90 protein-coding genes and 1 pseudogene (2 of these 91 cut by a window edge) are annotated in these 115,343 nt (G+C 67.5%); 57 read left to right on the forward strand and 34 right to left on the reverse strand.

The genetic code is table 11. The annotated features are described in order from the left end of the window. The 6 genes from ACEN9N_RS14775 to ACEN9N_RS14800 all read right to left on the reverse strand — a co-directional run. Positions 1-297, reverse strand: partial view of an aldehyde dehydrogenase family protein gene (locus tag ACEN9N_RS14775; protein ID WP_007836411.1) — the 5' end (the start) only. It extends 1,140 nt beyond the left edge of the window; only the first 297 of its 1,437 coding nucleotides appear in the window; it begins with the start codon at positions 295-297; its stop codon lies beyond the left edge, outside the window. An 85-nt stretch (positions 298-382) separates the two neighbouring features. Next, positions 383-1,738, reverse strand: coding sequence for a glucarate dehydratase (gudD, locus tag ACEN9N_RS14780; protein WP_495653876.1), 1,356 nt, complete (start codon positions 1,736-1,738; stop codon positions 383-385). Between the two features lie 111 nt (positions 1,739-1,849). After that, positions 1,850-2,299, reverse strand: coding sequence for a nuclear transport factor 2 family protein (locus tag ACEN9N_RS14785; RefSeq protein WP_495653877.1), 450 nt, complete (start codon positions 2,297-2,299; stop codon positions 1,850-1,852). A gap of 44 nt (positions 2,300-2,343) precedes the next feature. Continuing rightward, complete coding sequence (kdgD, locus tag ACEN9N_RS14790) at positions 2,344-3,255, reverse strand: 5-dehydro-4-deoxyglucarate dehydratase (protein WP_007836417.1); 912 nt, start codon at positions 3,253-3,255, stop codon at positions 2,344-2,346. Between the two features lie 156 nt (positions 3,256-3,411). Next, positions 3,412-4,413 carry a Bug family tripartite tricarboxylate transporter substrate binding protein gene (locus ACEN9N_RS14795; protein ID WP_413314441.1) on the reverse strand — a complete coding sequence of 334 codons (1,002 nt, stop codon included), beginning with the start codon at positions 4,411-4,413 and terminating at the stop codon, positions 3,412-3,414. 111 nt (positions 4,414-4,524) lie between these two features. Beyond that, on the reverse strand, positions 4,525-5,394 hold the full coding sequence (locus tag ACEN9N_RS14800; protein ID WP_413314442.1) for a FadR/GntR family transcriptional regulator: 870 nt from the start codon (positions 5,392-5,394) through the stop codon (positions 4,525-4,527). A 219-nt stretch (positions 5,395-5,613) separates the two neighbouring features. Between ACEN9N_RS14800 and ACEN9N_RS14805 the strand changes: the two genes are divergently transcribed. The 19 genes and pseudogenes from ACEN9N_RS14805 to ACEN9N_RS14895 all read left to right on the forward strand — a co-directional run bounded on the left by ACEN9N_RS14805 (position 5,614) and on the right by ACEN9N_RS14895 (position 27,341). After that, positions 5,614-6,429 carry an NAD-dependent epimerase/dehydratase family protein gene (locus ACEN9N_RS14805; RefSeq protein WP_007836424.1) on the forward strand — a complete coding sequence of 272 codons (816 nt, stop codon included), beginning with the start codon at positions 5,614-5,616 and terminating at the stop codon, positions 6,427-6,429. Continuing rightward, the gene (locus ACEN9N_RS14810; RefSeq protein ID WP_413314443.1) at positions 6,419-7,309 is read left to right on the forward strand and encodes an SMP-30/gluconolactonase/LRE family protein; all 891 of its coding nucleotides are present in this window, start codon (positions 6,419-6,421) and stop codon (positions 7,307-7,309) included. The genes ACEN9N_RS14805 and ACEN9N_RS14810 overlap by 11 nt, the downstream gene beginning before the upstream one ends. Before the next feature lie 68 nt (positions 7,310-7,377). Next, positions 7,378-8,355 carry a TRAP transporter substrate-binding protein gene (locus ACEN9N_RS14815; RefSeq protein WP_413314504.1) on the forward strand — a complete coding sequence of 326 codons (978 nt, stop codon included), beginning with the start codon at positions 7,378-7,380 and terminating at the stop codon, positions 8,353-8,355. 57 nt (positions 8,356-8,412) lie between these two features. Continuing rightward, positions 8,413-8,907, forward strand: coding sequence for a TRAP transporter small permease (locus ACEN9N_RS14820; RefSeq protein ID WP_007836430.1), 495 nt, complete (start codon positions 8,413-8,415; stop codon positions 8,905-8,907). After that, entirely contained in the window at positions 8,898-10,250 is a 1,353-nt protein-coding gene (locus tag ACEN9N_RS14825; protein ID WP_007836432.1) for a TRAP transporter large permease, read from the forward strand. Before ACEN9N_RS14820 ends, ACEN9N_RS14825 begins: the two co-directional genes overlap by 10 nt. Positions 10,251-10,268: 18 nt before the next feature. Beyond that, positions 10,269-11,852 carry a galactarate dehydratase gene (gene garD, locus ACEN9N_RS14830; protein WP_413314444.1) on the forward strand — a complete coding sequence of 528 codons (1,584 nt, stop codon included), beginning with the start codon at positions 10,269-10,271 and terminating at the stop codon, positions 11,850-11,852. A 22-nt stretch (positions 11,853-11,874) separates the two neighbouring features. Next, on the forward strand, positions 11,875-12,636 hold the full coding sequence (locus ACEN9N_RS14835; RefSeq protein ID WP_413314445.1) for an SDR family NAD(P)-dependent oxidoreductase: 762 nt from the start codon (positions 11,875-11,877) through the stop codon (positions 12,634-12,636). 72 nt (positions 12,637-12,708) lie between these two features. After that, positions 12,709-13,686 (forward strand): Bug family tripartite tricarboxylate transporter substrate binding protein, encoded by a 978-nt coding sequence (locus ACEN9N_RS14840; protein ID WP_042673906.1) that lies wholly within the window; start codon positions 12,709-12,711, stop codon positions 13,684-13,686. 10 nt (positions 13,687-13,696) lie between these two features. Beyond that, positions 13,697-14,764, forward strand: coding sequence for a lactonase family protein (locus ACEN9N_RS14845; protein ID WP_007836439.1), 1,068 nt, complete (start codon positions 13,697-13,699; stop codon positions 14,762-14,764). Between the two features lie 35 nt (positions 14,765-14,799). Then, positions 14,800-15,795: a Bug family tripartite tricarboxylate transporter substrate binding protein gene (locus tag ACEN9N_RS14850; RefSeq protein WP_007836441.1), complete on the forward strand. Its 996-nt coding sequence runs from the start codon at positions 14,800-14,802 to the stop codon at positions 15,793-15,795. A 94-nt stretch (positions 15,796-15,889) separates the two neighbouring features. Beyond that, complete coding sequence (asd, locus tag ACEN9N_RS14855) at positions 15,890-16,741, forward strand: archaetidylserine decarboxylase (protein WP_495656389.1); 852 nt, start codon at positions 15,890-15,892, stop codon at positions 16,739-16,741. A 176-nt stretch (positions 16,742-16,917) separates the two neighbouring features. After that, a pseudogene (locus tag ACEN9N_RS14860) lies at positions 16,918-17,220 on the forward strand (winged helix-turn-helix transcriptional regulator); the annotation flags it as partial. Between the two features lie 201 nt (positions 17,221-17,421). Further along, positions 17,422-17,772, forward strand: a complete 351-nt coding sequence (locus ACEN9N_RS14865) for an FKBP-type peptidyl-prolyl cis-trans isomerase (RefSeq protein WP_007836448.1) — start codon at positions 17,422-17,424, stop codon at positions 17,770-17,772. A 265-nt stretch (positions 17,773-18,037) separates the two neighbouring features. Further along, the gene (grpE, locus tag ACEN9N_RS14870; protein ID WP_495653878.1) at positions 18,038-18,577 is read left to right on the forward strand and encodes a nucleotide exchange factor GrpE; all 540 of its coding nucleotides are present in this window, start codon (positions 18,038-18,040) and stop codon (positions 18,575-18,577) included. A gap of 112 nt (positions 18,578-18,689) precedes the next feature. Further along, a complete protein-coding gene (gene dnaK / locus ACEN9N_RS14875; RefSeq protein ID WP_495653879.1) occupies positions 18,690-20,627 on the forward strand; it encodes a molecular chaperone DnaK in 1,938 nt (645 codons plus the stop codon). A gap of 108 nt (positions 20,628-20,735) precedes the next feature. Beyond that, entirely contained in the window at positions 20,736-21,875 is a 1,140-nt protein-coding gene (dnaJ, locus tag ACEN9N_RS14880; protein ID WP_007835135.1) for a molecular chaperone DnaJ, read from the forward strand. A gap of 682 nt (positions 21,876-22,557) precedes the next feature. Continuing rightward, entirely contained in the window at positions 22,558-24,480 is a 1,923-nt protein-coding gene (locus tag ACEN9N_RS14885) for a PrkA family serine protein kinase (protein ID WP_413314447.1), read from the forward strand. 48 nt (positions 24,481-24,528) lie between these two features. Further along, positions 24,529-25,821: a YeaH/YhbH family protein gene (locus tag ACEN9N_RS14890; RefSeq protein ID WP_007835132.1), complete on the forward strand. Its 1,293-nt coding sequence runs from the start codon at positions 24,529-24,531 to the stop codon at positions 25,819-25,821. Further along, positions 25,818-27,341, forward strand: coding sequence for a SpoVR family protein (locus ACEN9N_RS14895; protein WP_007835130.1), 1,524 nt, complete (start codon positions 25,818-25,820; stop codon positions 27,339-27,341). Before ACEN9N_RS14890 ends, ACEN9N_RS14895 begins: the two co-directional genes overlap by 4 nt. Before the next feature lie 70 nt (positions 27,342-27,411). Here the strand turns inward: ACEN9N_RS14895 and aroQ are convergent, their stop codons facing one another. Together aroQ and ACEN9N_RS14905 are read right to left on the reverse strand one after the other, a co-directional pair. Further along, positions 27,412-27,852 (reverse strand): type II 3-dehydroquinate dehydratase, encoded by a 441-nt coding sequence (aroQ, locus tag ACEN9N_RS14900; protein ID WP_007835124.1) that lies wholly within the window; start codon positions 27,850-27,852, stop codon positions 27,412-27,414. A 27-nt stretch (positions 27,853-27,879) separates the two neighbouring features. Next, positions 27,880-28,851 carry a LysR family transcriptional regulator gene (locus ACEN9N_RS14905; protein ID WP_007835122.1) on the reverse strand — a complete coding sequence of 324 codons (972 nt, stop codon included), beginning with the start codon at positions 28,849-28,851 and terminating at the stop codon, positions 27,880-27,882. 195 nt (positions 28,852-29,046) lie between these two features. Here ACEN9N_RS14905 and ACEN9N_RS14910 point away from each other — a divergent pair, with 195 nt between their 5' ends. The 10 genes from ACEN9N_RS14910 to ACEN9N_RS14955 are packed head-to-tail and all read left to right on the forward strand — an operon-like array spanning position 29,047 to position 36,142. Then, entirely contained in the window at positions 29,047-29,724 is a 678-nt protein-coding gene (locus ACEN9N_RS14910) for a Rieske 2Fe-2S domain-containing protein (RefSeq protein WP_495653880.1), read from the forward strand. Positions 29,725-29,734: 10 nt separating this feature from the next. Beyond that, positions 29,735-30,577 (forward strand): aromatic ring-hydroxylating dioxygenase subunit alpha, encoded by an 843-nt coding sequence (locus ACEN9N_RS14915; protein WP_495653881.1) that lies wholly within the window; start codon positions 29,735-29,737, stop codon positions 30,575-30,577. Next, a complete protein-coding gene (locus ACEN9N_RS14920; RefSeq protein ID WP_007835118.1) occupies positions 30,574-31,224 on the forward strand; it encodes a glutathione S-transferase family protein in 651 nt (216 codons plus the stop codon). Before ACEN9N_RS14915 ends, ACEN9N_RS14920 begins: the two co-directional genes overlap by 4 nt. A 39-nt stretch (positions 31,225-31,263) precedes the next feature. Beyond that, positions 31,264-32,370 carry an S-(hydroxymethyl)glutathione dehydrogenase/class III alcohol dehydrogenase gene (locus tag ACEN9N_RS14925; RefSeq protein ID WP_413314457.1) on the forward strand — a complete coding sequence of 369 codons (1,107 nt, stop codon included), beginning with the start codon at positions 31,264-31,266 and terminating at the stop codon, positions 32,368-32,370. Positions 32,371-32,390: 20 nt separating this feature from the next. Further along, positions 32,391-33,314 (forward strand): alpha/beta fold hydrolase, encoded by a 924-nt coding sequence (locus tag ACEN9N_RS14930; protein WP_413314459.1) that lies wholly within the window; start codon positions 32,391-32,393, stop codon positions 33,312-33,314. Continuing rightward, complete coding sequence (gene fghA, locus ACEN9N_RS14935) at positions 33,311-34,189, forward strand: S-formylglutathione hydrolase (RefSeq protein ID WP_413314460.1); 879 nt, start codon at positions 33,311-33,313, stop codon at positions 34,187-34,189. The genes ACEN9N_RS14930 and fghA overlap by 4 nt, the downstream gene beginning before the upstream one ends. 43 nt (positions 34,190-34,232) lie before the next feature. Continuing rightward, a complete protein-coding gene (locus tag ACEN9N_RS14940; RefSeq protein WP_237726109.1) occupies positions 34,233-34,727 on the forward strand; it encodes a GNAT family N-acetyltransferase in 495 nt (164 codons plus the stop codon). A gap of 25 nt (positions 34,728-34,752) precedes the next feature. After that, the gene (locus ACEN9N_RS14945; RefSeq protein ID WP_056520849.1) at positions 34,753-35,142 is read left to right on the forward strand and encodes a VOC family protein; all 390 of its coding nucleotides are present in this window, start codon (positions 34,753-34,755) and stop codon (positions 35,140-35,142) included. Then, positions 35,139-35,534 (forward strand): TfoX/Sxy family protein, encoded by a 396-nt coding sequence (locus ACEN9N_RS14950; RefSeq protein ID WP_413314463.1) that lies wholly within the window; start codon positions 35,139-35,141, stop codon positions 35,532-35,534. Before ACEN9N_RS14945 ends, ACEN9N_RS14950 begins: the two co-directional genes overlap by 4 nt. Continuing rightward, positions 35,531-36,142 (forward strand): 3'-5' exonuclease, encoded by a 612-nt coding sequence (locus tag ACEN9N_RS14955; protein WP_495653882.1) that lies wholly within the window; start codon positions 35,531-35,533, stop codon positions 36,140-36,142. Before ACEN9N_RS14950 ends, ACEN9N_RS14955 begins: the two co-directional genes overlap by 4 nt. A 4-nt stretch (positions 36,143-36,146) precedes the next feature. Here ACEN9N_RS14955 and ACEN9N_RS14960 read toward each other — a convergent pair whose 3' ends face one another. Beyond that, a complete protein-coding gene (locus ACEN9N_RS14960) occupies positions 36,147-36,875 on the reverse strand; it encodes an alpha/beta fold hydrolase (RefSeq protein WP_007835108.1) in 729 nt (242 codons plus the stop codon). Positions 36,876-37,015: 140 nt separating this feature from the next. On the opposite strand from ACEN9N_RS14960, the gene ACEN9N_RS14965 reads away from it, so the two are divergent. From ACEN9N_RS14965 to gnd, 4 genes are all read left to right on the forward strand, one after another. Beyond that, positions 37,016-37,333 (forward strand): ArsR/SmtB family transcription factor, encoded by a 318-nt coding sequence (locus ACEN9N_RS14965; RefSeq protein ID WP_007835104.1) that lies wholly within the window; start codon positions 37,016-37,018, stop codon positions 37,331-37,333. Next, entirely contained in the window at positions 37,327-38,619 is a 1,293-nt protein-coding gene (locus ACEN9N_RS14970; RefSeq protein ID WP_495653883.1) for an arsenic transporter, read from the forward strand. Before ACEN9N_RS14965 ends, ACEN9N_RS14970 begins: the two co-directional genes overlap by 7 nt. Next, positions 38,616-39,047 (forward strand): arsenate reductase (glutaredoxin), encoded by a 432-nt coding sequence (arsC, locus tag ACEN9N_RS14975; protein ID WP_007835100.1) that lies wholly within the window; start codon positions 38,616-38,618, stop codon positions 39,045-39,047. Before ACEN9N_RS14970 ends, arsC begins: the two co-directional genes overlap by 4 nt. Before the next feature lie 177 nt (positions 39,048-39,224). After that, positions 39,225-40,646, forward strand: coding sequence for a decarboxylating NADP(+)-dependent phosphogluconate dehydrogenase (gene gnd, locus ACEN9N_RS14980; protein ID WP_042673648.1), 1,422 nt, complete (start codon positions 39,225-39,227; stop codon positions 40,644-40,646). A 94-nt stretch (positions 40,647-40,740) separates the two neighbouring features. Here gnd and ACEN9N_RS14985 read toward each other — a convergent pair whose 3' ends face one another. From ACEN9N_RS14985 to ACEN9N_RS14995, 3 genes are all read right to left on the reverse strand, one after another. Next, positions 40,741-41,415, reverse strand: a complete 675-nt coding sequence (locus tag ACEN9N_RS14985) for a hypothetical protein (protein WP_495653884.1) — start codon at positions 41,413-41,415, stop codon at positions 40,741-40,743. Positions 41,416-41,780: 365 nt separating this feature from the next. Then, positions 41,781-42,707, reverse strand: a complete 927-nt coding sequence (locus ACEN9N_RS14990; RefSeq protein WP_413314472.1) for a LysR family transcriptional regulator — start codon at positions 42,705-42,707, stop codon at positions 41,781-41,783. Between the two features lie 344 nt (positions 42,708-43,051). After that, positions 43,052-44,146 (reverse strand): PA0069 family radical SAM protein, encoded by a 1,095-nt coding sequence (locus ACEN9N_RS14995; protein WP_413314473.1) that lies wholly within the window; start codon positions 44,144-44,146, stop codon positions 43,052-43,054. A 117-nt stretch (positions 44,147-44,263) separates the two neighbouring features. Between ACEN9N_RS14995 and ACEN9N_RS15000 the strand changes: the two genes are divergently transcribed. Genes ACEN9N_RS15000 through ACEN9N_RS15025 form a run of 6 tightly spaced genes read left to right on the forward strand, consistent with a single transcriptional unit; the run spans position 44,264 to position 48,040 of the window. Continuing rightward, positions 44,264-44,848, forward strand: coding sequence for a GbsR/MarR family transcriptional regulator (locus ACEN9N_RS15000; RefSeq protein WP_007835089.1), 585 nt, complete (start codon positions 44,264-44,266; stop codon positions 44,846-44,848). Positions 44,849-44,908: 60 nt separating this feature from the next. Then, the gene (locus ACEN9N_RS15005) at positions 44,909-45,331 is read left to right on the forward strand and encodes a thiol-disulfide oxidoreductase DCC family protein (protein WP_413314475.1); all 423 of its coding nucleotides are present in this window, start codon (positions 44,909-44,911) and stop codon (positions 45,329-45,331) included. Between the two features lie 32 nt (positions 45,332-45,363). Further along, on the forward strand, positions 45,364-46,323 hold the full coding sequence (locus ACEN9N_RS15010) for an SAM-dependent methyltransferase (RefSeq protein ID WP_495653885.1): 960 nt from the start codon (positions 45,364-45,366) through the stop codon (positions 46,321-46,323). 42 nt (positions 46,324-46,365) lie between these two features. Then, positions 46,366-47,430: an SRPBCC family protein gene (locus ACEN9N_RS15015; protein WP_495653886.1), complete on the forward strand. Its 1,065-nt coding sequence runs from the start codon at positions 46,366-46,368 to the stop codon at positions 47,428-47,430. Between the two features lie 51 nt (positions 47,431-47,481). Next, positions 47,482-47,685 carry a DUF4166 domain-containing protein gene (locus tag ACEN9N_RS15020; RefSeq protein ID WP_007835082.1) on the forward strand — a complete coding sequence of 68 codons (204 nt, stop codon included), beginning with the start codon at positions 47,482-47,484 and terminating at the stop codon, positions 47,683-47,685. A gap of 7 nt (positions 47,686-47,692) precedes the next feature. Next, positions 47,693-48,040: a DOPA 4,5-dioxygenase family protein gene (locus ACEN9N_RS15025; RefSeq protein ID WP_495653887.1), complete on the forward strand. Its 348-nt coding sequence runs from the start codon at positions 47,693-47,695 to the stop codon at positions 48,038-48,040. Here ACEN9N_RS15025 and ACEN9N_RS15030 read toward each other — a convergent pair whose 3' ends face one another. Next, the gene (locus tag ACEN9N_RS15030) at positions 48,041-49,357 is read right to left on the reverse strand and encodes a Rieske 2Fe-2S domain-containing protein (protein ID WP_495653888.1); all 1,317 of its coding nucleotides are present in this window, start codon (positions 49,355-49,357) and stop codon (positions 48,041-48,043) included. Between the two features lie 20 nt (positions 49,358-49,377). Further along, positions 49,378-50,364 (reverse strand): Bug family tripartite tricarboxylate transporter substrate binding protein, encoded by a 987-nt coding sequence (locus ACEN9N_RS15035; RefSeq protein ID WP_495653889.1) that lies wholly within the window; start codon positions 50,362-50,364, stop codon positions 49,378-49,380. 110 nt (positions 50,365-50,474) lie between these two features. Between ACEN9N_RS15035 and ACEN9N_RS15040 the strand changes: the two genes are divergently transcribed. Next, entirely contained in the window at positions 50,475-51,302 is an 828-nt protein-coding gene (locus ACEN9N_RS15040; RefSeq protein WP_495653890.1) for a helix-turn-helix domain-containing protein, read from the forward strand. 21 nt (positions 51,303-51,323) lie between these two features. Here the strand turns inward: ACEN9N_RS15040 and ACEN9N_RS15045 are convergent, their stop codons facing one another. Continuing rightward, entirely contained in the window at positions 51,324-51,980 is a 657-nt protein-coding gene (locus tag ACEN9N_RS15045; RefSeq protein ID WP_413314483.1) for a glutathione S-transferase, read from the reverse strand. A gap of 81 nt (positions 51,981-52,061) precedes the next feature. Here ACEN9N_RS15045 and ACEN9N_RS15050 point away from each other — a divergent pair, with 81 nt between their 5' ends. Beyond that, entirely contained in the window at positions 52,062-53,279 is a 1,218-nt protein-coding gene (locus ACEN9N_RS15050) for a polyhydroxyalkanoate depolymerase (protein WP_413314484.1), read from the forward strand. A gap of 5 nt (positions 53,280-53,284) precedes the next feature. Here ACEN9N_RS15050 and ACEN9N_RS15055 read toward each other — a convergent pair whose 3' ends face one another. Then, the gene (locus tag ACEN9N_RS15055; RefSeq protein WP_495653891.1) at positions 53,285-54,250 is read right to left on the reverse strand and encodes a LysR family transcriptional regulator; all 966 of its coding nucleotides are present in this window, start codon (positions 54,248-54,250) and stop codon (positions 53,285-53,287) included. An 86-nt stretch (positions 54,251-54,336) separates the two neighbouring features. Here ACEN9N_RS15055 and ACEN9N_RS15060 point away from each other — a divergent pair, with 86 nt between their 5' ends. Genes ACEN9N_RS15060 through ACEN9N_RS15070 form a run of 3 tightly spaced genes read left to right on the forward strand, consistent with a single transcriptional unit; the run spans position 54,337 to position 57,510 of the window. Continuing rightward, positions 54,337-55,428: an adenosine deaminase family protein gene (locus ACEN9N_RS15060; protein WP_413314486.1), complete on the forward strand. Its 1,092-nt coding sequence runs from the start codon at positions 54,337-54,339 to the stop codon at positions 55,426-55,428. Positions 55,429-55,436: 8 nt separating this feature from the next. Next, positions 55,437-56,414, forward strand: coding sequence for a Bug family tripartite tricarboxylate transporter substrate binding protein (locus ACEN9N_RS15065; protein WP_007835057.1), 978 nt, complete (start codon positions 55,437-55,439; stop codon positions 56,412-56,414). A gap of 7 nt (positions 56,415-56,421) precedes the next feature. Next, a complete protein-coding gene (locus tag ACEN9N_RS15070; protein WP_495653892.1) occupies positions 56,422-57,510 on the forward strand; it encodes a nucleoside hydrolase in 1,089 nt (362 codons plus the stop codon). 27 nt (positions 57,511-57,537) lie between these two features. On the opposite strand, the gene ACEN9N_RS15075 is transcribed toward ACEN9N_RS15070, so the two are convergent. Continuing rightward, positions 57,538-57,990: a CBS domain-containing protein gene (locus ACEN9N_RS15075; RefSeq protein ID WP_007835053.1), complete on the reverse strand. Its 453-nt coding sequence runs from the start codon at positions 57,988-57,990 to the stop codon at positions 57,538-57,540. Positions 57,991-58,143: 153 nt separating this feature from the next. Between ACEN9N_RS15075 and ACEN9N_RS15080 the strand changes: the two genes are divergently transcribed. Further along, positions 58,144-59,454: an O-acetylhomoserine aminocarboxypropyltransferase gene (locus tag ACEN9N_RS15080; protein ID WP_413314488.1), complete on the forward strand. Its 1,311-nt coding sequence runs from the start codon at positions 58,144-58,146 to the stop codon at positions 59,452-59,454. A gap of 1 nt (position 59,455) precedes the next feature. After that, positions 59,456-60,262 carry an alpha/beta fold hydrolase gene (locus ACEN9N_RS15085; protein WP_007835049.1) on the forward strand — a complete coding sequence of 269 codons (807 nt, stop codon included), beginning with the start codon at positions 59,456-59,458 and terminating at the stop codon, positions 60,260-60,262. Between the two features lie 19 nt (positions 60,263-60,281). On the opposite strand, the gene ACEN9N_RS15090 is transcribed toward ACEN9N_RS15085, so the two are convergent. Continuing rightward, on the reverse strand, positions 60,282-61,271 hold the full coding sequence (locus ACEN9N_RS15090; protein ID WP_495653893.1) for a Bug family tripartite tricarboxylate transporter substrate binding protein: 990 nt from the start codon (positions 61,269-61,271) through the stop codon (positions 60,282-60,284). A gap of 8 nt (positions 61,272-61,279) precedes the next feature. After that, positions 61,280-62,707, reverse strand: a complete 1,428-nt coding sequence (locus tag ACEN9N_RS15095; RefSeq protein WP_495653894.1) for a M20 family metallopeptidase — start codon at positions 62,705-62,707, stop codon at positions 61,280-61,282. Positions 62,708-62,823: 116 nt separating this feature from the next. Between ACEN9N_RS15095 and ACEN9N_RS15100 the strand changes: the two genes are divergently transcribed. Further along, positions 62,824-63,762 carry a LysR family transcriptional regulator gene (locus tag ACEN9N_RS15100; protein ID WP_413314492.1) on the forward strand — a complete coding sequence of 313 codons (939 nt, stop codon included), beginning with the start codon at positions 62,824-62,826 and terminating at the stop codon, positions 63,760-63,762. A gap of 9 nt (positions 63,763-63,771) precedes the next feature. On the opposite strand, the gene ACEN9N_RS15105 is transcribed toward ACEN9N_RS15100, so the two are convergent. Together ACEN9N_RS15105 and ACEN9N_RS15110 are read right to left on the reverse strand one after the other, a co-directional pair. Further along, positions 63,772-64,434 (reverse strand): NAD-dependent epimerase/dehydratase family protein, encoded by a 663-nt coding sequence (locus ACEN9N_RS15105; protein WP_495653895.1) that lies wholly within the window; start codon positions 64,432-64,434, stop codon positions 63,772-63,774. Positions 64,435-64,446: 12 nt separating this feature from the next. Further along, the gene (locus ACEN9N_RS15110) at positions 64,447-64,830 is read right to left on the reverse strand and encodes a thioredoxin family protein (protein ID WP_007835043.1); all 384 of its coding nucleotides are present in this window, start codon (positions 64,828-64,830) and stop codon (positions 64,447-64,449) included. A gap of 123 nt (positions 64,831-64,953) precedes the next feature. Here ACEN9N_RS15110 and ACEN9N_RS15115 point away from each other — a divergent pair, with 123 nt between their 5' ends. Further along, complete coding sequence (locus tag ACEN9N_RS15115) at positions 64,954-65,295, forward strand: Mpo1-like protein (protein WP_413314505.1); 342 nt, start codon at positions 64,954-64,956, stop codon at positions 65,293-65,295. Positions 65,296-65,353: 58 nt separating this feature from the next. On the opposite strand, the gene ACEN9N_RS15120 is transcribed toward ACEN9N_RS15115, so the two are convergent. Next, positions 65,354-66,565 carry a YihY family inner membrane protein gene (locus tag ACEN9N_RS15120; protein WP_007835041.1) on the reverse strand — a complete coding sequence of 404 codons (1,212 nt, stop codon included), beginning with the start codon at positions 66,563-66,565 and terminating at the stop codon, positions 65,354-65,356. A 109-nt stretch (positions 66,566-66,674) separates the two neighbouring features. Between ACEN9N_RS15120 and ACEN9N_RS15125 the strand changes: the two genes are divergently transcribed. The 4 genes from ACEN9N_RS15125 (at position 66,675) to ACEN9N_RS15140 (ending at position 70,375) form a co-directional block, all read left to right on the forward strand. After that, the gene (locus ACEN9N_RS15125; RefSeq protein WP_413314494.1) at positions 66,675-67,088 is read left to right on the forward strand and encodes a DUF2069 domain-containing protein; all 414 of its coding nucleotides are present in this window, start codon (positions 66,675-66,677) and stop codon (positions 67,086-67,088) included. Next, the gene (locus tag ACEN9N_RS15130) at positions 67,085-68,512 is read left to right on the forward strand and encodes an FAD-binding oxidoreductase (RefSeq protein WP_007835039.1); all 1,428 of its coding nucleotides are present in this window, start codon (positions 67,085-67,087) and stop codon (positions 68,510-68,512) included. The genes ACEN9N_RS15125 and ACEN9N_RS15130 overlap by 4 nt, the downstream gene beginning before the upstream one ends. Positions 68,513-68,705: 193 nt before the next feature. After that, positions 68,706-69,323 (forward strand): RNA polymerase sigma factor, encoded by a 618-nt coding sequence (locus ACEN9N_RS15135; protein ID WP_007835037.1) that lies wholly within the window; start codon positions 68,706-68,708, stop codon positions 69,321-69,323. Continuing rightward, a complete protein-coding gene (locus ACEN9N_RS15140; RefSeq protein WP_495653896.1) occupies positions 69,320-70,375 on the forward strand; it encodes a FecR family protein in 1,056 nt (351 codons plus the stop codon). Before ACEN9N_RS15135 ends, ACEN9N_RS15140 begins: the two co-directional genes overlap by 4 nt. A 62-nt stretch (positions 70,376-70,437) precedes the next feature. Here ACEN9N_RS15140 and ACEN9N_RS15145 read toward each other — a convergent pair whose 3' ends face one another. Further along, the gene (locus ACEN9N_RS15145; protein WP_495653897.1) at positions 70,438-72,129 is read right to left on the reverse strand and encodes a cyclic peptide export ABC transporter; all 1,692 of its coding nucleotides are present in this window, start codon (positions 72,127-72,129) and stop codon (positions 70,438-70,440) included. Positions 72,130-72,398: 269 nt separating this feature from the next. On the opposite strand from ACEN9N_RS15145, the gene fhuF reads away from it, so the two are divergent. The 4 genes from fhuF (at position 72,399) to ACEN9N_RS15165 (ending at position 77,937) form a co-directional block, all read left to right on the forward strand. Next, positions 72,399-73,139, forward strand: coding sequence for a siderophore-iron reductase FhuF (gene fhuF / locus ACEN9N_RS15150; RefSeq protein WP_413314497.1), 741 nt, complete (start codon positions 72,399-72,401; stop codon positions 73,137-73,139). Between the two features lie 43 nt (positions 73,140-73,182). After that, entirely contained in the window at positions 73,183-74,019 is an 837-nt protein-coding gene (locus ACEN9N_RS15155; protein ID WP_413314498.1) for a formyltransferase family protein, read from the forward strand. Between the two features lie 66 nt (positions 74,020-74,085). Further along, the gene (locus tag ACEN9N_RS15160; RefSeq protein WP_495653898.1) at positions 74,086-75,387 is read left to right on the forward strand and encodes a lysine N(6)-hydroxylase/L-ornithine N(5)-oxygenase family protein; all 1,302 of its coding nucleotides are present in this window, start codon (positions 74,086-74,088) and stop codon (positions 75,385-75,387) included. Positions 75,388-75,555: 168 nt separating this feature from the next. Further along, on the forward strand, positions 75,556-77,937 hold the full coding sequence (locus tag ACEN9N_RS15165; RefSeq protein WP_495653899.1) for a TonB-dependent siderophore receptor: 2,382 nt from the start codon (positions 75,556-75,558) through the stop codon (positions 77,935-77,937). Between the two features lie 57 nt (positions 77,938-77,994). Here the strand turns inward: ACEN9N_RS15165 and ACEN9N_RS15170 are convergent, their stop codons facing one another. The 9 genes from ACEN9N_RS15170 to ACEN9N_RS15210 form a co-directional block, all read right to left on the reverse strand. Further along, positions 77,995-82,071: an amino acid adenylation domain-containing protein gene (locus tag ACEN9N_RS15170; RefSeq protein ID WP_495653900.1), complete on the reverse strand. Its 4,077-nt coding sequence runs from the start codon at positions 82,069-82,071 to the stop codon at positions 77,995-77,997. Then, positions 82,071-85,220 (reverse strand): non-ribosomal peptide synthetase, encoded by a 3,150-nt coding sequence (locus ACEN9N_RS15175; protein ID WP_495653901.1) that lies wholly within the window; start codon positions 85,218-85,220, stop codon positions 82,071-82,073. The genes ACEN9N_RS15170 and ACEN9N_RS15175 overlap by 1 nt, the downstream gene beginning before the upstream one ends. 4 nt (positions 85,221-85,224) lie before the next feature. Next, on the reverse strand, positions 85,225-94,200 hold the full coding sequence (locus ACEN9N_RS15180) for a non-ribosomal peptide synthetase (RefSeq protein ID WP_495653902.1): 8,976 nt from the start codon (positions 94,198-94,200) through the stop codon (positions 85,225-85,227). Next, positions 94,200-100,685, reverse strand: coding sequence for an amino acid adenylation domain-containing protein (locus ACEN9N_RS15185; RefSeq protein ID WP_495653903.1), 6,486 nt, complete (start codon positions 100,683-100,685; stop codon positions 94,200-94,202). Before ACEN9N_RS15185 ends, ACEN9N_RS15180 begins: the two co-directional genes overlap by 1 nt. Positions 100,686-100,695: 10 nt before the next feature. Continuing rightward, a complete protein-coding gene (locus tag ACEN9N_RS15190; RefSeq protein ID WP_495653904.1) occupies positions 100,696-105,336 on the reverse strand; it encodes a type I polyketide synthase in 4,641 nt (1,546 codons plus the stop codon). Beyond that, on the reverse strand, positions 105,336-110,630 hold the full coding sequence (locus tag ACEN9N_RS15195) for an amino acid adenylation domain-containing protein (protein WP_495653905.1): 5,295 nt from the start codon (positions 110,628-110,630) through the stop codon (positions 105,336-105,338). Before ACEN9N_RS15195 ends, ACEN9N_RS15190 begins: the two co-directional genes overlap by 1 nt. A 66-nt stretch (positions 110,631-110,696) precedes the next feature. After that, the gene (locus ACEN9N_RS15200) at positions 110,697-111,440 is read right to left on the reverse strand and encodes a thioesterase II family protein (protein ID WP_495653906.1); all 744 of its coding nucleotides are present in this window, start codon (positions 111,438-111,440) and stop codon (positions 110,697-110,699) included. After that, positions 111,440-111,679: an MbtH family protein gene (locus tag ACEN9N_RS15205; RefSeq protein ID WP_413316061.1), complete on the reverse strand. Its 240-nt coding sequence runs from the start codon at positions 111,677-111,679 to the stop codon at positions 111,440-111,442. Before ACEN9N_RS15205 ends, ACEN9N_RS15200 begins: the two co-directional genes overlap by 1 nt. A 140-nt stretch (positions 111,680-111,819) precedes the next feature. Further along, the gene (locus tag ACEN9N_RS15210; protein ID WP_413316060.1) at positions 111,820-112,332 is read right to left on the reverse strand and encodes a sigma-70 family RNA polymerase sigma factor; all 513 of its coding nucleotides are present in this window, start codon (positions 112,330-112,332) and stop codon (positions 111,820-111,822) included. A gap of 157 nt (positions 112,333-112,489) precedes the next feature. Here ACEN9N_RS15210 and ACEN9N_RS15215 point away from each other — a divergent pair, with 157 nt between their 5' ends. After that, positions 112,490-113,317, forward strand: coding sequence for a plasmid replication/partition related protein (locus ACEN9N_RS15215; RefSeq protein WP_413316059.1), 828 nt, complete (start codon positions 112,490-112,492; stop codon positions 113,315-113,317). A gap of 36 nt (positions 113,318-113,353) precedes the next feature. Here ACEN9N_RS15215 and ACEN9N_RS15220 read toward each other — a convergent pair whose 3' ends face one another. Both ACEN9N_RS15220 and ACEN9N_RS15225 read right to left on the reverse strand, forming a co-directional pair. Beyond that, positions 113,354-113,938, reverse strand: coding sequence for a BPSL1445 family SYLF domain-containing lipoprotein (locus ACEN9N_RS15220; RefSeq protein ID WP_007833372.1), 585 nt, complete (start codon positions 113,936-113,938; stop codon positions 113,354-113,356). Positions 113,939-114,106: 168 nt separating this feature from the next. Then, on the reverse strand, positions 114,107-115,343 hold the 3' portion of the coding sequence (locus ACEN9N_RS15225; RefSeq protein ID WP_495653907.1) for a bifunctional metallophosphatase/5'-nucleotidase. It continues 602 nt past the right edge of the window; 1,237 of the gene's 1,839 nt are visible here — the last part of the coding sequence; its start codon lies off the right edge, out of view; the stop codon is at positions 114,107-114,109.

Here is a 115,343-nt window from a genome sequence, read left to right on the forward strand (position 1 = left end):
GCCGATGCCTTCGGCGCGGGTTTTGCCTTCTTCACGGGCCAGCAGCGTGCCGAGTTCTTCCTTGCGCGCGAGGATTTCGGTACCGATCTTGTCGAGCGCATCGGAGCGCGCCTGGATGCTGCCCGTGGCCCAGGCCGGGAAGGCGGCGGTGGCGGCAGCCACGGCCGCCTCGACGTGCGACGCGTCGCCCTGCGTGTACTGGCCGAGCACGTCGGACAGGTTGCTGGGGTTGAGGTTGGGGCTGTAGCTTGCGCCGGCACGCCATTCGCCGCCGATCAGGTTGTCGAAGTTTTGCATGAGGGGTTCCTTGCTGCTCGATGGAAAGAAAGAAGCCGGAGCACTGGGTGTCCGGCTGCGGAAATGGAAACGGGAGACTAAACCTTCAACGGACCATGCAAGGTTTTTTGTTGTCGAAAGTCCATCCCGGAATCAAGTATTGCATCGCCTGCGCGTCGTTGCGCGCGCCCAGGCCGTGCTTCAGGTAGAGCTGGTGCGCCTTCTCGACTTCATCCATGTCGAGTTCCACGCCCAAGCCGCCGCGCGTGGGCACCTTCACGAAGCCGCCTTCGATCTGCAGCGGCTCTTTCGTCAGGTGCTGGCCGTCCTGCCAGATCCAGTGCGTGTCGATCGCGGTGACCTTGCCCGGCGCCGCGGCCGCCACGTGCGTGAACATGGCGAGCGACACGTCGAAGTGGTTGTTCGAATGCGAGCCCCAGGTCAGGCCCCAGGCCTGGCACAGCTGCGCCACGCGCACCGAGCCCTGCATGGTCCAGAAGTGCGGATCGGCCAGCGGAATGTCGACCGACTGCAGCGACAGGCTGTGCACCATCTCGCGCCAGTCGGTGGCCACCATGTTGGTGGCGGTCGGCAGGCCGGTGGCGCGGCGGAACTCGGCCATCACCTCGCGGCCCGAGAACACGCCTTCGGCGCCGCACGGGTCTTCGGCATAGGCCATCACGCCGTGCAGGTCGCGGCACAGGCGAATCGCGTCGGCGAGCAGCCAGCCGCCGTTCGGGTCGAGCGTGACGCGCGCCTGCGGAAAGCGCTCGTGCAGCGCGCGGATGGCCTCGACTTCTTCCTCGCCGCGCAGCACGCCGCCCTTGAGCTTGAAATCGGTGAAACCATAGCGCGCATGCGTGGCCTCGGCGAGGCGCACGATGGCCTCGGGCGTCATGGCTTCTTCATGGCGCAGGCGGAACCAGTCGTTGTCGGCGCCGGGGTCGCTTTCGTACGGCAGGTCGGTCTTGTTGCGGTCGCCCACATAGAAGAGGTAGCCGAGCATCTGCACCGCGTCGCGCTGCTGGCCTTCGCCGAGCAGGGCCGCCACGGGCACTTCGAGATGCTGGCCGAGCAGGTCGAGCAACGCCGCTTCGACGGCCGTTACTGCATGGATGGTCACGCGCAGGTCGAAGGTCTGCAGGCCGCGGCCGCCGCTGTCGCGGTTGGCGAAGGCGCTGCGCATGCTGTTGAGCACGGCGTTGTGGCGGCCGATGGGCTGGCCGACGATGAGGCCGCGCGCGTCTTCGAGCGTCTGGCGGATCTTCTCGCCGCCCGGCACTTCGCCGACGCCGGTGTGGCCGGCGCTGTCGGTCAGGATCAGCAGGTTGCGCGTGAAGAACGGACCGTGCGCGCCGCTGAGGTTCATCAGCATGCTGTCGTGGCCCGCGACGGGAATCACGCGCATGCCGGTGACGACGGGGGCACCGGTGACGGGAGAAGTGGAATCTGAAGATGTCATTTTCGAATCAATCCAAAACCATGCCGACCCCTTCGGGAAACACCGCGGGACCGGCTCTGCCGGGGCCGCTGGTGTTGCTCCGGCAAGGGTGTGCGCGAAGCCTGGGGAGCATTAGATCCTCACGGCCTGGCGGGCGAGCAGCTTCCAGCTTCCGCCCTGCTTCTGCCAGATGCCGAGGATCTTCAGCGCCACCTTGCCTGGCTTGCCCGAATCGTTGGTGTCGGCCGCGAGCGTGTGGCGCACGATGGCAGTCTGGCCGTCGACCACCTTGATGGTCTGGTCGGTGATCGTGATGGCCACGAAGTCCGACTTGCCGTCCACCAGGTCGCCGATGAAGCTGGCCTTGGTGTCGACCTTGCCGCTCGAGTGGCCATAGCTCAGGTCGTCGGCCACCAGCGCGCCGAGCGCGGCGGCGGTCGGATCGATCATCGCAATGCGCAGGCGCTCGGCGGCGGCTGCCACTTCGGGCGAGGCCGATGCCGCATTGCCCGCCTGCATCATCGAGCACCCTGAGAACGCGGCCGCCGCGGCGGCAATCAGGAAGAGCTTCTTGAGGAACATTGCCTTGTCTCCGTGTTGTTGTTCGTGTTCGACGGCTTGCCGGCTTACTGCGGGCCGAGCGCGTCGATCAGCGCCTTGAGCTGTTCCATCTCGGCGGGCTTCAGGTCGGTGAGCGGCGCTCGCACGGGGCCCGCGTCGTGGCCGACGATCTTGGCGCCGGCCTTCACGATGCTCACGGCATAGCCCGGCGTGCGGTTGCGCAGTTCGAGGTACGGCATGAAGAAGTTCTTCAGCAGGCGGTGCTGCGTCGGCAGGTCGTCGGCGGCCACGGCCTTGTAGAAGTCCATGGCGGTCTTCGGAATGAAGTTGAAGACGGCCGACGAATACACCGGCGTGCCCATTGCCTTGTAGGCAGCGGCATAGACCTCGGCCGTAGGCAGGCCGCCCAGGTAGGCGAAGCGGTCGCCCATCTTCTGGTAGATGGCGACCATGGCCTCGATGTCGCCGATGCCGTCCTTGAAGCCGACGAGATTCGGGTTGCGCTCGGCCAGGCCGGCGAGCGTGTCGGGTTTCAGGCGGCTGGTGGCGCGGTTGTAGACGATCACGCCGAACTTCACGCTCTTGCACACGGCCTCGACGTGCGCGGCCAGGCCTTCCTGGCCGGCTTCGGTGAGGTAGTGCGGCAGCAGCAGGATGCCGTGCGCGCCAGCCTTCTCGGCGGCTTGCGCGCACTGGATGGCGAAGCGCGTGGGGCCGCCGGCGCCGGCAATGATCGGCACCACGCCGCGGCAGGTGTCGACAGCCGTCTGGATGATGCCGGGGTACTCGTCGCCAGTCAGCGAGAAGAACTCGCCCGTGCCGCCGGCCGCGAACAGAGCGCTCGCGCCGTAGGGAGCGAGCCATTCGAGACGCTCGACGTAGCCCTTCTTGTTGAAGTCGCCGTTGCTGTCGAAGTCGGTCAGCGGAAACGAGAGCAGGCCGGAGCCCATGATGGTCTTGAGTTCTTGCGGGTTCATCGGGAAGAGTCCAGTGAGGTTTTTGAAAAATGAAGAAGATTCAAAGGGCGGCGATGCGGCTGCCGCGAGGCCGCCCCAAGGCGGGCCGCGCCCCACCCTCGGGGGGTGGCGAATTACACGGAGCGAAGCGAGTGAAGAGCCGGGGGGCAGACATGACTAGTCGAGCCTGACGTTGGCCTCTTTGATGACTTGCGCCCAGCGCGCGCGCTCCTTGGCGAAGAACTGGTCCTGCTCGGGCGCGGTCATGGTCACGACCTCTGCGCCCTGCCCCGCGAGGCGCGCGCGGATGTCGGGCGTGCGGATGATGCGCACCAGTTCCTTGTTGAGCCGGGCGATCACCGCGTCGGGCACGCCGCGCGCCGCGACCACGCCCTGCCAGGTGCCCGACTCGTAGCCGGGGACGCCCTGCTCCGCGATGGTCGGCACGCTGCCGATCAGCGGCATGCGCGTGGCTTTCGACACGGCGATCAGCTTGAGCTTGCCGGACTGCACCTGTGGATAGGTGGCGAGCATGCCGTTCATCAGCACCTGCGTCTGGCCCGACACGGTGTCGAGCACCGCCTGCACGCCGCCCTTGTAGGGCACGTATTCCCACTTGGCGCCGACCTTGCGCTGCAGCTCGATGCCGGCCAGGTGCGCGGTGCTGCCGCTGGCGGTCACGGCGAAGTTGAGATCGCTTTTCTTCGAGAGTTCGACCAGTTCCTTCAGCGTGTTCGCCTGCACCGAGGGATGCACCACCAGCAGGTGCGGCGAGTAGGCCAGCATGGAAACGCTGCGCAGGTCCTTCGACGGATCGAAAGGCAGCTTGGGATACAGCGACGGGCTAATGGCCAGCGCGCCGAGGTCGCACAGCATCAGCGTGTAGCCGTCGGCCGGTGCCTTGGCCAGCAGGTCGGCGCCGAGGTTGCCGTTGGCGCCGGCCTTGTTGTCGATGATCACCGACTGGCCCAGCGCCTCCGACAGCGGCTGGCTGATGGACCGCGCAATGATGTCGGACGAGCCTCCCGGCGGGTACGGGACGATGATGCGGATCGGCTTCGAGGGCCAGTTGCCGCCCCCGCCCTGCTGCGCGCCCTGCGCGATGGCGCTCAGCGGCAGGCTGGCGGCCAGGGTGGTGGCGAGTGCGGCACCGAGTGCGCCGCGCCGGTTGATGGTCATGCTGCCTCCAGTTGTTCGATGGTTCGTCATGGCTTCGCCCGTGCCCGAGCAAGTTATCAGTCATCGTACAACTAGAAAAACAACTTGTCCAGCCTGGCCGGCAAGAAAAATTCAGCTGGAGGGAGTGTCGTCGGACGACGGCGCGGCCGTGCCTGCGGCCGCATCGGCCTTCGCCTTCTGCTGCGCGGCCTCCTGCGCCAGGCGCAGCCGCTCGCGGCTGTTGGTCAGGTGGATGCGCATGGCCGCGCGCGCCGACTCGGGATCGCGCCGCGCGATGGCCGCGTAGATCTCCTCGTGCTCGCGGTTGACCCGGTTCAGATAGGGCGCGCCACCCTCGTGCGTGCGGATGGCGCTGATGCGCGTGCGCGGAATGAGCGTGGTGCCCAGGTGCCGCATGATGTCCGCGAAATAGGGGTTGCCGGTCGACTCGGCGATCTGCAGGTGGAAGCGGAAGTCCGGCCCCACGGTGTCGCCCGCCACGACCACGTTGCGCTCGAAATCGTCGAGCGCCTGGCGCATGGCAACCAACTGCTCGTCGGTGCGGCGGCTCGCAGCAAGGCCGGCCGACTCGGTCTCCAGGCTGATGCGCAGCTCCAGCACGGCCAGCACGTCGACCGATGCGGCAATCTCCCCGGGATCGAGGCGAAACACCCCGCCCGCCCGCGGCTGCAGCACGAAGGTGCCCACGCCGTGCAGCGTCTCGACCAGCCCGCCGGCCTGCAGCTTCGACAGCGCCTCGCGCACCACGGTGCGGCTCACGCCATAGGCCTGCATGATGGCCGACTCGGTCGGCAGCTTGTCGCCCGGGCGCAGCGACTGGCTGCGGATTTTTTCGCCCAGGTCTTCCACCAGCCCATGCGCGAGGCCGCGTGCGCGCTGGCGCGGTCGCCCCACGAAAGCAGCTCCCGCAGCCGAAGCGGCAGACGCCGTTTCCACCGGCGCTTGTGATTCCAAGGGATTACCCGCAGTCGACTGAGCCATGGCCACGATGATAATCTCCAACTAGTTGTACGACAACAGATAACTCATCTCACATCTCCTGGCGCCGCCGGCCATTTCGCCTGCGGCTTTCGGCTTCCACGGCACCGACATGCAGCCCTTTGACTTTGCTCCGTCGGCATCGTACCGGCCGCTTTCAGAAAAGCACCGTGACGGCGGGCCCTCGGAAACCATGACTCCTGAATGTATGGACGCGCAACGATGACAGACAAGAAGATGAACCGCCTCCTACTGACCGGCGCGGCCGGCGGACTCGGCAAGGTGCTGCGCGAGCGGCTCAAGCCCTTTGCCGGCACGCTGCGCCTGTCGGACATCGCTTCGCTTTCGCCAGCCGTGGACGCGAGCGAGGAAGTCGTGCCCTGCGACCTCTCGGACAAGGCGGCAGTGCATGCGCTGGTCGAAGGCTGCGACGCCATCGTCCACCTGGGCGGCGTGTCGGTGGAGCGCCCGTTCGAGGAAATCCTCGAAGCCAACATCAAGGGCGTGTTCAATGTCTACGAAGCCGCGCGCCGCCACGGCGTGAAGCGCGTGGTGTTCGCGAGTTCGAACCACGTGATCGGCTTCTACAAGCAAAGCGAACACATCGACGCGCACGCCGTGCGCCGGCCCGACGGCTACTACGGCCTGTCGAAATCCTTCGGCGAGGACATGGCGCAGTTCTACTTCGACCGCTGGGGCATCGAGACCGTGAGCATCCGCATCGGCTCCTCGTTCCCGGAGCCCGCCAACCGCCGCATGATGAGCACCTGGCTCAGCTATCGCGACCTGACGACGCTGATCGAGAAGTCGCTGTTCACGCCGGACGTGAAGCACACGGTGGTCTACGGCATGTCGAACAACCGCGACGTGTGGTGGGACAACAGCGCGGCCGCGCACCTGGGCTTCGTGCCGCAAGACAGCTCGGAGGTGTTCCGCGACAAGGTCGAGGCACAACCACCTGTCGCCCCCACCGACCCGAACGCCATCTACCAGGGCGGCGCCTTCACCGCGCAAGGCCCCTTCGGCGATGCAAGCTGAACTGGTTCTCGACGCGCGCAACGGCACCGGCGAAAGCCCGGTGTGGCATGCCGGGCAGCAGGCGCTGTACTGGGTCGACATTCCGGCGCGCACACTGAACCGCTGGCACGCGAGCGAAGGCCACACGCAATGGACGGCGAACGAAATGATCGCCTGCATCGCGCCGCGCGCCGACGTTCCCGGCGAATGGATCGCCGGCATGGAAAGCGGCCTGTTCTCGCTGAAGCCGCAGGCCGATGGCACGTTGGCCGCCAGCCCGCTCGCCCCCGTCGCGCACGCGGCACCGGCCATGCGCTTCAACGACGGCCGCTGCGACCGACAGGGCCGCTTCTGGGCCGGCACGATGCTGCTCGACATGGCGGCCGGCGCGCGCATCGGCCGCCTCTACCGCTACGGCAAGGGCAGCGACAACGCCGCTGAGCGCCTCGGCGATCTCATCGTGCCCAACGGCCTGGCCTTCAGCCCGGACGGCCGCACGATGTACCTCTCGGACTCGCACCCCGGCGTACAAGCCGTCTGGGCCTTCGACTACGACACGGACACCGGCACGCCCACCAACCGCCGCCTGTTCATCGACATGAAGCCCCTGCCCGGCCGTCCCGACGGCGCCGCCATGGACACCGACGGCTGCTACTGGATCTGCGGCAACGACGCCGGCCTGGTGCACCGCTTCACGCCCGACGGCCGGCTCGACCGCTCGCTCGAAGTACCGGTGAAGAAGCCCGCCATGTGCGCCTTCGGCGGCCCGGACCTCGACACCCTCTTCGTCACCTCCATCCGTCCCGGCGGCACCGACCTTTCGGACCAGCCGCTGGCCGGCGGCGTGTTCGCGCTGCGGCCCGGTGCGAAGGGCCTCGCGGAGCCCGCTTTCGGCATCTGACCCTGTTGTTCATCCACTGCGTTTTCTTTTCATCCACCGAGGAGCTATCAAGAATGAAATCACTACAAATGAAGAAGCTGTCGGGCCTGATCGCGATCGGCCTGGTCACCCTCACGGTATCGAACGCCGCCATGGCACGAACCTTCCGCTCCGCCGAAGTGCACGCCAAGGACTTTCCCACCAACCAGGCGGTGAAGTTCATGGGCGATGAGCTGTCGAAGGCCACGGGCGGCAAGGACAACATCAAGATCTTCGCCGACAGTTCGCTGGGCTCGGAGAAGGACACGGTCGAGCAGGTGAAGATCGGCGCGCTGGACATGGTGCGCGTGAGCAGCGCCTCGTTCCACGGCATCGTGCCGGAGTCGGTGATTCCGTCGCTGCCCTTCCTGTTCCGCGACATCGAGCATTTCCGCAAGGCCATGTACGGACCGACCGGCGACAAGGTGCTGGCCGCGTTCGAGAAGGCCGGCTTCATCGGCCTGTGCATGTATGAAAGCGGCGCGCGCTCGGTCTACGCCAAGAAGCCGATCAAGACAGTGGCCGACATGAAGGGCCTGAAGATCCGCGTGCAGCCCTCCGACCTGATGGTGAGCCTGGTGAGCGCCACCGGCGCCTCGCCCACGCCGATGCCCATCGCCGAGGTCTACACCGGCCTGAAGACCGGCCTGGTGGACGCCGCCGAGAACAACTACCCCTCGTACGACGAAGCCAAGCACTTCGAGGCCGCGCCGGTCTACTCCGAGACCATGCACGTCATGACGCCCGAAGTGCTGGTGTTCTCCAAGAAGATCTGGGACACGCTGAGCAAGGAAGAACAGGCCGCGATCCGCAAGGCCGCGAAGGACTCGGTGCCCTACTACGTGAAGCTGTGGGAGCCGCGCGAGAAGGACGCCAAGGCGGCCGTCATCAAGGGCGGCGCGAAAGTCGTGGCCGCCGCCGATATCGACCGCAAGGGCTTCGTCGATGCCGAGAAGCCGGTGTGGGACAAGTTCGCCACCACGCCGGAGCTGAAGGCGCTGGTGCAGGAAATCGTCAACACGAAATGACGCCCACGGCTTCTCTCCCTCACCTTTCGGAGGGAGGGGGCAAGGCAGGACTTCCAAATGCATTTGCTGACCCATCTGAACGCACGGCTTTCGCGCTGGGCGATGTACATCGCCTGCGTGTGCCTTGTCGGCCTGCTCGCAGTCGTCGTCTACGGCGTGGTGCTGCGCTACGTCTTCAATGACGCCCCGCCGTACGTGGAGCAGGTCGCGCTGCTGCTGGTGATCTCGGTCGCCATGTTCGGCGCTTCCGCCGGCGTGCGCGACGCCGGCCACATCGGCCTCGATTCGCTGGTGAAGGTACTGCCGCCCAAAGCGCAGTTCTGGTGCAAGGCGCTTGTCTATGTGCTGACCATCGGCTTCGCCATCGCATTGATCGCGGGCGGTGCCGAGATGGCCGTGTCCACACGCGAGTCGACCATTCCCACGCTGGGCATGTCCGAGGCCGTGCGCTACGTGCCGATTCTCTTTGCGGGGGTGCTGATCACCCTCTTCTCCCTCGAGCACCTGGCGGCTCAGTTCACAGACCAGAAGGTCGTTCCATCATGGCATTGACAGTGCTGTCGCTGAGCTTCGTGCTCTTCCTGCTGCTCGGCATGCCGGTGGCCTTCGCCATCGGGCTGAGCTGCCTGGCCACCTTTGCCTACGAGGGCCTGCCGTTCGAGACCGCCATCCAGATGATGGTGTCGGGCATGAACGTGTTCTCGTTCCTGGCCATTCCTTTCTTCATCTTCTCGGGCGAGCTGATGCTGCACGGCGGCATCGCCGACAAGATCGTCGCCTTCGCGCGCAGCCTCGTCGGCCATTGGAAGGGCGGCCTGGGCCTGGCCAACGTGGTGGCATCGACGCTGTTCGGCGGCGTCTCCGGCTCCCCCGTGGCCGACACCTCGGCCATGGGCGGCGTGATGATCCCGATCATGAAGCGCGAGGGCTACAGCGCGGCGTATGCGGTGAACGTGACGACGCACGCCTCGCTCTCGGGTGCGCTGATGCCGACCTCGCACAACATGATCATCTACGCCTTCGCAGCGCAGGCCGCGGTGGGCACCATCGACGGGCACATCATCAAGGGCGTGTCCATCGGCGACCTGATGTTCGCGGGGCTCATCCCGGTGTTCTGGATCATGGTGTGCATGCTGGTGGCCGCCTACTGGCAGGCCGCCAAGCATGGCTACCCGAAGCGCACCGACGGCAGCACGATGGTCGAGCGCTTCCCCGGCTGGGGCATGGTGGCCAAGACCTTCCTGGCTGCGATTCCCGGCCTGATGGTGATCGTGATCATCCTGGTGTGCGTGATGAAGGGCGTGGCAACGGCCACCGAGGCGGCGGCCATCGCGGTGACGTATTCGCTGCTGCTCACGGTGGTGGCCTACCGCACGATGACGCGCGAGAAGCTCTTCAAGTCGCTGGCCAAGGCGTCGAAGACCACCGGCGTGATCCTGCTGCTGATCGGCGTGTCGAACATGCTGCGCTACCAGATGGCCTACCTGGAGATCCCGGACGCCATCGAGACCGTGCTGCTGGCCGCCACCTCCAGTCCCTGGCTGATGCTGCTGTACATCAACATCATCCAGATCTTCCTGGGCATCTTCCTGGACATGGCGGCGCACATCCTGATCACGACGCCGCTGTTCCTGCCGCTGGCCATCCAGATGGGCGTGGGCCCGGTGCAGTTCGGGATGATGCTGCTGCTGAACTGCGCGCTGGGCCTGGTGCACCCGCCGGTGGGCACGGTGCAGTTCATCGGCTGCGCGATCGGCAAGATATCCATCGGGGAGGCGACGAAAACCGCCTGGCCCTACTATCTGGCGATCTTCATCGCCATCACCCTGGTGACCTACGTGCCGGCCTTCTCCACCTGGCTGCCCACGATGCTGACCGGCCACAAGGTGCTGTAAGCAACAAAGGTCCTCACGATGAGCAATGCCGCCTCCGGAGCCTCGCCGCTCTACATCCGCATCCACGCCAACGACAACGTGGCCATCGTCGCGAACGACGGCGGCCTGAAGGCCGGCACCTCGTTCGCCGACGGCCTGGTGCTGGTGGACAACGTGCCCCAGGGTCACAAGGTGGCCCTGGCCGACCTGGCCGAGGGCGCGGCCATCGTCCGCTACAACGTGGTGATCGGCTATGCACAGAAAGCACTGCCGCGCGGCAGCTGGGTGCACGAGCGCGTAATGCGCATGCCGGTGGCGCCCGGCCTCGACGGCCTGCCCATCGCCACGGTCAAGCCCCCCGCCCTGCCCCCGCTGGAGGGCTACACCTTCGAGGGCTACCGCAACGCCGACGGCTCGGTGGGCACGCGCAACATCCTCGCGATCACGCAGACGGTGCAGTGCGTGGCCGGCGTGACCGACTTCGCGGTGCAGCGCATCAAGGCCGAGCTGCTGCCCAGGTACCCGAACGTCGACGACGTGGTGGCGCTGGAGCACAGCTACGGCTGCGGCGTGGCCATCGATGCGCCGGATGCCATCGTGCCGATCCGCACGCTGCGCAACATCAGCCTCAATCCGAACTTCGGCGGCGAGGTGATGGTGGTGAGCCTGGGCTGCGAGAAGCTGCAGCCCGAGCGGCTGCTGCCGCCGGGAAGCATTCCCATCATCGACAAGCGCGGCGATGCCGGCGGCGATGCGGCAGAGCTCGACGTGGTCTGCCTGCAGGACGACGAGCATGTCGGCTTCATGTCGATGATCGACTCGGTCATGCGCCAGGCCGACGAGCACCTCGCGCGGCTCAACAGGCGCAGGCGCGAAACCGTGCCCGCCAGCGAACTGGTGGTGGGCGTCCAGTGCGGCGGCAGCGACGCCTTCTCGGGCGTCACCGCCAACCCCGCCGTGGGCTTCTGCACCGACCTGCTGGTGCGCGCGGGCGCCACCGTGATGTTCTCGGAAACGACCGAGGTGCGCGACGGCATCGACCAGCTCACCTCGCGCGCGTCCACGCCCGAGGTGGCCGAGGCCATGATCCGCGAGATGGCCTGGTACGACGCCTACCTGCAGAAGGGCCGCGTCGACCGCAGCGCCAACACCACGCCGGGCAACAAGAAGGGCGGCCTGTCGAACATCGTCGAGAAGGCGATGGGCTCCATCGTCAAGTCGGGCTCGGCGCCCATCACCGGCGTGCTCGCGCCCGGCGAGAAGGCTGCGCAGAAGGGCCTGATCTACGCCGCCACGCCGGCCAGCGATTTCATCTGCGGCACGCTGCAGCTGGCGGCCGGCATCAACCTGCACGTGTTCACCACCGGCCGCGGCACGCCCTACGGGCTGGCCGAGGTACCGGTGATCAAGGTCGCCACGCGCAGCGACCTCGCGCGCCGCTGGCACGACCTGATGGACGTGAACGCAGGCCGCATCGCCGACGGCGAGGCCAGCATCGAGGACGTGGGCTGGGAGCTGTTCCGCCTGATGCTCGACGTGGCCAGCGGCCGCAAGAAAACATGGGCCGAGCACTGGAAGCTGCACAACGCGCTGGTGCTGTTCAACCCGGCACCCGTGACCTGATCCCTTCGCACGGAGCAAAGACATGGAAGACCTCAAGGACAAGACAGCGCTCGTCACCGGCGCCAGCACCGGCATCGGCGCCGCGGTGGCCGTCGCCTTTGCGGCGCGCGGCATGCGCGTGGCGGTGCACTACAACAGCTCGGCCGATGCGGCGAACGGGGTGGTCGACACCATCCGCGCGGCCGGCGGCACCGCCTTCGCGCTGAAGGCCGACGTGCGCGACACGGCCGCAATCCGCGAATGCGTGAAACAGGCCGCGGCGCAGCTGGGGCGCATCGACGTGCTCGTCAACAACGCCGGCAGCCTGGTCAAGCGCGTGCCGATCGCCGAGTTCGACGACGCGCTGTTCGACGAGGTGATGCACATCAACGCGCGCTCGGTGCTCGCCTACTGCCGCGAGGTGGTGCCGCTGATGCGCGCGCAGGGCAGCGGCAACATCATCAACGTGACCTCGGTCGCGGCACGCACCGGCGGCGGGCCAGCCGCCTATTTGTACGCGGGCTCGAAGGGCTTCGTGAGCACGGCGACGCACGGGCTCGCGAAGGAGCTGGTGGGCGACCGCATCCGCGTGAATGCCGTGGCGCCCGGCGTGATCCAGACGCCGTTCCAGGACCGCTTCTCGACACCCGCAATGCTGGAGAACTTCCGCGCCGGCATTCCGATGGGCCGCATCGGCGTGCCCGAGGAATGCGTCGGCGCCTTCCTGTACCTGGCGTCGGAGCAGCTCTCCGGCTACGTCACGGGGCAGGTGATCGAGGTGAACGGCGGCCAGTACATGCCCTGAGGCACGCACGAAGAACACGAGGAGGCCTTGCGCGAGGCCCCGGATCGGATCAACAACGGAGACGACGACATCATGAGAAGAATCCAGCTTGTTCGCGGCATCGCCGCCCTCTCGGCCACGGCAGCTCTTTCGCTCGGGCTGGCCACGCCGGCCGCGGCGCAGGCCGATTTTCCGAACCGTCCGATCGAGCTGCTGGTGCCCTACCAGCCCGGCGGCGGGACCGATGGCCTGGCACGCGCTTTTTCCGAGGCGAGCCGCAAGCACATCTCGCAGAGCATCGTGATCGTCAACCGCCCCGGCGCTGGCGGCGCCATCGGCTGGACGGAGGTGATCAACGCCAAGCCCGACGGCTACAAGCTCGCGGTGCTGACGGTCGAGCTGCTGACGCTGCCGCACCTGGGCCTTGCCAAGTTCAACTACGACGACTTCCAGCCGATCGCGCAGCTCAATGCCGATCCGGCGGCGATCACCGTGAAGGCCGACGCGCCGTGGAACACCATCGAGGAGTTCCTGGCGGCCGCGAAGAAGTCGCCCGAGGGCGTGCGCGTGGGCAACTCGGGCAACGGCTCGATCTGGCACCTTGCCGCCGCGGCGCTCGAAGACAAGACCGGCGCGAAGTTCGGCCACATCCCGTTCCAGGGCGCGGCGCCGGCGGTGCTGGCGCTGCTCGGCGGACACATCGAGGCCGTGGCGGTGAGCCCGGCCGAAGTCACCACGCATGTGCAGGGCGGCAAGCTCAAGGTGCTGATGGTGATGGCCGACAAGCGCGTGAAGGGCTTCGAGAAGGTGCCCACCGCCAAGGAACGCGGCATCGATCTGTCGATCGGCACCTGGCGCGGCCTCGGCGCGCCGAAGAACACACCGCCCGAAGTGATGGCGAAGCTGCGCGAGATGACGGCGAAGACCGCCGCCGAGCCGCTGATGCACGAGGTGATGGACAAGCAGAACCTGGGCTACGTCTACACCGACGGCGCCGTGTTCAAGGAGACGCTGGCCAAGGACAACGTCTACTTCAAGCAGCTCATCACCAAACTGAACATCAAACCCTGAACCGCGAACCATGAAAAGAAAAACCATCGCATCGCTGCTGTGGCTGGCCGCCATCGGCCCCGCCTCGGCCGCCACCTGGGTCTACGTGTCCAACGCGGACAGCCAGGAAATCTCCGTGCTCGAGCTCGACCGCGCCCAGGGTGCGCTCAAGCCGGTGCAGACGCTGAACGTCGGCGGCACGGTGATGCCGATGGTGGTGAGCCACGACAAGCGCGTGCTGTATGCCGCGCTGCGCTCGCAGCCGTTTCGCGTGGCCTCGCTGTCGATCGACGGTGCCACCGGCAAGCTGCAGAAGCTCGGCGAGGCGCCGCTGGCCGACAGCATGGCCAACATCGACCTGGACGCGAGCGGCAAGTGGCTCTTCGCGGCCTCCTACCAGGGCGGCAAGATCACGGTCAATTCCATCGGCAAGGACGGCGCCGCGGGCCCCGTCCATCAATTGATCCAGACCGGGCCCAACGCGCACGCGATCCACGCGGACGCCAGCAACCGCTTCGTGCTGGCCACCAGCCTGGGCGGCGACAACGTGTCGAGCTGGCGCTTCGACGCCGAGAAGGGCCTGCTGTCGCCCAACGATCCGCCGCTGACGACCACATCCACGAAATCGGGCCCGCGCCACTTCATCTGGGACAAGGCGCAGCGCCACGTCTATCTGCTGGACGAGCTCGACGCCGCCCTGCACGTGTTCGCATGGGACGCGGCGCGCGGCACGCTCAAGCTCGAACAGAGCACGACCACGCTGCCCGCCGGCTTCACCGGCAAGCCCTGGGCCGCCGACCTGCACCTGACGCCCGACGGGCGCTACCTGTACGCGTCGGAGCGCACCTCGAGCACGCTGTCGGCGTTCAAGGTCGATGCCGCCACGGGACAACTGCAGCCGCTGGGCCAGACCCCGACCGAGAAGGTGCCGCGCGGCTTCGCCATCGACTCCAGCGGGCGCTATCTCATCGCCGCGGGACAGGAATCGCACGGCATCTCGCTCTACGCCATCGACGCCGCCACCGGCGCGCTGGGCAGGCCCCAGCACCTGGACGTCGGCAAGAACCCGAACTGGATCGAGATCGTCGACATGCCCTGACGGCCCCGCACCACCCATCACAAGGAGACACCTGCATGCAACGCCGCACACTCATTCGCACCGCCCTCGCCTCTTCCCTCGCCGCCGGCCTTCCGGCCGCCTTCGCGCAGGGCGGCGGCAACTGGCCGACGGGCAAGGCCATCACCTACCTCGTGCCCTTTCCCGCCGGCGGCACCACCGACGTGCTGGCCCGCCTGATCGGGCAGAAGCTCGGCCCCGTGCTGGGCACGAGCGTGATCATCGACAACAAGGGCGGTGCCGGCGGCAGCGTGGGCTCGGAGGTCGGTTCGCGCGCCGCGCCCGACGGCTTCACGATGGTCGGCGGCACGATCAGCTCGCACGCGATCAACGTGAGCCTGTATCCCAAGCTGGGCTACGACCCGCAGAAGTCGTTCGCGCCGGTGACGCTGATCGGCACCAACCCGGTGGTGCTGGTGGTGAACCAGGCAAGCCCGTACAAGACACTGAAGGACGTGATCGCAGCCAGCAAGGCCAAGGCCGGCGGGCTCTCGTCGGCCTCGGCCGGCACGGGCACCTCGCAGCACCTCGCGCTGGAACTGATGGCCTTCAAGTCGGGCGTGAAGTTCACGCACATTCCGTACAAGGGCAGCGGCCCGGCAATCCAGGACGTGATCGGCGGGCAGGTCGACATGATGTTCGACACCACGGTGGTCGCCGGCCCTCACATCCAGAGCGGCAAGCTGCGCGCCATCGCGGTCACCTCGTCGAAGCGGCTGGCCTCGATGCCGGACGTGCCGACGGTGGCCGAGTCGGGCGTGCCCGGCCTGCAGGACTTTGAGGTCGTGTCATGGCAGGCGATCTTCGTGCCCGCGGGCACACCGGCACCGGTGGTCGACCGGCTGCACACCGAGATCCGCAAGATCCTCTCCGCGCCCGAGATGCAGGACAAGCTCAAGAGCTTCGGCATGGAGCCGGCCGACCTGAGCACCGCGCAGATCGCGGCGTTCCAGAAGGCCGAAGTGGAAAAGTGGGCGCAGGTGATCAAGGCCGCGGGGATCAAGGCCGACTGACGGCGGGACGCGAACCAAGGGAAGCTTCCTACGTTCCCGGGGAGAAGCGCTTTATAGAATGCCCTTCCGATTCCGCATTCCAGGCTTCTCCCACGTGTCCGACCGCTCCGCAGTACTGCCCCAATACCTGTTCCCCAAGCAGGCCCTGACCAATTTCGCCGGCTGGGTCGCGGGCAAGGAACGGGGCGCCGTCACGACGTGGATCATCCGGCGCTTCGTGGCCAAGTACGGCGTGGACATGGGCGAGGCGCTCGAGTCGGACATCCACCACTACAAGAGCTTCAACCAGTTCTTCACGCGCGCGCTCAAGCCCGGCGCGCGGCCGCTCGCACAGGCAGACCTGGTCTGCCCCGTGGACGGCGCGATCAGCCAGTTCGGCGCGATCCGCGGCGACCAGATCTTCCAGGCCAAGGGCCACGACTACACGACCACCGCGCTGGTCGGCGGCGACGCCGCGCTGGCCGCGAAGTTCGCGCACGGCAGCTTCGCGACGCTCTACCTGAGCCCGAAGGACTACCACCGCATCCACATGCCCTGCGACGGGCGGCTGGTGCGCATGATCCATGTGCCGGGCGACCTGTTCTCGGTGAACCCGACCACGGCGCGCGGCGTGCCCGGCCTGTTCGCACGCAACGAGCGCGTGGTATGCGTCTTCGAATCGGCGCACGGGCCCTTCGTGCTGGTGCTGGTGGGTGCCACCATCGTCGGCAGCATGGCCACCGTGTGGCACGGCGTGGTCAATCCGCCGCGCGTGGGCGAACTGCGCGAGTGGAACTACAACGACCGGCAGATCGACATCCGCAAGGGCGACGAGATGGGCCGTTTCTTGCTCGGCTCGACAGTGGTCATGCTCTTCCCGGCGCCTGCGCTGGCCTTCAACCCGGCGTGGTCGCCAGGCCGCGCGATCCGGCTGGGCGAAGCCATGGCCGACTACGCCAACTTGTGAGGCTTTGTCTCACAACCCGCATGCAGTATGCCCTGGCAGCTATAAAACTAGTAGCATCCTCATCATTTGCGCTATAGTCGCCGGCCAACGAAACGGTCCGTAACCCACCACAAGAACGCGAAGCATCGCCCTGCCCCAAGGTCGACGGCCCGCCCAGCTTCGAGGAGATGATGTCGATGAGTACCAAGGAAAACGCAGCCGTCAGCCAGCTGCTCGCCCTGCTCGAAGCCCGTTATGCACTGCGCGTGCTCTGGGCCCTGCGCGATGGCCATGCGCAGACCTTCCGGCTGCTGCAGGACAGCGTGGGCGGCATCACTCCCAACACGCTCAACACCCGCATCAAGGAACTGCGCGAGGCCGGCATCGTCGGCCACGGCAGCGACGGCTACAGCCTCACGCTGAGCGGGCAAGACCTGCTCAAGCGCCTGTCCGACCTGCAGGCCTTCGCAGGCAAGTGGCAACTGGGACAGCTCAAGAAGGCAGCAGCGCCGGCACCAGCCGCCGCAGTTTCGCCAGCGGCCGCACCCGCTCCCGCCCCTGTGGCAGCCCCTGCTCCCACACCCGCGCCGCCCTCCGACGACACCAGCCAGACCTGAAGGACGACAGGTCGCCCTGCCCGGCCTCGGTAAACTCCGCGCCTTCGATCCATTGATCTCACATCGACGCAAGGAGCGTTTCCCATGCCCACCACCCCCTCCGGCCTGCAATACGAAGACACCGAAGTCGGCACCGGCACCGAAGCCAAGGCCGGCCAGCACGTGCACGTGCACTACACCGGCTGGCTCTACAACGACGGCACGCAAGGCGCCAAGTTCGACTCCAGCCGCGACCGCAACGACCCCTTCGCGTTCTCGCTGGGCGCCGGCCAAGTCATCAAGGGCTGGGACGAAGGCGTCGCCGGCATGAAGATCGGCGGCAAGCGCACGCTGATCATTCCCGCATCGCTGGGCTACGGTGCCCGCGGCGCCGGCGGCGTGATCCCCCCGAACGCCACCCTGAAGTTCGACGTCGAGCTGCTCGACGCCCACTGATCAGGGCTCGCCCCCAGGCTGCGCGGCACTTCGTGTCCGCTGCGCCAACCCCCTACCGGGGGCGACACCTGAGGCCCGGCGAAGCCGGTTCCTCGGTGTCCCTCGCGAAAACCACTTCGCGACCCGTATTACGGCCCTTTCGGCCGCATTTTTACGCTTGAAAAGCTTTAGAGCAGCCCCATGTGGCTGGCTATCGTTTGTTTTCCGGCGCACGCCGGTTCTTTGAAAAATGTCTGACCCGCAACAATCCGCACAGAATTCCCAAATGCTGCAAGGCGAGCCAAGCCCCGAAGAACTGGAGGCAGCGCAAGCCGCCAATGAAGCCGAGGCGCTCGACGCCCTGGCCGTGGCACAAGGCGAGCTCGCTGCCCTGCAGACCAAGAATGCCGAACTGGCCGACCAGTACCTGCGCGCGCAGGCCGATGTGCAGAACGCCCGCCGCCGCGCCGACGACGAGATCACCAAGGCCCGCAAGTTCGCCGTCGAGGCCTTTGCCGAGAGCTTGCTGCCGGTGACCGACAGCCTCGAAGCCGGCCTGGCCATCAAGGACGCCACGCCCGAGCAGATCCGCGAAGGCGCTGAAGCCACGCTGCGCCAGCTCAAGAGCGCGCTCGAACGCAACAAGGTGATCGAAGTAGCCCCCGCGCCCGGCACCAAGTTCGATCCGCACCAGCACCAAGCCATCTCGGTGGTGCCCGCTCCCGAGCAGGAACCCAACACCGTGGTGAGCGTGCTGCAGAAGGGCTACACCATCAACGACCGGGTGCTGCGCCCGGCGCTGGTCACGGTCAGCGCGCCGAAGTAATCGGCGCGGCCCACAAGATTCCCACAGGAAATCCCCGCTCCATCCCTTGAATCGAGCTGGGTTATCCACAAGTTCATAACAACATATTTTTCAGGCTTTCAGGAGTAAGAACATGGCAAAGATCATCGGCATCGACCTCGGCACCACCAACTCGTGCGTGTCGATCATGGAAGGCAACACCACGCGTGTGATCGAGAACTCGGAAGGTGCACGCACCACGCCGTCGATCGTCGCTTATCAGGAAGACGGTGAAGTGCTGGTCGGTGCCTCGGCCAAGCGCCAGGCCGTCACCAACCCCAAGAACACGCTGTACGCGATCAAGCGCCTGATCGGCCGCAAGTTCGAGGAAAAGGAAGTCCAGAAGGACATCGACCTGATGCCCTACACCATCGCCAAGGCCGACAACGGCGACGCATGGGTGGAAGTGCGCGGCAAGAAGATCGCCCCGCAGCAAGTCAGCGCCGACATCCTGCGCAAGATGAAGAAGACGGCCGAAGACTACCTCGGCGAAACCGTGACCGAAGCCGTGATCACGGTGCCGGCCTACTTCAACGATGCCCAGCGCCAGGCCACGAAAGACGCCGGCCGCATCGCGGGCCTCGACGTGAAGCGCATCATCAACGAACCCACCGCTGCTGCCCTGGCCTTCGGCCTGGACAAGCAGGACAAGGCCGATCGCAAGATCGCCGTGTATGACCTGGGTGGCGGTACCTTCGACGTGTCGATCATCGAGATCGCCGACGTGGACGGCGAGAAGCAGTTCGAAGTGCTGTCGACCAACGGCGACACCTTCCTGGGCGGCGAAGACTTCGACCAGCGCATCATCGACTACATCATTGCCGAGTTCAAGAAAGAGCAAGGCGTCGACCTGAGCAAGGACGTGCTGGCCCTGCAGCGCCTGAAGGAAGCCGCCGAGAAGGCCAAGATCGAGCTGTCGAACAGCGCGCAGACCGACATCAACCTGCCCTACATCACGGCCGATGCCTCGGGTCCGAAGCACCTGAACATCAAGCTCACCCGCGCCAAGCTGGAAAGCCTGGTCGACGAGCTGGTCGAGCGCACCATCGCGCCCTGCCGCCTGGCCATCAAGGACGCCGGCATCAGCGTGAGCGACATCAACGACGTGATCCTGGTCGGCGGCATGACCCGCATGCCCAAGGTGCAGGAAAAGGTGAAGGCCTTCTTCGGCAAGGAACCGCGCAAGGACGTGAACCCCGACGAAGCCGTGGCTGTCGGCGCCGCCATCCAGGGCCAGGTGCTCTCGGGCGACCGCAAGGACGTGCTGCTGCTCGACGTGACCCCGCTGTCGCTGGGCATCGAGACCATGGGCGGCGTCATGACGAAGATGATCGCCAAGAACACCACGATCCCGACGAAGTTCGCGCAGACCTTCTCGACGGCGGAAGACAACCAGCCGGCCGTGACCATCAAGGTGTTCCAGGGCGAGCGCGACATCGCCTCGGGCAACAAGCTGCTCGGCGAGTTCAACCTCGAAGGCATTCCGCCGGCATCGCGCGGCACGCCGCAGATCGAGGTGAGCTTCGACATCGACGCCAACGGCATCCTGCACGTCGGCGCGAAGGACAAGGGCACCGGCAAGGAAAACAAGATCACCATCAAGGCGAACTCGGGCCTGTCCGAGGACGAGATCCAGAAGATGGTGAAGGACGCCGAACTGAACGCGGCCGACGACAAGAAGAAGCTGGAGATCGTGCAGGCACGCAACCAGGGCGAGGCCATGGTGCACAGCGTGAAGAAGTCGCTGGGCGAACATGGTGCGAGCCTCGAAGCCGCCGAGAAGGACGCGATCGAAGCCGCGATCAAGGACCTGGAAGAAGCCCTCAAGGGCGAAGACAAGTCCGCGATCGAGGAAAAGACCAACACGCTGATGACCGCGAGCCAGAAGCTCGGCGAGAAGATGTATGCCGAATCGCAGGCGGCCGCAGGCGCCTCGGGCGCATCGGGCCCGGCTGGCGCGGAAGCTGCTGCGCATGCGCAGGCCGACGACAACGTGGTCGACGCCGAAGTGAAGGAAGTCAAGAAGGGCTGATCTTCAGTCCATTGACCGAGGCTGGAACACCTGAAAGGGTGCTCCAGCCTTTCTCGCTTCAAGCTGCCCGAGTTCCCGCTGCTCCCCTGATCCGCTGATCGACCTGCCATGGCCACCAAACGCGACTACTACGAAACCCTCGGCGTCCCCAAGAACGCGAGCGAGGATGAAATCAAGAAGGCTTATCGCAAGCTTGCGATGAAGCACCACCCCGACCGCAACCACGGCGACACCTCGAAGGAGGCCGAGGCCAAGTTCAAGGAGGTGAAGGAAGCCTACGAAATGCTGTCCGACGGACAGAAGCGCGCGGCCTACGACCAGTACGGCCATGCCGGCGTCGACCCCAACATGCGCGGCGGACCGGGCGCAGAGGGCTTCGGCGGTTTCGCGGAAGCTTTCGGCGACATCTTCGGCGACGTGTTCGGTGGCGGCGGCCGCGGCCGCACCAGCAGCGGGCGCCAGGTGTTCCGCGGCAGCGACCTAAGCTATGCGATGGAGATCACGCTCGAGGAGGCCGCCGAAGGCAAGACCACCGAGATCCGCATCCCGACCTGGGACGAGTGCGACACCTGCCACGGCTCGGGCGCGAAGCCCGGCACCAAACCCATCACCTGCACCACCTGCCACGGCGCGGGCGCGGTGCAGATGCGCCAGGGCTTCTTCAGCGTGCAGCAGACCTGCCCCACCTGCCACGGCAGCGGCAAGATCATTCCCGAGCCCTGCACCGTGTGCCACGGCCAGGGCAAGATCAAGCGCAACAAGACGCTCGAAGTGAAGATCCGCGCAGGCATCGACGATGGCCAGCGCATGCGCGTGACCGGCAGCGGCGAGCCCGGTGTCAACGGCGGCCCGCCGGGCGACCTGTACATCGAGATCCGGCTCAAGAAGCACGAGATCTTCGAGCGCGACGGCGACAACCTCCATTGCGTCGTGCCTGTGAGCATGACCACGGCGGCGCTGGGCGGCGAGATCAACGTGCCCACGCTCAAGGGCGCGGCGGCCATCGACATTCCCGAAGGCACGCAAAGCGGCAAGCAGTTCCGCCTGCGCGGCAAGGGCATCAAGGGCGTGAACTCGAGCTACCCCGGCGACCTGTACTGCCATGTGCGCGTCGAGACGCCCGTGAAGCTCACCGAGCACCAACGCAAGGTGCTGAAAGAACTCGACGAGTCGCTCAGGAAGGGCGGCGACAAGCACAGCCCGACCGACAAGGGCTGGTTCGACAAGGCGAAGGAATTCTTCAGCTGAACCGGACCCGCTTCTTCCGTCCGACATGCGACCCCGGAGACTTCAGCTCCGGCGGATGCATCTGACTCCAACAAGGGCCGCTTAGCGGCCCTTTGCAATGTGGGGTCCGCAGCTGGTGCATCGACGCTGCGGCGACCCTTGGCAGGCACATCGACGGTGCACGTCCCGCCCCTTCGCGGGACATGCCGACCTGCACCCAAGCAACTTTCCCACGCCAACATGCGCAAGCCGCCCATCGAAAAGCGGCGCGGGGATTGCTTTTATATTTTTTTTCGATGTGCAATAAACCAAACGACAGATCGCGCGTTATTGCAGGAGACGTCTGTTTTTTTGAGCCCAAGGCTCAATAGACGGTGCTTTCCCGGAGAAAAGGCAAAAACGGACGATGGCCATCAGGCATAGGTGTTTTCACCCGGAGAGAATTAGGAACGCGAGCCTTTGAATTTAACTGAAATCCGAAAAGTAGTTCCTTGTTTTTTGTGGAACTTTACTTGCCGGTGTGGTTCTGAATTTAAGAATGATTTGCCAGGTTCAATCTTTGCTTTATGCTGATTGTTAGCAGATTGTAGTAAGGGAGTTTTCCGCGGCATGCAGCCATGGGCAGGCAACCTTTAAGTGTTGCGCAAGGCCTTTGCTGCAAGCCATCGGGCCAAAAGCCCACTGACTTGATGGAGGCGTGACCATGGATGTGATCAGCAACTTTGCCGCCCGCTACGAGCGCACCCGCGAGGAAGTCATCTCGCTGCAGGACTACCTGGACATCTGCAAGCGCGATCCCACGGCCTATGCCACCGCGTCGGAGCGCATGCTCAAGGCCATCGGCGATCCCGAGCTGGTTGACACGCGCAACGATCCTCGCCTCTCGCGCATCTTCGCGAACAAGGTCATCAAGATCTATCCGGCGTTCAAGGAGTTCTATGGCATGGAAGACGCCATAGAACAAGTGGTGTCCTATTTCCGCCACGCCGCCCAGGGGCTGGAAGAAAAGAAGCAAATCCTTTACCTGCTGGGTCCGGTCGGTGGCGGCAAGAGCTCGATCGCCGAGCGCCTGAAGCAGCTCATGGAGCACGTGCCCTTCTACGCGATTCAGGGCTCGCCGGTCAACGAATCCCCGCTCGGCCTCTTCGACTCGATCGAGGACGGCGAGATCCTTGAAAAGGAATACGGCATTCCCCGCCGTTACCTGAACCGAATTCTCTCGCCCTGGGCCGTCAAGCGGCTCGAGGAATACGGTGGCGACATCCGCCAGTTCAAGGTCGTCAAGCGCTTCCCGTCCGTGCTGCGGCAGATCGCCGTCGCCAAGACCGAGCCGGGCGACGAGAACAACCAGGACATCTCCTCGCTGGTCGGCAAGGTCGACATCCGCAAGCTCGAAACCTATGCCCAGGACGATCCGGACGCGTATGCCTACTCCGGCGGCTTGTGCCTCGCGAACCAGGGCCTGCTGGAGTTCGTGGAAATGTTCAAGGCGCCCATCAAGGTGCTCCACCCGCTGCTGACCGCTACACAGGAAAGCAACTTCAAGGGCACGGAGGGCTTCGGCGCCATCCCGTTCGACGGCATCGTGCTTGCGCACAGCAACGAGAGCGAGTGGAAGGCCTTCCGCAACAACAAGAACAACGAGGCTTTCCTCGATCGCATCTACATCGTCAAGGTGCCGTACTGCCTGCGCGCCTCGGAAGAAATCAAGATCTACGAGAAGCTGGTGCGCAACTCGTCGCTGGCCCAGGCGCCCTGCGCCCCTGGAACGCTGCGCATGATGGCCCAGCTCTCGGTGCTCACGCGCCTGAAGGAGCCCGAGAACTCCAGCACCTTCAGCAAGATGCAGGTATACGACGGCGAGAACCTCAAGGACACCGACCCCAAGGCCAAGTCGATCCAGGAGTACCGCGACTACGCGGGCGTCGACGAGGGCATGAGCGGCGTCTCCACGCGCTTCGCATTCAAGATCATCTCGAAGGTGTTCAACTTCGACAGTTCCGAAGTGGCCGCGAACCCGGTGCACCTGATGTACGTGCTCGAACAGCAGATCGAGCGCGAGCAGTTCGCGCCGGAGATCGAGCAGAAGTACATCAGCTACATCAAGGAGCTGCTGGCGCCGCGCTATGCCGAGTTCATCGGCAAGGAGATCCAGACTGCCTACCTCGAGAGCTACAGCGAGTATGGCCAGAACATCTTCGACCGCTACGTGACCTACGCCGACTACTGGATCCAGGACCAGGAGTTCCGCGACGTGGACACCGGCGAAGTTTTCGACCGCGCATCGCTCAATGCCGAACTCGAGAAGATCGAGCGGCCGGCAGGCATCGGCAACCCGAAGGACTTCCGCAACGAGATCGTCAACTTCGTACTTCGCGCGCGGGCTGGCAACGCAGGGCGCAACCCGGCGTGGACCAGCTACGAAAAACTGCGCTCGGTGATCGAGAAGAAGATGTTCTCCAACACCGAGGAGCTTCTGCCGGTGATCAGCTTCAACACCAAGAGCAGCGCCGACGAGCAGAAGAAGCACGAAGACTTCGTGACCCGCATGGTCGAAAAGGGCTATACGGCCAAGCAGGTCCGCCTGCTCTGCGAGTGGTACCTGCGGGTGCGCAAGAGTTCATAACGACGACCCTTCGTTCGTCCTCTTTTTGCAAGGAGCTCTGAAACCATCGTGGCCATCCTGCAGCAGATCATCGACCGCCGGCTATCGGGCAAGAACAAGTCCATTGGCAACCGCGAGCGCTTCCTCCGGCGCTACAAGGGGCAGATCCAGGAAGCGGTGAGGCGCGCCGTCAGCGGCCGCAACATCCGCGAACTGGAGCAAGGCGAAGATGTGACCCTGCCGCGCCACGACGTGTCCGAACCGGTGTTCGGGCATGCGCGCGGCGGCGACCGCGAATACGTGCATCCGGGCAACCAGGAGTACCTGAAGGGCGACCGCATCAAGCGCCCCGAAGGAGGAAGCAGCAGCGGCTCCGGCAGCGGCGAGGCCGGCGATAGCGGCGAAGGCGAGGACGACTTCGTCTTCCGCCTGACGCGCGAAGAGTTCATGCGCGTGTTCTTCGACGACCTCGCACTGCCGCACCTCATCCGCACGCAGATCGCCGACGTGCCCGAGTGGAAGAGCCACCGGGCCGGCTTCACGAGCGACGGCTCGCCCAACAACCTGCACGTGGTGCGCTCGATGCGCGGCGCGCTCGCCCGCCGCATCGCGCTGGGCGGCGAGCCTCGCAAGGAGCTCAAGCGCCTCGAAGCGCACCTCGAACACCTGAAGCAGCACCCGCAGGCCGACCAGGCGCTCATCCAGAAGGAAATACGTGAGACCGAAGAGCAGATTGCCGAACTGCGCCGCACCATGCGGCACGTGCCCTACATCGACCCCATCGACCTGCGCTACCGCAACCGCGTGAAGACGCCCGTGCCCAGCGCCAAGGCCGTGATGTTCTGCCTGATGGACGTGTCGGGCTCGATGGACGAGGCGCGCAAGGACATGGCCAAGCGCTTCTTCATGCTGCTCTACATGTTTCTCACGCGGCACTACGAGACCATCGACCTGGTGTTCCTGCGTCATCACACGCAGGCGCAAGAGGTGACGGAAGAAGAGTTCTTCCACGCCACGGAAACCGGCGGCACCGTGGTGTCGAGCGCACTGGTGCTGATGGACGAGATCATCAAGGCACGCTATCCGAGTGGCGAGTGGAACGTGTACGGCGCGCAGGCCAGCGACGGCGACAACTGGCACCAGGACAGCGGCCGCTGCCGCGAGCTGCTGGTCAACGACATCCTGCCCGTGGTGCGCTATTACGCCTACGTGCAGGTGGCCGAGACCGAGCAGAACCTGTGGCAGGAATACCAGCAGCTCGAGGGCGTCGAGCCCAACTTTGCGATGCGCAAGGTGTCGGACGCGCAAGACATCTACCCTGTGTTCCGCGATCTGTTCAAGAAGGAAGGGGTGGCATCATGATCACCGAACGAGCGCTCGACCGCCTGCCCAGCCCTTCCGACTGGACCTTCGAACTCATCGAGACCTACCACACCGAGATCGCCCTTACCGCCAAGGGCTACGGCCTCGACGTGTACCCGAACCAGCTCGAAGTCATCACCGCCGAGCAGATGATGGACGCCTACGCCAGCGTGGGCATGCCCATGATCTACCGCCACTGGTCGTACGGCAAACAGTTCATCTCGACCGAGAAGAACTACAAGCGCGGCCACATGGGGTTGGCCTACGAGATCGTCATCAACTCCGATCCGTGCATCGCCTACCTGATGGAAGAGAACACCATGGCCATGCAGGCCCTGGTGATCGCGCATGCGGCCTACGGCCACAACAGCTTCTTCAAGGGCAACTACCTGTTCCGGATGTGGACCGACGCCTCATCCATCATCGATTACCTGGTCTATGCGCGGCACTACATCGCCGAGTGCGAGGAGCGCCACGGCCTCGATGCGGTGGAAGAACTGCTCGACTCCTGCCATGCGCTGATGAACTACGGCGTCGACCGCTATCGCCGTCCGCAGAAGCGTTCGCTGGCGCAGGAAAGCATCCAGCGCGCCGACCGCGAACGCCACATGCAGCAGCAGGTGAACGACCTCTGGCGCACGCTGCCCCGGCGGGCCGAGCAAGCGGCCGAGTCCGATGCAGCGCGGCGCTTTCCGTCGGAGCCGCAGGAGAACCTGCTCTACTTCATCGAGAAGAACGCCGCGCTGCTCGAACCCTGGCAGCGCGAGGTGGTGCGCATCGTGCGCAAGATCGCACAGTACTTCTATCCGCAGCGCCAGACACAGGTCATGAACGAAGGCTGGGCCACTTTCTGGCACTACACGCTGCTCAACACCATGTACGACCGCGGCCAGCTGGCGGACGGCTTCATGATGGAGTGGCTCAGCTCGCACACGGGCGTGATCTTCCAGCCGCCGGTAGGCCATCGCGCCTACAGCGGCATCAACCCCTATGCCCTCGGCTTCGCCATGATGACCGACCTGCGCCGCGTGTGCGAGAAGCCGACCGAGGAAGACCGCCGCTGGTTCCCCGATTTCGCGGGCACCGACTGGGTCAAGACGCTCGACTACGCGATGCGCAACTTCAAGGACGAGAGCTTCATCGGCCAGTTCCTGAGCCCGAAGACGATGCGCGACTTCCGCCTGTTCTCGATCCGCGACTACCAGAGCGAGGCCGAGCTCGAGGTGTCCGCCATCCACGACGACAGCGGCTACCACGCATTGCGCGAATCGCTCTCACGCCAGTACGACATCAGCAGCCGCGAGCCCGACATCCAGGTGTGGAGCGTGGCCACACGCGGCGACCGCTCGCTGACGCTGCGCCACACGCAGCGCAACAACCTGCCTCTGCACGACGGGGCGGAAGAAGTGCTGAAGCACGTCGCCCGGCTCTGGGGTTTCGACGTGCACCTGGAAAGCATCGACAGCGCCGGGCGCATCAGCCGCAGCTGGAAGGCCGCGGCGCCCAAGCAGCAGTATTGAGCCCCCCTTGCAGGGGGCAGCACCAGCGGCCCGGCAAAGCCGGTTCCGCGGTGTTCCGCGAAAACTCCCTTCAGGGAACCAAGGCCGCGATGGCAAGCGTGTAGCCCTTCACGCCCAGCCCCACGATGATCCCGCGCGCCGCAGGCGAGATGTACGACTTGTGGCGGAACTCCTCGCGCGCATGCACGTTCGAGATGTGCAGTTCGATCAGCGGCACGCTCGCGCCTTTGATCGCATCGTGCAGCGCGATCGAGGTGTGGGTGTAGGCACCGGGGTTCATCACCACGCCGAGCATGTTGCCGGCAGCAACTTCACGGCCGGCCTCCTGGATCCAGTCGACCAGCACGCCTTCGTGGTTCGACTGGCGGCATTCGATCTCGACGCCGAGCTTCGCGCCCGTGTCCTTGCACAGGCGCTCGACATCGGCCAGCGTGTCGCGTCCGTACTGTTCGGGCTCGCGAGTGCCGAGCAGGTTGAGATTGGGGCCGTTGAGGACGAGTATTTTCTTCATGATGGATGAGGCGTCAGGCGACCTCCATTATGGTCTCGCTACCGCCCGGGGCGGCCTGGCCGCGGACGAGCCGACGTAGTAGTTGTACGAATCGATGTCGACCACGCAGCGCGCCATGAGATCGACGAACGCCCGCAGCTTCTGTCCCATGTAGCGCTGCCGCTGGAAGGCGCAGTAGATGCGCCGCGGCTCCGGCTGCCATTGCGGCAGCACCGGCACCAGCACGCCCTGCGCCACTTCGGGCCGGGCGAAAAAGGCTGGCAGCAACGCTATGCCGAAGCCGTCGATGCAGAAGGTCTTCATCACCCAGTGGTCGTTGGTCTCGAAAGCCGGCTCCGGGCGAAACGCATAGCTGTCCGACGCGCCAGACACCAGCAGCACCTGCGACGGCCCCGAGCCCTCCTTCATCACGATCGATCGATGACGCAGCAGCTCGTCGGGCGCCTGTGGCATGCCTTGGCGCTCAAGATACTGCGGGCTTGCATAGAGGCCGTAGTTCAGGCGCCCAAGCAGCTTGGCAACAAGGTTCGGCACATCAGGCGGCTCCGAGCAGACATAGCAGTCCACCTCGCCGATCTGCGGCGCGTTCAGGCGACTCGCCACGTCGAGATGGCAGCGTACGTTGGGGTGCGATTCGAGGAACAGCTTCACCACATGGCAGACGAAGGAGGTGCTGAACTGGGTATCGGACAGCAGCGACAGGCTGCCCGAGACGCCGGCCGTGATCTCCTGGATTTCGGTGCACGCCGTTTCCAGCCGGCCCGTCACCTCGTCGAGCAGGCCTTCGCAGCGCGCGAAGAACGCGCGCCCCGCCTCGGTCGGCGTGACGCTGCGCGAACTGCGCATCAGCAGTTGCGCACCCAGCAGTTCCTCCAGCCGCGTGAGCTGCCGGCTCAGCGTGGCCTTGGACACACCCGACAGGCTCTCGGCCTTCGTCAGGCTGCCGCTCTGCACGACGAGCACGAAGGCTTCGATCAGCGCGAGATCGATGCGGCTCATGCGGGCCAGCGTTTCAGGAATGAAAAGTAGCGTCTCGGCATTTGGCTTTCATCAAGGGAACAGAAACGGTAGGTTCGGTGCTTGCTGGCGGCACACCGAATGCTATGCCATCCCCACCGAGCCCCGAGCTCCCACGACCGGAGAAAACCCCATGCGCAGCTCTACCCGACGTACCCTGTTTTCAACCGGGGCAGCATGACGAATCCACACGCTTGCACCTGGCATCCAGTGGCGCCCTCCGCCGGCGTGCGCCCCGGCGCCAACATCGTCGCCGGCTTTGCGGAGGGCCAGGAACTCGCGCTCTGGCGCTCGGCCGACGGCGCCGCCCAGGCGTGGGAAAACCGGTGCCCGCACCGAAGCGTGCGCTTCACGCTCGGCCAGGTGATCGAAAACCGCCTCTCCTGCGCTTACCACGGCTGGCAGTACGCCGCGGGCAGCGGACAGTGCACCCACATTCCGGCCCACCCGACCATGCAGGCGCCGCGCAACGTCTGCGCCAAGGTGTTCGCCGCGGCGGATGCCGCGGGCATGCTGTGGGTCAACCTTGCGCAAGATATTTCCGCCGCACCGCCATCGCTGTCCGGCGCCGTACCGGCCGGCTGGCACTTCTGCCGTACGCTGACCGTCCGCGCCGGCGCGCAGGCCGCGCGCGAAGCCTTCGCACGGCAGGGCTTCGCAATCGACGCTGGGTCGGGTGCCTGGCAAGGCACGCTCAGCGAGGTGAAGACCGTCGCGCTGCTGCTCGAAGCGCAGCCCCGGCTCACCTTCGCCCACCTGTGGACGGAGGCTGCCCCCGGCTCCAGTGCGATGAAGACGCTGCACGCAGCCGCGCGGAACCTGCGCTCCGAGATCGAAGCACGACCACAAGGCTGAAGGAACCACCATGCCCTTCGTCACAGACGATTCCAACATGCTCGACGACTGGCTGGTCGTCGGGCCTGCCGCGCCCATGCCCCGGACGACCCGCCTGCTGGGCGAAACCGTGCAACTCCGCACTGATGCCGATGGCGCGCCTTACTGCTGCCTTGGCGACCGGCCGCTCGCCGTGCAGTCGCGCTACGGCTATCTCTGGGTCTGCCCGAGCGGCCGCCCCGCGCGTCCCCTCTTCGAGTTTCCGGAATACGCCGAGCCCGGCCGCCGCATCGTCGACTGCGGCGGCATCGGCGTGGCGGTGTCGGGCCTGCGCGTGATCGAGAACTTTCTCGACATGGCGCACTTTCCCTTCGTGCACGCCGACTACCTCGGCAAGGTGCCACACACCGAGGTGGCGCAATACGAGGTGCAGGTCGATCCCGGCAGCGGTGAGATCTGGGCCACCGACTGCCGCTTCTGGCAGCCGCGCGCCTCTGCCGCGCACGATTCGGGCAGCGAGGTGCTCTACAAGTACCGTGTGATGCAGCCCTTCTCGGCCATGCTCTACAAATCGAGCTTTCGCGCGGGCGAACTCGACGCCATCGGCCTCTTCCTGCAGCCCATCGACGACGAACACGTGATCGCCCACACCGTCCTCGCCTGCTACGACGAAGACTCCACCAATGCCGAGCTCATCGCCTTCCAGCACACCATCTTCGGCCAGGACAAGCCGATCCTCGAGAATCACGCCTTCAAGCGCATGCCGCTCGAAGGCCGCGCCGAGACACCGACGCGCGGCGACACCTCCTCCGTCACCTACCGGCGCTGGCTGCGCGAGCGCGGCATGCGCTTCGGCGTGAGGGCTGCGGCATGACGACAACGATCAAGCTCTACGACTACCCGCTGTCGGGCAACTGCTTCAAGGTGCGGCAGATGCTGGCTTGGCTGGGCATCGCGTACGACACGGTGCCAGTCGATTTCTTTCCGGGACGCGAGCACAAATCCGCCGCGTTCATTGCAAACGTCAACCCGCTCGGCCAGCTCCCGGTGCTCGATGACGACGGCTTCCTGCTGCGCGATGCGCAAGCCATCCTGGTGTACCTCGCAAGCTTCTACGACACGCAAGGCCGGTGGTATCCCGGCGACGCGAAGCTGCGCGGCCAGATCGCGATGTGGCTCGCCACCGCCGACGAGATCACGCGCACGGCATCGGCCGCGCGGCTGCACGATGCGCTCGGCTACCACAACCTCGACATCGAGGCCTGCCGCAGCGGCGCGCGCGCGGTGTTCCGCGTGCTCGACGACCATCTCGCCGAACAGGCGAGCGCCGGCCTGCACTGGCTGGCCTCGGCGCCCGGTCCGACCATTGCCGACCTTGCCTGCTTCCCGTATGTCGCGCTCGCTGGCGAGGGCGGCATTTCGCTCGACGAATTCCCCGCGCTGAGAGACTGGGTCTGGAATGTTCGCCACCTGCCCGGGTTTATCGGCATGTCGGGTATCTTCCCTGCCGGCCCTGCCTGAGTATCCTTAACGTTTTTTGCTTCTCCCCCGAAACCCGCCATGAAAACCAAAGCCGCCGTCGCCTGGAAATCCGCAGCCCCGCTCACCATCGAAACCGTGGACCTCGAGGGCCCGAAATTCGGCGAGGTGCTGGTCGAGATCAAGGCCACCGGCATCTGCCACACCGACTACTACACGCTCTCGGGCGCCGACCCCGAAGGCATCTTCCCGGCCATCCTCGGCCATGAAGGCGCGGGCATCGTGGTCGACGTGGGCCCCGGCGTCACCACACTCAAAAAGGGTGACCACGTCATTCCGCTCTACACGCCCGAGTGCCGGCAGTGCAAGTTCTGCCTGAGCCGCAAGACCAATCTGTGCCAGCTGATCCGCGGCACGCAGGGCAAGGGCCTGATGCCCGACGCCACCTCGCGCTTCAGCCTCGACGGCAAGCCCATCTTCCACTACATGGGCACCTCGACCTTCAGCAACTACACGGTCGCGCCCGAGATCTCGCTGGCCAAGATCCGCGAGGATGCACCCTTCGACAAGGTCTGCTACATCGGCTGCGGCGTCACCACCGGCATCGGCGCGGTGATCTTCACGGCCAAGGTGGAAGCCGGCGCGAACGTGGTGGTGTTCGGCCTCGGCGGCATCGGGCTGAACGTGATCCAGGGCGCGAAGATGGTGGGCGCCGACAAGATCATCGGCGTCGACCTGAACCCCGAGCGCGAGGCCATGGCGCGCAAGTTCGGCATGACGCACTTCATCAACCCGAAGGACACCGAGAACGTCGTCGACGCCATCGTGCAGCTGACCGACGGCGGCGCGGACTACAGCTTCGAATGCATCGGCAACACCAAGGTGATGCGCCAGGCGCTCGAGTGCACGCACAAGGGCTGGGGCCGCAGCATCATCATCGGCGTGGCCGAGGCGGGTGCGGAGATCAGCACGCGCCCGTTCCAGCTGGTCACCGGCCGCAAGTGGGAAGGCTCGGCCTTCGGCGGTGCACGCGGACGCACCGACGTGCCGAAGATCGTCGACTGGTACATGGAAGGCAAGATCGACATCGACAGCCTCATCACGCACACGATGCCGCTGGAAGACATCAACAAGGGCTTCGATCTGATGAAGCGCGGCGAGTCCATCCGCGGCGTCGTCCTTTACTAAGACCACTGCAGGCACCGGCCATGACCCGCATGGAGCCCCTGCACAAGATCGAGGCCGGTGTGCTCGAAGTTGCGTACTTCGAAGCCGGCCCCGCCGATGGCCCGCCAGTGCTGCTGATGCACGGCTTTCCGTACGACATCCACACGTATGCCGAAGTCGCGCCGATGCTGGCCGACCAGGGCTGCCGCGCGATCGTGCCGTACCTGCGCGGCTACGGCGCCACGCGCTTCCTGAGCGAGGCCACGCCGCGCTCGGGCGAGCAGGCCGCGCTGGGCGCCGACCTGCTCGCGCTGCTCGATGCGCTGAAGATCGAGCGCGCGGTGCTGGCTGGCTACGACTGGGGCGGCCGCGCCGCCTGCGTGGTCGCGGCGCTGTGGCCCGAACGCGTCGCGGGGCTGGTGTCTTTCAACAGCTACAACATCCAGGACATCGCCAAGGCGATGGAGCCGGACACGCCGGCCAACGAGCACAGCCTCTGGTACCAGTACTACTTCCACAGCGACCGCGGCTGCGCCGGCCTCGGGAAAGACCGCAAGGCGCTCACGAAGCTGCTGTGGAAGCTGTGGTCGCCCACGTGGAAATTCGACGACGCCACTTTCGAGCGCAGCGCCGCCGCCTTCGACCATCCCGACTTCGTGGACGTGGTGATCCAGTCGTACCGCCATCGCTTCGGCCTCGTGCCGGGCGACCCGGCCTATGCGTACATCGAACGCCGCCTGTCGGCCCAGCCCACGATCACAGTGCCCACCATCACCTTCGACGGCCTCGACGACGGCGTGCGCCCGCCCGCCGACGCATCGGCGCACGCGCACCGCTTCAGCGGGCCGCGTTCGCACCGCCTTGTGCCCGGCGTGGGCCACAACATGCCGCAGGAAGCGCCGCGCGTCTTTGCCGATGCCGTGCTCGAACTCGTACCCGCCCTGCGCAGCCAAAACCCGCAATGACCGACAACAGCCCCAAGACTCTTTCCGAACACCACGCCTTCGGCGGCGTGCAAAGCTTCCACGAGCACCGCTCGCATGAAATCGGCTTGCCGATGCGCTTCTCGGTGTACCTGCCGCCGCAGGTCGCGCACGAGCGCGTGCCCGCCCTGCTCTACCTCGCGGGCCTGACCTGCAACGAGGAAACCTTCGCGGTGAAGGCCGGCGCACAGCGCATGGCCGCGAGCCTGGGCATCGCGCTGATCGCGCCCGACACCAGCCCGCGCGGCCCCGCCGCCGAGTGCGTGCCTGGCGCGAAGGACGACTGGGACTTCGGCATCGGCGCCGGCTTCTACCTCGACGCCACGCGCGAGCCGTGGGCCACGCACTGGCGCATGGAAAGCTGGATCGTGCACGAGCTGCTGCCGCTTGTGGCCCGGCACTTCGCCATCGACGGCGAGCGCATCGGCATCTCCGGCCACTCGATGGGCGGCCACGGTGCGCTGACGCTGGCGCTGCGGCATCCGGGGCGCTTCAAATCGCTCTCGGCCTTTGCGCCGATCTGCGCACCCACGCAGTGCCCATGGGGCGAGAAGGCGTTCGGCGGCTACCTGGGCCATCCCGGCGCCGACCGCGCGCAGTGGCTGGCGCACGACGCGAGCGCGCTCATGAAATCGCAGGTCGCGGCGCCCTACCCGCAAGGCATCCTCGTCGACCAGGGCCTGGCCGACAAGTTCCTCGCCGAGCAGTTGCACCCCGAGGCGTTCGAGGCCGCCTGCTTCGCAGCCGGCCAGCCGCTCACGCTGCGCCGCCACGCGGGCTACGACCACGGCTACTACTTCATCCAGAGCTTCATGGCCGACCACATTGCGCACCACGCGCAAACGCTGCGCGCGTAAAGTCTCATCGACCGCGGCGGCCTCGCGCCGTATCATGAAACACATGTCCGCCGCCCAAATTCCCGCCTTCCATCTGCGGTCGCGCGAAGGCACTGCCGAAGAGAACATGGTGCTGGCCGGCATCTGGCGCCGCGCGTGGATCGCGGCCAACCGGGGCCTCCCCCATATCGAGCCGATCGCTCACTGGCTGCGCCGCGTGCAGACCGAATTCGGGGCGCCTGCCGACGTGGTGCTGGCGGAGCGCGACGGGCAGGTGCTGGCGTTCATGGTGCTGCTGGAGCGGCGCGAGTACGTGGCGCAACTCTTCGTCGAGCCCCACCTGCGCAACCAGGGCTTGGGCAAGGCCCTGCTCGACGAGGCCTGCGTGCGCCTTCCGACCGGCTGGTGGCTGCACGTGGCCGCCACCAACACGCCGGCGCAGCGCTTCTACGAGCGCTATGGCCTCCAGCGCGGTGCGGTCGACCGCCATCCGACGAGCGGCCGCGAACGCATCGCCTACCATTGGTCGCCCGCGCGCCCGCCATGGCGCATCGGCTGAACCCGTTCCAATTTTTCCCCGCTCCATGCGCATCGACCACATCGCACTCTGGACCACCGATCTCGAGCGCTGCAAGCGCTTCTATGTCGACTATTTCGGCGCCACCGCCGGCGCGGGCTACGTCAATCCGGCCAAGGGCTTTGCCTCGTGCTTCCTGAGCCTTGGCGACGGCGCACGCATCGAGGCCATGACGACGAGCACGCTCTCTCCCGTGACGGCGGAGGCCGGCGCACAGCGCATGGGCTGGACGCACCTCGCGATCAGCGTGGGCTCCGACGCAGCAGTCGACGAACTCACGCAACGCCTGAAGGCCGACGGCCATCCGCTGCTCGACGGCCCGCGCCGCACCGGCGACGGCTACTACGAAAGCGTGGTGCTGGACCCGGACGGCAACCGCATCGAGATCACGGCATGAGCGATTTCGTCGATAGCCTGCACGAAACCTTCGAGCGCCTGGGCCGCATCCGCACGCGCCGCATGTTCGGCGGCCATGGCGTGTGGCACGAGGACCGCATGATCGCCCTCGTGGCCAACGACACGCTCTACCTCAAGTCGGATGCCGAGAGCGCGCCGTACTTCGACGCGCTCGACCTGCCGCCGTTCACCTACGTGCGCCAGGGCCAGTCGATGCCGATGTCGTACCGGCAAGCCCCGGCGGACCTGTTCGAGGACCGGAACGAAGCCGCACTCTGGGGCCGCCGGGCCTACGAGGCGGCGCTGCGCTCGGGCCAGCCGCCGAAGCCGAAGAAAACACCCGCCAAGAAAGCCGCAGTGAAGAAAAAGACAAGCAAGGCAGCCTCCCGGTGAGCGCCCACAACCCGACGCTCCTGCCCCTTCCCGAACGCGAACAGATCGCGCTGCTCGAACCCTTCGAAGGCCTCGGTCCCAAGGACATCGTCGTCGTCACCACGCTGCAGGAGGCCGAGCGCGCGGCCGCCACGCTGCTGGCAGCCGGCATCGCCGGCTTCGACACCGAATCGAAGCCCACCTTCGCGAAGAACGAGGTGTCGGGCGGCCCGCACGTGGTGCAGTTCTCGACGCGCGACACGGCGTGGCTGTTCCAGCTGCACCGCACCGAGTGCAACCCGGTGGTGGCCGCGCTGATCGCCTCGGCCGAGCTGCGCAAGGTCGGCTTCGGGCTCTCGGGCGATCTCACGCTGATCCGCCTGCGGCTCGGCATCGAACCGAAGGCGGTGTTCGACATCGACACCGAATTCCGCCACCGCGGCTACCGCAAGTCGGTTGGCGTGAAGGCGGCCGTGGCACTGGTGTTCAACCGCCGCTTCATCAAGTCGCGCAAGGCGACCACGTCAAACTGGGCCAACCGGCAGCTTACCGAGGCGCAGATCCGCTACGCGGCCAATGACGCCTATGCATCCATCCGCGTGTACGACGCGCTCTTCGGCGGCAGCTGACCGGTCAGTCCCGCCCCGCCTCCAGGATCGCCTGCGCGAGCCGCCCGGGGTTCGAGAAGAACATCTCGTGGCTGCCGGGGCACTCCACCAGGCGGAACAGGCCCAGCCGCTCCGACAGGCGCGGATGCCACGGCATGCCGTGAGGCATCGCGGTGTCCTGCTGGCAGTTGACGTACGACTTGCCCAGCGCCAGCGCGGCCAGCGGCTGCCGCAGCCTGATCTTGTCGGTGAAGGTGCGATACGGATGCGGGTTGAGCTTTTCGTAGGCCGCCTGCGCGGTCGCCAGGTCGGCGTCGTTGATGAAGGCTTCGCGCCAGATCTCGAAAGGCAGGGTCACCGCGTTGGCGTTGGCCGCCGCCACGGCGTCGAACATCGCGACGTATGGCGGCGGCACCATGTCGTTGAGCGACTCGCCATCGAGCGGCACGAAGGCGTTGATGTACACCAGCCGCTTCAGGCGTGGCGCGATGCGGTCCGCCACGCCCGAGATCACCATGCCGCCGTAGCTGTGGCCCGCGAGGCGGACCTCGGTGAGATTCTTCTCCTCGATGTAGCGCACGGCCGAGGCGATCGCGTCCTCCAGCGTGGTGCTGGCGCGGTCGTCGCCGGGGTTGTTGCCGGCAAGCGTGGGGCAGTACGCGGTGTGGCCGGCTGCGCGCAGGCCGTCGGCCACGGCTTCGATCTCGGCGCCGGTATGCCACGCGCCGTGGACTAGAACGTAGGTGTCGGACATGGGGGCTTGTCTCCTTCGTTGTGAGGGGAATGACTGTAGGGGCAATGGTGTACTGCGGGTGGCCGTTGTGCGCCAGCGCGATGACCGGCCCGCGCCGGATCGACGCTGCTATGATTCAATAATTCAACGATATTTGAAATATGAAAGAAGATGACGTCGTCCACGCCCTGGCCGCACTGGCGCAGCCCGTTCGCCTGCGGGTGTTCCGTGCGCTGGTGGAGGCAGGCCCGGCCGGCCTCACGCCCGGCGCGCTGACCGAAGCGCTCGAGGTGCCGGCAACGGGGCTGTCGTTCCACCTCAAGGAACTCATGCATTCGGGGCTCGTCTCCCAGGAGCGGCAGGGCCGCAACCTCATCTACCGTGCGGCGTTCGACCGGATGAACGGCCTGCTTGCCTACCTCACGCAGAACTGCTGCCAGGGCGAACCCTGCACCACCGGGTGCCCGCCGGCATGCTGAGCGCCGTCGCAATCTTCATCTTCACGCTCGTGCTGGTGATCTGGCAGCCGCGCGGGCTGGGCATCGGCTGGAGCGCTTCGCTCGGGGCGGCGGTCGCGCTGTTGCTCGGCGTGGTCCAGCTGTCCGACATCCCCGTCGTCTGGGGCATCGTATGGAACGCGACCGGCACTTTCATTGCCGTGATCGTCATCAGCCTGCTGCTCGACGAAGCGGGCTTCTTCGAATGGGCCGCGCTGCACGTGGCGCGCTGGGGCGGCGGACGCGGGCGGCTGCTGTTCGCGTTCATCGTGCTGCTGGGCGCTGCCGTGTCCGCGCTGTTCGCCAACGACGGCGCGGCACTGATCCTCACGCCCATCGTGATGGCGATGCTCGTCGCGCTGGGTTTCTCGCCGGCGGCCACGCTCGCCTTCGTGATGGCGGCGGGCTTCATCGCCGATACGGCCAGCCTGCCGCTGATCGTGTCGAACCTGGTGAACATCGTCTCGGCGGACTTCTTCAAGATCGGCTTCGGCGAATACGCCTCGGTCATGATTCCCGTGAACATCGCGGCGGTGCTCGCGAGCCTGCTGGTGCTGCTGCTTCGCTTTGGACGCGGCGTCCCGACAAGCTACGACGTCGGCCAACTCAAGCCGCCGGCCGCTGCGATCCGCGACCCCGCGACCTTCCGCGCGGGCTGGGTCGTGCTGTTGCTGCTGCTCGTAGGCTTCTTCGGACTGGAGCCCCTGGGTGTGCCGGTCAGCGCGGTGGCGGCCTTTGGCGCGGTCGTGCTGCTGGCGGTCGCGGGACGCGGCCCGGTGATCAGCATCAGGAAGGTGCTGCATGGCGCGCCCTGGCAGATCGTGGTCTTCTCGCTGGGCATGTACCTCGTGGTCTACGGGCTGCGCAACGCGGGGCTGACGGGCCACATCGCCGCACTGCTGAATGTCTTTGCGCAAGGCGGCGTCTGGGGCGCGGCGATGGGCACGGGCTTTCTCGCGGCGGGACTCTCGTCGGTCATGAACAACATGCCGACGGTGCTGGTGGGCGCGCTGTCCATCGACGCATCGAACGCGAGCGGCGCGGTGAAGGAAGCGATGGTCTACGCCAACGTGATCGGCTGCGACCTCGGCCCCAAGATCACGCCCATCGGCAGCCTTGCCACCCTGCTCTGGCTGCACGTGCTCGCCAGGAAGGGCACGGCCATCGGCTGGGGGTATTACTTCAAGATCGGCATCGTGCTGACGCTGCCTGTGCTGTTCGTGACCCTTGCGGCATTGGCACTTCGATTGAGCATTCCACTTCCATGAACGACATCACGATCTATCACAACCCCGCCTGCGGCACGTCCCGCAACGTGCTCGCGCTGATCCGCAACACGGGCGACGAGCCCAGGGTCATCGAATACCTCCAGCACCCGCCCGACCGCGCCACGCTGAAGCAGCTCATCGCCGCGATGGGCATTCCGGTGCGCGAGGTGCTGCGCCGCAAGGGCACGCCGTACGACGAACTCGGCCTCGACGACCCGAAGTGGACCGACGAACAGCTGATCGACTTCATGCTGCAGCACCCCATCCTCATCAACCGGCCGATAGTGACGACGCCGCTCGGCACGCGGCTGTGCCGGCCTTCGGAAGCTGTGCTCGACATCCTGCCGCATCCGCAGCAAGGCGCTTTCCTGAAGGAAGACGGCGAGGTGGTCATCGACGCGAAGGGCCAGCGCGCCGCCAAGCCCTGAGCTGCCCAGGCTCGACGCGGGGCACTTCGCGGACCGCGCCCACACCCCAAGCCATGCCCGCTTGCCAAGCGGGAATAAAACGCGCCCATCTCTGTCCCAGGCCCGACACCGGCAAAATGTTCCGCGAATCAAACCGGTGCGCTGGCATTCCGGCGCACGCACATGAAAGAAGGGGCCATGAGCAACAAAAGCGATTTCGGATTGATCGGCCTGGCCGTGATGGGCCAGAACCTCGTGCTGAACGTGGAAAGCCGCGGCTTCCAGGTCAGCGTGTACAACCGCACCGAGGCGACCACCGAAGCCTTCATCGCGGCCAACCCCGGCAAGAAGCTGGTCGGCGCGAAGACGCTCGAGGAGTTCGTTCAGAGCCTGGCCAGGCCCCGCAAGATCCAGATCATGGTGAAGGCCGGCGCGCCGGTCGACCAGGTGATCGAACAGCTCATCCCGCTGCTCGACAAGGACGACATCGTCATCGACGGCGGCAACAGCCTCTACACCGACACCGAGCGCCGCGACGCCTACCTTGCAGCCAAGGGCCTGCGCTTCATCGGCGCGGGCGTGTCGGGCGGCGAGGAAGGCGCGCGCAAGGGCCCGTCGATCATGCCGGGCGGCCCGCTTTCCACCTGGGAGGTGATGAAGCCTATCTTCGAGAGCATCGCGGCCAAGGTGGACGGCGAGCCCTGCGTGATCCATATCGGCCCCGGCGGAGCCGGCCACTACGTGAAGATGGTGCACAACGGCATCGAGTACGGCGACATGCAGCTGATCTGCGAGGCCTACAGCCTGTTCAAGGCGGCCGGTTTCAGCACGGACGAGATGGCAGCGATCTTCAACGAATGGAACAACGGCGAGCTGCAGAGCTATCTGATCCAGATCACCGCCAAGGCGCTCGAACAGAAGGACCCGGAAACGGGCAAGCCCATCGTCGACCTCATCCTCGACAAGGCGGGCCAGAAAGGCACGGGCCAATGGACGCTGATCAACGCGGCCGAGAACGCGGTGGTCATCAGCACCATCAACGCCGCGGTCGAGGCGCGTGTGCTGTCGTCGCAGAAGAAGGCGCGCGTGGCGGCGAGCAAGGTGCTGCAGGGCCCGAAGATCGAACTCTCGCTCGAGAAGAAGGCGCTGGTGGCCAAGGTGCACGACGCGCTGTATGCCTCCAAGGTGATCAGCTACACACAGGGCTTCGACCTCATCAAGACGATGGGCGACAAGAAGCAATGGAGGCTCGACCTCGGCGGCATCGCCTCCATCTGGCGCGGCGGCTGCATCATCCGCGCGCGTTTCCTGAACCGCATCACCGACGCCTTCCGCACCGACCCGGCGCTGGGCAACCTGATGCTCGATCCGTTCTTCAAGGACCTGCTGAACCGCACGCAGCAGAACTGGCGCGAGGTGGTGGCGCTGGCGGTGAGCAACGGCATTCCGGTGCCGGCGTTCAGCGCCTCGCTGGCCTACTACGACAGCTACCGCACAGAGCGCCTGCCGGCGAACCTGCTGCAAGCGCAGCGCGACTTCTTCGGCGCGCACACGTATGAGCGCACCGACAAACCCGAAGGACAGTTCTTCCATACGGACTGGCCTGAAGTCATTGGGTGACTTGGCTCTCCCTCGAAGTGATCACCGCGCAGCCGTCGCCAATACGGTGGCGCGGCGGGACCGGACCTCCCTCAGAAGTTCCTTCATCCTTCCTTCAGCATGAAGTTCGCAGGCCCAGCCGGCGGCGGATGCCGTTGATGAGACCTGGCCCGAAGTCGCGTCGCACTGCCCCGTCGCTGCGCGGCGCGTGGGAGAGCACAGCCGGCCCCACGTGCAGTTCAAGCACACCGGCCGTTTGCAGCGAATGCAGGAATAAAACGCACTGGGAGAACGGAAGCTGGCTGATGTCGGCCAGTTCGCCCGCGTTCAATGCACGCCGTGCCAGCAGGCTCGCCATGCGGATGTTGTCGAGGTCGTTGCGCAACGGCAGGGCTGGCGGCCAGCGGCGGAGCATGAAGCGCACCGAATCGGAAACCTCGATTTCCATGGCGGCTGTGTCGTCCAGCATCGACCGCGCGGGCGTCGCCTCGCGCAGCGCGTGCTCGGTGGTCTTGAGCCATTGCTGCAGCCTGTCGGCACGTATCGGCCGCTCCAGCGTGTCCGGCTTTCCGCCCGAATGCATGCGCGTGAGCCTGAGCACGGCAGCGGCCATGCCGGCCACCTGCGGGCAGCCCTCTTCCACGGCGGCACCATCGACCAGCAGCGCGTCGTACGGCGGCGCATTGACCAGCTGCCACGGGAACGCGGCGTCGCTCGCATACAGCCGCACGATCGTCTGGATCACGACGACTTCGGCAAGCGGCAGCTTGTAGACGCCGAGCCTCAGCAATGGGCGTGTCCTGCTTGCGGCGCTCATGTCAGTTCACCGCCGGCACTTCGCGCCAATTCGATCAATTTGCATCCGCTATCTCCTTGCCAAATAAAGTTCGATCCATCTTGAAAACGATGAAAATGGATGAATTGGCCCGTACTGAAAGATGCGTTCAATTCGAAGCAGTCCGCAAGGACATTCCGCATGAAACGAATCAGCGCACGCGACAATTTTTTACTACTTTATGACTCGTTACTGGCGCCGCAAGTGGGGGGCAGCCACTCAGTTTTGAGGCAATGGGCATGACACATTGCATGTCATGCACCAAGAAAAATTTCAATTCCCCAGTATGGGTCGCGCCAATTGAGGCCACCCGCCCTCGTTCACACAGGCTCCGCGCTGGACAGCGGCATCCATTCCTGCAGGCAGAGTTTTTCCACCGCCATGTCGACGAATGCCGAAACCGCCAGGGGGCGCTGTTGGCGGCTGGGATACACCACGCTCATCCCGCGTCCCGCTCGCATGTACAGCGGCAGCACGGGCACCAGCTGGCCCGTGGCCACTTCCGATGCCGTCAGGACCGCCGGCAACGCGACGATGCCGAGCCCGGCGCAGGCGGCCCTGCGCAGCGCCACCTGCACGTTGCTGGTGAAGCGCCCTCTCACTCGCACTTCTTCCTCTGTGCCGTCAGGCCCCTGCAGGCGCCAGGTGGCGTGGCTGCCGGTTTCCGGTGGCTGCGTCAGGCATTCGTGCTCGCTCAGCTCTTGCAGCGTGGCGGGTACACCGTGCGCCGCCAGGTAGGCGGGGCTGGCCAGGAGGCCAGCGTGGCTCGCGAAAATCCTTCGGGAAACGTAGCTCGAATCGGCCAGCGGGCCGATGCGAAATGCCACGTCGATGCGATCGGCAATGAGATCCGCCGGGACATCGCTGAGAACGAAGTCGAGTTGGACCAACGGATGCGCATCGAGAAACGCCGTCACCCATTCCATCTCGAAGTATTCGAAGAAGCTGGCCGATGCAGCCACCCGTACCGGGCCGCACGGCTCCTGGCTGCCGGAGACGTGCGATTGCCCTGCTTCGATCAGCTCCTCGACCGCGGGGCCGCATCGTTCACGAAAGGTTTCTCCCGCGCTGGTCAGCGTCAGTTTGCGGGTCGAGCGCTGCATCAGCCGGGTGCCCAGGCGCGCCTCGAGCTGCTGGATGCGGCGGCTCACCGTTGCCGAGGGCATGCGCAGCTGCCGCGCCGCCTCGGCAAAACTGCCGAAGCGCGCGACTTGGACGAACATTGCGACTTCATTCAGGTCGAGCACGAGATTCTTTCTGTCAATAGGTGACTGCAATTTCGCTTGTGGCGCTTCGATTTATCAATTCTATTTTTGCTATCGATCAATCTCTGCTTTGCAATCGATTAAAGTCTATGAGGTGCGGATACAATTACAAGAAACTGAACGGCAACTGACCAATTATCGTCGACGGGTGCCTTCGCAAAATAAATTTCAAATAGGTCATCGCCGGAGGGCTATTTCGCGCGGCTGCCATTTATATGGAAATAGCAGATAGTTGATCTAATCCACTATCTCCGCCAAGACGTTTTTTCCGCAATTGGCCCTTTGCCGATTCATATATGAATCTTTGCTGCTTCCAGCCCGCACCACTAGAACAAGCTGCCCTGCCCCACGGCGCCCGGCGGCCGGAACGCGGTGATGTCCAGCGGAATGCGCTCGCGGTTGAAGCCGAGGCGGTTCGCAGCCTTCTCGAAACGCTGATGGATCAGGTCGGCCCACAGGCCTGAGCCTTTCATGCGCGTGGCGAAGTCGGCGTCGTAGTCCTTGCCGCCGCGCATCTCGTGGATGCGCGCCATGATGCGGTCGGCGCGCTGCGGATAGTGCAGCGCAAGCCATTCCTTGAAGAGCGGCGCGACCTCCCAAGGCAGCCGCACCACCGTGTAGAAGGCGCTGCGCGCACCGGCTTCCCACGCGGCCTCGAGCACCAGTTCCATGTCTTCGGTCACGAAGGGAATCTGCGGCGCTACGCTCACACCCACCGGCACGCCGGCCGCGGCCAGCGTGCGGATGGCTCGCAGCCGTCGATGCGGCGCTGCGGCGCGCGGCTCCAGCTTGCGGGCGAGTTCGCCGTCGAGCGTGGTCACGGTGACGTACACGGCCGCCAGGCGGTCGGCCGCCATGGGCGCGATCAGGTCGAGGTCACGCTCGATGGCGCTCGACTTGGTGACCAGCGCGAACGGATGCCTCGTTTCCTTCAGCAGTTCGATGATCGAGCGCGTGAGCCGCAATTCGCGCTCGATGGGCTGGTAGCAGTCCGTGGCGGTTCCGATGGCGATGTAGCTGGGCCGATAGCTCCTGCGCCCAAGTTCGGCGCGCAGCACCTCGACGATGTTGCGCTTGGCGATGAGCTTGGTCTCGAAGTCGAGGCCCGGAGAGAGATTCAGGTAGCTGTGCGTGGGCCGGGCAAAGCAATAAATGCAGCCATGCTCGCAGCCGCGGTACGGATTGATCGAACGGTCGAAGGGGACGTCGGGCGAGTCGTTCTCGTTGAGCACCGACTTCACGTCCTCGAAGCGGATCTCGGTGGCGATGGGCTGCAGCTCGTCGGCCTCGGCCACGCCTTCCTCGAGCGTGCCCCAGCCGTCGTCGAAGGCGCTGCGCTCGTCCTTCGAGAAACGGTGCGCGAGTTGCGTGGCCGCACCGCGGCCCTTGATGGCGTGAACGGGGATCCGTGCAGTTGGCATGGCAGCTCCTTGGGCTGAAATACTGTGTATTCATACAGTATTTCACCGATTCACATTCGTCGCCAATTTTTCTATTTCTCTGTTGACAGAAATTTCGTAAATCCTAAACTCGACGCCATGGAACTCACCGACATTCAACGCAAGTTCGTGCTGCACTGGGGTGAAATGGGCTCGATGTGGGGCGTCAACCGCACCGTCTCGCAGATCCACGCGCTGCTCTTCGCGCACGGCAAGCCGATGAACGCGGAGGAACTGAGCGAAACGCTCGGCGTGGCCCGCTCCAACATCAGCAACAGCCTCAAGGAACTGCAGGCCTGGAACCTCGTGCGCGTGACCCACACGCTGGGCGACCGCCGCGATTACTTCGAGACCAGCGTCGACGTGTGGGAGCTGTTCCGAACCGTCGTGCGCGAGCGCAAGGAACGCGAATTCGACCCGACCGTGCGCGTGCTGCGCGAGCTGGTTTCCAGCCCCGACTTCCAGAAGGAGCCCGCCGATGCGCAGGACCGCATCCGCTCCACCATGGAACTCATGGACAAGCTCGCCACCTGGGCCGACGAAATGCTGCGGCTGTCGCCCGGCACGCTCGACAAGGTGATGACGCTGGGCGCCAGCGTGCAGAAGTTCGTTCGCGGCGAATCGGCGTCGCCCGGCAAGGGCGATGACCCCGACGCGCACCACGCCAGCCTGCCGATGATCTGAGGTCTCTTTTTTTGCCCATTTATTTCTGTTTTGACAGAAATATCGATAACAAAGAACGCCATGAGCCGCCCCGCCCTTCCCGCCTACCCGCTCACGATCTACTTCGACGCCAGCTGCGCGATCTGCTCTGCCGAAATGGGCAGCCTCAAGGCGCGCGACGCGGAAGCCCGGCTGCAACTGGTCGACTGCTCGCCAGTGGCGTTCAGCAGCGGTCCGGCCCCGCGCAGCGCGCTGATGGCGGCCATCCACGTATCGGACGCCGAAGGCCGGGTCTTCGTCGGCGTGCCGGCGATCCGCATCTGCCGCACGGCGGTCGGCCTGTCCAGCGGCAGCTTCCTGCTCGACCTGCCTCTGGTCGCACCGCTGGCCGACCGCGCCTATGCGCTGCTGGCGCGCAACCGCTACCGCATTCCGCGCTGGCTGGCCGCAAGGCTGGCGGGGCGCGTCGCGCCCTCCTGCGACGACGGCAACTGCCGCCTCTGAGAACCAACGAACAACCATCTGAGGGAATCGCCATGTCCACTGTTTTCCGGCCCGACTTCCGCACGCCCCACGACACGCCCCTGCGTATCCCGGCGAGCCACGCAAGCGCGCCCATCACGGCCGAGGACACGCAGGACTACTTCACCGAAGTCGCAGTCGACTACAGCGCGTGGAGTCCCAGCTACAACATGCACTTCGGCTTCTGGCGCGCAGGCCTGAACCCACTGCGGCGCGAAGGCATGCTGATGGAAATGAATCGCGTGGTCGGCCGCGCGCTGCAGCTCGGCCAGGCACGGCCCGGCAGCGCGGCGCAACACCGCTGCGTGATCGACCTGGGCTGCGGCGCCGGCGCCACCGCGCGCACGCTGGTTGGCGACCACGAATCGCTCTACGCCATCACCGTGACCAACGTCGCCGTGCAAAACCGCATCGCCGCGAAGCTCGACGCCGCCGCGGGCGTGACCGACCGCATGGCGCACATCGAGGCCGACTACACCCGCACCGGCCTGCCCGCAGCACAGGCCGATGGCGCGTGGGCCGTGGAAAGCGCCTGCTATGCCGGCGGCACCAGCAAGGCCGACTTCATCCGCGAAGCCGCGCGGCTGCTGAGGCCAGGCGCGCGCCTCGCGGTGGTCGACGGTTTCCTGCTTCGCCGCAGCCCCGGTCGCCTCGCGGGCTGGCTGCACCGCCTGTGGGCCGACAGCTGGGCCGTGCCCACACTGGCCGTGCGCGAAGACTTCATCGCTGCACTGCATGAGCACGGCTTCGACGACGTGGAAGTGAAGTCGCTGCGCTGGCGCGTCGCGCCCAGCGCGCTGCACATCCCGGTACTGGCCACCCGCTTCACGCTGGCCGAACTCTGGAAGGCGCGCGGCAGGCTCAGCCCATGGCGGCGCAAGCACATCGTGGCCAGCTACTGCGCATTGGCGCTGGGCATGTTCTGGCGCGACTTCGACTACTGCATGGTCACCGCCAGGCGCCGCGCCGACTGAGCGCAATACGAATACAAACAGACAGAGGAGAAGAGGCTTTTCATGCAAAACGATCCCGAAGAAAGCAGGTTCGCCGGGCTGCCCCCCGTCGAGCCGCAGCCCGCGATGAGCGAAGAAGCACAGCCCAAGCCCGTTCGCGGCATGCCCTTCGGCTGGTTCTGGCCGATGGCCATCGGCGCCGCGGTCGCGCTCGTGCTGCGCCTCTTTTTCAGCAGCGCCCCCGGCAAGCCCTACTCGGCCATGCTGGCTTCCTTCGTCTACTTCGTGCCCGCGGTATGCGGCGCGGTCACGGTGTACATGGCCGAGCGCATCGAGCGCCGCAGCTGGGGGTACTACATCTGGGCGCCGTGGGTGGCGACCTCGCTCTTCGTCGGCGGAACGCTGCTGGTGTTCATCGAAGGCCTGATCTGCGCCATCGTCATCGTGCCGCTGTTCGCCACCATGGGCAGCGTGGGCGGGCTCGCGATGGGCATCGTGTGCCGCGTCACCAACTGGCCCAAGCAGGCCATCTACAGCTTCGCGATGCTGCCGCTGGTGCTCGGCGCCATCGAGCCCCAACTGTCCAACCCCGACCGCTTCTCCAACACCTCGCGCGCGCTCTTCATCGCAGCGCCGCCCGAGCGGGTGTGGCACGAGCTCAATGCCGCGAGCGACATCCGCCCCGCCGAGGTCGGCGACGCATGGGCCTACCGCATCGGCGTGCCGATGCCGGTGTCGGGCGTGACGGTCGACGCGACCGAGGGCCGCGTGCGCCAGGTGCAGTGGCAGAAGAACGTGCATTTCGAAGAGGTCATCACCGAGTGGGAGCCCAACCGCCTGCTGAAGTGGCGCTTCCGCTTCTCGCCCGATTCCTTCCCGGCCGGCGCGCTCGACGACCACGTGATGATCGGCGGCCAATACTTCGACCTGCGCGACGCCACCTACACGCTGACACCACGCGACGGCGGCACCGAGCTTCGCGTGGCGGTGTCGTGGCGGCTGAGCACCAGCTTCAACTGGTATGCCGACCGTGTCATGCATCTGCTGCTGGACGACGCCTCGGAGAACATCCTGCGCTTCTACAAGGCGCGCAGCGAAGCCACGGCAATGCCGCCCACCGCCGGATGACGACGGTGCAGCCCGTCTTCCAGCAAGCGCTGGGCCCCGCCTGGGACTGACATGGGCTATGTCTGGCGCATCGCGGGGTTGCGCATTCCGCTGCCGCTCTGCCTCTTTCTCGGCACCGCCTACGTCGAAGAACGGCCCGACCCGGCCGATGCCGACCGCTTCACGATCAAGATGCTGCTGCGCCACCGCTGGCTCGGCGACGTGTTCCGATACAGCGGGCGCTTTCACCTCGGCCCGCGAACGGGATCACAATGAGCGCACCATGCCGCGCCGCCCAGAGAACCTCTACGCCCAGTATCACGCCCACGTCTATTTCGGGCCCGACACGCTCGCGCAGGCCAAGGCCCTTTGCGAGCGCGCGGGCCGCGAGCTGATGGTGGTGGTCGGCCGCGTGCACGAGCGGCTGGTGGAGCCGCATCCGCACTGGAGCTGCCAGATCGCCTTCGACGCCGCCGAGTTCGACCAGGTCATCGGCTGGCTCGAAGCCAACCGCGACGGGCTCGACGTGTTCGTGCACGGCGTGACGGGCGACGACCTTGCCGACCACACGGCGCATGCCATGTGGCTCGGCGAAGAAAGCGCACTCGACCTGCGGATGTTCCGGCACTGACTAGGCCTTCTCTTCCGAGCCGGCACCGTGCACCTTGAAGAAGGTCGCGCCCTCGACCTTCTGGCCGATGGCCTGTTCGTAGGCTGCGCGCACGTCGTCGGGCTGGCCGGCCTGCCCGAAGAAGTCCTTCAGGTACGGGCCCAGCAGCGGATGCGCGGCCAGTTCGGCACGCGGCAGGCCGCTCAGCATCTCGTCGCGGCAGGCCGAGGGCAGGAACACATCGCGGTTCTTCTCCGCGTCGCGGATCAGCCCTTTGGGCTCGTGCGCCGGATCGGCCTGCATCGCCTCGATCTCCTCGAAGAAGCGGCGGCGCATCATCACGATGCCCTTGTCGCTCTGGCCCAGCTTCTCGCGCGTGCGGTCGGTGACGGTGCCCTGCCCCACCCACACCACGAAGTCCTGGTTGGCGACGTGGCTGGTGATCCAGCGGCCGGTGGCCGGGTCCTTGATGGGCCCGTACCACGAGGGGATGCGCTCCTGCACATAGGGCTCCTGCTCGGTCGGCACGCGGCTCAGCACCCACAGCACGCTGAGCGTATGGTGGTCGTCGATGGGCACACGCCATTCGAAGTGATGGCCCAGGAAGAAGCCGTTGGGCCACAGCGTGACGCGGCCGGTGGTCCACATCACGTTGTCTTCGCGCTCGCCGCCGCGCAGGCGCTTGTAGACGAAACCGTGCTCGAACTCCTCGAAGGCCAGCTTCAGATGCGTGGGCACGTACGGCCCTTCCTCGCCCTGCAGGCGCGTGGTCCAGTTGTTGTGGGTCCACTCGAAGTGCACGGGGTCGATGGAGTTTTCCTGGCACTGGAACCAGTTGCACGGAATCTCCGCGAACACCGCCTGCGCGAAGCCGTTCTTGTAGTTGAACAGCTCCCAGTCAGGCAGCAGCGGCGCGGGCAGCGGGCCCATGTAGGCCCAGAGCAGGCCGGCCTTCTCCTGCACCGGGTAGGCCTTGATCTTTGTGTTCCTGCGCATGCGCGCACCGGGGTCCAGCGTTTCCTCGAAGGGCTGGTGAATGCACTGGCCGCCCTGGTCGTATTGCCAGCCGTGGTAGCTGCAGCGCAGGCCGCATTTCTCGACGTAGCCGTAGGACATGTCGGCATTGCGGTGCGGGCAGCGGCGGTCGACCAGTCCGTAGTTGCCGCTCAGGTCCTTGTAGAGCACGAGGTCTTCGCCGAGGATGCGCAGCGGCTTCACGGCCTTGCCGTCGAACTCGCTGGCGCCGGCGATCGGGTGCCAGTAGCGGCGCAGGTAGTCGCCCATCGGCCTGCCGGGGCCCACTTCGGTCAGCAGGCGGTTTTTTTCTTCGCTCAACATGCTTGTCGTCTCCCCGTCCTTCAATCGGCGCGGATGCCGAACTCGCGCACCAGCTTTCCGAAGCGCTGGTCGTCATCCAGGATCTGGCGCGCCAGCACGGCGGGCGCGCCACCGACGGGCTCGATGCCGAGCGCGGCCATCTTGGCCTGCACGTCGGGCATCTTCAGGATTTCGTTGAAGTGCTGGTTGAGCGCCTGCACGACATCGGCGGGCATGGCCTTCGGGCCGAGCAGGCCCATCCATGCGCTCACGTCCACGTCCCGGTAGCCCAGTTCGATGAAGGTGGGCACGTTGGGCATCAGCTTCGTGCGCTGGCGCTCGGCGACCGCGAGCGGGATCAGCTTGCCGGCGGCGATGTGGCCCGACACGGCACCGGGCGTGATCCAGCCCACGCTGACGTGGCCGCCGAGCGTGTCGTTGACCACGGGGGCTACGCCGCGGTACGGCGCATGCGTCGCGGCAATGCCCGCGTCCTTGTTGAGCAGCTCGCCCGCGATGTGCATCGGCGAGCCCGCGCCCGGCGTGCCGTAGGTGAAGGCCTTGCCGGCCTTCGCGCCGGCCACGAGCTGCGCCACGCTCTGGATGCCGGTCGCAGGCGCGGTGACCAGCAGCAACGGGATGTTGCCGGTCTTCACGATGGGCGTGAAGTCCTTCACCACGTCATGCGCCACGCCGGGACCGGTCTTCAGCACATGCTGCGCGATCGGAAAGGTACTGGGCGTGAACAGCAGCGTGTAGCCGTCGGCCTGCGCCTTGGCGACCCACACGTTGCCGATCATGCCGCTCGCGCCGGGCCGGTTGTCGACAAGCACTGGCTGGCCGACGCGCTGCGACAGCTTCTCGGCATAGGTCCGCGCGATGGCGTCGGTGTCGCCGCCCGCCGGATAGGCCACGACGACGGTGATGGGCTTCGTGGGCCATGCCTGCGCCATGGCCGCGGTGGCGGCACATAGCGAAAGAACGGCTGCAGCAGCGGCGCGGGCCGCGTTTCGGTGGTGAAACAACATGCTCTTTTCCTTCTCGGTGGGACGACGTTGGGGTCGAACGCACTGTAGGAACGAGGCCGCGCGGCCAGAAGATATAGTTTCACTCAGTGAACCTTTTTCTGGAGGCCGGCATGTCCGACACCATGGGCACGCAGAGTGTGAAGTCGATCGACGCGCTGCGCCGCGGGCTCGACGTGATGCTGGCCATCCAGCGCTCCTCGGCCGTCACGCTGCAGGAGCTGCACCGGCAGACCGGCGTGTCGAAAGCCACGCTGCTGCGCATCCTCAAGACGCTGCAGCAGGCGGGCTGGGTCGAGCGCAGCGAGCACGACAAACGCTATGTGCCCGCGTCGGCGACCGGCCAGTCGGGGCCTGTGGCGGCATGGCGCACGCGGCTTTCGGCGCTTGCTGCGCCTGCACGCGCCACGCTGCAGCGGCTGGTGCCATGGCCCATCGACCTGGGCGTGCGCGACGGCACGGCCATGCTCATCCTCGACACCGACCGGCCGCGCAACGGCCTGGCGGTCAACTACCGCGCGCTGGGCTTCCGGCCGCCGATGCTGCTGTCGTCGCTGGGCCGCTGCTACCTGTCGTTCTGCCCCGAGGACGAGCGGCGCGAGATCCTCGCCGCGCTGGCGCGCTCGCCGAACGACTTCGACCGCGCCGCACGGCGCCCCGAGAACGTCCGCCGCATGGTGGCGCACGCGCGCGACCTGGGCTATGTGGCGCGCGACCCCACCTCGACCAGCCTGGATTCGCCCGACCGCTTCGGCGCGGTGTCGGTGCCGCTGCGCCACGAAGACAGGGTGGTTGGCTGTCTCAGCTGCGCGTGGCTGCCGGCGGTGAAAAGCGAGCGCGAGATCGTGTCCGCGCACCTCGCCGACATGCAGCAGGCCGCGCAGAACATCGAGCGCAAGCTGGCGCAGGGCGGCTTCGAGCCGCCGCCCGCCAATGAATGAAGTGCGAGGCAGGGCCGGAGTTCAGAACTCCGCATCCAGCTCGTCGATCTCGTCGGGCTCCTGCTTCGCCGCAGCCACCCATTCCTTCATGGCCGGCAGTTCCATCACCCGCTTGCAGTAGGCCGCGCACACGCTGTCCAGCGCCACGTCGTAGCTCAGGAAACGCGTGACCACCGGCGCATACATCGCGTCGGCCATGCCCGGCTGGCTGCCGAAGAGGAACGGGCCGCCGTAGGCCTTGAGGCACTCGCGCCAAATGGCAACGATGCGGTCAATGTCGGCCTGCGCGCGCGACCACACCTTGAAGTTCTTGAAATGGGCCTTGATGTTCATCGGCAGCGCGCCGCGCATCGAGGCGAAGCCCGAATGCATCTCGCCGCAGATGGCGCGGCAGTGGGCGCGGGCCGCCACGTCGGCGGGCAACAGGCCGGCCTTGGGCTTGATCTCGTTGAGGTACTCGCCGATGGCCAGCGTGTCCCACACCTTCACGCCGCCGTGCTGCAGCGAGGGGACCAGCATCGAGGACGACAGCAGCAGCATCTCGGCTTTCATGGCCGGGTCGTCGGGCGGGATGACCTTCTCGCTGAAATCCAGCCCGGCCAGCCTGCACATCAGCCAGCCGCGCAGCGCCCACGCACCGTAGTTCTTGCTGCTGATGGTGAGAACGGGTTTGGCCATCGTCTAGCTCCTTGGGCTTTGCGCAGTTGCGTGCAAGCGCCATGCCATCTGGCTGGCCCGCAACTTGCCTGCTCGAGACCCATGCTGTACCGGGCCTACCAGAACCAAGCCGACCTGCTCTCTCCGGCGCGGCTCGCGGCGCAATACCTGGGCCAAGCCCTTTGGAAGGAAGGCACCGAACGCACCATATTGCGGCGCATGGCGGCCCAATTCGAGGTGTTCTCGCGCATGCGGCTGACCCACACCCGGCCCGACTACGGCATCCACAGCGTGGTTTCCGACGGCGCCGAGGTGGCCGTGCACGAGGAGAAAACCCTCGTCTCGCCCTTCGGCACCCTGCTGCACTTCCGCAAGAACACCGATGCGGTGCATCCGCCGGTGCTGCTGGCCGCGCCACTGTCGGGCCATTTCGCCACGCTGCTGCGCGAAACGGTGCGCACCCTGCTGCGCGACCACGACGTGTACCTGACCGACTGGCACAACGCGCGCGACGTGCCGCTGTGGCATGGCGGCTTCGGGCTGGACGACTACACGCTGCAGCTCATCGGCTTCCTGGAGGCCGTGGGCCCGGGCGTGCACATGGTGGCGGTGTGCCAGCCCTGCGTGGCCGCACTGGCCGCGACCGCGCTGATGGCCGAGGACGACAACCCCGCCACGCCGCGCAGCCTGACGTTGATGGCCGGCCCGGTCGATTGCCGCATCAACCCCACGGCGGTGAACAAGCTCGCGACCGACCGGCCCATCGACTGGTTCAGGCGCAACCTCATCAGCCATGTGCCGTGGCCGCACGCCGGCATGATGCGGCGCGTGTACCCGGGCTTCCTGCAGCTCTCGGCCTTCATGAGCATGAACCCCGAGCGGCACAAGAAGCAGTTCCAGGACATGTACAGCCACCTTGTCGAAGGCAACGTCGAGAAGGCCCGCACCATCGGCGCCTTCTACGACGAATACCTGGCGGTGAACGACCTGCCCGCCGAGTTCTACCTGGAGACAGTGGAGCGCGTGTTCCAGACCTACGACCTGCCGCTGGGCAAGCTCACCGTCGGCGAGCGCACCGTGAACCCGGCCGCCATCCGCCGCACCGCGCTGCTCACGGTGGAAGGCGAGCGTGACGACATCTGCTCCGTGGGGCAGACGGTGGCGGCGCAAGACCTCTGCACGGGCATCCGGCCCTACCTCAAGGCACACCACCTGCAGGCCGGCGTCGGGCACTACGGCGTGTTCAGCGGCAGCAAGTGGAACGCGCAGATCTATCCGCGCGTGCGCGAGACGATCCACGCCGCGGCCGAGCTGGGCTGAATTGACTACGGTTGGCGCCGCGCCCGCGCGCCCTTGCCGCTCACGCGCCGCACCGTCGCCTCGCCGGCCTGCGGCAGGCGCTCGCGCAGGAAGGCAATGAGTTCCTGCGCCACCACGTTGCGCATCGGCCCCGGCAGGTAGGCCAGCACCACGCGGCGCTCGATGCGCGGCTTCAGCAGCGGCACCACGGCCAGTTCGGGGTCGCGCAGCGACGAGGTGTACAGACGCGGCATCAGCCCCAGCGCCTGTCCGCTGCGCACCAGCGCATAGAGCGTCTCGGAATAGCTCACCCGGTACGGCTGCGCACCCTGCGCGAACTGCGCGCGCGCCGGGTTGCCCAGCGCCGGCATGCTGCCGCTCTCGAACAGCACCAGCCGCTCGCTGCCGATGGCCTCCCAGTTCGCGCCGCCGGCCGCGGCCAGTGCGTGGTCGCGCCGCACCACCAGCACCAGCGGGTCACGGAAAAGGTCGATGCAGGTCAAGCCGCCCGGCGGCTCGGTGATCGCGGCCACCGCCATGTCGATCTGGCCGCTGCGCAGTTCGGCCAGCAGCGTGTTCGACGGCGCGTCGCGCCAGGCCAGTTCCACCTCGCGCTCGCCGCCAGTCTTGAGGAATTCGCTGGCCGCCGCCGCCACGCGCGCGCTGGCCGAGGGAATCACGCCGATGCGCACGAAGGCGCGGCCGCGCTGCACTGTGCTCTCGATGTCGCGCAGCGCCACCTCGAAGGTGTTGACGAGAAAGTCGGTGCGCGCCAGCACTTCGGCGCCCACGGGCGTGAGTTCGAGCCGGTGGGTGGAACGCGACAGCAGTTCGGCGCCGAGCAGCTTTTCCATCTGCTTGATGGCATTGCTCAAAGCCGGCTGCGTGATGGCCAGCCTGCGGGCCGCGCGGCCGAACTGGCCTTCTTCCACCAGCACCGAGAAGAACTGCAGCTGGCGCAGCGTGAGCGCACGCAGGGGCAAGGCGGCCATGGGCACTTCCGGTTATTGATTCAGCGAATCAAATTATAGAAATTCAAAATTTTCCTTATGAGGCCTCCATTACTAGACTGGCCCGCATGACCAGCCCCACCCCTGCCCTGCTCACGCTGGAATCGATGCTCCGCGCCATCCCCAAGGCCGAGCTGCATTGCCACCTGTTCGGCACGGTGCGCCACGAAACCTTCAAGCAGCTCAACCAGCGCGCGGGCTCGCCGCTGGCGGCCGACGAGATCGAGGGCTTCTACACGCGCGGCGAAAAACCGGTCGGCGTGCTGCGCGTGCTGCGCGCGCTCGACGCCCAGCTGGTGCGCAGCGCCGGCGACCTCTACCAACTCACGCTCGAATACCTGCAGGACGCGGCAGCCCACAACGTGCGCTACGCCGAGTTCTTCTGGAACCCGACCGGCACGGTGCACGGCTCGGGCATTGCCTATCCGCACGCACAAGGCGCCATCGTTCGCGCCATCCACGATGCGCAGCAGGAGTTCGGCATCGTCGGCCGCCTCATCGCAGCCATCGACCGCGAAGCCAGCCCCGAGGCCGCCGTGGAGATGGTCGAATGGGTCAAGGCGCACCGCTGCGAGGAGGTGATCGGCATCGGCATCGACTACCGCGAGGTCGACCGCCCGCCGGAGCTCTTCACGCAGGCCTATGCCAATGCGAAGAAGGCCGGCCTCAAGACCACCGCGCACGCGGGCGAGTTCGGCATGCCCTGGACCAACGTGCGCACCGCGCTCGACGTGCTGCAGGTCGACCGTATCGACCACGGCTACACGGTGGTCGACCAGCCCGATTTCGCGCGCCGGTGCGCCGAGCGCGGCGTGATCTTCACCGTGGTGCCCACCAACTCGTACTACCTGCGCACGCTGGCGCCCGAGCGCTGGGCGCTGGACCATCCGATCCGCCGCATGCCCGGCCTGGGCCTGCGCATCCACCCCAACACCGACGACCCGACGCTGCACAAGGTCACGCCCACGCAGGCCTGGCTGATGATGGTGCGCGACTTCGGCTTCGGCCTGGACGATCTGCGCTGCTTCATGCACAACGGCCTCGACGGCGCGTGGATCGACGGCACGCAGCGCCGCGCATGGCGCACGCAGTGGAGCGATGAATTCGATTCGCTGCGCGCCCGCCTCGACACAGAACCCACTCCCTCCTCCCACGGATGACCCACGCCATGAACACGCCCCGTCGCCTGCTACTCGCCGCCGCGCTCTGCGCCGCCCTGCCCACCGTGGCCCTCGCGCAGGCGTGGCCCTCGGCCAAGCCCATCACGCTGATCGTGCCCTTCACGGCCGGTGGCAGCGTGGACGTGAACGCGCGCCTCGTGGCCCAGCGCCTCGGCGAGCGGCTCAAGCAGTCGGTGGTGGTGGAGAACGTGGCCGGCGCGGGTGGCGCCATCGGCGTGGCCAAGGCCGTGAACGCGGCGCCCGACGGCTACACGCTGGTGGCAGGGCCCGACAGCGCCATCGCCATCGGCAAGCTGGTGAACCCCTCGGCCTTCCGCTTCGATCCGCTGAAAGACCTGGCGCCGGTGGGCCTGCTCAACACCGCGCCGATGGTGCTGGTGGCGCGGCCCGGCCTGGAGGCCCAGACTTTCTCCGACTTCGTGAAGCTCGCGAAGGCCAAGCCCGGCAAGTACAACTACGCGACCTCGGGCGTGGGCACGGTGCTGCAGCTCGCCATGGAGCTGCTGAAGGAACGCAGCGGCATCTTCGTCACGCACGTGCCCTACCGCGGCGGCGCACAGATCGCCACCGACGTGATCGGCGATCAGGTCGACCTGGCGATGCTGGTCAGCACCAGCGCCATCCCGCACGTGAACGGCAAGCGCCTGAAGGCGCTCGGCATCACCGGCAGCAAGCGGCTGGCCGCGCTGCCCAACGTGCCCACATTCGACGAGATGCCCGGCCTCAAGGGCTTCGACATGGTGAGCTGGACCGGCATCTTCGCGCCCGCGAAGACGCCGCCGGCGGTGGTCGCGCAGATCAACCGCGAGCTCAACGCGGTGCTGCAGGAAGAAGGCGTGCGCAGCAAGCTCTTGGAGCAAGGCGCGCTGCCGGGCAACAGCACGGCCGAGTCGTTCGGGAAGTTCGTGCAGGCCGAGTACGCCCGCAACCAGAAGATCGTGCAAACCGCCAACATCAAGGAGTGAGCGCACCATGAGCTCGCCGCTGCTGTCCCGCCGCGCGCTCCTCGGCGCGTCCGCCGCCGGCCTTGCCGGCATGGCCTTCGCGCAGAGCCCCGGCCCCGCCGAGCTGGCGCAGGCGCTGGCCGGCACGCCGCTTGCACAACTGCCGCCCTCGAGCGGCAAGCGCCAGGTCATCATCGACACCGACCCCGGCCAGGACGACGCCGTCGCGCTGCTGATGGCCATGGCCGCCACCGACCGGCTCGACATCAAGGCGCTGATGGTGAGCGTGGGCAACCTGCCGCTGGCCGTGACCGCGAAGAACGCGCGCATCGTGCGCGACTGGGCCGCCCGGCCCGACATCCCGGTCTATGCCGGCTATCCGCGCCCGCTGGTGCGCGAGCCCATCTTCGCCGACGACGTGCATGGCAAGACCGGCATGGAAGGCCCGACGCTGCACGAGCCGCACGGCCCGCTGATGCCCACCCACGCGGTGCAGTACATCGTCGAGACGCTGCGCGCCGCGCCGCCGAAGAGCATCACGCTCGTGGGCCTGGGGCCGCTCACCAACTTCGCGGCCGCGCTCAACTCGGCGCCCGACATCAAACCCGCCATTGCAGAGATCGTGGTGATGGACGGCTCCTGGGGCGTGGGCGGCAACATCACGCCCGCCGCCACCTTCAACGTGTATGCAGACCCGGAGGCGGCCTCGATCGTGTTCCGCAGCGGCGTGCCGGTGACTGCCATGTCGCACGACGCGGCCCGCCGTGTGCTGGTGACGCCCGAGCGTATCGCGCCCTTTCGCGCCATGGGCAACAACGCCGGCAAGGTGGTGGCGGACATCTTCGATTCGATGATGGCGTACGGCGTGCGCCGGCGCGGCGTGGCCGTGGGGCCGGTGTACGACCCCTGCGTGATCGCGTACCTGCTGCGGCCCGAGCTGTTCAAGGGCGCCAAGGTGAGCGTGGACGTGGAGACCAAGGGGGAGTTCACGACCGGCGCGACGGTGGTCGATTTTCGCGGCTACAACCGCCGCGCGCCCAATGCGCTGTGGATCGGCGAGGCCGATGCCGAAGGCTTCCACGCGCTGCTGCGCGCGGAGATCGCGCGGCTGCCCTGAACGGGGGACGCCGCGCGGGCCGGCCGGTCAGCCGGCCTTCTCGTCCTCCGCAGGCCAATCGCGGATGTAGGCCTTGAGCATCTTGTTCTCGAAGTTCTGGCTGTCCACCACGGCCTTGGCCACGTCGTAGAAGCTGATCACGCCCATCAGCATGCGCTTGTCCATCACGGGCATGTAGCGCGCGTGGCGCTCCAGCATGATGCGGCGGATTTCGTCGAGGTCGGTTTCCAGGGTGCAGGTGACCGGCGCGTCGTCCATGGCCTTGCGCACGAGCGTGGTGCCGATCTGGCCGCCGTTCTTGACGACGGCAACGATCACTTCGCGAAAGGTGAGCATGCCGACCAGGTCGCCATGCTCCATGACCACCAGCGAACCGATGTCCTTTTCCGCCATGGTGTTGGCGGCTTCTGCCAGCAGGTCGTCTGGCGTGATGGTGAAGAGCGTATTGCCCTTGACGCGAAGGATGTCGCTGACTTTCATCGTTTGCTCCTCTCGGACTTCTATCTCGGCGGCGTGCCGATTTGAATATAGCCCACAATCGACGCCGACCTGAGCGCCCATGTCGCGGACGCATGAATTGCAGACGTAACGGGGCATTGCCAGGAGACAACGCTCAGCCACAGAAAGGCCCTCATGCCCGGTTATTCCGACCCCGGTTTCGACACCCTCGCGCTGCACGCCGGCGCCGCGCCCGACCCCACGACCGGCGCGCGGGCGGTGCCGATCCACCTGACCACCTCCTTCGTCTTCGAGTCGAGCGACCACGCGGCCGCCCTGTTCAACCTGGAGCGCGCGGGCCACGTGTACTCGCGCATCAGCAACCCGACCAACGCGGTGCTCGAGCAGCGCGTGTCGGCGCTCGAGGGCGGCATCGGCGCCATCGCCACCGCCAGCGGGCAGGCGGCACTGCACCTGTCGGTGGCCACGCTGATGGGCGCCGGCTCGCACATCGTGGCCAGCACGGCCCTGTACGGCGGCTCGCAGAACCTGCTGCACTACACGATGCGCCGCTTCGGCATCGAGACCACCTTCGTGAAGCCCGGCGACCTCGACGGCTGGCGCGCCGCGGTGCGGCCCGAGACCAAGCTCTTCTTCGGCGAGACGGTGGGCAACCCCGGGCTGGACGTGCTCGACATCCCGGCCGTGGCCGACATCGCGCACGAGGCCGGCGTGCCGCTGCTGGTCGACTCCACGCTCACCTCGCCCTACCTCATCAAGCCCTTCGACTGGGGCGCCGACCTGGTCTACCACTCGGCCACCAAGTTCCTCTCGGGCCACGGCACCGTCATTGGCGGTGTGGTGGTCGACGGCGGCAGCTTCGACTGGGAAAAGTCCGGCAAATTCGCCGAGCTGACGCAGGCCTACGACGGCTTCCACAACATGGTGTTCAGCGAGGAAAGCACCGTCGGCGCCTTCCTGCTGCGCGCGCGCCGCGAGGGCCTGCGCGACTTCGGCGCCTCGATGAGCCCGCACACGGCCTGGCTGATCCTGCAGGGCATCGAGACGCTGCCCCTGCGCATGGAGCGGCACATCGACAACACGCAGAAGGTGGTCGAGTTCCTGTCCACGCACCCGTTCGTGTCGCGCGTGGGACATCCGCTGATCGAATCGCACCCGAGCCACGTGCTCGCGCAGAAGCTGCTTCGCCATGGCGCGCGCGGCGCGGGCGCGGTGTTCAGCTTCGACATCAAGGGCAGCCGCGCGCAGGGCAAGGCCTTCATCGAAGCGCTGAAGCTCTTCAGCCACCTGGCCAACGTGGGCGACTGCCGCAGCCTGGTGATCCACCCCGCGAGCACCACGCACTTCCGCATGACCGACGAGGCGCTGGCCGGTGCAGGCATCTCGCAGGGCACGATCCGCCTGTCGATCGGCCTGGAAGACCCCGCCGACCTGATCGACGACCTGAAGCGCGCCCTGAAGGCCGCGGAAAAGGCGGGTGCCTGACATGAACTACACCGTCAACGGCCACACCGCGTACTGCTACACCGGCGGCAAGCCCTTCGATGCGGCCAGGCCCACCGTCGTCTTCATCCACGGCGTGCTGAACGACCACAGCGTGTGGATCCTGCAGAGCCGCTGGTTCGCCAACCACGGCTGGAACGTGCTCGCGGTCGACCTGCCCGGCCACTGCAAGAGCGAAGGCCCGCCGCCGGCCAGCGTGGAAGAGGCGGCGCAGTTCGTGATCGCGCTGCTCGACGCGGCCGGCGTGCAGAAGGCCGCGCTCGTCGGCCACAGTTTCGGCTCGCTGATCGCGCTGGAGGCGGCCTCGCGCGCGCCGGAGCGCATCACGCAACTCGCGATGGTGGGCACGGCCTACCCGATGGTGGTGTCGCCCGCGCTGCTCGAAAGCTCGGTGAGCGACCCGCAGCGCGCCATCGCCATGGTCAACACCTTCTCGCACTCGCTGCTGGCGCCGCCGCCCTCCTCGCTCGGCCCGGGCACCTGGCTCTACGGCAGCTCGCGCGCGCTGATGCGCCGCGTGCTCGCGAGCAACCGCGAAGCCAACGTGTTCCACATCGGCTTCAAGGCCTGCAACGACTACGCGAACGGCGAGGCCGCCATCGAGAAAGTGCAGTGCCCGGTGCTGTTCCTGCTCGGGGACGCCGACCAGATGACGCCGCCGCGCGCCACCAAGGCGCTGGTGGGCAAGGCGCGCAACGCGAAGGTGGTGACGGTGCACGCGGGCCACTCGCTGATGAGCGAGGCGCCCGACGCGGTGCTGTTCGCGCTGCGCGACTTCCTGAGCGCCTGAGCGCCGGGCGCGCGAGCGCTTATTCCGCCGCGATGCCCGCCCGGTGGGCGAGCGCGCGGTAGCGCGAGATCTCGCCTTCCATCTGCGCGCGGAATGCGGCCGCGCCGATGGCCACTGGCTCCATGCCCTGCGCGCGCAGCTGCGCCTGCAGCGCCGGGTGGCCCATGGTCGCGACCACCGTGCGAGCGAGCTTGTCGATCACGGGCGCCGGCGTGCGCGCCGGGGCGGCAAAGCCGTACCAGGCGTCGAAGGTGGCTTCGGGCAGGCCCTGCTCGGCCAGCGTGCGCACCTCGGGCAGCATGCTGGAGCGCGTCGCGCCCACGATGCCCAGCGCACGCAGCTTGCCCGCGCGCACGTGCGGTGCCACGGCTGCGACGGTATCGATGGCGATCTCGACCTCGCCGCCGATCACCGCCAGCGAACTCTGGCTGCTGCCCTTGTACGGAATGTCCTGCAGCTGGATGCCCGCGGCCAGCGCGAACAGCTCGCCCGACAGGTGAGGCCCCGAGCCGGAGCCAAAGGTGGCGTAGCGGATGCTCTTCGGTTTGGCCTTGGCCGCCGCGATGAGTTCGGGCAGCGATTGCCAGGGCTGGCCCTTGCCCACCACCAGCACCAGCGGCGTGCGCGCCACGATGGCGATGGGCGCCAGGTCGCGCACCGTGTCATAGGGCAGCCTGGCGCGCAGGGCCGGGTTCACGCTGAAGCTGGTCGAGCCCGACAGCAGAAGCGTGTAGCCGTCGGGCGCAGCCTTGGCGACCGCGTCGGTGCCGATGATGGTGGAGGCGCCGGGCTTGTTGTCGATCACGACGGGCTGGCCGAGCTGCTCCGACAGCGTCTGCCCCATGGCGCGTGCGACCAGGTCGGTGCCGCCGCCCGGTGGAAAGGGCACCACCAGCCTGATGGGCCGTTCGGGCCAGGTGCCCTGCGCGAAGGCGGGCGTGTGGAGGCCCGCGACGGCGGAAGCGGAAAGCAGCAGGCCGAAGCGGCGACGGGAGATGGCGATGTCCATGGTGCGTGTCAGGAGAGAGTGGAAGCGGATTGCGAAAGCCGACCGGCAGCCCACGGCGCGAGGCCCGGCTCGCCCAGGTCCCAGTAGAGGCCGGCCATGATCTGCAGGCCCTCGCGCGCCAGCGGCGCGAGCAGGTGCTCGTTGGGCGCGTGCTGCGCGCAGGCCGGGTACGAGTGCGGCACCCACAGCGTGGGCAGCCCCAGCAGGTCGGCGAAGACGTCGTTGGGCAGCGAGCCGGCGAGGTTGGGCAGCAGGTCGAGCCGCCGGCCGCTGCTTTCCTCGATGGACTTGCGCGCCCAACCCACCCAGGGGTTCTCCACGTCGAGCCGCGTCGCCGCGCCGGTCAGCGTGACCTCCACCTCGACCTGGCCGAAGCCGTGCGCATCGAGGTGCGCGCGAACGATCTTCTGCAGGTCCTGCCACGGCGTGCCGACCACGAAGCGCAGCTGGCAGTGCGCCACGGCCTCGGAGGGAATCGCGTTGACGGGCCGCTGCGGCGAACCCGCGCCGAGCGCCAGCACCTCGATGGTGTTCCAGGCCACCAGCCGCTCCGCCGGGCTCAGGCCGGGTTCGCCCCAGCCCTCGTCGACCTCAGGATCGTCCGCGCCGCCGCCGATGGCGATGCTGGCCAGCGCGTCGCGCACCGCCTGCGTCACCGGCGGCGGACGCAGCGCCTCGACGAGGATGCGTCCGCGCGCATCCACCAGCGAGGCCACCGCATGGCTGATGACCGTGCCCGGATTGACCAGCACGCCGCCCCAGTTGCCCGAGTGGTAGCCGCGCGGCCGGGCGCGCAGCCGCAGGCTGAAGTTGACCGCGCCACGCGAGCCGAGGAAGAGCGTGGGCCGCTGCGCGCTCACGCGCGGGCCGTCGCTGGCGATGAACAGGTCGGCGCGCAGCTTGTCGCGCTGCTGCTCGCACACCGCATGCAGGCCGGGCGAAGCGGCCTCCTCGCCCATCTCGACCAGCCAGGTCACGTTGTAGCCCAGGCGGCCGCCGCGGGCCTCCAGCGCTGCAGCCAGGCCACCGAGGTTGATGCTGTGCTGGCCCTTGTTGTCGGCCGTGCCGCGCCCGTACCAGCGCTCGCCGCGCACCGTGAGCGCCCACGGCGCCAGGCCTTCTTCCCACTGCGCGTCCTGCCCGCTGACCACATCGCCGTGGCCGTAGGTCATCACCGTGGGCAGGGCCGGGTCCTCGATACGGCGCGCGATGAGGAAGGGCCCGCCGCCGGGCACCGGATTGGCGATCACCTCGCAGGCGAAGCCCAGCGCCGCAAGCGGCGACACCAGTTCCTCGCGCAGGTAGGCCTCCAGCGCGGGCGTGGCGGCGCCGGTGTCGCTTTCGGTGCGGAAGGCGACGCGGCGCTGGAGGTCGGCGAAGAAGCCGCCCGCGTCGAAGTAGGCGGCGGCAGCGGCCAGGCTGTCTGTGCGTTGCATGAAGGGGTTCCTTGTCTGTCCATCGGGTGCAGCAAGTACAAGGCCTGCGGGCCAATGCTTCCAGCATCGTTTTGGCAAGCTACCATTGCCTTGAAGGCAATACTCCATACGCCGCCATGACGCTCCCGCTTCTCAGCATCCCGATGCGCCACTTCCTCGAAGTGGCGCGCAGCGGCTCGGTCAATCAGGCCGCAACGCGGCTTTTCGTTGCATCGTCGGCGGTGAGCCGGCAGATCGCCAAGCTCGAAGACAGCCTGGGCACACCGCTGTTCGAGCGGCATGCGCGCGGCATGGCACTGACCGCCGCCGGCGAGCGCCTGGCGGCGCATCTGCGCAATGCGCAGCTCGACATCGAGCAGGTCGTCGAACAGGTACGCGACCTCGGCGGCCAGAGCGCGCGACGCATCCGCATGGCCTGCACCGAAGGCTTCGCGGGGCACTTCATGCCGCTGGTGATGCGCAGCTTCGAGTCGGCGCACCCGGGCTGCCAGCTCGAGCTGCACGTGGGCTCGCCCGACGGCGTGAGCGCGCTGCTGGCGCGCGGCGAGACCGACATCGCGCTCAAATACGTAGTCGCCCCGGAGCCGGGCCTGAAGATCGAGCACTCGGCCACCGCGCCCGTGTATGCCGTGCTGCGGCCCGACCATCCGCTCGCGCGGCAGCGCGTGGTGTCGGTGGCCGATGCGGTGCGCTACCCGCTGGCCGTGGGCGACAAGGGCGTGACCGCGCGCCAGCTGTTCGACCAGGCCTGCAGCCTGCAGGGGCTGCAGTACCACGCGATCTTCGTGAGCAATTTTTCCTCGGTGCTGCTGCCCCTGCTGCGCACGCCCGACGTGATGCTTTCGGGCCATCTCACGGTGATGCACCTGATCGACGCGGGCACCGTGGTAGCCCGGCCCTTCGCGGAAGCGCCGCTACAGCAGCGGCAATTGCAGGTGCTGGCGCTCGAAGGCCGCACGCTGCCGACGCTGGCGCAGGACTTCGTCGAGCACCTGGTAGGCGCGATCACCAGCGCGGGCCGGCGCAAGCTCGGCCGCGCGCGGGCCGCCGCCTGAAGAAGAAGCTCAACCGAGCGCGTTGATGTCCGCCGGGTCGAGCAGCACCTTCGGTGCGCCGTTGCGCGCCACGGCCAGCATCGCGCGGCCGACCTTCTCGGTGGTCGTCACCCGGTTCGGCCACAGGCGATAGGCCAGCCCGAGCACGGGCTTGAGCACGAAGATGGCGGCATCGTAGAGCGGCGTCTTGGAGCGCACGCCATGCATCGGCTGGATCATGCCGGGGCGGAACATGTAGGCCGCCTCGAACGGCAGGCACAGCAGCGCGTTCTCGGTCGCGCCCTTCACGCGCGCCCACATGCTGCTGCCGCGCTCGCTGCTGTCGGTGCCCGCGCCCGTCACGTAGGTGAAGGTCATGCCCGGGTTGAGCCGCGCGAGCACGGTGGCTGCCGCCAGCGTCAGGTCGTAGGTGATGCGCTTGTACTCGGGCTCCTTCATGCCCACCGACGACACGCCGAGGCAGAAGAAGCAGGCATCGAAGCCCTGCAGCTGCGGCTCGATGTCGCCGTAGTCGTACATGTCCTTGTGGACCAGGTCGCGCAGCTTCGGGTTCTGCTGCCCCGTGGGGTTGCGGCCGACCGCGACGACGCTTTCCACGTCCGCCGCGAGCAGGCACTCGCGCAGCACGCCCTGCCCCACCATGCCGGTGGCGCCGAAGATCAGGACTTTCATGGCAGGCTCCGGTCAGACCGAGAAGACGGCCGGCTTCTTGTTCAGCACGGCGAGCAGCAGGTCGACGTCGAGGCTCGAGGGCTTCGGCGGCTGCAGCGCGGAGAGCATGCGCGACAGCGTCTCGGCATGCGGCAGCAGCGGGCCGAGAAAGCGCGTGCCGTCGGCACCCGCGACCAGCAGGGTCGGGAAGGTCTCGACGTCGAAGGCATCGGCGATGTCGGCGTGATCCTCGATGTCGACCCACGCAAAGCGGAACTGCGGATGCGCGCGCGCCACCTGTTCGAGCAGCGGCCGATAGTCGCGGCAGGTGCCGCACCATTCGGCGCACAGGCACACGACCCACGGCGCATCGCTGGCCGGCTCGGCGGATTCGGGGTTGCTTGGAAGGGCGCTCAAGGCTGATGCGTCGGTGGTGTGATCGGAAGGCCGGGGTGGTACGGCCGGGAGGTCGTGGCTATTATGGACAAAGCCCTCGCCCACGGGACTCGCCGGGGTTCGGGGGCACAGGAGAGTCGCATGATGAACACCTCGGCTGCCACCGGATCTGCCGTCGATCCGCGCCAATTCAAGAGCTTTGCGGAGTTCTATCCCTTCTACCTGAGCGAGCACGCCAACCTCACCTGCCGGCGCCTGCATTTCGCGGGCTCGACCTTGTCGCTGCTTTGCCTTGTGGCGCTGGTGCTCACGCTCAACCCGCTGTGGCTGCTGGCCGGGCTCGTGGCGGGCTATGGCTTCGCCTGGGTCGGGCACTTCGGGTTCGAGAAGAACAAGCCGGCCTCGTTCAAGCGGCCGCTCTATTCGTTCATGGGCGACTGGGCCATGTACCGGGACATCTGGCTGGGGCGGGTAAAAATTATCTAACTCCCTTGTAGGGAGCAAAGCCGGTTCCACGGTGTTCCCGGATCAATCCGGAACGCCACTAGATCAACAGCACGTCCCCCAGCCTCAGGGAGCGCAGCGGACCTTTCTGCCAGAGGTCTTCGAGCGGCTCGGCCTGCGGCATCAGCAGTTCCTTCAGCAGCGGCTCGACCGGCGTCGAGGGGTCCGCGAGCAGCACGTAGCGCGGGTCTTCGTTGGCGGGCTCTTCGGCGAGCGGCGCGATCCAGTCGAGCGCCACCAGTGTTTCGAGCACCGGCGCCAGTTGCAGCGCATCGACGCGCATGCGCGTGACCAGTTCGCTCGCGCCCATGCCCTTGGCCGGCATGGCCTGCGCGCGGGCCAGGTGCTGCAGCGTTTCCATGGCCAGCTGCAGCGGCCAGCCCGCGGCGCCGCCGCGCCGCGCCACGCCGGTCAGCAGGCTCGGCAGGTAGGCCGCGATGACCGCCCCGAGCAGCACGATCACCCAGGCCACGTAGATCCACACGAGCAGGATCGGCACCGTGGCGAAGGCCCCGTACAGCACCGAATACGTGGGCACGAGGCTCAGGTAGTAGCCCAGCACGCGCTTGGCGATCTCGATGGCGGCCGCCACGAAGATGCCGCCGGCCCATGCATGCGACCAGCGCACGTTGGTGTTGGGCACGTAGTGGTACAGCGAGGCCATGCCGACCGCCAGCAGCATGAATTCGAAGGTGTCGAAGAACAGCTTGACCATGCCGCGTCCCACCACGCCGCTGGTGGCCGAGACCACGTACGAGGTGGTCGACAGGCTCACTGCGAGGATGATCGGCCCCAGCGTGATGGCCGCCCAGTAGATGAGCACCCGCTGCGCGAACGGCCGCGGCGAGCGCACGCGCCAGATGTTGTTGAGTGTCTTGTCGATCGTGAGGATCAGCGCGATGGCGGTGATCAGCAGCACGACCAGGCCCGCGATGCCCAGGCCGCCGGCCTTGCTCGAGAACTGGTTCAGGTAGCCCAGCACCTGCCGCGCGATGTTGTCGGGAATCAGGCTCTCGATGAGCCAGCGCTGCAGCCGGCCCTGCATCTTCGCGAACATCGGGAAGACGGTGAACAGCGCCAGCGCCACCGTGAAGAACGGCACCATCGCGATGGTGGTCGTGAAGGTCAGGCTGCTGGCCGTGAGGCCGAGCCGGTCTTCGCGAAAACGCTCGCCCAGCACCGCTGCGGTGTTGCCCCACGGAAAGCGCGAAAGATCCCTCCAGAGTTGCCTGCGATTCATGGCGGCTATCATAGGAGTTGAACTCTCCCCCAGTCTCCGCGCACTTCGTGTCGCTGCGCCAACCCCCTCACCGGGGGCGATACCAGCGGCCCGGCAAAGCCGGTTCCGCGGTATCCCGCTCATGAACGCCAAACCGCCGCCGCTCCCGCCCTCCTCCGTTCGCGCCACCCGCTGGGCCGCCGTGGGCAGCCTCGTCGGCCTCATCGTGCTGGGCCTCGCATGGGAGCTGTGGCTGGCGCCGCTGCGCCCAGGCGGCTCGCTGCTGGCACTGAAGGTGCTGCCGCTCGTCATTCCGCTCGCAGGCCTGTGGAAGAACCGCATGTACACCTACCGCTGGGTCAGCCTGATGGTCTGGCTCTATTTCACCGAGGGCGTGGTGCGCGCCTGGAGCGACATCAACGGCGTGGGGCAAGTGCTCGCGCTGGTCGAGGTGCTGCTGTGCCTCGTGCTCTTCGCGGCCTGCGCCTGGCATGTGCGGCTGCGCTTGCGCCACGCCAAAGCTGCTGCCCGTCCACTGGAGACCTCCGCCCAATGACCACTGCCACGCCCCTGATCGAGCAACTGCGCGCCATCGTCGGCGCACCCCACGTGCTGAACGAGGGCGACCTCACCGCCTACGAGCAGGACTGGCGCAAGCGCGCGCGCGGCAAGTCGCTGGCCGTGGTGCGGCCGGCCAATGCACAGCAGGTGGCCGACGTGGTGAAGGCCTGCGCCGCGGCCGGCACTGCGGTCATTCCACAGGGCGGCAACACCGGCCTCGCGGTCGGCTCCATTCCGGACGAGAGCGGCACGCAGGTGGTGCTGAGCCTGCAGCGGCTGAACACGATCCGCGCGATCGACGCGGCCAACCTTACGATGACCGTCGAAGCCGGCTGCATCCTGCAGACGCTGCAGGAAACCGCCGAAAAGCAGGGCTACCTGTTCCCGCTGAGCCTGGCGGCCGAAGGCAGCTGCACCATCGGCGGCAACCTCGCGACCAATGCAGGCGGCACGCAGGTGGTTCGCTACGGCAACACGCGCGAGCTGTGCCTGGGCCTCGAAGTGGTCACGCCGCAGGGCGAGATCTGGGAAGGCACCAGCGGCCTGCGCAAGGACAACACCGGCTACGACCTTCGCGACCTCTTCATCGGCAGCGAAGGCACGCTCGGCATCATCACCGCCGCGACCATGAAGCTCTACCCGCTGCCTGCCGCGCAGCTCACGGCCTGGGCCGCGGTGCCCTCGCTCGACCACGCGGTCACCTTGCTGGGCCTCGCGCACAAGCACCTGGGCCCGGGCCTCACGGGCTTCGAGGTGATGGGCAAGTTTGCGCTGAGCCTGGTCGACAAGCACATGCCGCAGCTGCGCGTGCCGTTCATCAAGGACGATGCCGTGCCGTACTGCGTGCTGCTGGAAAACTCCGACAGCGAATCCGAGGACCACGCACGCGCCCGCTTCGAAGCGCTGCTCGAAACCGCGTTCGAAGACGGCTGCGTGACCGACGCGGTAGTGGCCGAGAACCTCACGCAAGCGCACCAGCTCTGGCACATCCGCGAGAGCATTCCGCTCGCACAGGCCGAGGAAGGCCTGAACATCAAGCACGACATTTCCATTCCCGTGTCACGCATCCCCGCGTTCGTGGCAGAGACCGATGCGCTGCTGGCGCGCGAGATCGCCGGCGTGCGGCTGGTGAACTTCGGCCACCTGGGCGACGGCAACCTGCACTACAACGTGCAGGCGCCGGAGAACATCGACACCAAGGCCTTCCTGAAGAACGAGGAAGAGCGCATCAACACGCTGGTGTACGACGCGGTCGAGAAGTTCGGCGGCTCGTTCTCGGCCGAGCATGGCGTGGGCTCGCTCAAGGTCGACAAGCTGGAAAAGCACAAGTCGCCGGTGGCGCTGGAGATGATGCGGGCGATCAAGCGCGGGCTCGATCCCAAGAACATCCTGAACCCGGGGCGGGTGATCCGGGTCTAGTTCGCGAGGCCGGAGCCGGCAACTCGGTGATACACTCAATAAGAATAATTCTTATTAACTCCCTCCCCCGGGATCACCGAAGCGCAGCACCGGCATCGCCAGTTCGTCGTTCCTTGCAGGAGGCGGCGATCTTGCGGGCATGACCAGCGGCCGGTTCCGGGGCCATTGTCGATGCTTGCGAGAAGGCGGCCGGATGCGCGACCTCGTCCAGGAACTTGTAGCTCACTATGCGGACCTGCGCCGACAGCTCACTCGCGACCTGAGAGACCCTCACTACGCGGCCGACATCGCGCAGTCGAGTTTCGAGCGGGTGTACGCACAGGCCACGAAGTCGCGCGGAGTCGCCCGCATCGATGCGGCGCCGGACGACATCAAGGACAACGGTGGCATCGAATCGCCTCGCGCCCTGCTCTTTCGCGTGGCGCGCAACCTGTGCGTCGATGACGCGCGGCGTCGCAAGGTGGCGCAGGACTGGGCCGGTTCGCATGCAGACGCCGGCATGCACCGGACAGTGCAGTCCAGCGAATACGTCGTCGCCCAGCAACGGGTGCTGACGCGGGTGGTCGAAACCATGGAAAAGCTGCCGCCGCGCCGCCGCGAGGTGTTCCTGCTCTTTCGCGCCTACGGCCACACGCGCGCCGAGATCGCGCAGCGGCTCAACATCACCGAGATGGCCGTGGCCAAGCACCTGTTGCGCGCCACCATCGACTGCTCGCGCGTGTTCGCAGAACTGCGCTCCGAGCTGATCGAACCCCAGGTCTTGATGAACCGCCCCGGCTTCGACGCCGCATTGGCCGAAGACTTCTCGTGAACGGCATCGTTGCGGCGAGCGCTCCGCGCGAAAGGCTGATCGAGCGCGCGCTGGCGCTGATCGTGGAAGGCGAAATGGCGCCCGGCGAGGCCGCCGGCAGCGCCCGCCTGGCACTCCATCAATGGCGCGGCAAATCGGCGGAGCATGCCGCGGCCGTCCAGGAAGCGCGCCAGCGCTGGGACGCACTCGGCGGCATGGCGAACGGCCTGCGCGCGCATTTCGAAGAGCCCGGCGGCACGTTGATGGCCCATGCGGGAGCCGCGGCGAAGTCACCGCACCGCCAGCAACGCCGCAAGATGCTGCTCTCGGTGGCGGCCCTGCTGGGCACCGGCCTCGTCGCGGGGCGCGGCGTGCAGTGGTACTGGCAGCAGCCGGTGTCCCTCGCCACCTACCGGACAGCCACCGCGCAGATGCTGAAGGTGACGCTCGCGGACGGCATCCGCGGCGTGCCGGGCAGCCGGCTCGACCTCGCGCCGCAGAGCTCCGTCGAGGTCACCCTGTACCGCAACCGCCGCCTCGTCGACATGGCTCGCGGCGAGGTGCGCTTCGAGGTCGCGCCCGACAAGGACCGCCCACTGCACGTGCAAACGCGCGCCGCCGTCATCGAGGTGGTCGGCACCGCGTTCACCGTACGCGACCGCGGCGGGCCGATCACCATAGGCGTGGAGCACGGCCACGTGCGCGTAGGTGTCGCGCCGCACCCCGGGTTCGCCGGGACCGAAGGCGCGGCGATCGACCTGTATGCGGGCGACCGCGTCGAGATCGCCGACGGCCAGGCCGGCCGCGTGCAGCAGGCCGACACGGCCGCGCTGTCCGCGTGGCGCGATGGCTGGCTGGTGTTCGAGAACACGCCGCTTGGCGATGCCCTGGCCGCGGTCAACAGCTACCGCACGCGGCCCATCGTCAGCGACAGTCCGCGCATCGATGCGATGCGGCTGTCCGGCCGCTTCCACGTCAACGACTCCGAAGGGCTGATGGCCGCGCTGCCGACGATCCTGCCGCTCACGGTCGCGCCCCGCCCCGACGGGAGCGTGACCCTGCTGGCGCGCTGACGAAAAGCCAACGCCCACCGGCCCACGCCCCGGGCACCGCCGAGCGCTTTGCCCACGGGAGCTCATGCGGCAAGGCTCTCCAGGTGGACGCGAGGCCGGTCGTCCGCGATGCGGCCCGCGCGCATTGTGATCACGCGGTCGGCCAGGTGGAAGTAGCGATCGTCGTGCGAGATCACGACCAGCAGGTGCCCCTTGGCGCGCAGCTCGGGCAGCAGCTCGGTATAGAACAGGTGGCGGAAGGTCGGGTCCTGGTCGGCGGCCCATTCGTCGAACACCAGCACCGGCCGCCCTTCCAGGTAGGCGTGCACCAGCGCGAGCCGCTTGCGCTGGCCGGTCGACAGGTCGGTGGTAGTGAAGGCGCCGTCCTTCAGGCTCACCTTGTGGGCGATCTCCAGGCGCTCCAGGTAGGGCAACGCGCGCTGCGGCAGCACCTGCATGCTGGCTTCGCCGTGCGCCTCGCCCTCGCCGGCGGCCAGGTCCTCGAACAAGTAGAAGTCGGAGAACACGGTGGTGAAGAGCTGGCGGTAGTCGTCGCGGCGCTCGGCGTCCACCGCGGCACCGTCGATCGCCACGTGGCCCTCGTGCGGCGCGTACAGGCCCAGCAGCAGCTTGACGAGCGTGGTCTTGCCGGAGCCGTTGTCGCCCACCACGAACACCATCTCGCCGCGGCGAAGCCGCAGGTCGATCGGCCCCAGCGCGAAGACCTCGCCGCCCTCGGGCGCATCGAACGCGTAGCGCACGCCGCGCAGCGCGATCTCGTGTTCGAATTTCAGCTCGCTGCCGGTGCGGCCGACGTGCAGGTGCGGCTCCGGCGTGGCAAAGCGCGCCGACAGGTCGGCAATGCGCCGGAACGCGACCCGCGCGCGCCCCACGGCAGGCAGCGCGCCCGCGATCTGGTCCATCGGCCCCTTGAGGAACAGCAGCACCAGCACGAAGCCGCTGAGCACCGCGGGCTCGGTCGGCCGGAATGAGGCCCAGCCCAGAATCAGCGCAATCAGCAGGAAGAACAGGCCCGAGCCGAATGCGGTGGCCATGACGAAGGTGTTGATCGCGCGCCCGTTGACCGCGCGGATGTTGTCGACGATGCGCTCGATCTGCCCGCCGAACATGCGCTGGCGGCGCGCGCGGTGCATGCGCAGCTCCTTGGCGCCCTCGCTGATCGCGCGATAGGCCTTGTGCAGCTGGTCTTCATGCTCGCGCGCCTTCCAGAAGCCGTTCACGCCGCGGATCTGCGCCATGGCCTGCACCATCGCACCGATCGCCAGCGCCACCACCAGCACGCCGAACAGCGGCAGCGACAGGTAGGCCAGGTAGGCCAGGCAGCCAAGTGCCGTGACGCAGGCGATCAGCGTGGCGGCGAGCGCGAACGCCACGTCGCTGACCATGTCCACGTCCTGCGACAGCACCGGCATCAGCCGGTGGGTGCGGTAGCGCTCCAGGGCATCGATGGGCGCCGAGAGAATCTTCTGCGCCAGGCTCTTGCGGACCAGCGCGACCACCCGCTGGCCGACGAAGTTGGTCGAGACATCGGACACCATGCGCCCGAACAGCGCCGCCGCGCACAGCCCGATGAAGGTCAGCAGCAGGCCGCCAGAGAGGCCGCCCTGCCGGTTGAGCACCTGGTTGATGGTGCCCAGCAGCGCGACCGTGGCCGCGCCCGCGCCGATGCCGGTGACCGCCGACAGCAGCATCCACGGCAGGAACGGCTTGAGCAGGCGTGCGAACTCGCCGTCGGAACCAGGGGCTGTTGTCATGCAAGAACTCTTTCCGCCCTCGGGCGACTGGGGCCCGGCGGCGCGGACAAGCCTTGCCGCCGGACGCGAACGTAATGGCGGCCCGCCGCGCCGGCAGAGCTGCGGACGGCAGCGGACTGCCTGTACCCCACTTGACGGGCGGCCCGCGCAAATGTTCACGCAGCAGTTCGAACACGGTGCGCATGAACACCTGCGCCGCCCAACCGTCCTAGCTTCATGCGCCCTGCAAAACGCCGCACCGCCGGTGCCCCCTCCTGCCCGACGGCCCCATGATCGCCCTGCTGGAGCCCTTGTTCCAGGGCGACCTGGCGCCGCACGGCGAGGCATTGCAGTGCGCGCCGCAGCCGCCCGCGGGCGCGCTGCACGTCGTCGATCTGGTGCGCTCGCACGGGCTGCTGGGCCACGTGCTGCGCCTGCACGCATCGCACCTCGGGGTCGAAGGCGAAGACCTGCGCGCCGTGGCGTCGTCCTGGAGCATGGCCTATCTCGGCATGCTGCTGCCACCGGTCGCGGCTGCCGCCAGCGTGCTGCAGCATGGCTTTCCCGTGGCCGCGGAGCAGGTATGGGTGCGCCTCGGCCCGCACGCCCGGCCGCTGAGCTTCCACATCCGCGAACTGGGCCGGCCGCAGCGCGGCGCGACCACCGAGGAACGCTACTCGGCGCTGCTGTGGCGGCACCTGGAGCCGCTGTTCTCGGCGCTGTGCCACCTGACAGGCATTCCGTCCAAGATCCTGTGGGGCAACGCGGCACGCAACCTCGAGCCGGTGCTCGAGCAGGCGCTTGCGCTGACCGGCGGATCGCCGCCGATCGCCCGCGACAGGCAACGGCTGCTGCACGACGCCGCCTGGCCGGCATGGACCAATCCCCTGCCCGGCCCGCAGCGCGAAGTCCGCGTGCGCCTCGAAGGCCGCGACCGGACGGTGAAGCTGCACCGCCAGTGCTGCCTTTTTCACCTGCTGCCCCGCGAAGGCCATTGCGGCGCCTGCCCGCTGTCGCCTGCGCACCGCTGACATCCCGCCCCCACTTCTTCCACCCACTACCGAGCGCATCACCATGTCCAAGGCAAGACTCGTCTACATCATGTCCCTGAGGAATGCGGCAGCCGACCAGGCCGGCCAGTACATCGACTACAAGGGCGGGCAGCGCTACATGAAGTCGCCGCTGGAGTACCTGGCCGGGGCACTCGACCGCACACCGCTGGGCGATGCCTACTCGCTGGAGGCCGTGTTGTTCGACGACGACGAGGGCTCGCCGCGCGACCGCGAGGTGCTGCAGGCGTACGGCTTCGGCTTCGATCCCGCCCGCCGCTGGATCCACCCGGGCGAGCTGCAGGTGCAGGGCCGCCGCGTCAACGACATGTTCCACAACGTGCCCTCGACCTACCGGCGGCTGCCGCTGGACGCGGCCGCCGAACGCGCCGCCGGCAAGAAGGAGTTCGAGCAGCGCCTGCTCGAACGGCTGCACGCGCTGGAGGCCGACCTCGTGGTGCTCGACGGCCTGCTGGTGATCCTCGACCGGCTGGCCCGGCCGGAAAGCCCGTTCTTCCGCCGGATCGTGAACATCCACCCGGGCATCACGCGGCTGGAGTCGCCCTTCGAGCGCCGCGGCGCCTGGGCCACGCTGGACGCGCTGTATGGCGCCCGCGGCCAGCGGGTGGTCGACTGGCAAACGCGCGAGACGGTCGCGGTCGAGCCGGTGCGCAAGACCGGCGCCTCCTTCCATTACGTGGACACCGGCATCGACTCGGGCGAAGTCATCTTCGACGTGCTGGGCACCGACATCGACCCCGAGGACACCATCCTCGAGCTGCGCTGGAACAACTTCAACCACAGCCTCTTTCCCGCGCTCCACCAGGGCCTGGCCCTGATGGCCGAGACGGTGGACGCGTGAACATCGCGCGCCCGCCGAGCGTCCTGTCTTCTTTCACACCGCCCTCCACCACAGGAGTTGATTTCAATGCCACACGTCCATGATCTGGTCGGGATCGGGTTCGGCCCGTCCAACGTCGCCCTGGCCATCGCACTCGAGGAAAAGCGCCACGCCGGCCGGCCGTTCGACACGCTCTTCATCGAGAAGCAGCTGAGCTTCGCCTGGCATCCGCACATGCTGCTGGACCAGGCGCACATGCAGATCTCCTTCATGAAGGACCTGGCGACGCTGCGCAACCCGACCAGCCGCTTCACCTTCATCAACTACCTGCACGAGAAAGGCCGGCTGACCGACTTCGTCAACCTGAAGAGCTTCTTCCCCAGCCGGCACGAGTTCAACGACTACCTCTCGTGGGCCGCCGAACAGTTCGAGGACGCCTGCGCCTACGGCGAGGAAGTGTTCGAGGTGCTGCCCGAGGAAAGGGGCGGCGAGGTGGAGCTGCTGCGCGTGCGCTCGCGCAACCACGCGGGCAAGCTGGTCGAGCGGCTCGCGCGCAACCTCGTGGTCGGCATCGGCGGCGCGGCGAACATCCCCGACGGCTTCCGCGCGCTGCGCAGCGACCCGCGCGTCTTCCATTCGAGCAGCTACCTGCAGGACATCGCGCAGCTGCCGGATGCGCGCCGCATCGCCGTGGTAGGCGCGGGACAGAGCGCGGCCGAGATCTTCATGGACCTGCAGGGCCGCCCCGGCGCGCCGCAGGTCGACCTCATCACGCGTGCCCGCTCGATCCGCCCGGCGGACGACAGCCCCTTCGTGAACGAGATCTTCAACGCCGAGTTCACCGACTACACCTTCAGCCGCTCGGAGGAAGAGCGCGCCGCGCTGCTCGACGAGTTCTGGCACACCAACTACGCGGTGGCCGACCTGGAGTTGATCCAGCAGATCTACAAGGCCTTCTACCAGCAGCGAGTGACCGGTGGCAACCGCCTGCGCTTCCTGCGCCGGCACGACATCCGCAGCGCCACGGCCGACGGCCAGGGCGTGCACCTCGTGCTGTGGGACCAGAACGCCCAGCGCGAGCACACGGTGCGCTACGACGCCGTGGTGCTCGCCACCGGCTATGTGCGCGAGCACCACAAGGCGCTGCTCGCGCCGCTGGCGGGCTACCTCGGCGACTACACGGTCGACCGCCACTACCGCGTGCAGGCCGCGCCCGGCTTCCGTCCGGCCATCTACCTGCAGGGCGCCTGCGAGGACTCGCACGGCCTGAGCGATACCCTGCTGTCGGTCACCTCGGTGCGTACCGGTGAAATCGGCAGCGCCCTGCTGGCCGCGCCGGCCGGCACGCCGCTCCACCTGAGGCCGGAACCCGAGGCGGTCCAGACCTGAATCTCGGGGTCGCCGGACCGCGACGGCGAAAAAAGTCTTAGGACATGGTGTCTCTGTTTGATGAGTTCGAACGTCTTACTCATAGATGCGCCAGAGACCGGAAATCGGGCCGGCCCCCGCACCTGAATGTGAATGCGTCGTAATTCAAAAAACTGGAGTTGTTCTGCCATGCGTCCCCTGCCTCGCCAACATCTGCTGAACGCCGCGCTTGCCGCGGCGTTCGGTTCCGTTCTCACCGTCTGGGCCCCTGTAGCTTCAGCACAGGCTTCCGGCCAGGCCGCGGCACAGGTGTTCGAGGTGAAGGTGCCATCGCAGGCGCTCGGCGCGGCGCTCAACGAGTTCTCGCGCCAGACCGGCGTGCAGGTATTCGCCGCCGGCGAAGTGGTCGCAGGCACCAGCTCGCACGCCGTGGAAGGCAAGCTCACGGTCGACCAGGCCCTGCGCCAGATGCTCGCGGGCACTTCACTGGAAGCCACGCGCACCGCCAGCGGCGGCCTCGCCATCCGCCGCGCCGCCGACGCTCCCAACTCGCAGGGCACCCTGCCTGCGGTGCAGGTGGTGGCCAACGCCGAGGAATCGCCCACCGGCCCGGTTTCCGGCTATGCGGCCCGCCGCAGCAGCACGGCCACCAAGACCGACACGCCGCTCATCGAGGTGCCGCAGTCGATCTCCGTCATCGGCCGCGAGGAAATGGATGCGCGCGGCGTACAGGACGTCATGGAGGCCATCCGCTACACGCCGGGCGTCACGACGAACACCTACGGCCCCGACAACCGCGGCTGGGAATACATCCTGCTGCGGGGCTTCAGCACCTCTTCCAACGGTGTCTACAGGGACGGGCTCGCGCAGCCGGCGTTCGGCCCCACCTACTACCTGACCGAGCCCTACGCGCTGGAGCGCGTGGAGGTATTGCGCGGCCCTTCGTCGATGGTGTTCGGCCAGGGAGACGCCGGTGGCATCGTCAACCGCGTGAGCAAGCAGCCGACCGGCGAGCGGATCCGCGAGATCGAAGTGCAGTACGGCAGCTACCAGCGCAAGCAACTGGCATTCGACCTCGGCGACAGGATCGGCAACACCGACCTGAGCTATCGCGTGGTCGGGGTGGGCCTCGACAGCAACGACCAGGACAAGTATCCCGACGGCCGCAAGCTGAACCGCACACGCAGCTACATTGCGCCGTCGGTGCGCTGGCAACCCAATTCGACGACCTCGCTGACCGTCTTCGGGGAGTTTCTCAAGAACAACACGGCCGAAGACCCGTACTACCTCACCCAGGACTACGTTCTCTATCCGGTGAAGGTGGGCGACTACAGCTTCGGCCGGCTCAAGCAGTCGCAGAGCGCCATCGGCTACCGTTTCGAAACGGCCCTGAACGACACCTGGACGCTGCGCCAGAACTTCCGCTACAGCCAGATCGCCCTGGACAGGCGAGCAGTCTGGGCCGGCTCGCTCGGAAACGACAGACACACGCTCTCCCGCGTTGCCAGGACCTGGAACGACCCCGTGGACCTGGCCACGCTGGACACCAGCGTGCAGGGCAAGCTGCAGTACGGCTCCGTCCAGCACACGGTGCTGCTGGGCGTCGACTACAGCGACCAGAAAGGCAAGCAGCGGCGCTTCCGCGGCGCGGCGCCGACCCTGGACATCTGGGCGCCCGTCTACGGCCAGGCCGTGGCGATGCCCACCATCCCGATGACCGACCTGGCCCAATCGACGCGCCAGACCGGCTTCTACGCCCAGGACCAGATCAAGTTCGGCGACAACTGGATCGTCACGCTCGGGGGCCGCCACGACGAAGTGCGCCAGCTCACCGACAACTACCTGGCCAGGAGCCATACCCGGCGATCGGACAGTGCGTTCAGTGGCCGGGCAGGCATCAGCTACCTGTTCGGCAACGGCTGGGCTCCCTACATGAGCTACACCACGTCCTTCCTGCCCAACAGCGGCGTCGACGCGAACAACCAACCCTTCAAGCCCAGCAGCGGCAAGCAGGTCGAGGTCGGCGTCAAGTTCCAGCCCGCGGGCTCGCGCACCTCGTATACCGCGGCAGTCTTCGACCTGCGCAAGACCAACGTGGTCACCTACGACCCGACGACCTCCGAGGGGCGCCAGATCGGCAAGCAGCGCTCCCGCGGCCTCGAGCTGGAAGCCAAGGGCGAGCTCGCACCGGGCCTGAACATCTCCGCCGCCTACACCTGGCTGGACATGAAGGTGCTCTACAGCGCCGATGCGGACGAAATCGGCAAGATCCCGCCGCTCGTGCCCAAGCAGACCGCCTCGGTGTGGCTCGACTACACCATGGGCAACGGCCTGGGGTTCGGCGGTGGCGTGCGCTACATCGGCAAGCGCCAGAACGACGAGCACAACACCACGTACGAACGCGGCGTGACGCTCCTCGATGCGGCCGCGCACTACGAACGCGGCCCGTGGCGCTTCGCGCTCAACATCTCCAACCTGGCGAACAAGCAGTACAACTCGATCTGCTACCACGGACAGTGCTACCAGGGCACTCTCCGCACGGCGACCCTGACCGCCCGGTACAAGTTCTGATCCGATGCCTCTCCCCCGCGTGAAAGCGGGGGAGGCTTCGTCATCTTTCGCTCGCCATCATCGGCGCGCGTCTGCCGTCTCCCTGGCCCTGGCCCTCGCCTGCGCATCGCGCATGGCCGCATGCAGATGGCTCAGCAGCGCAGCGTTGCGCACGATGCCCTGATGGTCGGCATTCACCTCGAGCGAAACCTGCGCCTTGCCGCCGAACTGCGACAGGAGCGCGTTCTTCTGCGCAACCGCCCGTCCCTTCTTCCACCAAAAATGCGGCGCCACCTTCACGCGCGGGAATGCGGCGATCTTTTGCGTGATCGCGTTCATGCGCCGGGTGGCGACGATCCCCTGGAAGATGTCGCCCGGCTTCATGCCCATGCCAGCCGCCGCCACGATTTCCTCGACGGCGTCGCGCACGGTCTCGTCGGAGCCCGAGCGGATCGGCTCGAAGCTGTCGAGCATCGCGTTGACGGCCTCGTGGCCCATGCCGCCGCTCGCGGTGTCCAGGACGAAATCCCGGAAGTCCTGGTACCAGCCGTGCGGATCGAAGCTCTCGTCCAGCAGAAAGCTGTCGACCATGCCGAGGAAGGCGACGTCCACGCCCTGCTGTTCCAGCAGGCTGGCGACATGCACCGCGACAACTGCGCCCAATGACCAGCCGACGATGCCCACGGGCCCCTGCGGCTGCGTCCTGCGGATGACATCGGCGTAGTACCGGGCCATCTGCTCGATGGAATCCAGCCCGGCGACGTCATCCGCGTAGCTCAGGCCGTAGACGGCACGCGAGTCTTCCAGGTGGCGCGCCATCGGCCGGTAGTCGATCGGATGGCGCAGCGCGGGCGGCACGCAGAACAGCGGCATCGCATCCGCCGGCCCGGCATACGCGTTCAGCAACTGGACAGGCTGCGGCGGCGCGCCCATGTCCAGCTGCGCGACCAACCTGGCGATCGTCTGCTTCTCGAGCAGATCCTGCAGGGAGATCTGCACGCTCAGAACACGGGACTTGTTGATCCTGGCCAGCAGCCTGAGCGCGACGAGTGAATCGCCGCCGAGCTCGAAGAAGTTGTCGTTGCGCCCCGCGCGCGGGACACCCAGCACCTGAGCCCAGATCGCCGCCAGTGCCGCTTCGAGCACGCCCTGCGCGCCCTCCTGAGGCTGCTCGTCGCACGTCTGTACACGGCCGAACTCGGGCGCCGGCAGGGCCTTGCGGTCCACCTTGCCGTTCGTGTTCAGCGGCAGTGCGTCGAGCACCACCAGCGCGGCGGGCACCATGTAGTCGGGCAGCGCCTGGCCGAGCTTCTGCCGAAGCTGTGCCGTGTCGATGTCCTGCCCCGACACGTAACCCACGAGCCGCGTGCCCGTCGGGCCTTCGTTGGCGATGACCACCGCCTCTCGCACCTCCCGTTGTGCCAGCAACTGCGCCTCGATCTCCCCGAGCTCGATGCGGAAGCCCCGCACCTTCACCTGGTGGTCGATGCGACCCAGGTACTCCAATTGGCCTTCCGCGCTCCAACGCACGAGGTCGCCTGTGCGGTACAGGCGCTGTCCGCCTTCTGCCGCAATGAAGCGCTCGGCCGTCAGGCCTTCGCGGTTCAGGTAGCCGCGCGCCAGCCCGGCGCCCGAGACATACAGCTCGCCCGCCACGCCCACCGGCACCGGGTTGAGTTGCCCATCGAGTACGCGCATCCCCAGGTCGGGGATGGCGATGCCCACGGGACTGCGCTGCAGGCCCAGGTCCTTGGCGGTGATCCGCCGGTAGGTCACATGCACCGTGGTCTCGGTGATGCCGTACATGTTGATCAGTTGCGGACTGTCATCGCCATGGTGCTCGATCCACTGGCGCAGGCGCTGCGGGTCGAGCGCTTCGCCGCCGAAGATCACCACGCGCAGGGACAAATGCTCTTGGTAGGCCTGCGGCAGGCTGGTCAGCTGGCCGAAGGCCGAAGGCGTCTGGTTGAGTACCGTGATGCGCTCCCTGCTCAACAACTGCAGGAAGTCCTCGGGCGAGCGGCTGACCCAGAACGGCACGACCACCAGCTTGCCCCCGGTGCACAGGGCCCCGAAGATCTCCCACACGGAGAAGTCGAAGGCGTAGGAGTGGAACATCGTCCACACGTCCTCGGGGCCGAAGCCGAACCAGGCATCGGTGGCATCGAGCAGCCGTGTCACGTTGCGGTGGCACAGCTGTGCGCCCTTGGGACGGCCGGTGGAGCCGGAGGTGTAGATGACGTAGGCGAGGTTCTCGCCGTGCAGGTCGATATCGGGGTTGGTGTCGGGTTCCGCACTAACGTCGAGGGTGTCGAGCGCCAGCACCTGCAGCGCCTCGATGCCCGGCATCTGCAGGTGGCTCTGCGTGAGCAGCAGCGCGATGCCGCTGTCGCGGACCATGTACGTCAGCCGATCTGCGGGGTACTCCGGGTCCAGCGGAACATAGGCGCCGCCGGCCTTCAGGATCGCCAGGATGCCCACCACCATCTCGATGGAACGCTCCACCGCGATGCCCACCTTCGTCTCGGGCTTCACGCCCAGGGCGATCAGCCGGTGTGCAAGGCGGTTGGCCTGTGTGTTGAGTTCGCCGTAGCTCAGCGTTTGCTCGCCGAAGCACAGCGCGGATGCTTCGGGCCGTGCGCGCACTTGCCGTTCGATCAGCCGATGGATCGGCTCGCCCGCCTCGGCTGCCTGCCTGCAAGCACCCCAAGAGGCCAGTTGCGCACGCTCCGCATCGCTCGAAAGATCGATCTCCGAAAAGACCTGGTCCGGATCGACCGTCAACGTCTCGAGCAGGCGCACATACCAGCCCGCCAGCCGCGCCACGGTGGCCTCCCCAAAAAGATCGGTGTTGTATTCGATCTGCGCGTACGCACGCGTCGGTTCGATGAAGAAATCCAGCGACAGGTCGAACTTGGCGCTCGCGTTGCCGCCCCCGATCTGCTCCGCGCGCACGCCGCCGAACGCGAGGTCGGCAACGCTGTCGCTCATCTGCACGCCGAACATTGCCTGGAACAACGGGTTGCGCGACGCGTCGCGCTTTTCGTTCCGGCCGGCCAGCAGCGCATTGAGGGGAAGGTCCGCATGCTCCAGTGCGGACAGCGAATCGCGCCGCACCCGGCGGCAGATTTCGCGCAACGTCGCGCGCGGCTCGAGCCGCGCCCGGAACACCTGGGTCGTGACGAAGAACCCCACCAGATCGCGCACCTCGTCGCGATGGCGGCCGGCATTGGCCACGCCGACGGCAAAGTCGTTCTGGCCGCCGTACCGGCCCAGCAGCATCTGCCACGCCGCGAGCAGGACCACGAAGGGCGTGCATTTCTCCGTGCGGCAGAACTTCTGCAACGCCACCGCCAGCGCCGGCTCCAGCGCGAAGCGATGCACCGCACCGTCGAAGGTCTGCCGCGCAGGGCGCGCCGCGTCGAGCGGCAGCTCCAGCGGTGGCACATCGGCACCCAGGTGGGTGTTCCAGTAGTCCAGTTGCTTCGCCAGGCCCTCGCCCTGCAGGCGCTCGCGCTGCCACAGCGCGTAGTCGGCGTACTGGGCCGGCAAGGCCGGCAGCCGCACGGCCGCACCCGCAGCCAATGCCAGGCGGTAGGCCGAAGTGAGGTCCGCAGCGAGGATGGGGTTGGACCACGCATCCGACACGATGTGATGCAGGCAGACCGTCAGCACATGCTCCTGGCCCGACAGCCGGATCAGCCTGGCCACCAATGCAGGCGCGGCGTCCAGGTCGAACACATGCAGGGCCGTCTCGCCCGTCAGCGCATCGACACGCGCCTGCCGCGCGGCCCCGGACTCCAGGGACAGATCGAACCGCTCTAGCATGAACCTCACGTCCCGCACCATCTGCTGCATGGGAACGCCGTCTTTCTCGAAGAAGCGGGTGCGCAGGATGCCGTGGCGATCGATCACGGCCTGGAACGCGCGCTCGAGCGCATCCGCGTCCAGCGGGCCGTGCAGGCGGAACGTCCGCGGCAGGTTGTAGGCCGTCAGCCCCGGCTCCAGGCGCTGCAGGAACCACAGCTGCTCCTGCGCAGGGGACAACGGCACCTCGTCGCCGTCCGACACGCGGCGGAGGATTTCGTCGTCGTCGTCGTCATCCGCCCATCTGTCCTCCGCTGAAATCCGCCGCGCCGCATTGCTGCTGTTCATCACTGTTCCATCCTGTATGCCGAAACCGATCCTTCGTTCTCCATCGTGCGAAGCGCCGCTGCGAGCGTGGCGACGCTGGGATGGTCGAACACCAGCCCTGGCGCGATGTCGATCCGCAGCTGCTTGCGGATGCGCGCCACAAGCTTGATCACGAGCAGCGAGTGCCCTCCCAGCTCGAAGAAGTCGTCTTCCACGCCGATGGCGTCGCGCTGGAGCAGGCTTGCCATGCACTCGGCCAGCACCGATTCGAGCGCGTCGCGCGGTGCCGCCGCCACCGGCTTGCGGTTATCGCTGCGTGCCGCGGACAGCAGCGACTGCCGGTCGATCTTTCCGTTCGGCAGCCTCGCGAACTCCGCGACGAAGATACAGCGCGCAGGCACCATGTGCGCGGGCAGCAGCGTGCCCAGCCGCCCCGTCAGCGCCGAGCGGCCGGCCTCCGACGCGAGCGCCCCGTCACCCACGACGAAAGCCCGGAGTTCGGCGTCGCCTCCACCGCCCGGTACCGCCAGCACCACGGCCTGTCGCACGCCGGGCTGCGACAGCAACACCGCCTCCACCTCGGCCGGCTCGACGCGAAAGCCCCGGATCTTGATCTGGTCGTCCGCCCGCCCCGCCAGGCGGATGCCGCCTTCGGGCAGCACGCAGGCCAGGTCGCCCGTGCGGTAGAGCTCTTGCCCCGGCTCGAATGGATCGGCCACGAAAGCGCCTTCCACCTCCCGGTTCAGGTAGCCGCGGCACAGCTGCGCGCCGCCGACATACACCGCCCCCAGCGCGCCGCTCGGCACCATGCGCAAGGCTTCGTCCAGCACATGGACGCGGTTGTTCGCCAGCACGCGCGACAGCGGCAGCACCGGGGATGCGGCCTCGCCCGCCGATACGCGGTGCACCATCACGCCCACCGTCGTTTCCGTGGGGCCGTAGTGGTTGTAGATCGCGGTATCCGGTGCAAGCCTGACGATGCGCTCGATGAGCGAGCGCGGTGCAGCCTCGCCGCCCAGCACCAGCGTGCCGGGCAGCTTCGGCGCCTCGTCCTCGAGCAGGGCCTCCAGGTGGGAGGGCACCATCTTGAGCGCGTCGATCCGGCGTTCGCGCATGAAGCCGGCGAAGGCGCGCGCATCCTTCACGTCGCCCGCTCTCGCCACGACGAGGCAGGCACCGTTGTGGAACGCACCGAAGAGCGCGGTGTTGCCCAGGTCCGCGACGACGGAGCTTGTGAGCGCCCAGCGGCGGCAGCGAGCCAGGTCCATGGCCGATGACACCGCAGCCACGTAGTTGAGCAACTGCCCCTGCCCGATCACCACGCCCTTGGGCGTCCCCGTCGAACCCGAGGTGTAGAGCACATAAGCCAGATCCTGCATCGCGGGTTGGCATGCCGGTGCGCTGTCGGCAACACCGTCGAGGTTCATGTCGTCCAGCGATGCCTGCCGCCACGGCGCATCGCCAGCCGAAGGCACGCCTGCGGCATGGAGCACGAGCGACGGCACGGCGTCTTCCAGCACGGCCTGGCGGCGCGCGGCGGGCCACTCGGGGTCCAGCGGCAGGTAGCCCGCCCCGATGCGCCAGCTCGCCAGCATCGCCACCAGCAGATCGGCCGATCGCGGAAGGTTGAGCGCTACCAGCGTTCCAGCCGCGGCGCCCCGGGCCTGCAGCCAATGCGCCATCCGGTTGATTCGCGCATCGAATTCGCGATAGCTCAGCAGCACATCGCCAGCCTCCAGCGCGGGCGCGTCCGGCGTCATCCGCGCCCAGCGGGCGACCTGCCCGGCCAGCGTGAGGCTTCCGAAATCGGCCGCCGCACCGCGCGCTGCCAGCAGCAGCAATTGGCGCTCGCGCTCACAGACCAGCGCGAGGCTGCCGACCGGCGCGCGCGGCTGCGCCACGGCATCCTCGAGCAAAGTCTGGTACTGCCACAGCAGCCGCTCCACGGCCTGGGGCGAATAGCGCGACACATCCGCATGCACGGACAACGTGAAAGCCTGCCCGGCCCGGCCGACCTGCATGGCCAGTTCGAAACAAGGCAGCGGACCGGGCGCGGTGTCCACGCGCCAGGCCACGGCACCGTGCGAGCGCACCGGTATCTCGTCGAAGCCGAAGCCCACGCCGAGGTGCGCAGAGATCGGCGGCGCATCGATCGCCCAGTACTCCTGGGCCTCGGCGTGCGCCTCGAGCGTTTCGCCCAGGCGTGCGATCCAGTCGGAGAAGCGCTCGTCGGGCGCGATGTCCACGACCACGGGCAGGATCTTCTCGAAGACGCCCACCGCTCCCCGCATCACTTCGTAGTCGTGCCGGCAATCGTTCTGCCAGCCGGCGACGAAAGGCCTGTGGCCGGTCAGCCGGGCCACGAGCAGCCACCACACGGCCTGCAGGAACAGGTCGGTGCCGCACCCGAGCTGCCCGGCCGCTTCCTGCGTGCGGGCGGCAAGCGCCGCATCGAGAGGAAGAGAGAGGCTGGTGCGCGCCGGCGACGCGACCTCGCGTACCCCGTCCATCCGGGTGTTCAGGCGCGGTGCCTGCAGCACATCGGCGCGATCGATGCAAGCCTGCCAGTAGCCGCGCCCGTCGGCGGCCTCCTCGCCGCTGTCGAGGTCCTGGCGCCATTCGACGAACTGCGTGTACTGGAAAACCTCGTCCGCATCGAGGGCCTGCCCCGTGAGGTAAGCCGTTGCAATCTGATCCAGCAGGCCGTGCAGGCTGCCCTTGTCCGCGGCGAACACGCTGGCAACCAGCACGAGCTTGTGCCGTGTTTCGCCGAGCCGGGCAATGCCGACGCGCAGCGGCGCGCCGCTCGCGACATCCAGCGGCTCCTGCGTGCGCGCGGCGATCCAGTCGGCCAGCGCGGTCGCGATGTCGGCATTGCCGCGAAGGTCGATCCTTTGCCAGCGCAGCGCAGCCGCCGCATCCAGGGCCTGTTGCCTGAGACCCCGGAAGCCGGGAACCTGCAACACCGCCGAGCGCAAGGCCACATGGGCCTGCACGATCGAGCGGGCCGCGGCCTCGAGGCGCGTCGCGTCGAGCTCGCCGTCGAGGTCGGCCTGCAGCACGAGCTTGGGCTCGCCGGGAGCGGCCTGCTCCCCATGCTGCGCCCGGATGGCACGTTGCTCAGGACTGAGCGGCAGCGAGGAAGTCGTGGTTTCGAGAATGGCAGCCATGGCTTCAACCCTCGAACACGGCGGGTTGCCGAGCGGCCCCGGGAGCCTGCGCAAGCGCGGTGCGGTCGCACATCGCACCCATGGCGACCACGATCTTGCGCGGCCCCTCGTACGGGTCCCTCGCGTGTGCCGCGAGCATGTTGTCGAGCATCACCACGTCGCCCTGGCGCCAGTCGAAGCGCACGGCGCACGCTTCGTAGGCGCGGCCGACCACTGCCATGGTCTCGTCGTCGATCGGCGTGCCGTCGCCGTAGGTCACATGCCGCGGCAGGTACTCCAGGCCACCGGCCACGGCCAGCAGGTCTTCGCGCACGTCCGCCTCCAGGCAGCTCGCATGGTGCAGCTGGATCTGGTTGAAGAAGACGCGCTCGCCGGTGACGGGATGCGTGATCACCGCCGGGCAGCGGGTGCGGGTCTGCAGCGTGTCTTCGTCCAGCCAGCGCCAGGCGGTGCCGGCCAGCGCGAGGCGCGTCTCGACCTCGGCCTTGCTCTCGGTCTTGAAGAAGTCCTTCCAGCTCACGTCGAACCGGGGTACGAAGGTGCGCACGTACATCAGCTCCTTGCGCTCGAACTCGGCCACCATGCCGGCCGGCAGGAGGCGCAGCATCTCGCGGCAATCGACGATGGGCGTGGCGCCGCCCACGGGCGAAGGCAGCTCGCAGAAGAACCACTGCTTGCGCGGCCAGCGGTCGAGGTGCGAACTCTCGTTGTGATACAGGATCATCTGGCGCTCGGGGTACGGCGTCGAACGGTAGGTGTTGCGCCCACCCTCCTTCTTCGGAAGATCGCCGTAGCCGCCGTAGAGCTCGGGTTCGATCACTTCCGCGAAGGCCTCGAATTCCTGCGGCGTGCGCAGGCCGAAATTGCGCAGCAGGATGCCGCCGTGCTTGCCGAGGCTGGCCTCGATGTACGCGCCCTGCTCCCGGGCCCATGCCACCGCGTCGATGTCGCTGCCCGTGGCCTCGATGACCAGTGGGAAAGCCCGCTGGTCCGACAGGAAGGAGGTGCGCACGGGCGAGCGCGGTGCGACCTGGACGTTGCGATCCTTGGCGGTGAATTTCTTGAGCTTCTGCAGCTTGCCCGGCGCGGGCGAGGTAGACGGCATGGTGTTTCTTTCCGTGTTGGATGGAATGACGAAGCTCTCCAGCACGCCATTGGGTGCCGCGACGACCTGCCGCAGGAGATCGCGCCACGCCGTGGATGCGCGCTCGATGGTCTCGCGCAGGTACAGGCTGGAGGCGAAGGTCCACTCGGCCCGCAGGCCGCTTTCGTTCTCTCTCACGAACACCGCGAGATCGAACTTCGATGTCGTCCCGGGCCTCGGGATCGGCTCGATGACCACGCCGGGGATCTCGAAGCGTCCCTCGGGCATGTTCTGCATGACGAACAGCACCTGCACCAGCGGGCTGTGCTGGCGGCTGCGGGGCGCGCCGACCAGTTCGACGATCTGGTCGAAGGGCACGTCCTGGTGTTCGAAGGCCGACAGCGTGCTCTCCTTGACCCTCGAGAGCCACTGCACGAAAGGCAACGCGGGCGCGAGCCGGGAACGCAGCGGCACGACGCCGACGAAGAAGCCGATCAGCTCTTCGAGCGCCGGATGGTCGCGCCCTGCGACGTCGGTGCCGACCACCAGGTCGTCCGACGCGGCCTGCCGATGCAGCACGAGCAGGAAGGCCGACAGCAGCAGCACGTACAGCGAGGTCTTCTGCTCCCGCGCAAGGCCACGCAGCGCTTGCGCGAGCTCGTGCCCGATCTCGATGTCGACCGTGTCGCCCGCCGCTGACGCCACGGGAGGCCGGGCGTGATCGGGCCTGAGCGTGGACAGGGCGGGTGCGGCCTCGAGGTAGCTGCGCCAGAACGCGGCGTCCCGCGCAAGGTTCTGCGCGAGCTTGCGGTGATGCCAGTCGGCGTAGTCGGCGTACTGGATCGCGAGCGGCGCAAGGGGTGAGTCGCGCCCTTCCCGCAGCGCCGCGTATATGGCCATGAAGTCCTGGATGAAGACAGCTTCGGACCAGCCGTCGAACACGATGTGGTGCACGCACAGCATCAACACGTGTTCCTCGGGCTGCAGGCGCAGGACGGCTGCCGCGAAGGCCGGGCGGGTGGCCAGGTCGAACGCGGTGCCCGCGTGCGCGGCGAGCGCATCGCGCATCGCCCTCGCCTGCAATTCGGCCTGCAAGTGCGAAAGATCCGTCAGCGCAACGACGAGATCGCTTCCTGGCGCAATGCGCGCCACGGGATCGCCATCGTCGTTCTCGGGAAACCAGGTGCGCAGCACTTCGTGCCGTTGCACGACGGCGTCGAGCGTGGCGCGCACCAGGTCGACATCGAGCGCGCCCGACAAGCGCAGTGCCGCCGAAATGTTGTAGGCCGCGTGCTTGCCGTCCGATGCATCCGACAGCCGATTCACCAGCCACAGGCGCTGCTGCGCGGGCGAGAGCTTCATGTCGGCCACGCGCTCGACCGGTTGCAGCACCGGCGCGCGAGCGGACAAGGGGGCGTCGTGCCGCGTCTGCCGGGCGACATTCGCGAGGTCGCGAAGCACCGGGTGCTCGAATATCCTGCGCAGCGGCAGGTCGAATCCGCCGTCGACGCGCGCCCTCGACGCGAGTTGTGCCGCCAGCAGCGAATGCCCGCCGAGCTCGAAGAAACTGTCGTGCCGTCCCACGCGCGGCACGCCCAGCACCTCGGCCCAGATCGCGGCCAGCTTCTCTTCCACCGCGCCTTCGGGTGCCTCGTATGCCCGGTCGCTCGCGAACTCAACCTCCGGCAGCGCCTTGCGGTCGATCTTGCCGTTTCCGTTCAGGGGCAGGCGCTCGAGCACGACGATGGCGGCCGGCACCATGTAGTCGGGCAGTGCCGCGGCGAGGCGGTCGCGCAGCGTCGCCGCATCTGCCACCTGCCCTGCCTGCAGTGCGATGTAGGCGGCCAGCGATGCGCCGCCCGCGCTCTCGCGCGCCACCACCACGGCCTCGCGAACCTCGGGCTGCGCCAGCAACTGCGTCTCGATTTCGCCCAGTTCGATGCGGAAGCCCCGCACCTTCACCTGGTGGTCGATGCGGCCCAGGTACTCCAGCTGACCTTCGGGGTTCCACTTCACCAGGTCGCCCGTGCGGTACAGCCGCCGGCCGTCCTGCGCCGCGATGAAACGCTCGGACGTCAGGCCCGCGCGCCGGAAATAGCCGCGCGCCAGGCCGATGCCGCCCAGGAACAGCTCGCCCGGCACGCCCACGGGCGACGGGTTGAGGAAGCCGTCCAGCACGTGCAGTGTCGTGGCCGCGATCGGCCCGCCGATGCGGGGCCTGCCGCGAACCGCGGCCGCCGTCGACCAGATCGTGGTTTCGGTGGGGCCGTACATGTTCCAGAGCTCGACGCCGAGCGCCAGCAGGTCTTGCGCAAGGTCTTCCTGCAGCGCCTCGCCGCCGCACAGGCCCTTGAAGTTCGCGGCCTGGCCGCCGTTCCATCCGGCGGCCCGCAAGAGCCGCCAGCCCGCGGGCGTGGACTGGAGCACGGTGGCACCGCACTCGTCCATCAGTTCGCCGAGCGCACTTCCGTTTCGCACCACATCCCTCGGTGCCAGCACGAGGCGCGCGCCGCTGAGCAGCGGCAGGTACAGCTCCAGCGCGGCGATGTCGAACGACAGGGAGGTGACCGCGACCAGCACGTCGTCCTGCGTCATGCCCGGCGCCTCCTTCATGCTCAGCATGAAGTGGCTGAGCGACCTGTGCCGCACCATCACGCCCTTGGGCTTTCCCGTGGAGCCGGAGGTGTAGATGACGTAGGCCAGGTTCTCGCCTCCGAGCGCGACCTGCGGGGCGGCATCGGAGTGGCTGCCGGTGTCCAGCGTGTCCAGCGCCACCACCTGCAGCGCCTCGGCGCCCGGCACCAGGGCTCTCAGGTTGTCTTGCGTGAGCAGCAATCCGATGCCGCTGTCGGCCACCATGTAGGCGAGGCGGTCCACGGGATACTCCGGGTCGAGCGGCACGTACGCCCCGCCGGCCTTCAGGATCGCCAGGACCCCGACCACCATCTCGACGGAGCGCTCCACCGCGATGCCCACCTTCATCTCCGGCTTCACGCCAAGGGCAATCAGGCAATGCGCCAGGCGATTGGCCCGTGCCTCGAGCTCCGAATAGCTCAGCGCCTCGTCACCGAAGACCAGCGCTGTCGCGCCCGGCCTGAGCGCTGCCTGCCGCTCGATCAGCCGATGCACCGGCTCGTCCTGCGCATACCGCATGGGGTTTTCGCCCCATGCGGCAAGCTGGCGCCGTTCGTCGCCGGACATCACCTCGAGTTCGCAGGCCGGCCGCTCGGGCTGCGCCGACAGGCCCTGCACGACGGCCTCGACGGCCGCGGCCATCAGGCCGCACACGCGAGCGGCATCCACCGCCTCGTGAATCTGCGCGACCAGATGGAAGCCCTCGCCCAGGTCGTCCACCGACATCTCGATCGGGTAGTTGGTGCGCTCCCTGCTGCCCAGGACCTCCATGCCTTCCCACAGCGGGCCCTTCTCTTTCTCCTTGCCCTGCTGCGCGCCGTAGCGGTAGTTCAGCAGCGCCGTGAACAGCGGCATCCGCTGCGGCAGTGCGCTGCAGCGCTGCGCCAGCGACAGGCTGGCGTACTCGTGATGCATCAGTTCACTGAGCGCCGCGTGCGTCTGGCGCAGGCACGCCTGCACGCTTTGCGTTCCCAGCCGGATGCGCACGGGCAGCGTATTGATGAACATGCCCAGTGCCCGGTCGGCATTCGCACCGCCCTGCATGCGGCCGAACAGCACGGTGCCGAACACCACGTCGTCCCTGCCCGTGGTCTTGCCCAGCACCAGCGCCCAGGCCATGTGGAACAGCGCCGCGGCGCTCACGCCGCATCTCTGCGCCTGGCTCCTGACCTGCGATGCGAGCCGTGCATCCAGCGCGAGCGAGGCTTCCCGCACCCGGGTGCCGTCGCCTTGCACGTCGAGCAGGCCGAACGGTGCCGTCGGCTCCTCCACATCGGCGAGCATCTGGCTGAAGAAGGCCTCGTGCACGGCCTGGCCCAAGTCCAGCCTGGCCTGCCCGACAAAGTGGCGGAACGGTACGGGCGCGGGCAGCCCGGCGTTGCGCCCTTGCTGGATCAGCGCGATTTCCTCGACGATCAGCTCCAGCGTGGTGTGGTCCACCACCAGGTGATGGTTCGCCAGCTGAAGGAGCCAGCGGCCGTTGTCCACGTCATGGGCCGCAATGGCCCTCAGCATCGGTGCCTTGCGCACGTCGATGCGGTAGCGCGCCGGGTCGACGTGGGCATCGAGCCGCGCGGAAGCGCTCGCGCCGCCGGGCCCGGCATCGGCCAGCCACTGGAGTTCGAGCACGGCCTTGCGATGCACCACCTGCATCGGTTCGGGAAGGTCTTCCCACATCACGGCCGTTCGCAGGATGTCGTGGCGCGCGATCACTTCGTTGAAGCTGGCGACGAAATGCTCGAGCCTTCCGCGGCTTTCGAAACTCAGGCGGTTCAGCGTGATGTATGCGTCGCCCTCGGCCTGCAGTTGGTGGTGGAAGAGCATCCCCTCCTGCATCGGCACCAGCGGATAGATGTCCTGGATGTTGGCGGCCCCGCCCGGCACCGCCGCCTCGATGCGCGCGATCTGCCGTGCATCCAGGGTCGCCAGCGTCAGCATCTCCGGCTGGATCGCCCGGCAATCCGCCGGAATGCCGTTGGGAGGAACGGACAGCTCCTGCCGCGCAGGCTCCAGCACCAGCGCCTGCGCGAATGCGCCGAGCTGTGGCTGCTGGAACAGCGTGCGCACCTGCGTCGACCAGCCCTGGGCGCGCATGCGCTCCAGCAGCCTCAGCGCCAGCAGCGAATGGCCGCCGAGTTCGAAGAAGTTGTCGTTGCGGCCCACGCGCTGCACGCCCAACACATCGGCCCAGATGGCGGCCAGCTTTTCTTCCACCTCGCCCGCGGGCGCCTCGTAGGCGTGCTCGCTCGTGAACTCCGGCGCCGGCAGGGCCTTGCGGTCCACCTTGCCGTTGGCGTTCAGCGGCAGTGCGTCGAGCACCACCAGCGCGGCGGGCACCATGTAGTCGGGCAGCGCTTGGCCGAGCTTCTGCCGAAGCTGTGCCGTGTCGATGTCCTGCCCCGACACGTAACCCACGAGCCGCGTGCCCGTCGGGCCTTCGTTGGCGATGACCACCGCCTCTCGCACCTCTCGTTGTGCCAGCAACTGCGCCTCGATCTCCCCGAGCTCGATGCGGAAGCCCCGCACCTTCACCTGGTGGTCGATGCGGCCCAGGTACTCCAATTGGCCTTCGTTGTTCCACTTCACCAGGTCGCCGGTGCGATAAAGCCGCTCACCGCCGTCGCCTGCGATGAAGCGCTCAGCCGTCAGGCCTTCGCGGTTCAGGTAACCGCGCGCCAGCCCGGCCCCCGAGACATACAGCTCGCCGGCCACGCCCAGCGGCACCGGGTTGAGTTGCCCATCGAGCACGCGCAGTCCGAGGTCCGGGATGGCCACCCCGACCGGACTGCGCTGCCCCTCGAGGTCCGCCGCCGTGATCCGCCAGTAGGTCACATGCACCGTGGTCTCGGTGATGCCGTACATGTTGATCAGTTGCGGGCTGTCATCGCCATGGTGCTCGATCCACTGGCGCAGGCGCTGCGGGTCGAGCGCTTCGCCGCCGAAGATCACCACGCGCAGGGACAAATGCTCTTGGTAGGCCTGCGGCAGGCTGGTCAGCTGGCCAAAGGCCGAAGGCGTCTGGTTGAGCACGCTCACCTTCTGCACCTGCAGCAGCTGCAGGAAGTCCTCGGGCGAGCGGCTGACCCAGAACGGCACGACCACCAGCTTGCCCCCGGTGCACAGGGCCCCGAAGATCTCCCACACGGAGAAGTCGAAGGCGTAGGAGTGGAACATCGTCCACACGTCCTCGGGGCCGAAGCCGAACCAGGCATCGGTGGCATCGAGCAGCCGTGTCACGTTGCGGTGGCACAGCTGTGCGCCCTTGGGACGGCCGGTGGAGCCGGAGGTGTAGATGACGTAGGCGAGGTTCTCGCCGTGCAGGTCGAGCTGCGGATCGTGCGACGGTTCGCCGGACAGGTCGAGCGTGTCCAGGGCCAGCACCTGCAGCGCCTCGGTGCCCGGCATCTGCAGGTGGCTCTGCGTGAGCAGCAGCGCGATGCCGCTGTCGCGGACCATGTACGTCAGCCGATCTGCGGGGTACTCCGGGTCCAGCGGCACGTAGGCGCCGCCAGCCTTCAGGATCGCCAGGATGCCCACCACCATCTCGATGGAACGCTCCACCGCGATGCCCACCTTCGTCTCGGGCTTCACGCCCCGGGCGATCAGCCGGTGTGCAAGGCGGTTGGCCTGTGTGTTGAGTTCGCCGTAGCTCAGCGTTTGCTCGCCGAAGCACAGCGCGGGCGCTTCGGGGCGCGCACGCACTTGCCGTTCGATCAGCCGATGGATCGGCTCGCCCGCCTCGGCTGCCTGCCTGCACGCACCCCACGAGGCCAGTTGCGCACGCTCCGCCTCGCCCAGCAGCGCCACGTCGCCCACCGCCTGTCCGGGATGGTCCGCCAGGGCCTGCAGCACCGCCAGGTAGTGGCCCGCCATGCGCTCCATGGTCCGCGCCTCGAACAGCTCCGCCGCATAGCTGAACGTCGCATGCAGCCGACCGTCAGGGCTCTCGTCGGTGACCAGCATCAGATCGAACTGCGCGGCCTGCGCCCCCAGGCCATAGGGTTCCAGCGCAAGGCCCGGCAGCCCATCCAGTCCCGAGAAATCTCCGCGCTGATGATTGAACAACACCTGGAACAACGGCTGGATGCCCGGCACACGCTCCGGCTGCAGCGCCTCGACCAGTTGCTCGAACGGCAGGTCCTGATGCATCTGCGCACCCAGCGCCGCTTCGTGCGCCTGCGCCAGCACCTGCAGCAGGCTGGTGCGGCTGTCCACCAGCGCGCGCAGCACCTGCGTGTTGACGAAAAAGCCAACCACGCCTTCGGTCTCCATGCGATGGCGATTCGCGATCGGCACGCCCACGCGAATGTCTTCCTGGCCGCTGTAGCGGCCCAGCAGCACCTGGAAACCGGCCAGCAGCACCATGAACAGCGTGCCCTCCTGATGCCGGGCCCGCTTCTGCAGGCCCTGAACCAGCGACGCGGGCACTTCGAACCGGTGGGTGGCCGCACCGTACCGGCCATCGAGCCTGCGGGCGTAGTCGAGCGGCAGTTGCAGCACCGACTGCGTCCCGCCGAGCTGCGTCTTCCAGTAGGCGAGCTGGCGCTCCAGCTCGCCGGCCTCCAGCCAGTGCCGCTGCCACACTGCGTAGTCGGCATACTGGATCGGCATCGGCTGCAACACCACTGCTTCGTGCTGCACGCAAGCGCGGTACTGCGCCCCGAACTCGTCCACGATGATCTGCAGCGACCCGCCGTCCGAGACGATGTGGTGCATTACCAGCACCAGCACGTGCGTTTCGGGCGCCAGGCGGATCAGCGCCACCCTCATCAGCGGTCCCCGCGTCAGGTCGAAGGGCGTGTTGCCGATGCGCCGTGCCGCTTCGCGGGCCATGGCCTCGCGAGCGCCGGCGTCCGCCAGGCTCAGGTCCAGCAGCGAGAAGTCGAGTTGGCCGTCCTCGCGGATCACCTGCTCGGCGAGTCCGTCGGCATCGGCGCGAAACACCGTGCGCAACGATTCGTGGCGTGCCACCAATGCCTCGAAGCTGGTTCGCACCGCGTCCACGTCCAGCGCCCCCGTGAGCTTGAGCGCATCGCTCACGTGATAGGCCGTGCTCTGCGGATCGAGCTGCCACAGGAACCACTGGCGCAACTGCGCGTAGGAGACATGGCAGCGGTCCTGCGCGGCGTCTTCGCGCGGCAGGATGGGAAACTGATCGAGCGTCAGGCCCTTGGAACGGATGCCCTCGTACACCACGCGGCGCTGCTCGGCCGGCAACCGGGAGAAGCGCTCGGCGATGCGGCGGGCTGCGGTGGTTTCCATCAAACGGTCTCCATGCTGTCGATCAGCGAATCGATTTCTGAAAGGGCCTGGACCACGGGGCTGTCCCGGAGGGCCCCGGCGATCCGGGCAGCCATGGCAGCCAGGGTCGGGTACTGGAAGACGTCGCGGATGGTGAGTTCGCTGTGCATGGCGGCATGCAGGCGCGCCACGAGCCGCGCGGACAGCAGCGAATGGCCGCCGAGTTCGAAGAAGTTGTCGTTGCGGCCCACGCGCTGCACGCCCAACACATCGGCCCAGATGGCGGCCAGCTTTTCTTCCACCTCGCCCGCGGGCGCCTCGTAGGCGTGCTCGCTCGTGAACTCGGGTGCCGGCAGGGCCTTGCGGTCCACCTTGCCGTTCGTGTTCAGCGGCAGTGCGTCGAGCACCACCAGCGCGGCGGGCACCATGTAGTCGGGCAGCGCCTGGCCGAGCTTCTGCCGAAGCTGTGCCGTGTCGATGTCCTGCCCCGACACGTAACCCACGAGCCGCGTGCCCGTCGGGCCTTCGTTGGCGATGACCACCGCCTCTCGCACCTCCCGTTGTGCCAGCAACTGCGCCTCGATCTCCCCGAGCTCGATGCGGAAGCCCCGCACCTTCACCTGGTGGTCGATGCGACCCAGGTACTCCAATTGGCCTTCCGCGCTCCAACGCACGAGGTCGCCTGTGCGGTACAGGCGCTGTCCGCCTTCTGCCGCAATGAAGCGCTCGGCCGTCAGGCCTTCGCGGTTCAGGTAGCCGCGCGCCAGCCCGGCGCCCGAGACATACAGCTCGCCCGCCACGCCCACCGGCACCGGGTTGAGTTGCCCATCGAGTACGCGCATCCCCAGGTCGGGGATGGCGATGCCCACGGGACTGCGCTGCAGGCCCAGGTCCTTGGCGGTGATCCGCCGGTAGGTCACATGCACCGTGGTCTCGGTGATGCCGTACATGTTGATCAGTTGCGGACTGTCATCGCCATGGTGCTCGATCCACTGGCGCAGGCGCTGCGGGTCGAGCGCTTCGCCGCCGAAGATCACCACGCGCAGGGACAAATGCTCTTGGTAGGCCTGCGGCAGGCTGGTCAGCTGGCCGAAGGCCGAAGGCGTCTGGTTGAGTACCGTGATGCGCTCCCTGCTCAACAACTGCAGGAAGTCCTCGGGCGAGCGGCTGACCCAGAACGGCACGACCACCAGCTTGCCCCCGGTGCACAGGGCCCCGAAGATCTCCCACACGGAGAAGTCGAAGGCGTAGGAGTGGAACATCGTCCACACGTCCTCGGGGCCGAAGCCGAACCAGGCATCGGTGGCATCGAGCAGCCGTGTCACGTTGCGGTGGCACAGCTGTGCGCCCTTGGGACGGCCGGTGGAGCCGGAGGTGTAGATGACGTAGGCGAGGTTCTCGCCGTGCAGGTCGAGCTGCGGATCGTGCGACGGTTCGCCGGACAGGTCGAGCGTGTCCAGGGCCAGCACCTGCAGCGCCTCGGTGCCCGGCATCTGCAGGTGGCTCTGCGTGAGCAGCAGCGCGATGCCGCTGTCGCGGACCATGTACGTCAGCCGATCTGCGGGGTACTCCGGGTCCAGCGGCACGTAGGCGCCGCCAGCCTTCAGGATCGCCAGGATGCCCACCACCATCTCGATGGAGCGTTCCACCGCGATGCCCACCTTGGTCTCGGGCTTCACGCCCCGGGCGATCAGCCGGTGTGCAAGGCGGTTGGCCTGTGTGTTGAGTTCGCCGTAGCTCAGCGTTTGCTCGCCGAAGCACAGCGCGGGCGCTTCGGGGCGCGCACGCACTTGCCGTTCGATCAGCCGATGGATCGGCTCGCCCGCCTCGGCTGCCTGCCTGCACGCACCCCACGAGGCCAGTTGCGCACGCTCCGCCTCGCCCAGCAGCGCCACGTCGCCCACCGTCTGCTCGGGGTGGTCGGCAAAGGCGTTCAGCACGGCGAGGTAATGGTCCGCCATGCGCTCCATGCTCCGCGGCTCGAACAATTCCGCTGCATAGCGCAGGCTCGCCCGCACGCGGCCATCGGCGTCCTCTGTGGTTTCCAGCGTCAGTTCGAACTGCGCCGCCTGCACCCCCAGGTCGCACTCGGTCAACGTCAGGCCGGGCATGCCCTGCAGCGCAGCAGCGTCACCCCGCTGATGGTTGAACAGCACCTGGAACAGCGGGTTCGCGCCAGGAACTCGTTCCGGCTGCAGCGCTTCCACCAGTTGCTCGAAAGGCAAGTCCTGATGCGCCTGCGCGCCGAGGGCCGCGTCTTTCGCGCGGGCCAGCACCTGCGACAGGCTTTCGCGGCCGTCCAGCACGTTGCGCAGCACCTGCGTGTTGACGAAGAAGCCGATGACGTTCTCGGTCTCCGCCCGGTGCCGGTTGGCAATGGGCACGCCCACGCAAATGTCCGGCTCGCCGGTGTAGCGGTTCAGCAGTACCTGGAAGCCTGCAAGCAGGCCCATGAAAAGCGTCGCGCCCTGGGCCTGCAAGCGCTTGTGCAGCTTGCGAACCAGATCGTTCGGCAGTTCGAAGCCGTGCCGTACCGCGGTGTAGCGGCCATCCGCGTTGCGTGCGCGGTCGGTAGGCAGTTGCAGCACGGGCTGACCGGTGCCGAGGTGCTGCTTCCAGTACGCCAGCTGGCGATCCCGCTCGCCGGCCTCCAGCCAGTCGCGCTGCCATGCGGCGTAGTCGGCGTACTGGATCGGCAGTGGCGGCAGTGCTGCGGTCGCGCCTTGCATGTGCGCGCCGTACTGGGCGACGAACTCGTCGACCACGACCTGCATCGACCAGCCGTCGGACACGATGTGGTGCATCACCACGACGAGCATGTGTTCCTCGGGCGCCAGACGGATCAGGCCAACACGCAGCAGCGGGCCTTCAGCCAGGTCGAAGGGCGTGTGGCTCAGGCGCGAGGCTTCTTCGTTGCTGCGCGCTTCGCGCTCTTGCTCGTTGCACAGCGCCGAGAGATCGACCACAGCGATGTCGAGCGGAGCGGCTTCGCGGATCACCTGCTCGGCCAGGCCTTGCGCGTCGACGCGGAACACGGTGCGCAGCGACTCGTGGCGCTGCACCAGCGCGTCGAAGCTCGCGCGCACGGCGCTCACGTCAAGCGAGCCCGCCAGCTTCAGCGCGCCGCTGATGTGGTACGCCGTGCTCTGTGGGTCGAGCTGCCACAGGAACCATTGGCGCATCTGCGCATGGGACAGCGCCAGCACGCCGGCACGCTGCGCCGCCGTCAGCACGGGGATCGCTTGCGTTTCCGAAGGCTGGCCGCCCTGCACGGCGCGTGCGATGCGAGACAGGCTCTGGTGTTCGAACACCTGACGTGGGTTCAGCGGCACGCCGGCCCTGGCCGCGCGCGCGGTCACCTTGAGGCTCAGGATGGAATCGCCGCCGAGCTCGAAGAAGTTGTCATGGCGGCCGACCTTCTCGACCTGCAGGACTTCAGCCCAGATGGCTGCGAGGGCCTGTTCGACTTCGCCTTCGGGCGCTTCGTACGCCCTGTCGCTGCTGAACTCGGGCACAGGCAGCGCCTTGCGGTCCACCTTGCCGTTGGCGTTCAGCGGCAGTGCATCGAGCACCATCAGCACGCTGGGCACCATGTAGTCGGGCAACGCTTCACCCAGGCGCTCGCGCAGCGCCGCCGTGTCGATGCCTTGGCCCGATACGTAAGCGACCAGCCTGGCACCCGAGGGGCCTTCGTTCGCGACGATCACCGCCTCCCTCACCTCGGGCTGCGCCTGCAGCTGCGCCTCGATCTCCCCCAGCTCGATGCGGAAGCCCCGCACCTTCACCTGGTGGTCGATGCGCCCCAGGTACTCCAGCTGCCCTTCGTTGCTCCAGCGCACCAGGTCGCCGGTGCGGTACAGCCGGCTGCCGTTGTCGGTGGCAATGAAGCGCTCGGCCGTCAGGCCGGCTCGCCTCAGGTAACCCCGTGCAAGGTGGATGCCGCCCAGGTACAGCTCGCCGGCCACACCGGCCGGGACTTCGTTCAGGCTCGCATCCAGCACATGCGCCTGCGTGTCGCTGATCGGCCGTCCGATCGGCACCTGCGTGCTGCCATCGTCGCGGCACGTCCACTGGGTGACGTGGATGGTGGTCTCGGTCGGGCCGTACAGGTTCTGCAGCGTGGCGCCGCCCAGGCGCTGCAGCGCTTCCTTCTGCGTGGCCGCGGGCATCGCTTCGCCACCGCAGATGATGTGCTTCAACTTGGTCGTCGCCTCGATGCCCTCGTAGGCCAGGAAGGCCTGCAGCATCGAGGGCACGAAGTTCAGCGTCGTGATCTGGTGCTTCCGGACCAGTTCGACCAGGCGCACCGGGTCGCGGTGGTCGCCGGGGTTGGCGATGACCAGCCGGGCGCCCGCGGTCAGCGGCCAGAACATCTCCCAGACGGACACGTCGAAGCCGAACGGGGCCTTGTGCAGCACGGTGTCTGCACCTTCGAGCGTGTAGAACGCCTGCATCCAGGCCATGCAGCTGAAGAGCGCCGCGTGGCGGATGGCGGCGCCCTTGGGGCGGCCGGTGGAGCCGGAGGTGTAGATGACGTAGGCGAGGTGTTCGCCGTGAAGGGCGATCTGCGGATCGGCGTCGGACTCCGAAGAGGTATCGAGCGTGTCGAGTTCGAGCACCTGGAGGGCTTCGGTGCCAGGGATGAGGCTGCGCAGGTGGCGCTGGGTGAGCAGCAGCGAGAGGCCGCTGTCCCCGACCATGTAGGCCAGGCGCTCTGCGGGGTACTCAGGATCGAGTGGAACGTAGGCACCCCCCGCCTTCAGCACCGCGAGGATGCCCACCATCATCTCGGTGGAGCGCTCCGCGCACAGGCCCACCAACGTGTCCTGCCGTACACCCGAGGCGATCAGGCGATGGGCCAGCCGGTTCGCACGCGCATTGAGTTCCGAGTAACTCAGCGCCTCGTCGCCGAAGACCAGCGCGGGGGCCGAGGGCTTCAGCCTCGCATGCGCTTCGATCTGCCGATGCACGGGCCGTGCGCCTTCGTGGCGGTGCTTGTTCCCGCTCCACGCCGCCAGCTGTGCGCGCTCCGCCGCACCCACCAGCGGCACGTCGCCCACCGCCAGTTCGCGCCGCCAGGCCAGCGCATGCAGCACCGCCACATAGTGCCCAGCCATCCGCTCGACCGTCTCACGGTCGAACAACTGCGCCGCATAAAGGAAGCTCGCCTCGACCCGCCCGTCCTCGAACTCCAGCGTCTGCAGCGTCAGTTCGAACTGCGCGTCTTCTTCCTCGAAGTCCAGCCGCTCGACCGACACGCCCGGCCACTCGGCCAGCGAACGGTGGTCGCGCCGCACATGGTTGAACATCACCTGGAACAGCGGGTTCGCGCTCAGGCTGCGTTCGGGCCTCAGCGCACCGACCAGCTGTTCGAACGGCAGGTCCTGGTGGGTCTGCGCGCCGATGGCCGTGTCGCGCGTCTGCACCAGCAGCTGCGCCAGCGTCGTCCTCGCATCGATCTGCGAACGCAGCACCTGCGTGTTGACGAAGAAGCCCACCACGCCCGCCGTGTCCGCGCGGTTGCGGTTGGCAATGGGCACGCCCACGCGCGCATCGGTCTGCCCGGTGTGCCGGAACAGCAATGCGTTGAAGCCCGCGAGCAGGGCCATGAACAGCGTCGCGCCTTCGGACGCCGCGGATTGGCGCAGGCGGTCAAGCGTGTCGCCGGGCAAGGCGACGGTGACGCGCGCCGAGCCGTAGCGGCCGTCGGCGTTGCGCGGTCGATCGGTTTGCAGCGAGATCACCGGCTGCCCGGTGCCCAGCTGGTCGCGCCACCAGACGAGCTGCCGTTCGCCCTCGCCGCCGTCGAGCCACTGGTTCTGCCACACGGCGTAGTCGGCGTACTGGACGGGCAGCGCAGGCAGCACCGCGGCCTGGCCGTGCACGCGCGCGGCATACAGCGCGGCCAGTTCGTCGAGCGTGAGCTGCACCGACCACCCGTCCGACACGATGTGGTGCATCACCACCAGCAAGCGATGCGTTCGCGCATCCGTCTTCAGCAGCGCGGCGCGCATCAGCGGGCCGCGCGCGAGGTCGAAGGGCTCGGCGCGAATGCGGTGCTCCTCGCGCCGGATCGCGGCGTCGCGCGCGTCGGCGTCGAGCGTGCTCAGGTCGATGCAGGGCAACGCGACCTCCACCGCTTCCCGGATGACCTGCTCGGCCTCGCCATCGCCCGCCTCGCGGAACACGGTGCGCAGCGACTCGTGGCGGTCGACCAGCGCCTGCAAGCTCGCGCGCAGGGCGTCGGTGTCGAGCTGCCCGCAGAGCACGAGGCCGCCACTCAGGTGGTAGGCCGTGCGGGCCGGGTCCAGCTTCCACAGGAACCACTGCCTGCGCTGGGCGAAGGACAGCGGCGCGCGGCCGCGGTGCGGGCGCGGGGGGATGGCGCTCGTGCCGGTCTGCTGCAGCATGCCGGCGCTTGCGCCGCGCAATCGTTCCTTCAGCCTGGCGCGCTGTTCCGCGCTCAGGCTGGCGCGACGCTCGGAGATGTCGTGGAGTTCGGGCATGGCGGGTTCTTCAGGCGGTGGCGGGCAGGCGATCCGTGGCCGCGGCGACGGCATCGGCCAAGTCGGCGTTCTCGATCTCTTCGATCAGACGGGTTTCGACCAGCAGGGCCAGGTCGGCGATGGTGGGCGCCTTGAAGAAGGCGGCCGGATGCAGTTCGATGTCGTAGGCCTTGCGCACGCGCGCCAGGATCTGGATGGCCAGCAGCGAGTCGCCGCCCAGCTCGAACAGGTTGTCGTTCACGCCGACGGCGGTGATGCCCAGCATGTCCTGCCACACGGCGGCCAGGCCGGTTTCGAGATCGCCCCCGGGCGCGACATAGGGCGTGTCGAGCGCGGGGCGGGGGTGGTTGCGGCGCGTGGCGCGCGCAGCGTGAGCCAGGGGGCTGTTCTCGATCAGCGCCAGCATGCCGCTGTCGAGTTCGCCGAGCCGCTGCGCGAGGTCGGTCGTCGAGATCACGACCTGCGCATGCGCCGGGCCGTTGACGATGCGCTCCAGCGCCAGCGCGCCTTCGGGGCCGTCCATGCCCACGCCCTCCGGCAGCACCATGCCCGCGGCCATGCCCAGGTCGCGCCAGGCGTCCCAATTGACCGAGAAGACCGCGTGGCCGGCGCTGCGCCGCGCCTGTGCGGCCAGTGCGTCGAGGTAGGCGTTGGCGGCGGCGTAGTCGCTCATGCCCAGGCCGCCGGCCATGCTGGAGATCGATGAACAGAAGAGCACGAAGTCGAGCGGCTCGCCGCGCACGGCCTCCAGCAGGATTTGCGTGCCGCGCAGCTTGGGCGCGAACACGGCCTCGATCATGGCGCGCGTGCGCTGGCTGATCATGCCGCTGCTGGCATGGCCCGCCGCGTGGATCACGCCGTGGATGGCGCCGAAGCGCTGCCGGGCCTGCGCGGCCGCGGCCTGCATCTGCGCGGCATCGGCCACGTCCGCCGACAGCACGAGCACTTCGCCGCCCAGGGCTTCGAGTTCGAGCAGCTGCAGCAGCTTCTGGCGAAGGGCCGCTGGCTGCTCGGGCGAGGCCGCGAGCGACTTCCAGGCGGCGCGCTCGGGCAGCGGCGAGCGGCCGAGCAGCACCAGCCTGGCCTGCCACGACCTGGCGAGGTGCCGCGCCACCGACAGGCCCACGCCGCCCAAGCCACCGGTGATCAGGTAGACGCCGTGCGTGCGCAGGCGCTGTTGCGGCCCGGCCCCCTGCGCCGGCAGCGCCAGCGGCTCGTAGCCCTTGACCCAGCGGTGCGGCCCGCGATAGGCCACGAGCGGCTCGTCGCGCGCGGCAGGCGCGTCCGCCGCGAGCTGCGCCACCAGCCATGCCTCGGCCTGGCTGCCGGACACGGGCAGCACCACGTCGACGACGCGGCAGCCGATGTGCGGATACTCCTGCCCGATCACCTTGGCGAGGCTGAACAGCGTGGCCTTCTCGGGACACAGCGGCTCCAGGCCCGACACGTCTTCCATCCGGTTGGTGACGACCTGCAGCAACAGCTTGCGCTCGCGCCCGCCCGCCGTGCTGTCCAGCGCCTGCGCCAGGGCCAGCAGGCTGAAGAAGCCGCGCTCCAGCAACTCGCTCGACGAGGAAGGCGCAGCGAACTCGCCATCCACGCCCCACAGGTGATGGATGTTCGACACCGGGCCGATCCCGCCCTGCACCTTGCGCAGCAGCTGCTCGTGGTCGGCGCGCTCGCCAGGGCGCACGGCGTAGTGGCGCGGGCCGATCTCGACGAAGCCCGGGCCCTGCTCCACGCACACGACGGGATGCGCATCGGCGCTTTCGCGCAGATGGCGGACCAGCTGGCCGGCAAGGCCGCCCGCCTCGCCGAAGACCAGCGTGCAGGTGCCGGCCGGTGCGGGGCTGCGCACGGCGTGCAGCGGTTCGGTGCGCTTCCAGGTCGGCACGTGGAACGCGTCGGCCGCCGGATTCGAAAGCCTGGAGTTGGCGCTGCCCTCGAAGGTGCCTGCCTCCACCCAGTACGACTGGCGCTGGAACGGGTAGCTCGGCAGCGGCACCTGGCGGCGCGGCTGGCCCGCGCGGCAGGCGGCCCAGTCGATCTCGACGCCGGCGCACCAGAGCGCACCGGTCACGCTGGCCAGCTGCCGCTCGTTGCGGGCCTGTTGCTGCGGATGCGCCTGACTCGACCAGATGCCCACGGCCGAATCGGCTTGCGGATGCTGTCGCGCCAGGCCGGCCAGCGTTTCGCCAGGCCCCACCTCGAGCACGACGCGCCCCTTCACGCGCAGCAGTGCGGCCAGCCCGTGGGCGAAGCGCACCGTGCCGCGCAGATGGCGGCCCCAGTAGGCCGGGTCGGTGGCCTGCGCGGCGGTGATCGGTTCGCCCGTGACGTTGGAGATGAACGGAATGCGCGGCGCATGGCGCGGCACCGAGGCAATCACCTTCTGCAGCTCGGCCACGATCGACTCGGTCATGGCCGAATGCGACGCGATGGCGACATGCAGGCGGCGCGGCAGGAGGCCGCTTGCGAGCAGTTGCTTCTCGACCGCCTCGATGGCCTGCAGCGGCCCCGAAAGAACGCAGAGCTGCTCGCCGTTGACCGCGGCGATGTCGCAGCCGGCGCCGATGAACGGCTTCAGCCCGGCTTCGCTCAGCGCGATGGCCGTCATCGCCCCGGCGGGCATCGACTGCATGAGGCGACCGCGCGCGGCGACGATGCGCAGCGCGTCTTCGAGGCTGAACACGCCGGCCAGGCAGGCGGCTACGTACTCGCCGAGGCTGTGGCCCAGCATCACGGCGGGCCGCACGCCCCGCGCCATCCATGCGCGGGCCATCGCGTACTCGACGATGAACAGCGCCGGCTGCGTGTACTCGATGCACGAGAGCTTCTCGTCGGCCGCGGCCTCCGCACCGGCTGCGGGGTACAGCAGCTGGCGCAGGTCCACCCCCATGGCGTCGTTCAGCAAGGCGCAGCAGCGGTCGACCTCGCCACGGAACACCGGGTCGTCGCGGTACAGCGCGGCACCCATGTTCGCGTGCTGCGTGCCTCCGCCGGGGAACAGGAAGGCGAGCTCGGGCGCATTGGCCGGCGCGCGCATCACCTGCTCGAAACCGCCCTCGGGCGAGAGCAGCGCCTGCGCGCCCATCGCATGGCCGTTGGCGACGATGGCGGCGCGCAGCGGCATCGCGCGGCGGCCGCTTTGCAGCGTGTGCGCGATATCCGCGAGCGATTGATCGGCGGATGCCTCGAGATGAGCGCCCAGTCGCTGGCCGGCCTCCTGCAGCGCGGCGGCATTCTGCGCCGACAGCGGCAGCACCTGCCAGCCGGAAGAGCTTTCGGCAGGCTTCGCGGCCGGCGCCTCTTCGAGCACCACGTGCACGTTGGTGCCGCCGATGCCGAACGAGCTCACGCCGGCACGGCGTGGCGCAGGGCCGGGGGGCCAGGGCTTCGTCGCGGCGTTGACGTAGAACGGACTGGCCGCGAAATCGATCTGCGGATTCGGACGCTCGAAGTGCAGGCTGGCCGGCAGTGTGCGGTGCTTCAACGCCATCACCGCCTTGATGAGGCCGGTGACGCCGGCGGCCGCATCGAGGTGGCCGATGTTGGTTTTCACGGAGCCGACGGCGCAGTAGTTCGTGCGGCCGGAGGCGGCCTGGAAGGCCTGCGTCAGCGCGGCCATCTCGATCGGGTCGCCGAGCACCGTGCCCGTGCCATGCGCCTCGACATAGCCTACCGATGCGGCGCTCACACCCGCGATCAGCTGCGCCGCGCGGATGACCTCGGCCTGGCCGTTCACGCTGGGAGCGGTGAAGCCGACCTTGTCGGCGCCGTCGTTGTTGGCGGCGCTGCCCTTGATGACGGCGTGGATGGTGTCGCCGTCGCGCAGCGCGTCGTCCAGGCGCTTGAGCACCACGATGCCCGCGCCGCTGCCGATCACCGTGCCGGCGGCCTTCTCGTCGAAGGCGCGGCAGTGGCCGTCGGGCGAGAGGATGGCGCCCTCCTGGTAGAGGTAGCCGCCGTCCTGCAGCAGATTGAGCCACACGCCGCCGGCCAGCGCCACGTCGCAGTCATAGCCCAGCAGCGCCTGACAGGCGGTGTGCACCGCGACCAGCGATGTCGAGCACGCGGTCTGCACCGTCACGGCGGGGCCGTGCAGGTCGAGCTTGTAGGCCACGCGGGTGCACAGCGAGCCGCCGGAGTTGCCGCTCATGAGGCCCAGCAGGTCGGCGATGCCGCGGCCGTCGCCCAGGCCGAATGCGGGCAACAGGTGCCGCATCAGGTACAGGTTGGGGCCTTCGCCCGCATACACGCCGACCTTGCCCGGCCAGCGCTGCGCGTCGCAGCCTGCGTGCTCGAGCGCGGCCCATGCACATTCCAGGAAGATGCGCTGCTGCGGGTCGAGGTACTCGGCCTCGCGCGGCGAGCAGCCGAAGAAGCCTGCGTCGAACTGGTCGAAACCCTTGAACCGGGTGCCTGACTTCACATAGGCCGGGTCGTCGAGCAGTTCCTGCGGGACGCCTTGCGCGCGCAGCTGCTCGTCGGTGAAGCTGTCCACGGACTCCACGCCGTCGCGGATGTTGCGCCAGAGCGCATCGACATCGTCGGCACCGGGGAAGCGGCCCGCCATGCCGACGATGGCGATCTCGATGCCGGTCGCACCGGGTTGTTCGGGTTGGTCCGGCTGTTCGTCGAGGGTGTGCATCAGTTGACTCTTTCCGCGGATTGGCGGCGTTGAAGCAAGGCGGCGCGCTGGCGCAATGCGCGGTCGTCGCCGGCCCTGGGCGAGGACGCGGGTGCAGCAGCACCACGTGCCATCCACCGGGCCAGCGAATCGACCGTGGGGTACTTGAAAAGATGAACCAGCGGGACCGTGGTGCGCAGCCTGTCTTCGAGCAGGCGGTGCACACGGACCAGCAGCAGCGAGTGCCCGCCGAGGTCGAAAAAGTTATCGTGGATGCCGACCTTCTCGACCTGCAGGACTTCGGCCCAGATGGCTGCGAGGGCCTGTTCGACTTCGCCTTCGGGCGCTTCGTACGCCCTGTCGCTGGTGAACTCGGGCGCAGGCAGCGCCTTGCGGTCCACCTTGCCGTTGGCGTTCAGCGGCAGTGCATCGAGCACCATCAGCACGCTGGGCACCATGTAGTCGGGCAACGCTTCACCCAGGCGCTCGCGCAGCGCCGCCGTGTCGATGCCTTGGCCCGATACGTAAGCGACCAGCCTGGCACCCGAGGGGCCTTCGTTCGCGACGATCACCGCCTCCCTCACCTCGGGCTGCGCCTGCAGCTGCGCCTCGATCTCCCCCAGCTCGATGCGGAAGCCCCGCACCTTCACCTGGTGGTCGATGCGCCCCAGGTACTCCAGCTGCCCTTCGTTGCTCCAGCGCACCAGGTCGCCGGTGCGGTACAGCCGGCTGCCGTTGTCGGTGGCAATGAAGCGCTCGGCCGTCAGGCCGGCTCGCCTCAGGTAACCCCGTGCAAGGTGGATGCCGCCCAGGTACAGCTCGCCGGCCACACCGGCCGGGACTTCGTTCAGGCTCGCATCCAGCACATGCGCCTGCGTGTCGCTGATCGGCCGTCCGATCGGCACCTGCGTGCTGCCATCGTCGCGGCACGTCCACTGGGTGACGTGGATGGTGGTCTCGGTCGGGCCGTACAGGTTCTGCAGCGTGGCGCCGCCCAGGCGCTGCAGCGCTTCCTTCTGCGTGGCCGCGGGCATCGCTTCGCCACCGCAGATGATGTGCTTCAACTTGGTCGTCGCCTCGATGCCCTCGTAGGCCAGGAAGGCCTGCAGCATCGAGGGCACGAAGTTCAGCGTCGTGATCTGGTGCTTCCGGACCAGTTCGACCAGGCGCACCGGGTCGCGGTGGTCGCCGGGGTTGGCGATGACCAGCCGGGCGCCCGCGGTCAGCGGCCAGAACATCTCCCAGACGGACACGTCGAAGCCGAACGGGGCCTTGTGCAGCACGGTGTCTGCACCTTCGAGCGTGTAGAACGCCTGCATCCAGGCCATGCAGCTGAAGAGCGCCGCGTGGCGGATGGCGGCGCCCTTGGGGCGGCCGGTGGAGCCGGAGGTGTAGATGACGTAGGCGAGGTGTTCGCCGTGAAGGGCGATCTGCGGATCGGCGTCGGACTCCGAAGAGGTATCGAGCGTGTCGAGTTCGAGCACCTGGAGGGCTTCGGTGCCAGGGATGAGGCTGCGCAGGTGGCGCTGGGTGAGCAGCAGCGAGAGGCCGCTGTCCCCGACCATGTAGGCCAGGCGCTCTGCGGGGTACTCAGGATCGAGTGGAACGTAGGCACCCCCCGCCTTCAGCACCGCGAGGATGCCCACCATCATCTCGGTGGAGCGCTCCGCGCACAGGCCCACCAACGTGTCCTGCCGTACACCCGAGGCGATCAGGCGATGGGCCAGCCGGTTCGCACGCGCATTGAGTTCCGAGTAACTCAGCGCCTCGTCGCCGAAGACCAGCGCGGGGGCCGAGGGCTTCAGCCTCGCATGCGCTTCGATCTGCCGATGCACGGGCCGTGCGCCTTCGTGGCGGTGCTTGTTCCCGCTCCACGCCGCCAGCTGTGCGCGCTCCGCCGCACCCACCAGCGGCACGTCGCCCACCGCCAGTTCCCGCCGCCAGGCCAGCGCATGCAGCACCGCCACATAGTGCCCAGCCATCCGCTCGACCGTCTCACGGTCGAACAACTGCGCAGCGTAGACAAAGCCCAGCGTCAACTTGCCATCGGGCGTCTCGCGCGCTTCGAGCACCAGCTCGAATTGCGCCTCTCCATCGGGCAGTGCGTAGTGCGCCACTTCGAGCCCCGGCAATTGCGCCAGCGCCCGGTAGTCTTCGGCCAGGTGATTGAACATCACCTGGAACAGCGGGCTCTGGCCCAGGCTGCGCTGCGGCTGCAGCACCTCGACCAGTTGCTCGAAAGGCAGGTCCTGGTGCGTCTGCGCGCCCAGCACCGCCTCCCGGGCCTGCGCGACGACCTGCGACAGGCGCATGCGCGCGCCGATCTGGTTGCGCAGCACCAGCGTGTTGACGAAGAAGCCGATGACGCTTTCGGCCTCGACCCTGCTGCGGTTGGCCACCGGCGCGCCGACGCGGATGTCCTCGAGCCCGGTGTAGCGATGCAGCAGCGCCTGGAACCCGGCCAGCAGCACCATGAAGAGCGTCGCGCCTTCGGACGCCGCGGATTGGCGCAGGCCGGCCAGCAGCGCGGCGGGCACATCGACTCTGTGCCGCGCTGCGCTGTAGCCGACCTGCGCGGTGCGAGGACGGTCGGTCGGCAATGCCAGCACAGGGTGCTCGTCGCCGAGCTGCTCGCGCCACCAGGCCAACTGCCGTTCGGCTTCACCAGCGGCCAGCCAGCCGCGCTGCCACACGGCATGGTCCACGTACTGGACGCGCGCGCCGGCACGGCGCTGCGTATCGCCCTGCAGCCGCGCGGCGTAGCCGGCCGCGAGTTCGTCGAGCAGCACCTGCATCGACGCGCTGTCCGAAATGATGTGATGCATCACCACCACGAGCAGATGCGACGTGTCCGACAGGCGCACCAGCGCCACGCGCAGCAGCGGCCCCTGCGTCAGGTCGAAGGGCGTGGCGTGAAGGCGCCTCGCTTCCCCGGCGGCGCGCGCTTCGCGTTCGCCGGGCGAGAGGTGGCGCAGGTCGACAAGGCTCAACAACGGCTCCCACGACGGACTGATCAGCTGTTCGGCTGAGCCGTCCGCGCCGGCGAGGAACACCGTGCGCAGCGACTCATGGCGCGCAGCGATGTCTTCGAATGCAGCATGCATCGCGGCGGCGTCCAGCGCGCCCGACAGGCGAAGCGCACCGCTCATGTGGTACGCGGTGCTTTGCGGCGAGAGCCTCCACAGGAACCACTGGCGTTCCTGCGCATGCGACAGCGGCAATGGCTGAAGCCGGCGCTCGGCGGACAGCGGTTCGATGGCCGCGCCGGGCGCAGCAGAGACCGGGTTCGCATTGCGGCTGTGCACTGCATCCGCACAGGCGTTCAGCCGGGGCTGTTCGAACAGGTCACGGATGCCGAACTCGATGTTCCAGCGCCGCGCGATGCGCGCGGCCGCCTGCACCGCCGCGAGCGAATTGCCGCCCGAAGTGAAGAAGTGAGCGTCGTGCGCCAGCGTGCGCCCTTCGGGCCACCTGAGCACTTCGCGCCAGATGGCCGCCACCGCCTGCGCGACATCGTCGAGCACCGGTGCCTCGGCCGGCACCGGCGCACCGCTGCCGCCGAGCGTGAAGGCCCCATGCTCGTGGATCGCGTAGGCATCGAGGCTGCGCGCCGCGAGCCCCGCGCGGCACGCCTGGCGCTGGAGCTTGCCGCTGGAGGTCTTGGGCAGCGCGCCGGGGTTCAGCAGCACCACGGCGGCCGGCGCTTCGCCGAACACCTCGCTCACGGCGGCGCCAAGCGCCTCGACGAGCACATCTGGCGCCACCAGCTTCTGCATGCTGCGCGACACCTCGGCCGCCACGCCGATGCCCTCGCCTTGCGGCCCCGCGACCGCGAACGCGGCGACGCGGCCCTTGCGCACGGCCTCGACCTCGGCTTCGATGGTGCGCTCGATGTCCTGCGGGTAGATGTTGTGGCCGCGGACGATGATCAAGTCCTTGATGCGGCCCGTGACGTAGAGCTGCCCGTCGTGCTGGAAGCCGAGGTCGCCGGTGCGCAGCCAGCGCCGGCCTTCATGCTCGGCGAAGGTCTCGCCGGTTTCGGCGGGCTTGCCCCAGTAGCCGGCGCAGATGCTCGCTCCGCTGGCCCAGATCTCGCCGACGCGGCCCGTGCCGAGCGCGGCCAGCGAGGCGGTGTCGGTGATGCGCACCTGGTGGCCTTCAGGCGCGGCGCCGCAGCCGACCAGCAGGGTGCCTTCCGCGCTCTCGACGCCCTCGCCTCTTGCGAGCGCGCTGCTTGAGAAGCTGCGCGCGACCAATCCACCGCCGCGTTGTCCACCTGTGACGAACAGGGTCGCCTCGGCCAGGCCGTAGCAGGGGTACGCCGCGCGGGGGTTGAAGCCCACGGGCGCGAACCGCTCGATGAATTCGGCTTCGGTGTCGGCGCGCACGGGCTCGGCGCCGGTGTAGGCCACGCGCCAGCTCGACAGGTCGAGGCCCGCGAGCCGCGATCCCTTCACGCGGTCGAGGCACAGGCGGTAGGCGAAGTCGGGGCCGCCGCTCAGCGTGGCGCGGTGGCGCGAGATGAGTTCGAGCCAGCGCACCGGGCTTTCGAGGAAATAGCGCGGCGAGGTCAGCACGAGCGGAATGCCGCTGTAGAGCGGCTGCATGAGGCCGCCGATCAGGCCCATGTCGTGATACAGCGGCGCCCACGACACGAACTTGTCGTCCGGCCCGATGCCCATGCCCTCGCGGATGGCGCGCTCGTTGGCCATGAGGTTGCCGTGCGTCACGATCACGCCCTTGGGCGCGGAGGTCGAGCCCGAGGTGTATTGCAGGAATGCGGGGTCGTCCTGCGCCGGCGAGAACGGGGTCCATGCGTCGGCGAGATCGTTGTCCACCGCGTCCACGGCGATCATCGACGCCTGCGCGAACGACTCTGCGGCACGCCCCATTGCAGCCTGCATCGCCGACGAGGTGAGGATGCAGCGGGCCTGCGAATCGTCCGCAATGCCCGCGAGGCGCGCGAGATGCTGGGGCCGCATGGATTCAGGCGGAAACACGGGCACGGCGATCACACCGGCATAGAAGCACGCCAGCATGCTCACGGCGTAGTGGTCGTCGTTGTCCAGCATGACGAGGGCGCGGTCGCCCTTCGAAAACTGCTGTTGCAGGCGCGCCGCCAGCGCACGCACGCGCGTCTCGAAGACTGCGTAGCTGAAGGGCTTCTCGAAGCAGGCGCCGTTCGCTTCTCCGGCCACCGTGAGCCAGACGTCGTCGGGCCGCGCCCGCGCCAATGCCCGCAGGTGTTCCACGAAGTTCGCGGATTCGGGGTGCCCCTGGTTCGGTGCCACCGCGGTTGTCGTTGTGCGTGCCATCTCGCTCACTCCAGATAGTCGGAAAGGGCGCAGCCGGCGTCGGGCCGGCTGCGTTCGGGCAAGGCGTCATGCAACTGCATGGGGTGCATGCCGTCCTCCGGCCATGGCCTGGCCCACGCGCCGCGTCAATGCATCGAGGAAGGCGGCCTCGCGCTGGCGGATGAAGAAATGGCCGCCGTCGAACCAGTCGAGCGTGAACGCGTCGCCGGCATGCGCCGACCACGCCTCCATGCGCGGGGCGTCGATGTCGTCCCGGCGGCCCGCAAAGACATGCAGGGGCATCGGCAGCGGCGCATCCGCCGCGTACGCGAAGCTCCGGCAGACGCGGTAGTCCGCGCCCAGCGTGTCGAGGGTGATGCGCATCAGCTCGGCGCTGGCGAACACCTCTTCGGGAGTGCCGCCCTGCTTGCGCAGCTCGGCGGTCAGCGCGGCGTCGTCGTGCGCGCCGGGCAAGCGGCCGGGATCGCGCTGCGACGGCGCCGAACTGCCCGATGCGAGCAAGGCCCGCGGCAACGGCCGGCCCAGCGCGCGAAGCCGCTGCGCAACGCCGTAGGCCAGCAACGCACCCATGCTGTGGCCGAAGAGCATGAAGCTGCCCTGCATCGCATCGGCCCGTTCGGCGCAGATGCGCGCGACCTGGGCGTCGAAGCTTTCGACGAAGCACTCGCCCATGCGCATGCCTCGGCCCGGCAGCTCGACGGGCACGATCTCGATCCAGCGCGGCAGCAGGGGCCGCCAGCGCAGGTACATCATTGCGCTGGCGCCCGCGCACGGCAGGCACAGCAGCGACACCCTCGCCGGCACAGCCATCAGAGCGCGGAAGGCGCATCCTCTTGCGCCGCCATCCAGTCGCGCAGCGACTTCGGACGCATGTCGGTCCAGTTCTTCTCGACGTAGTCGAGCGCCGTCTTCTTGTCGCCCTTGACGCCGTCGACGGCCATCCAGCCGCTGGGCACGGCCTTCCAATGCGGCCAGATGGAGTATTGGTCTTCGTGGTTGACCAGGACGATGAAGGTTTCGTCTTCGCGGTCGAAGCAGCTGGTAGACATGGTGCGTCCTTGTGCGGTTATCGGGGAAGCGGCAGGAAAGCGGGCGGGCAACCCGACCGGCGGGCGGTCGATTGCTGCGCTTCTGATCAACATGACGGTTCGGGAGCGAATCTGTTCACTCCCCCGGGGTGTCGCACGCGTCAATCGTTGATCAGGTGGCGCATGGCGCCGACGGCTTCGTCGGCCTCGGCGATGAGCCGGTTCACGAGCCCGAGCGCGCAGCCCAGCTGCACCGCGATGCCGCGCTGCGTGAGGCCTTCGAGGCGGTAGAGCTGGAACGCCGCGCGCGTTCTCGCGGGAAGCCGCGACAGCGCCTGCTCGATCAGGCCGACGACCTGGCGGTCACGCATCAGGCAGTCCGGCGAAGACGGCCCGGGCACGTCCAATGTCTCGACATCGATGTCGAAGGTGCGGTAGGTGGCTTCGAGCGACTGGCGGCGGCAATGGTCGAGCGCCAGGTTGCGTACCACCTGGCAGCAGTAGCCCATGGGCTTGTCGATCTTGCGGCAGGCGCCGTCGGCGATGCGGAGGTAGGCATCCTGCACCACGTCGTCCGCGAGGTCGGTGGTGCGCACGATCCTGCGGGCAACGTGCCAGAGCTGGGCCCGGTTGGCGACGAAGACATCTCCCAACGATGACTCGGGCGAAGACATGGGCTGCATATTTAAATAAGAATCATTACTATTTATGGAAGGAGCGACACCCAAGATTTGCGATGTGCCCTCACTTCCATAGACGTTTGGGCGCACCAAACAGAGACATCTAAAATCCCGCCCCTTTGCTCGCTTTTCCCGCCGCGTCCCCCTGCCCATGAACATCGTCGTCAACGAAGACCTCAAAGCCTATATCGACCCCCTGACGCCGGAGGAACACGAAGCCCTCGAACGCAGCATCCTCGCCGAGGGCTGCCGCGACGCGCTGGTGCTGTGGGGCGATGTGCTGGTGGATGGCCACAACCGCTACGGCATCTGCCAGAAGCACGGGCTGCCCTTCCAGACGGTGCAGAACACGCGCTTCAAGAGCATCGACGACGTGCACCTCTGGATGATCGACCAGCACCTGGGCAGGCGCAGCATCTCCGACTTCCTGCGCGGCGTGCTCGCGCTGCGCAAGAAGGACATCGTCGATCAGCAGCGCACCCGCGCGGTGGCGCAGCCGGCTTCGCCGCCGGACGCCACGCACGATCCGTCCGACCCGCCGTTCGACGTCGATCCGTCCGCCGACGGCGCTCCCATGCCCCCACCCGCCCCGCTGAACAGCCGCGAAGCCATCGCCCGCGCCGCGCGGCTGAGCAGCAGCCAGGTGGGCATGATCGAGAAGATCCAGAAGCAGGCCGCGCCGGAACTGGTGGCGGCCGTGAAGTCGGGCGTGATCTCGATCAACACCGCGGCCGCGGTCGCCACGCTGCCGGCCGAGGAGCAGATCTCGGCCGCGAACGCCGGCAAGGACGAGCTCAAGCAGGCCGCCAAGCGCGTGCGCGAGTCGAAGAAGAAGCCGCGAGAAGAGTCCGCCGAAGCGGATACGCACGACGCGCCTGACACGGTACAGGCGCTGCAGCAGCGCGTGGCCGAACTCACGGCCGAGAACGAAACCCTGCGCCGGCAGGTGGCCGAACTGCGGGCGCAGCTCGGCCATTGAGCGCATCGGCCTGCAGAGGCCGGCCGACGCGTTTTCCTACAGCTGGATCTCGCTGATCTTCGCGCCCGACAGCGAGACGCCGGCTTCTAGACCGACGTTCGTCATCACGAAGCCCACCACGGGCTGGCGCAGCGTGTTCGTGTCGATGCTGCCGTTGGCCCCGATGGTCGCGAGCGCCACCGTAGCGTCGGCACCTGCCGTCCAGCCCTTGCTGCTGCGGAACTTGTCCAGCGCCGCCTGCGTGGTGAACACGTAGATCACCGCCTTCGACTGCGCACCTGCCTGGAAGCCCACCGATCCGGCGGTGGTGCTGTAGTAGGACTGCGTGCGACCGTTCACGCGCAACGCGCCTCGGCCATACTCGGCGCCCACGCCCATGCTGGCACCCACCACGGCGGGAAACACCAGCACCCCGCTCGACCTGGCGACCAGATCGCGCGAGCCCTTCACGGAGTCATACAGCTTGGACAGCGAGGCATCGACCTGGGCGTCGATGGAAGTGCGCGAAGACGCGCTGCTGGCCTGATCCTGCGGCCGCGTGGTGGTGCACCCGACAAAAGCCAGGCTGCACGCCGCCACGGCGGACGAAAGCGCCAGCGTGCGGAGATTCATGGTTTTCATGGCGGATTCCTTTGCAAAAAAACATGGATCGGCAAACAAAGCTCTGCCGTCGGCGGCAGACAAGTTCCATGCTAAATCCGCCAAAGAGGGGCAAATCCGGCTTGCGACATCGGCCTACGCGAAGTCACGGTGTCGGCGAACGGTGCCCCCCTTCTCGTCAGCGTCCGCTCAGGGCAGAACAGTGATGCGGCCGGTTGCCGGCGGCGCCAGCGGACTGTTCGCCTTGATGTAGGCCTCCAGGGCGTCCACGTCCTGGTCGCCGCCGAGCGCGTCGGTGCCCTGGTTGAAGACGGTGAAGTTGTCGCCGCCGGTGGCCAGGAAGCTGTTCATCGTCACGCGGTAGGTGGTGGCGTCGGCCATCGCGGTGCCGTTGAGCGCCATGTTGCCGATGCGCGAACCGGCAGGCGCCGAGAGGCTGTAGCTGTAGCTCAGGCTGGCCGACGGCAGCAGCACCTTGGGCGAGGCCACCGTGTTGGAACCGCTATTGAACTGCTGCTCCAGCACCGCCTTGATCTGCGCGCCGGTCATGGTCTTCACCACCAGGCTGTTGCCGAATGGCTGCACCGCGAAGATCTGGCCGTAGGTCACGCTGCCGTCGCCGGCTGGTGCGAGGTCGGCGCGCACGCCGCCCGGGTTCATGAAGGCGATCTGCGCGGCGCCCTTGCCGGCCGGGCTCGTGGCTGCGAGCTGCGCGTCGGCGATCAGGTTGCCCAGCACGCTTTCCCTCGACGCGGTCTGCGTGCGCGTGGCCGTCGCGGTGAGCGATCCCACCACGCGCTGCACCAGCGGCCCCGCGATGGCGAGGTACTGGCCGATGAGCGCGGCCACTTCCTGGTTCTTGCCGAAGGCGGGGTACTGGTCGGTCAGCGCGACGGTAGTGGCGCCGCTGGTGTAGGACTCGCCCTGCACGATCACGTTGTCAGCCGCCTTGGCCGTGACCTTGCGGGTGCGGGTGTCGATGGTGATGTTGATGTCCGTCAGCAGCGTGCCGTACTGGCCGGCGCTGGCCAGCAGGAAGGGCTTGGCCGGGTTGGTCTTGCCGTAGTCGCACACGTACGAGCGGTGCGTGTGGCCCGAGATCACGACGTCCACCGCGGTGTCGAGCTTGTTCAGGATCGGCAGGATGTCGCCGCTCAGGCCGGCGCAGCTCTTGTCGTTGTAGCCCACGGTGGTGGTGCCGCCCTCGTGGACCACGACGACGACGGCATCCGCGCCCTGCGCCTTCAGCTGCGGGATCAGCGCGTTGGCGGTGTCAGCCTCGTCCTTGAAGCTCAGGCCAGCGACGCCGGCGGGCGTGACGATGTTCGGCGTGCCCTTCAGCGTCATGCCGATGAATGCCACCTTCACCGTGGCACCGTCCTTCGTGAAGGTCTTCATGCCGGTGGCGGGGAACAACGTGTTGCCG

The sequence above is a fragment of the Variovorax sp. Varisp46 genome, from assembly GCF_059491885.1.

Coding starts and splice junctions, on each gene's coding strand:
- gudD (WP_495653876.1), bottom strand. CDS start 1,738: ATGACATCTTCAGATTCCACTTCTCCCGTCACCGGTGCCCCCGTCGTC.
- ACEN9N_RS14785 (WP_495653877.1), bottom strand. CDS start 2,299: ATGTTCCTCAAGAAGCTCTTCCTGATTGCCGCCGCGGCGGCCGCGTTC.
- kdgD (WP_007836417.1), bottom strand. CDS start 3,255: ATGAACCCGCAAGAACTCAAGACCATCATGGGCTCCGGCCTGCTCTCG.
- ACEN9N_RS14795 (WP_413314441.1), bottom strand. CDS start 4,413: ATGACCATCAACCGGCGCGGCGCACTCGGTGCCGCACTCGCCACCACC.
- ACEN9N_RS14800 (WP_413314442.1), bottom strand. CDS start 5,394: ATGGCTCAGTCGACTGCGGGTAATCCCTTGGAATCACAAGCGCCGGTG.
- ACEN9N_RS14805 (WP_007836424.1), top strand. CDS start 5,614: ATGACAGACAAGAAGATGAACCGCCTCCTACTGACCGGCGCGGCCGGC.
- ACEN9N_RS14810 (WP_413314443.1), top strand. CDS start 6,419: ATGCAAGCTGAACTGGTTCTCGACGCGCGCAACGGCACCGGCGAAAGC.
- ACEN9N_RS14815 (WP_413314504.1), top strand. CDS start 7,378: ATGAAGAAGCTGTCGGGCCTGATCGCGATCGGCCTGGTCACCCTCACG.
- ACEN9N_RS14820 (WP_007836430.1), top strand. CDS start 8,413: ATGCATTTGCTGACCCATCTGAACGCACGGCTTTCGCGCTGGGCGATG.
- ACEN9N_RS14825 (WP_007836432.1), top strand. CDS start 8,898: ATGGCATTGACAGTGCTGTCGCTGAGCTTCGTGCTCTTCCTGCTGCTC.
- garD (WP_413314444.1), top strand. CDS start 10,269: ATGAGCAATGCCGCCTCCGGAGCCTCGCCGCTCTACATCCGCATCCAC.
- ACEN9N_RS14835 (WP_413314445.1), top strand. CDS start 11,875: ATGGAAGACCTCAAGGACAAGACAGCGCTCGTCACCGGCGCCAGCACC.
- ACEN9N_RS14840 (WP_042673906.1), top strand. CDS start 12,709: ATGAGAAGAATCCAGCTTGTTCGCGGCATCGCCGCCCTCTCGGCCACG.
- ACEN9N_RS14845 (WP_007836439.1), top strand. CDS start 13,697: ATGAAAAGAAAAACCATCGCATCGCTGCTGTGGCTGGCCGCCATCGGC.
- ACEN9N_RS14850 (WP_007836441.1), top strand. CDS start 14,800: ATGCAACGCCGCACACTCATTCGCACCGCCCTCGCCTCTTCCCTCGCC.
- ACEN9N_RS14865 (WP_007836448.1), top strand. CDS start 17,422: ATGCCCACCACCCCCTCCGGCCTGCAATACGAAGACACCGAAGTCGGC.
- grpE (WP_495653878.1), top strand. CDS start 18,038: ATGCTGCAAGGCGAGCCAAGCCCCGAAGAACTGGAGGCAGCGCAAGCC.
- dnaK (WP_495653879.1), top strand. CDS start 18,690: ATGGCAAAGATCATCGGCATCGACCTCGGCACCACCAACTCGTGCGTG.
- dnaJ (WP_007835135.1), top strand. CDS start 20,736: ATGGCCACCAAACGCGACTACTACGAAACCCTCGGCGTCCCCAAGAAC.
- ACEN9N_RS14885 (WP_413314447.1), top strand. CDS start 22,558: ATGGATGTGATCAGCAACTTTGCCGCCCGCTACGAGCGCACCCGCGAG.
- ACEN9N_RS14895 (WP_007835130.1), top strand. CDS start 25,818: ATGATCACCGAACGAGCGCTCGACCGCCTGCCCAGCCCTTCCGACTGG.
- aroQ (WP_007835124.1), bottom strand. CDS start 27,852: ATGAAGAAAATACTCGTCCTCAACGGCCCCAATCTCAACCTGCTCGGC.
- ACEN9N_RS14905 (WP_007835122.1), bottom strand. CDS start 28,851: ATGAGCCGCATCGATCTCGCGCTGATCGAAGCCTTCGTGCTCGTCGTG.
- ACEN9N_RS14910 (WP_495653880.1), top strand. CDS start 29,047: ATGACGAATCCACACGCTTGCACCTGGCATCCAGTGGCGCCCTCCGCC.
- ACEN9N_RS14915 (WP_495653881.1), top strand. CDS start 29,735: ATGCCCTTCGTCACAGACGATTCCAACATGCTCGACGACTGGCTGGTC.
- ACEN9N_RS14920 (WP_007835118.1), top strand. CDS start 30,574: ATGACGACAACGATCAAGCTCTACGACTACCCGCTGTCGGGCAACTGC.
- ACEN9N_RS14925 (WP_413314457.1), top strand. CDS start 31,264: ATGAAAACCAAAGCCGCCGTCGCCTGGAAATCCGCAGCCCCGCTCACC.
- ACEN9N_RS14930 (WP_413314459.1), top strand. CDS start 32,391: ATGACCCGCATGGAGCCCCTGCACAAGATCGAGGCCGGTGTGCTCGAA.
- fghA (WP_413314460.1), top strand. CDS start 33,311: ATGACCGACAACAGCCCCAAGACTCTTTCCGAACACCACGCCTTCGGC.
- ACEN9N_RS14940 (WP_237726109.1), top strand. CDS start 34,233: ATGTCCGCCGCCCAAATTCCCGCCTTCCATCTGCGGTCGCGCGAAGGC.
- ACEN9N_RS14945 (WP_056520849.1), top strand. CDS start 34,753: ATGCGCATCGACCACATCGCACTCTGGACCACCGATCTCGAGCGCTGC.
- ACEN9N_RS14950 (WP_413314463.1), top strand. CDS start 35,139: ATGAGCGATTTCGTCGATAGCCTGCACGAAACCTTCGAGCGCCTGGGC.
- ACEN9N_RS14960 (WP_007835108.1), bottom strand. CDS start 36,875: ATGTCCGACACCTACGTTCTAGTCCACGGCGCGTGGCATACCGGCGCC.
- ACEN9N_RS14965 (WP_007835104.1), top strand. CDS start 37,016: ATGAAAGAAGATGACGTCGTCCACGCCCTGGCCGCACTGGCGCAGCCC.
- ACEN9N_RS14970 (WP_495653883.1), top strand. CDS start 37,327: ATGCTGAGCGCCGTCGCAATCTTCATCTTCACGCTCGTGCTGGTGATC.
- arsC (WP_007835100.1), top strand. CDS start 38,616: ATGAACGACATCACGATCTATCACAACCCCGCCTGCGGCACGTCCCGC.
- gnd (WP_042673648.1), top strand. CDS start 39,225: ATGAGCAACAAAAGCGATTTCGGATTGATCGGCCTGGCCGTGATGGGC.
- ACEN9N_RS14995 (WP_413314473.1), bottom strand. CDS start 44,146: ATGCCAACTGCACGGATCCCCGTTCACGCCATCAAGGGCCGCGGTGCG.
- ACEN9N_RS15000 (WP_007835089.1), top strand. CDS start 44,264: ATGGAACTCACCGACATTCAACGCAAGTTCGTGCTGCACTGGGGTGAA.
- ACEN9N_RS15005 (WP_413314475.1), top strand. CDS start 44,909: ATGAGCCGCCCCGCCCTTCCCGCCTACCCGCTCACGATCTACTTCGAC.
- ACEN9N_RS15010 (WP_495653885.1), top strand. CDS start 45,364: ATGTCCACTGTTTTCCGGCCCGACTTCCGCACGCCCCACGACACGCCC.
- ACEN9N_RS15015 (WP_495653886.1), top strand. CDS start 46,366: ATGCAAAACGATCCCGAAGAAAGCAGGTTCGCCGGGCTGCCCCCCGTC.
- ACEN9N_RS15020 (WP_007835082.1), top strand. CDS start 47,482: ATGGGCTATGTCTGGCGCATCGCGGGGTTGCGCATTCCGCTGCCGCTC.
- ACEN9N_RS15025 (WP_495653887.1), top strand. CDS start 47,693: ATGCCGCGCCGCCCAGAGAACCTCTACGCCCAGTATCACGCCCACGTC.
- ACEN9N_RS15030 (WP_495653888.1), bottom strand. CDS start 49,357: ATGTTGAGCGAAGAAAAAAACCGCCTGCTGACCGAAGTGGGCCCCGGC.
- ACEN9N_RS15035 (WP_495653889.1), bottom strand. CDS start 50,364: ATGTTGTTTCACCACCGAAACGCGGCCCGCGCCGCTGCTGCAGCCGTT.
- ACEN9N_RS15040 (WP_495653890.1), top strand. CDS start 50,475: ATGTCCGACACCATGGGCACGCAGAGTGTGAAGTCGATCGACGCGCTG.
- ACEN9N_RS15045 (WP_413314483.1), bottom strand. CDS start 51,980: ATGGCCAAACCCGTTCTCACCATCAGCAGCAAGAACTACGGTGCGTGG.
- ACEN9N_RS15050 (WP_413314484.1), top strand. CDS start 52,062: ATGCTGTACCGGGCCTACCAGAACCAAGCCGACCTGCTCTCTCCGGCG.
- ACEN9N_RS15055 (WP_495653891.1), bottom strand. CDS start 54,250: ATGGCCGCCTTGCCCCTGCGTGCGCTCACGCTGCGCCAGCTGCAGTTC.
- ACEN9N_RS15060 (WP_413314486.1), top strand. CDS start 54,337: ATGACCAGCCCCACCCCTGCCCTGCTCACGCTGGAATCGATGCTCCGC.
- ACEN9N_RS15065 (WP_007835057.1), top strand. CDS start 55,437: ATGAACACGCCCCGTCGCCTGCTACTCGCCGCCGCGCTCTGCGCCGCC.
- ACEN9N_RS15070 (WP_495653892.1), top strand. CDS start 56,422: ATGAGCTCGCCGCTGCTGTCCCGCCGCGCGCTCCTCGGCGCGTCCGCC.
- ACEN9N_RS15075 (WP_007835053.1), bottom strand. CDS start 57,990: ATGAAAGTCAGCGACATCCTTCGCGTCAAGGGCAATACGCTCTTCACC.
- ACEN9N_RS15080 (WP_413314488.1), top strand. CDS start 58,144: ATGCCCGGTTATTCCGACCCCGGTTTCGACACCCTCGCGCTGCACGCC.
- ACEN9N_RS15085 (WP_007835049.1), top strand. CDS start 59,456: ATGAACTACACCGTCAACGGCCACACCGCGTACTGCTACACCGGCGGC.
- ACEN9N_RS15090 (WP_495653893.1), bottom strand. CDS start 61,271: ATGGACATCGCCATCTCCCGTCGCCGCTTCGGCCTGCTGCTTTCCGCT.
- ACEN9N_RS15095 (WP_495653894.1), bottom strand. CDS start 62,707: ATGCAACGCACAGACAGCCTGGCCGCTGCCGCCGCCTACTTCGACGCG.
- ACEN9N_RS15100 (WP_413314492.1), top strand. CDS start 62,824: ATGACGCTCCCGCTTCTCAGCATCCCGATGCGCCACTTCCTCGAAGTG.
- ACEN9N_RS15105 (WP_495653895.1), bottom strand. CDS start 64,434: ATGAAAGTCCTGATCTTCGGCGCCACCGGCATGGTGGGGCAGGGCGTG.
- ACEN9N_RS15115 (WP_413314505.1), top strand. CDS start 64,954: ATGAACACCTCGGCTGCCACCGGATCTGCCGTCGATCCGCGCCAATTC.
- ACEN9N_RS15120 (WP_007835041.1), bottom strand. CDS start 66,565: ATGATAGCCGCCATGAATCGCAGGCAACTCTGGAGGGATCTTTCGCGC.
- ACEN9N_RS15125 (WP_413314494.1), top strand. CDS start 66,675: ATGAACGCCAAACCGCCGCCGCTCCCGCCCTCCTCCGTTCGCGCCACC.
- ACEN9N_RS15130 (WP_007835039.1), top strand. CDS start 67,085: ATGACCACTGCCACGCCCCTGATCGAGCAACTGCGCGCCATCGTCGGC.
- ACEN9N_RS15135 (WP_007835037.1), top strand. CDS start 68,706: ATGCGCGACCTCGTCCAGGAACTTGTAGCTCACTATGCGGACCTGCGC.
- ACEN9N_RS15145 (WP_495653897.1), bottom strand. CDS start 72,129: ATGACAACAGCCCCTGGTTCCGACGGCGAGTTCGCACGCCTGCTCAAG.
- fhuF (WP_413314497.1), top strand. CDS start 72,399: ATGATCGCCCTGCTGGAGCCCTTGTTCCAGGGCGACCTGGCGCCGCAC.
- ACEN9N_RS15155 (WP_413314498.1), top strand. CDS start 73,183: ATGTCCAAGGCAAGACTCGTCTACATCATGTCCCTGAGGAATGCGGCA.
- ACEN9N_RS15160 (WP_495653898.1), top strand. CDS start 74,086: ATGCCACACGTCCATGATCTGGTCGGGATCGGGTTCGGCCCGTCCAAC.
- ACEN9N_RS15165 (WP_495653899.1), top strand. CDS start 75,556: ATGCGTCCCCTGCCTCGCCAACATCTGCTGAACGCCGCGCTTGCCGCG.
- ACEN9N_RS15170 (WP_495653900.1), bottom strand. CDS start 82,071: ATGAACAGCAGCAATGCGGCGCGGCGGATTTCAGCGGAGGACAGATGG.
- ACEN9N_RS15175 (WP_495653901.1), bottom strand. CDS start 85,220: ATGGCTGCCATTCTCGAAACCACGACTTCCTCGCTGCCGCTCAGTCCT.
- ACEN9N_RS15180 (WP_495653902.1), bottom strand. CDS start 94,200: ATGGAAACCACCGCAGCCCGCCGCATCGCCGAGCGCTTCTCCCGGTTG.
- ACEN9N_RS15185 (WP_495653903.1), bottom strand. CDS start 100,685: ATGCCCGAACTCCACGACATCTCCGAGCGTCGCGCCAGCCTGAGCGCG.
- ACEN9N_RS15190 (WP_495653904.1), bottom strand. CDS start 105,336: ATGCACACCCTCGACGAACAGCCGGACCAACCCGAACAACCCGGTGCG.
- ACEN9N_RS15195 (WP_495653905.1), bottom strand. CDS start 110,630: ATGGCACGCACAACGACAACCGCGGTGGCACCGAACCAGGGGCACCCC.
- ACEN9N_RS15200 (WP_495653906.1), bottom strand. CDS start 111,440: ATGGCTGTGCCGGCGAGGGTGTCGCTGCTGTGCCTGCCGTGCGCGGGC.
- ACEN9N_RS15205 (WP_413316061.1), bottom strand. CDS start 111,679: ATGTCTACCAGCTGCTTCGACCGCGAAGACGAAACCTTCATCGTCCTG.
- ACEN9N_RS15210 (WP_413316060.1), bottom strand. CDS start 112,332: ATGTCTTCGCCCGAGTCATCGTTGGGAGATGTCTTCGTCGCCAACCGG.
- ACEN9N_RS15215 (WP_413316059.1), top strand. CDS start 112,490: ATGAACATCGTCGTCAACGAAGACCTCAAAGCCTATATCGACCCCCTG.
- ACEN9N_RS15220 (WP_007833372.1), bottom strand. CDS start 113,938: ATGAAAACCATGAATCTCCGCACGCTGGCGCTTTCGTCCGCCGTGGCG.